The organism is Agromyces tropicus, assembly GCF_039531345.1.
Lineage (GTDB): Bacteria > Actinomycetota > Actinomycetes > Actinomycetales > Microbacteriaceae > Agromyces > Agromyces tropicus.
On record NZ_BAAAPW010000003.1, the window covers coordinates 169,730 to 284,073 of the forward strand.

Below are 114,344 nucleotides of genomic sequence, written 5' to 3' on the forward strand. Positions count from 1 at the left end.
ATCCTCGGCGGCGACGGCATCACCTCGGAGTTCCCCGTCATGCGGCACGCCGCGAACCTCGAGTCGGTCCGCACCTACGAGGGCACCGACGAGGTGCACCAGCTCGTCATCGGGCGTGCCCTCACCGGCCTCAGCGCCTTCTAGCCCGCACTGCCTCGGGCCGCGCCCGCGCGGCGAGTGGATGCCATCCGCACCGTTCTCGGGCTCGAGCGGTGCATTCGGCATCCACTCGATCGTGGTGAGCGCGCGGGCGGACGGGGCCGTGGGCCGCCGGGTTGTGGGAAGTCCACGACGGACGAGCGGATGCCGCGTGCCGCGCGCCACACTGGAGCGATGCGGATGACCCCTCGACGACTCGCGATCGGCATGAGCCTCTGGGCTCCGAACCTGTTCAGCGGCATCCGGGTGCGGCGCTTCGCGCCGGACTGGACGAGCGCCGAGGTCGCGCTGCACGTCAACGCGTTCACGCGGAACTACGTCAAGACCGCGTTCGGCGGGTCGATGTCGGCCATGACGGACCCCTACTTCTTCATGCTCGTGCGGCACCAGCTCGGCGGCGACTTCGTGGTCTGGGACACGCGCGGCGAGATCGAGTTCGTGAAGCCGGGCCGCGGCGTGCTCACCGCCCGGTTCGAGGTGCCGCGCGAGCGCGCCGAGGAGCTGCGCCGACGCGCGCACGGCGGGGCGAAGGTGCTCGAGTGGTTCGAGACCGAGATCACCGACGCCGACGGCGAGGTCGTGGCCCGGGTGCGGCGTGAGGTGTACGTGCGCGAGAAGCGCCGGGTCACCGCGTCTCGGGCGTGAAACGCGACGAGGCCGGCACCCCGCGGGGTGCCGGCCTCGTGCCGTCCGGCTGCCGGACGGGCATGGGATCAGTTGAGGCCGGGGATGACCAGCCAGCGCTGCTCGAGGACGATCCAGAGCGCGATGAGTGCCAGCGCGATGATCGTCAGGGTCATGCCGAGCCGGCCGCGGGTGATGAGCGCGACCACCAGCACGACGAGCAGGGCGATGCCGAGCACGAGCGAGCCGAACGGGATGCCGGTGAGGAACAGGGACAGCACGAAGAGGCCGGCCACGACGATCTCGATGATGCCGACGACCGTCGAGCCGCCGCGGGCGCGAAGGCGCCAGATTCCGTCGACGAGCGCGAGGACGCCGCCGGCGAGGGCGATGAGCAGGAGCCATGAAAGCGTGATCATTGGGTTCCTTCGATCTCTGCGGGGGTGGAGCGACGAGGGGATCGGCCCCTCGACCGCGCCAGATTAGCGATGCCCGAACGTCCGGCGCCGCCCATTGCGCGGACCGAGCCGAACGGTGTATGCCCGCGCGCGCATGCGACGGGAGATCCGGGCGAACGGAAATGAAATCGGGGGTCATCGGGTTTCATCCCCTGGCCCCGGACGTGCTGGACTCGACCGACGTACCCGACTTCGGGGCCCGACGCCACCACGACCGCCCCGCGACGATGCGCGGGGCGGCGCACGCATGAAACGGAGCACCATCCATGACTCGTCCCCGCACCATCCTCGGCCTCGCCGCCGCATCCGCCGCCGTCGTCGCGCTCGCCGCATGCTCGGGCGGCCAGGCCGGACCGGACGGGACGGCCGACGGGGCCGGCGACGAGTACGGGCTGGTCCAGGCGGGCACCCTGACGGTCGCCACCGAGGGCACCTACCGCCCCTTCAGCTACCACGAGGACGGCTCCGGGGAACTCGTCGGCTACGACGTCGAGGTGGCCGAGGCGGTCGCCGAGAAGCTCGGCCTCGACATCGCCTTCCAGGAGACGCAGTGGGACGCGATCTTCGCCGGACTCGACGCCGGACGGTTCGACGTCATCGCCAACCAGGTCTCGATCACGCCCGAGCGCGAGGAGCAGTACCTCTTCAGCACGCCGTACACCATCTCGCGCGGCGTCATCGTGGTGAACGAGGGCGACACGTCGATCGCCTCCTTCGAGGACCTCGACGGTCGCACCGCGGCGCAGTCCCTCACGAGCAACTGGTACGAGCTCGCGACCGAGTCGGGCGCGCAGGTCGAGGCGGTCGAGGGCTGGGCCCAGGCCGTCACGCTCCTCCAGCAGGGCCGCGTCGACGCCACGATCAACGACCGGCTCACGTTCCTCGACTACGTGAACTCCACGCCCGACGCGGGCATCGAGGTCGCCGCCGAGACCGACGACACCTCGGAGAGCGCGTTCGCGTCCACGCAGGACGGGCAGGCCCTCGTCGACGCGATCGACGCGGCGCTCGCGGAGCTGCAGGCCGAGGGTGTGCTCGCCGAGATCGGCGAGACCTACTTCGGCGCCGACGTCTCCGAGTAGCCTCACGTGCACGTGACCTCCGGAGGGACGTGAGCTTCGTGAACGAGAGCCTCCAGCTCTTCCTCGAGTCGTTCTGGCCGATCGTCTGGGGCGGGGTCAGCGGGACCATCCCGCTGGCCCTCGCCTCGTTCGCGATCGGCCTCGTGCTGGCCCTGGCCGTCGCCCTCATGCGGCTCTCCCGCAACCGGGTCGTGTCGGGCGTCGCCCGCTTCTACATCTCCGTGATCCGGGGAACCCCGCTCCTCGTCCAGCTGTTCGTGATCTTCTACGGGCTGCCCGCGATCGGACTCGTGATCGACCCGTGGCCGAGCGCGATCATCGCCTTCTCGCTCAACGTCGGCGGCTACGCCGCCGAGGTGATCCGTGCGGCGATCCTGTCCGTGCCGCGGGGCCAGTGGGAGGCGGCGTACACGATCGGCATGTCGCCGGCGACGACCCTGCGCCGTGTCATCCTGCCCCAGGCGGCGCGCGTCTCCGTGCCGCCGCTGTCCAACACCTTCATCTCGCTCGTCAAGGACACCTCCCTCGCCTCGCTGATCCTCGTGACCGAGCTGTTCCGGGTCGCGCAGCAGATCGCGGCGTTCAGCCAGCAGTTCATGCTGCTCTACCTCGAGGCCGCACTCGTCTACTGGCTGTTCTGCCTGGCGCTCTCCGGAGGGCAGTCCGCACTGGAGAGGAGACTCGACCGCCATGTCGCCCACTGATCACCGCCCGCCCGACGACGGCCGGCCCGCCGGCGGCCCGCCCGCAGACGGCGCCGACGACCCGCTCGCGCCCCCCGACGCGAGCGACGCCCGCGTGCTGCTCGAGGCCCGCGGCATCCGCAAGTCGTTCGGCGCGAACGAGGTGCTGCGCGGCGTCGACTTCTCGGTCCGCCGCGGCGAGGTCGTGACGCTCATCGGTCCGAGCGGGTCGGGCAAGACCACCGTGCTGCGCTCGCTCAACGGGCTCGAGACACCGGATGCCGGAACCCTGGCATTCGACGGCGGCCCCGAGATCGACTTCGCGACTCCGCCGTCGAAGGCCGACCGGCTCGCGATGCGCGACCGGTCGGCGATGGTCTTCCAGCAGCACAACCTGTTCCCGCACATGACCGTCATCGAGAACGTCATCGAGGGCCCGGTCCGCGTGCAGAAGGTGCCCCGGGCGCGCGCGATCGCCGAGGCCGAGGCGCTGCTCGACCGCGTCGGGCTCGCGGAGAAGCGCGACGCGCACCCGTTCGAGCTGTCCGGCGGGCAGCAGCAGCGCGTCGGCATCGTGCGGGCGCTCGCGCTCAAGCCCGACCTGCTGCTGTTCGACGAGCCGACGAGCGCGCTCGACCCCGAGCTCGTGGGCGAGGTGCTGCACGTCATCAAGGAGCTCGCCGACGAGGGTTGGACCATGGTGGTCGTGACCCACGAGCTGCAGTTCGCCCGCCAGGCGGCCGACGAGGTGCTCTTCATGGACGGCGGCGTCATCGTCGAGCGCGGGGCGCCCGAGCGCATGTTCAGGGCGCCGCGCGAGGAGCGCACGCGCCGCTTCCTCGACCGGCTGCTCCGCCCGCTCGACTGAGCCCGGGCGCGCGGGCGCGCGTCTCGACGGTCGTGGAGGTCGGGCGACTAGCGTGAGCACATGTCCGCGCGCGCCCTCGATCCCGGTGCGCGGGTGGCGAGCGCGGAGACGCCCCCGGTGATGCCGCCGGCGCCGGCGGAGGCGGACGGGCGGGATGCCGTCAGCACGCGGGTGCGCGCGCGGACGACGGCCTCCCGGCGCGCGCTCGGCGGCTTCCGCCTGGCGATCGCCGTGATCGAGATCGTGGCGCTGGTCGGCAACTACCAGTACGTGCTGGAGTTCCCGCTGTTCGCCGCGGTGAACTTCTTCAGCTACTTCACCATCCTGTCGGCCATGCTCGCGGTCGTGACGCTGCTGATCGCGGCCGGATACGCGCTGCGGCAGCATCGCGACCCCCCGTGGCTCGCCGCGCTGCGGACGATCATCACCGTCTACCTGCTCGTGTCCGGCATCGTGTTCGCGCTCATCGCCGTGCAGGCCTCGACGCGCGACTACCGGCTCGAGGTGCCCTGGTCGGACACGCTGCTCCACTTCGTCGTCCCCGTGCTCGCGCTCGTCGCGTGGAGCGTCGACGCCGTCATCGCGGTGAACCCGCCTGTCCCGTGGGCGACCATCGGGTGGGTGCTCGTCTTCCCGTCGGGATGGCTGGTCTACACGCTCATCCGCGGTGCCGACATCGGGTGGTACCCGTACTTCTTCCTCGACGCGAGCCAGGTCGGCGGCGCCGCCGGCATCGCCGCGTACTGCGCGCTCGTGCTGCTGATCTTCGTGGGCATCACGTCGGTGCTCGTCTCGATCCACCGCCGGCTCGCGCTGCGCGGCGTCCGCCGGCGGCTCGCGCGACGCGTCTGAGCCCGTACGCCCGGCGGCGCGCGCCCGGCGGCTCAGCCCGCGGTCGGCGTCGGGCTCGCGTTCGGGTCGGTCGTCGCCGCCGGGGCGAACGGAACGAGGGCCTCGAGCACCTCGGCCATCGCCGCGTCGTCGTCGAGCTCCGCGAGGCGCCGCGCGTGCTGGGCGGCGAGGACGCCCACGAGCACGGCGTGCTCCGGGTCGCCGAGGTCGATCCACGCGGCGACGGTGGGCGTCGCGCCGACGAGGGTGAGCACGTCGGCCGACGCGTCCGATGCGGCATCCGTGTCGGCTGCGGCATCCGCGTCGCGCCAGAACGGCTCGTCGAACGCGAGCCAGACGAGGTCGAGCGCCCCCATGCCGAGCACGCCGATCGCGCGCTGGTGCAGCAGCGGCAGGGGCGGCTCGAACGTGATGGTGTCGGTCTTCAGGACGCCGATCGACGCGGTCACGATGACGCGGTGCTGCCGCAGCGACTCGCCGGTGTCGAGGCGCAGGCTCACGCCCTCGTCGTCGACGGTGATGCCCGTCACGACGCTCGACCCGGCGATCGCGACGCCGTCGCTCAGCCGGGAGATGAGGGGCGCCCAACCGCTCGCGACCCGCGCGGTCGGATGCCACGCGCGGCGGGCGTCGAAGCGCTGCGCGGAGACCCGCGCGGGGACGGCGCCGGTCGTCGGCTCGACGCCCGTCGACAGCGCGTTGACGAGCCAGTCGCGCGGGCTCAGCCCGTCGTCGCCGGGTTCGTCGGAGATCGGGATGGCGCCGGAGCCGATGAGCGCGTCGGTGAGGGACACGTCGGCGGATCGGTCCGCCGCCCAGGCCTGGGCGGTCGCGATCGCCTCCCATCCCGCGTCGGACGGCGGGACCACCGTGCCGTCGGGCGTGCGGTACCCGAGCACCGGGGTGAACGGGGTCGTGACGATCTCCGCCGCGGCGAGCAGCGCGCGCAGCGCGGAGCCGGCGGCCACGAAGGGGCTGCCGAGCTCGATCGGGCCCCCGAAGGCCGCGTCGTCGACGGTCCGGAGCCGCCCGCCCACGGTGTCGCCCGCCTCGACGACCACCACGTCGAACCCGCGGTCGACGAGATCCCGCGCGGCGGCGAGTCCGGCGATGCCGGCGCCGATGATCGCGATGCGGTCGCCCTCCTCCGCACGGTCCGCGATGCGGCTCGCCGCGAGGCGGCCCTCGACGTAGGCGCCGTGCACGGTCCCCGGGGCGTCGGCCGAGGTCGCCTCGCCCGCGATGACGAGCCGGTCCGACACCGGCTGTGCGAGCGTGGCGCGCAGCTCGGCGGTCGCGCCCACGCCGTCGTAGCTGAACGCGCCGCGCATGAACGGGTTCCGGCTCCAGCGCGACCGGCGGAAGGCGGTCGGGGCGGGCACGCCGCCCGGCGTCGGGCTCGGCGTCGGGGTGCGCGTGGGCGTGGGGGTCGGGGTCGGGCTCCCGTCGGTGCACGCGGCGAGCGTGAGCGCCAGGCCGCCCAGCCCGGCGGCGAGGAACGCGCGGCGCGGCATCCCCCCGGCCGGCCCACGTGCGTGCATGTGCCTCAGGCTAGCCGTTCGGGCTGCGGCTGACGCCGACGCCGTGGCGACGCCCGGAAACGCAGGAGATTCCGCGGCATGGGGCCGTGCGAGGCGCCCATGCGCGGAATCTCCTGCGTCAGATGCGGATGCGGCGGCGCGCTACGCGAGCTCGGCGTCGGCGACGTCGAGCGCGGCGTCGATGATGTCGAGGCCGCGGACGAGGTCGGCCTCGCTGATCACGAGCGGCGGCGCGACGTGCATCCGGTTGAAGTGGACGAACGGCCAGAGGCCGGCCTGCTTGCAGGCCGCGGCCACCTTCGCCATCGGCGCGGCGTCCGCCCCGGCCGCGTTGAACGGCACGAGCGGCTCGCGGGTCTCGCGGTCGCGGACCAGCTCGATCGCCCAGAACAGGCCGAGGCCGCGGACCTCGCCGACCGACGGGTGCGTCTCGGCCATCTCGGCCAGGCGCGGACCGACGACCCGGCTGCCGAGGTCGCGCACCCGCTCGAGCAGCCGATCGCGCTCGAACACCTCGAACGTGGCGACGCCGGGTGCGCACGCGAGCGGGTGGCCGGAGTAGGTCAGGCCGCCCATGAACGACACCGTGTCGAAGTGCGAGGCGATGCGCTCGGAGATGACGACGCCGCCGAGGGGCGCGTAGCCCGAGTTCACGCCCTTCGCGAAGGTGATGAGGTCGGGCGTGACGCCGAAGTGGTTCACCGCGAACCACTCGCCGATGCGGCCGAAGCCGACCATGACCTCGTCGGCGATGTAGACGATGCCGTACTTGTCGGCCAGGGCGCGCACGCCCTGCAGGTACCCGGGCGGCGGCACGAGCACGCCGTTCGTGCCGACGACCGTCTCGATGATGATCGCGGCGATCGTCGACGCGCCCTCGAGCGTGATGACCTGCTCGAGGTGCGCGAGCGCGCGCTCGGTCTCCTGCTCGGCCGACTCGGCGTGGAAGGACGAGCGGTACGGGTACGGCCCGAGGAAGTGCGCGACCGACCCGTCGGACGGCTCGTTGCGCCAGCGGCGCGGGTCGCCCGTGAGCGAGATCGCCGTGGCCGTGCCGCCGTGGTAGCTGCGGTACATCGACAGCACCTTGCGGCGACCCGTCACCTCGCGGGCCATGCGCACCGCGTACTCGTTCGCGTCGGCGCCGCCGTTGGTGAAGAACACCTTGTCGAGGTCGCCCGGCGCGACCTCGGCGATGCGGCGCGCGAGCTCGCCGCGCACGTCGTTCGCCATCGACGGCTGGATGGTCGCGAGCCGGCCGGCCTGCTGCTGGATGGCCGCGACGAGGTCGGGGTGCTGGTGGCCGAGGTTGAGGTTGACCAGCTGCGAGCTGAAGTCGAGGTAGGCGTTGCCCTCGTAGTCCCGGAACGTCGCGCCCTCGCCGGAGGCCACGGGGAGCGGGTCGATGAGCGCCTGGGCGCTCCAGGAGTGGAACACGTGGGCGCGGTCGTCGGCGCGCACCTGGGCCTCGCCCGCGGCGTCGGGCAGCGCGTGGCGCGCGCCCTGGCGGTCGACGTACGTGGCCGCGCCCGCGGCATCCGCCGTCGCCTCGGCGACGTCCGTCTCGACGGCGGGAGCCTCGGTCGGGATGAGCGTGTCGGTCATGAGGGTCCTTTCACCCGATGAGGTGACGCGAACCGTCGTTCCGCAAGGGCGCGGGGAACGGTTCGCGTCACTTCGGTGGAGAGATGCGAGGTCAGTGGTTCTGGGGGAAGCCGAGGTTGAGGCCGCCGTGGGTGGCGGGGTCGAGCCAGCGGCTGGTGATGGCCTTCTCGCGGGTGAAGAAGTCGAAGCCGTGGACGCCGTACGCCTTGCTGTCGCCGAAGAGGGACTGCTTCCAGCCGCCGAAGGAGTGGTAGGCGACGGGCACGGGGATGGGCACGTTGATGCCGATCATGCCGACCTGGACCTCGTTCTGGAAGCGGCGTGCGGCGCCGCCGTCGTTGGTGAAGATCGCGGTGCCGTTGCCGAACTGGCCGGAGTTGATGAGGTCCAGGCCCTCGTCGTAGCTCTCGACGCGGACGACGGAGAGCACCGGGCCGAAGATCTCCTCGGTGTAGGCCCGGGACGTGGTGGGGACCTGGTCCAGGAGGGTGGGGCCGAAGAAGAAGCCGTCCTCGTGGCCGTCGATGGTCAGTCCGCGGCCGTCGACGACGACGGTCGCACCGTCGGCTTCGGCGATGTCGACGTAGGAGGCGACCTTGTCGCGGTGCACGTCGGTGATCAGCGGGCCCATGTCGGGCTCGACGCCATCGACGCCGGCGCCGTTGCCGATCTTGAGCCGGCCGATGCGTTCGGTGATCTTCTCGATGAGCTCGTCCGCGACGGGCTCGACGGCCAGCACGACCGAGATCGCCATGCAGCGTTCCCCGGCGGCGCCGTACCCGGCGTTCACGGCCTGGTCGGCGACGAGGTCGAGGTCGGCGTCGGGCAGCACCAGCATGTGGTTCTTCGCGCCGCCGAGGGCCTGGACGCGCTTGCCGTGCTTCGAGGCGGTCTCGTAGATGTACTGCGCGATCGGCGTCGAACCGACGAACGAGATCGACTGCACGACCGGGGAGGTGAGCAGGCCGTCGACGGCGAGCTTGTCGCCCTGCAGGACGGTGAACACGCCGTCGGGCAGGCCGGCCTCCTTCCACAGCTCGGCCAGCCACAGCGCCGCCGACGGGTCCTTCTCGGAGGGCTTGAGGACGACGGCGTTGCCCGCGGCGATCGCGATCGGGAAGAACCACATCGGCACCATCGCGGGGAAGTTGAACGGCGAGATGACGCCGACCACGCCGAGGGGCTGCTTCAGGGAGTACACGTCGATGCCCGACGAGGCGTTCTCGGAGAACGCGCCCTTGATCAGGTGCGGGAACCCGGTCGCGAGCTCCACGACCTCCTGGCCGCGGAGGATCTCGCCCATCGCGTCGGAGAGCACCTTGCCGTGCTCGCGCGTGATGATCGCCGCCAGCTCGCCCTTCCGAGAGTTCAAGAGCTCACGGAACGCGAACAGCACCGTCTGGCGCTTCGCGATCGAGTAGTCCTTCCAGACGCGGTAGCCGCGCTCGGCCGACGCGATCGCCGCGTCGATCTCGGCCTGGTCGGCCAGGGCCACCTCGGCCTGCACGGCGCCCGTGGCCGGGTTGTGCACGGGTGCCGTCCGGCCCGAGGTCGAGGCGCGCAGCGCGCCGTCGATCCAGTGTCCGATCTGCGGCACCTCGCTCGTCGATGCGGGCGAAGCGGCGGTCTCCGTGATGCTCATGGCGATCCTTCGGTACGTCGGGTGGCGAACGATGCCCAGGCAGCCGTCCGTCGGGTGTGCAAGAGTGCCGAGCCTTGGACCGGACAGATCGACCGGGATCGTCTAGGCTGGCGTTTCCCCAGTCTTACAGAGGCAGAGAGGCCGAGCCGATGCCAGAGCGTCGCGAAGACCCAGCAGATCGAACGGATCGTCCGAGAGGGTCGGCGAGTGGTCCGGCGACGGACGACTCGTTGCCGACCGTGCGCGAGATCCTCGCGATCGACGCGGTCGCGGCGGGCGTGCCGGAGGTGCTCGTGGGCGATGAGGCGCTCGACGCGCGGGTCCGCTGGGTCCACGTGTCCGACAGCGCGGGAGTGGCCCGACTGCTCGACGGCGGCGAGCTGCTGCTCTCCACGGGGTCGGGCTGGCCGACCGAGCCCGACGAGCTGCGCGCCTTCATCGCGGGGCTCGTCGATGCGGGTGTCGCGGGGCTCGTGCTCGAGCTCGGCGCCCACTACCGGTACGTGCCCGCGGTCGTGCATCGCTCGGCGGCGGAGCACGGCCTCGCCCTCGCCGCGCTGCACCGCGAGGTGAAGTTCGTCGGCCTGACCCAGGCCGTGCACCGGCGCATCATCTCCGAGCAGACGGCCGCCCTGCATGCGCGCGACGAGGTGCGCGAGCGCTTCACGGCCCTCACGCTGCGGGGCGCCCCGGCCGACTACATCGTGCAGCAGCTCGCGCAGACCCTCGACGCACCGGTCGTGCTCGAGAACCTCGCGCACGAGGTGGTCGCCGCCGACCTGCCGCCCGCGTCGGAGGAGGACGTGCTCTCCGGGTGGCAGCTGCGCTCGCGCGACGCCCACCGGCGTGACGCGGACCTGCGCCGGCGCGTCGGCGGCGGTGCGGCGAACGCCGTCGCGGCCGCGGCGCCCGATGCGTGGCTGATCGTGCCGGTCGAGGCGCGCGGCATCCGCTGGGGGCACCTGGTCGCCCTGCCGGGTCCCGCGCATCCGGCGGGTCGGCTGGGCGTGCTCGAGCAGGGGGCCATCGCGCTCGCCCTCGGCCGCCTCGCCGACGGCGACGACGACGCGTGGGGCCGGATCGGCCGGCAGCGCCTCGTGGAGCACCTGCTCGGCGGCCGGTTCGCGGCGCCGGGCGGTGCGGTCGCGCGGCTGGAGGCGGCCGGCCTGCCCGTTCGCGGTGCCGACCTGTACGGCCTCGTCGTGACGGGCCGCGCCGCCGACGGCGATGCCGATGCGGCCGCCCGCGCGCTGGGCGGGCGGGCGCTCGACGGCCGGCCGGTGGGGGCGAACGCGGTCGCCTCGGCGCGGGTGCTGCTGCTGTCGCTGCCGGCGGGCACGCGGTTCGACGACGCAGCAGCCCACGGCATGGCGCTCGCGCTCGCGGGAGCACCCCGTGGGGGAGCGACGGATGTCGCGGGCGTCGCCCTCGCGATCGGCGGCCGCGCCGACGACCTCGACGGCCTCCTCGTCTCGGTGCAGGAGGCCCTCGACCTGGCCCGCACGCCGGTCCCACGGCAGGCGCGGGGCCCGGTCGTGCGCCGGTCGCACGACCGGCCGCTGGTGCGGCTCGTCACGGCGCTGCGCGACGACCACCGGCTGCAGGAGCTCGGCGAGTCGATGCTCGCGCCGCTCATCGAGTACGACCTGGCGCGCGGCGGAGACCTGCTCGACGTGCTCGGTGCGATGCTCGCGCATCCGGGCAACCGCACGGCCGCCGCGCAGGCGAGCCACCTGTCGCGGTCGGTCTTCTACCAGCGGCTCGCGCTGATCGGCGACCTGCTCGGGGCGGATCTCGACGATGGCGAGACGCTCGCGGCGCTGCACCTGGCGCTGCTCGTGCGGCGCAGCGGCGTGCGCTGACGGGGCCGCGCGGCATCCGTTCACTTGCTATTGACAAGTTCACTTGCAAAGAGCAAGCTAACGGATGACGGCCGACCGGCCGGACCCGACCACCCGGACATCCCAGGGGGAACCATGACCACCAGCATCTTCGTGAACCTGCCGACCACCGACCTCGAGCGCTCCAAGGCGTTCTACGAGGGCCTCGGCTTCACCATCAACCCGGCGTTCACCGACGAGAACGCGGCGTGCGTCGTGCTCGACGAGAACATCTACTTCATGGTGCTCACCAAGGAGTACCTCGGCACCTTCACCGACAAGCAGATCATCGACACCACGACGCAGGCGCAGACCAGCATCGCCTTCACCCGCGACTCGCGCGAGGAGGTCGACGAGGTGCTCGCCAAGGGGCTCGCGGCCGGCGGCACCGAGCCGCGCGACGCGCAGGACTACGGCTTCATGTACTCGCGCGACCTCGAGGACCCGGACGGCAACATCCTCGGGTTCCTGTTCATGGAGCCCGCCGCAGCGCAGATGGGTCCCGACGCGTACCTGGCGCAGCAGGAGGCCGCGGCGGCGGCGACCGGCGCCTGACGGGGCGCGTCGTGGCGGCACGGTCCCCGCGCGGCTTCGGCCAGTACAGCGGGATCGCGCGGGCCCTCGAGCGGGTCGGCGAGCGGTGGGCGCTGCTCATCCTCCGGGACCTGCTCGTCGGCCCGCGCCGCTACAGCGACCTCAAGGCGGCGCTGCCGCGAATCCCGACGAACATCCTGAGCGACCGGCTCAAGGAGCTCCAGGAGGCGGGCCTCATCCGACGGGTGCCGATCGTGCGCGGCGGCTACGAGCTGACACCACTCGGCCGTGAGGTCGAGCCCGTGGTGCTCGCGCTCGAGCGATGGGGGTGGTCGGTGCTCGGCGACCCGGGCGGCGACGAGGCGGTGAGCCACGAGGCGCTCGCCATGGCCCTGCGCTCGGCGTTCCGAGCGGATGCCGCGGCCGCGCTGCCGCCGACCGAGTACGTGCTGCACGTCGGACGCGCCTCGGTCGCGGCCGTCGTCGACGGCACCGACCTCGAGGTCGTGCCGATCGGACCCGACGCGGTGCCGCAGCCCAGGCCGACCGTCGGGGCGGATGCCACGACCGCGAGCGTCGAGTTCGCCCTCGATCCCCCCGGGCTGCGCGACCTCATCGCCGGCCGGACGGATGCCGCGGCCGTCCCGGTGCTCGCCGGCGACGCCGACGGGGTGGCGCGCTTCGCGCGCACCTTCCGCATCGAGCCCGTCGAGCCGCCCGACGACGCGGCGGGCGGCCTCGCGGCATCCGTCGCCTGAACGCGGCCGGGCGGCCGCGGGCCCGCCGGGACCAGGCCGGCGGTCAGCTCCCCGGAGGGATGACCCCGCCGCTGTGCACGGGTCGCACCTCGACGCCGCCCCTGCTCGAGCGGACCGCAGGGTTCTCGCGCGCGATCGCGACCGCCGCGTCGAGGTCGGGCGCCTCCAGCACGTAGTACCCGGCGACGAACGGCGCGTCGGGCACGAACGGTCCGGCGGCGACCCCGCTCCGGCGGATCGAGAGCGCCTCGGCGCGCGGCGTCAAGGCGTAGGCGAGGATCATCGAGCCCGAGGCCGCCAGCTCCTCGGCGTGCCGATCGTTCTCCTCGAGTTCGGCCTCGGACGCGTCGAGGGCGTGCGCCGACTCGTCGGCGTAGATGAGGACGGCGAACTGCGGCATGGAAGCTCCTTCCGTGGGCGCAGCCGATCCTGCCAGCGACCTCCGACGCGGGGGAGGGCCTTGACGCCGGGCGGGCCGCCGTGGAGCGGTCCTCCGGGCCATCGCAACCCCGTGACGTGCGACGGGGCGGCGGGGTAGAACGAGGTGATGACCTCCCCGCTGATCCTCGGTCCCATGCTCCGCCACGTCGGCGAGACCTCCGCGACGATCTGGGTCGAGACCGAGGCGGCCGCGACCGTGCGCGTCCGGGCCGACGGCCGCAGCTGGCAGGCGCGGACCTTCGCCGTGCACGACCACCACTACGCCCTCGTCGAGCTCGACGGACTCGAGCCCGGTGCCGTGCTGCCCTATGAGGTCGACGTCGACGGCGAGCGGGCCTGGCCGGAGCCGGACTCGGAGTACCCGGCATCCGTCGTCGCGACCTGGGAGACCGGCCGGCGCCTCCGCCTCGCGTACGGATCGTGCCGGACCAGCGTGCCGCACGACCTGCAGGGCAACCTGACGCACGGCGTCGACGCGATGCGCACGTTCGCGCTCGCGCTCGCCGACGGCTACGCCGAACGGCCGGACCTCATGATGTTCCTCGGCGACCAGGTCTACGCCGACATCACCTCGGAGGAGATGCAGGAGTTCATCCGGAACAAGCGCGACATCGACGAGGAGCCGGGGGAGGAGCTGAAGGACTACGAGGAGTACGCCCACCTGTACCGGCTCGCGTGGTCCGACCCGGCCAACCGCTGGCTGCTCTCGACCGTGCCGACCGCGATGATCTTCGACGACCACGACGTGCGCGACGACTGGAACGCCTCGCACGACTGGAAGCAGAAGATGGAGGCCACCTCCTGGTGGCACGGCCGCATCGTCGCCGGGCTCGGCTCGTACTGGGTCTACCAGCACCTCGGCAACCTCACCCCGGAGGAGCGGGCCGACGACGAGCTCTGGCAGCGGATCGCCGGGCACGACGGCGACGACGAGATCGACCTCACCGACGAGGTCGACGCGTTCGCCGACCGCGCCGACCAGGAGCCGACCAGCGTGCGATGGAGCTACACGCGCGACTTCGACGACATCCGCCTCGTCGTCGTCGACTCCCGCGCCGCGCGCCGGCTCGACCCGGATGCCCGGGCCCTGCTCGATCCCGACGAACTCGACTGGTTCGACGCACAGCTGCGAGGCGGCTTCCGCCATGTGCTCATCGCGACGTCCCTCCCGTTCCTCCTCCCGATGGGACTGCACAACGTCGAGGCCTGGGACGAGGCGATCTCCCAGGGCGCCTGGGGTCGGAGGGCCGCCGGTGTCGGCGAGGTGCTCCGCCAGGCGGTCGACCTCGAGCACTGGGGGGCCTGGCAGGACACGTTCCAGAAGGTGGCGCGGATGGTGCGGGAGCTCGCCGCAGGCGAGCGCGGGCCCGCACCGCAGAACGTGCTGTTCCTCGCGGGCGACGTGCACTACTCCTACCTCGCCCAGGTCGACCGCGACGACGTGCCGGGAGCGCGGGTCCTGCAGGCGGTCTGCTCGCCCATCCGGAACCCGCTGCCGCGCGTCATGCGGTGGTTCTCGGTCGTGATGTCGTACGGTGCAGCGACGCCGATCGGCCGACTCGCCGCACGCTCGGCCAAGGTGCCCGACGCGCCGTTCCGCTGGCGCACCGTGAAGGGGCCGTGGTTCGCGAACAACCTGGCGATGCTCGTCGACGCGCCCGACGAGCTCCGGCTCTCGTGGCACACGGGCGTGGTCGACGACGGCGACCAGCGGCATCCGCACCTCGAGCAGGTCGCCGACGTGCGGGTCCCGGCGGACCCGCGGGCCCGGGTGACCTCCGGCTGACGGGCCGGGTGCTCGCCCGCCCGGGAGGCTCAGGCCGCCGTGTCCGCCCGGCCGCCGAAGGCGGCGCGCACCTCGTGGTGGGGGAGCGCGACGTTCGCGTGCCCGTCGCGGCCGACCATGTCGCGGGCGCCGACGAGGGCGTTCGCGACGGCCTCCTCGGTCGCCTGCACGACGGCCTCGAAGTAGGGGTCGATGCGGCCCCACGGCACGTAGCGGGCGGTCTCGTACGGGTCGTCGCCGACCGCTCCCGTCGGGATGTTCGAGGTGAACGCGCCCGCGTTGCCGGTGGAGCAGGCGAGGAAGATGTCGCCCGAGAAGTGGCTGCCGCTCGTGCCGGTGCGCGCGAGGCCGAGGGGCACGCGTCGGGCGAGCGCCTCGCACTGGCCGGGCAGCAGCGGGGCGTCGGTGACCACGATGCCGATGACGCTGCCCGAGCCGGCGCGCACGCGCGCCCGCGCGCCGTCGCGGACGAACCACTCGAGGTCCTCGTACGGGTTCGGCGCCGCCGTCTCCCGGCCGAGCGGTGCGCCCGCGAGCCGCAGCTCGTACCGGCTGCCGAAGTTCGCCTGCAGGAACACGCCGACGGTGTGGGTCTCGTCGCCGAAGGCGACGACGCGCGATGCCGTGCCCGAGCCGCCCTTGAAGCCGTAGCAGTTCATGCCGGTGCCGCCGCCGACGTTGCCCTCGGCGACCGGGCCGCTCGCGGCCGACTCGATCGCGAGGATCGCGTGCTCCGGGCGCACGTGGCCCGCGTTGATCTGGTTGAGGTAGCCGTCCCACGTCTCGCCGACGACGGGGAGCATCCACTCGGCTGCGAGCCCGGGGTGCACCTCGTGCGCCCAGCGGTCGATGCCCGTGTGCACGGCGCCGACGGCGTGGCTGTTCGTGATGCCGATGGGCAGGGTCAGCGAGCCGGACTCCTCGATCCAGCTCCGACCGGTGAGCTCGCCGTTGCCGTTCAGCGAGTGGATGCCCGCGGCGCAGGGGATGCCGGCGCCCTCGCGCCCGCGGGGGAGGATCGCCGTCACGCCGGTGCGCGCGACGAGGTCGTCGCCCGGCGCGCCCTCGACGATCGTCGCGTACCCGACCTCGACGCCCGGGACGTCGGTGATCGCGTTCCACCGGCCGGGCGTGCCGTCGAACGGCACGCCGAGGTCGCGGGCGCGGACGTGGGGGTGCGGCGTGGCGGTCATCATCGACTCCAGAGACTCGAACAGTTGTTCAGAATTTGTGGATTCTGAGAATAACAGTCTTGACAGCGCGAGTCGACTAGAACTTGAATGCATGTTCAGATTCTGATCCCGACCAGCGCCGAGCGCATGAGGAGACGTGGCAATGACGCAGCAGATCCAGCAGACGACCGGGACCGGTTCACCGCCGGCCCCCGACCGGGGCGCACCCGGACGGCTCGCCGGTGGCCGGCTCCGAGTGTGGGACATCGTGTTCTTCGTGGTCTCGGCGGCCGCCCCGCTGACCGTCGTCGCGAGCGCCGCGCCCACCGCCATGCGGCTCGGCGGCGTCGGCGCGGCCGGCGCGCTGCTCATGTGCGGCGTGATCCTGATCTTCTTCGCGATCGGCTTCACCGCGATGTCGCGCCACGTCCGCAACACCGGCGCCTTCTACGCCTACGCCGCACGCGGGCTCGGCAAGCCGGCCGGCATCGGGACGGCGCTGGCCGCGGTGTTCGCCTACATCGTGCTCTCCGTGAGCTTCTACGGGTTCCTCGGGTTCTTCGCCCAGCTGACCATCGCCGACCTGTTCGGGCTCGACCTCCCGTGGCCGATCTGGTCGCTCGTCGCCGCCGCGTGCGTTGCCTTCCTCGGCTACCGCAAGGTGGACGTCGGAGCCAAGGTGCTCGCCGTGCTGCTCACCGCCGAGGTCGGCATCCTGCTCGTGCTCTCGATCGCCGTGCTGGCGAACGGCGGACCCGAGCCCTGGAGCGCCGCCCCGTTCACCCCCGAGGCCGTGTTCCTCGCCCCGGGCGTCGCCGCGCTCTTCGTCATGGGCTTCGGCGCCTACATGGGTTTCGAGGGCACCGCCATCTACGCCGAGGAGGCGAAGGACCCGGCTCGCACGGTGCCGATCGCCACGTACATCGCCATCGGCTTCCTCGCCGTCTTCTACGCCTTCACGTTCTGGATGCTCACGGTCGCCTTCGGCATCGAGGGCGTCATCGGACTCGTCTCGAGCGACGACTTCGAGTCGACGGTGTTCATCGCGGGCGACCAGTACCTCGGCGCCTGGGCCGGCACGGTGCTGCAGGTGCTCATCGTCACGAGCTTCTTCGCCTGCCTGCTCGCCTTCCACAACGCGTCGAGCCGCTACGCGTACTCGCTCGCCCGCGAGGGACTGCTCCCGAAGCGGCTCGCCCGCACCCACGCCACCAGCAGGGCGCCGCACGTGGCGAGCACGACGATCGCCGCGATCGCCGTGGTCGCGATCCTCGTCGGCTGGGCCACGGGTGCCGACCCGATCCTGCAGCTCGGCATCTGGTCGTACGGCGCCGGCGTCGCGGGTCTCGTGTTCGCGCAGGCGGTCGCCGCGGTCTCGGTCATCGGCTTCTTCGCCCGCGACCGGCGCGGCTACGGACGGTTCCGCGTGGTCGTGGCTCCGATCATCGGCGCGGCCGGCCTGATCGGGGGGTTCCTGCTCATCGTGCTCAACTTCGAGTACGTGACGGGTCTCGACCCCGCCGCGAACGCGCTGCTCATCCTGCCCACCCCGGTGCTGTTCGTGGCCGGTATCGTGTGGGGACTGGTCCTCCGCCGCCGCAACCCGGCGCAGTACGCCGCGCTGGCGGAGTCCAAGGCCGAATGACCCCGGAACGGTGACGTGAAGCAGTCCACGAAACAGGCGCAGCGCCGCGACGCACTCGTCGCGGCGCTGCGCCGCGTCGCCGGGGAGCGCGGCATCCTGCAGGCGAACGTGCGCACCGTGGCCGCGGAGGCCGAGGTCAGCGCGGGCAGCGTGCTGTACTACTTCCCGACGTTCGACGACCTCGTTGCCGCGGCCGTCGAGGGCGTGCTCGAGGAGTTCTACGAGCGTCGGCGTCGGATCGCCGAGGAGGTCGCGGACCCGGTCGAACGACTCCGGGCGATGATCGAGGCCGGCATCCCCGACGAGATCAGCGACGACCTCCGGATCGTCTACGAGAGCATCGCGCTGCTCCCGGAGCGGCCGCAGCTGCGCCCCCTGCACCGCTCGATCGTCGAGCGCCAGGTCATGCTGTACCGCACGACCCTCGAGATCGGGGCCGGCGTCGGCGCCTTCCGGCCGCGGATGCCCGTCGCGGCGATCGCACGGAACCTCGTCGCGCTCGAGGACTCGTACGACCTGTACCCGCTGCTCGGCCTCGGGCTCGACCGGGCCGAGTGCCGCCGCGCGGTGCTCGACTACGCGGCGCTCGCGCTCGACTGCGAGCTCTGACACGAGGGCGGTGCCGGCGGTGCGGCCCGGTTCGGGAGTCCGCCGCGCGCGCTCAGCGCGCGATGAAGAGCTTCCGCAGCGTCTCGGTCACGGTCCAGACCGTCGACATGCCGGCGTCGAGCCGCACGATCGAGCCCGGCCGGAGCTCGACGGCCGGCAGCGCCGGCTCCACGAACTCGACCCGGGCGCGCCCCGCGATCACGAGGAACACCTCGTCGACCTCGACGTCGCGCATCGTGCCCGGCGTCATCTCCCAGATGCCGAGCTCGCCCGCGCGGTCGCCGTCGGCGTGCTCGTCGAGCGCGGCGTAGCCGGTCGTGGGCGCGCCGGCGACGACCTGGTCGTCCGGCACGGGCTCGTGCGCGAGCGGCAGGCTCGCGGCATCCGTCATCGCCCCGCCGAGGAGGCGGGCGGGCGGGGGTTCCTGCGCGCTCACGAGTCGAACCCGAGACCGACGGCGTCGAGGGTCTTGAGCAGCACGTTGCGTCGTCCTCCGTGGTGGTCGGCGCGGTCGAGCGACCAGCGCGTGGCGTTGATGCCGAGGGATGCCGCGGGCTCGGGCGGGAACGGCAGCGGCCGCGTCCGCACCATCTTCAGGCGCGTGCGCTCGGTGTCGCGGCCCGCGAGCAGGTCGAGCATCGTCTCGGCCATGAACCGCGTCGAGGCGACGCCGAGCCCGGTGAAGCCGGATGCGTACGCGACGCGGCCGTCGCGGGCGAGCCCAGTGAAGGCCGTGAACTGCGTCGACGTGTCGATCGCGCCGGCCCACTTGTGGGTGAAGCGGAGGCCCTCGAGCTGCGGGTACGTCGTGAGGAAGTGGCTCGCGAGCTTCTCGAAGCTCTCCGGCCGGTCCTCGTAGCCGTCGCGGACGCGGCCGCCGAAGTGGTAGATCGCGTCGTAGCCGCCGTAGAGGATGCGGCCGTCGCGCGTGGGGCGCGAGTAGTGGAACTGGTTCGCCATGTCGCCCACGCCCTGCCGGTTCGCCCAGCCGATCGACGCCTGCTGCTCGTCGGTGAGGGGCTCGGTCATGAGCACGTAGTCGTAGACCGGGACGGTCATCAGCCGGTTGCGCTTGAGCAGCGACGGGAAGACGTTCGTGGCGAGCACGGCGCGGGTCGCGTCGATGCGGCCGTGGTCGGTGACCAGCCGGACCGCGCCCGTTGAGCCGGGGCTGTCGAGGCGCTTCACGGGGGAGTCCTCGAAGATCTCGACGCCCGCCTCCTCGGCGACGCGGGCGAGCTCGGCGGCGAGCTTCGCGGGGTGCAGGATGGCGCTCGTGCGCGTGTTCCAGATGGCCCCGAGGTAGGTCGGCGAGTCGACCTCGGCCCGGACCTGGTGCTCGTCGAGCAGCTTCACCGTGTCGTCGCCGCGGCTCGCGGCATCCGCCGCCGCCTCGTGCAGCCATTCGACCTGGTGCGGCTCGACGGCCACGTCGAGGGCGCCGTTGCGCTCGAACTCGACGTCGATGCCGAGCTCGGCCTCGGACGCCTCGATCGCGTCGAGGTTCGCGAGCCCCAGCCGGTCGAGCTCGTCGATCTCGTCGGGCCATCGGCTCAGGCCGTTCTCCCGGCCGTGGGTGAGGCTCGCCTCGCAGAACCCGCCGTTGCGGCCGGACGCGGCCCAGCCGATGCGGCGGGCCTCGACCAGGACGACGTGCAGGTCGGGGTTCGCGCGCTTGGCGAGCACGGCGGTCCAGAGCCCGGTGTAGCCGCCGCCCACGACGGCGAGGTCGGCGACCCGCGTGCCCTCGAGGCGCGGGCGCGGGCGCTTCGCCTCGTCGGCGAGGTCGTCGAGCCAGAACACGCTGCGGCGCGTGTCGGCGAGGCTGTGGGCGATGGCGGATGCCGCGGGGCGGCGGCGTTCGAAGACGGTCGTTCCCATGGCGGGATCACTCCAAGTCGGTCTGGTCCCTCCATCCTGCCCCATATTGCACAACTGGACAATAGGCAGGTCGTCAGGAGGGGCCGTTACCGCCGGACAGGCTGCCCGGTCCTCCGGCCCGCCTGTGGACGGCCGGCCCGGATGTCGGCGGCGTCGGGCAGGATCGAGCGCATGCCCGCAGTGCCGCCCGCTCCTCCCGTGCCGCCGCTCGCCCCGGACCTGCTCGAGTTCGACGCCGACTTCTCCGGCCCCGAGCTCGACCTCGAGCAGTGGGTTCCCCACTACCTGCCGCAGTGGTCGAGTCGCGAGCGCACCCGAGCGCGCTACGACGTCGGCGACGGCGTGCTGCGCCTGCGGGTCGACGCCGACCAGCCCGCGTGGTCGGTCGAGTACGACGGCGCGACCCAGGTGTCGAACCTGCAGACCGCGGTGCGCTCGGGGCCGGTCGGCTCGGCATCGGGGCAGCACCCGTTCCGCGAGGGCCTCGTCGTGCGCGAGGCCCAGGGCGAACGCCGGCTCTTCACGCCGCAGTTCGGTCGCATCGAGGTCGTCGCCGCGATCGACGACGTCGATGAGCACGCCATGGCCGCACTCTGGATGATCGGGGTGGAGGACGACCCGACCCAGTCCGCCGAGATCTGCGTCTTCGAGGTCTACGGCCGCGACATCGCCGACGACGGGAGCGCGCTCGTCGGCATGGGCGTCCACCCCTTCAACGACCCGACGATCACCGACGACTTCGAGCAGGTCCGCGTGCACGACGACGTGCGCGAACCGCACACCTACACCGTCGACTGGCGCCCCGACGAAGTGGTCTTCTCGATCGACGGCCTCGTCCGCAAGCGCGTCGCCCAGTCGCCGCAGTACCCGATGCAGCTCATGCTCAACGTCTACGCGTTCCCGCCCGCCGAGCGCGTCGAGGCGGGGTACCCGGAGTCGTTCGCCGTGCACGCCGTGCGCGGCTACCGCCACGAGTAACTGACGCGCCGCGGGGCGCCGCGTCAGGCGCGCGGCGCGTGGGTCTCGAGGAACTCGTAGACCTCGGTCTGGTCGACGCCCGGGAACGTGCCGGTCGGCAGGGCGGCGAGCAGCGAGGTCGGGGTGCGCGCGGCCGGCCACGAGGCATCCGCCCACTTGCCCGCGAGCTCGTCGGGGGCCCGACGGCAGCACGACTCGTCGGGGCAGCGCGACACCGACCGGCGCGGCGTCTCGCGTCCGCGGAACCACTTCACGTGCTCGAACGGCACGCCCACCGAGACCGAGTACTCGCCCTCCTTGGCCTTCTCGATGCGCGACGTGCACCAGAACGTGCCCGTCGCCGTGTCGGTGTACTGCGAGTACGGGGTGAAGCGGTCCTCGGCGTCGAACACCGTGCGTGCGGTCCACTGCCGGCAGACGGTCGTGCCCTCGACGGCGCCGAGTGCGTCGGACGGGAACCGCACCGAGTCGTTCTCGTACGCCTTGATGATCGTGCCCGACTCGTGGACCTTCATGAAGTGCACGGGGATGTCGAGGCGCGCCGTGGCGAGGTTCGTGAACCGGTGCGCGGCGGTCTCGTACGAGACCGCGAAGTGATCGCGCAGCTCCTCCATCGAGATGCGGCGGAGGTTCTTCGCCTCGGTGAGGAAACGCACCGCCGCCTGCTCGGGCAGGAGGATCGCCGCCGTCAGGTAGTTCGTCTCGATGCGCTGGCGGAGGAAGTCGCCGTAGTTGCCGGGCTCCTCGTGGCCGAGCAGGTGCGACGCCAGCGCCTGCAGGATCGGCGAGCGCGAGTCGCGGGACGGCGACTGCTGCGTGGGCAGGTAGATGCGGCCGTTCCGCTTGTCGGTGACCGAGCGCGTCGAGTGCGGGAGGTCGCCGACGTAGTGCAGCGAGTAGCCGAGCTGGCTGGCCATGTCGGCGACCAGCTGGTGCGAGACCGGACCGCCCGCATGGCCGACGGCCTCGAGGAGCTCGGCGGCCTTGGCCTCGAGCTCGGGGTAGAAGTTGTCGCGCGCCCGCATCTCGGCGCGCAGCTGCGCGTTGGCGCGACGCGCCTCCTCGGGCGTCGCCGCGCGCTCGCGGTGCAGGCGGTCGATCTCGTTGTGCAGCGCGAGGATTGTCTGCAGGGTCTGGTCGCTCATGGTCTTCGCGACGCGGAACGGATCGAGCCCCAGTGCGGAGAAGACCGGGCCGCGCTGCGCGCGCTCGACGGCGATCTCGAGCGCCGCCCGTTCGGACGGGGCATCCGGCCGGAGCAGCTCGTCGGAGCTCGTGCCGAGCGCGAGCGCGATCGTGCGGAGCATCGACAGCCGTGGCTCGCGCTTGCCGTTCTCGATCGCGGAGACCTGGCTCGGGGCCCGGTCGATCGCCTCGGCGAGCTGCCCGAGCGTCATCCCCGCGGCGAGCCGGCGCTCTCGGATGCGGCGGCCGAGGGTCAGCGCGTCGACCTCGTCGGGCCCGGGCTCGGGCGGGGCGCCGACCACGCGGACTGACGTGGCGGCGAACGCGGCGGGCGGAGCCGAGGAACGGGCGCGATCGACGGTGACCATGCCTCATGCTCACATGAGCACGCGGATGGTGCAAACCGAAGAAGTACTGAATTTCTGTCACTGGGTCACGTCTCGCGTCCATCCCGCGCGTAGCGCGATGCGGGCGACGAGAAGAATCCACTGAGTTCCGCGTCGTGGTTCGGCTCGGCGGCCGTCCTCCGACGTGAGTTCGGGAGGATGCTGGGAGCTCGCGGACGACGCCCGCCCCGTGTGACAGGCTGTCGGGAGCCCGCGCCGCCCGCGGGATCCGATCGGAGGACCCGAACATGTCCCTGCGCCTGACCTCCGCGCTCGCCGTGCCGGCGATCGCGATGCTCCTCTTCGCCGGATGCACCGGCACGACCGCGCCCGACTCGTCGGACTCGACGGAGACCTCGCCGTCGGCGGACAGCGGGCCGCAGTCGCTCGACGAGGCGTGCACCGAGCTGCGTGCCGGCCTCCAGGAACTCGAGTCCGTCGATGCCACCGCCCTGCAGGACGACCTCGTCAACGACCCCGAGGCCGCCGTGGCCACGATCGACGAGGTCGAGGCTGCGATCGTCGAGGCGACCTCGTCGATCCGCAACGAGGACCTGCGGCCGCTCGCCGAGGACGCGGAGCAGGCGACGAACACCTACTTCGACGAGATCCGGGCCGCGGCCGAGGACCCGCAGAGCGCCGATGCCGCGATGCTCCAGTCCGGGCTCGAGGAGTTCGCCGCATCGGTCGGCGAACTGCAGACCGCCTGCAACGAAGGCTGAGGTCCGCCTGCGCGGCGGGGGATCGCTACCCTCGTCCAATGGACCTCGTGGACGTCTGGCCGCTCTTCGGCCTGAGCCTTCGCACGCCGCGGCTCGAACTGCGCCTCGTGCGCGACGACGACCTGCCCGGCCTCGCGGAGGCCGCGCTCCGCGGCATCCACGATCCGGCCGTCATGCCGTTCGCCTTCCCGTGGTCCGACGCGCCGCCGGACGAGCTGCGGCGCGAGCTGGCGCGGCACGTCTGGCGCGAACGCGTCGGCACGACCCCCGACGGCTGGACCCTGCTCTTCGCCGTCCTCGAGGACGGCGTGCCGATCGGCATCCAGGACGTGCGCGGCGAGCAGTTCGGGACGCTCCGCACCGTCTCGACGGGATCGTGGCTGACGGCCTCGCGACAGGGGGTCGGGCTCGGCATCGAGATGCGCGCCGCGGTGCTGGCGTTCTGCTTCGACCACCTCGGTGCGGAAGTCGCCGAGTCGGGGGCGATCGACTGGAACGAGCCGTCGCTCGGCGTCTCGCGGCACCTCGGCTACGCGGCCAACGGCGAGCGGCGCGTCGTCTCCCGCGGCGTCGACGTCGCCCGCGAGGTGCTCCTCCGCCTCGAGCCCGCGCAGTTCGTGCGACCGGCGTGGACGCTCGAGGTCAACGGGTTCGACGACGCCGTGCGGGCGCAGATCGGCCTCTGACGCACGCCTCCGGCCGGCCGCGGGCGTGGCGGGCTGCGCACCGGCCGGGCGTCGCTCGCGGACGTCAGTGCACCGCCTCGCGCTCCTCGACGACCTCGAGGTAGTGCACGTTCGTCATGATGCCGAGCACGTTGCCGAACGGGTCGACCACCGATGCGGTCACGAATCCCGGCCCGTGCTCGGTCACCGGCAGGAGCACCGTCGCGCCGAGCTCCTCGAGCCGCGCGAGCGTGCCCTCGAGGTCGTCGACGTGCCAGTGGACGACGGCTCCCGCGGGGCGGTCGCCGAAGGCGGCGGGCGCGAAGCGGCGGTCGATGAGGCCGAGCTCCTGCGAGAGGTCGCCGATCCGGAACTCGGTGTAGACGACGCGGTCGTCGGGACCGCGTCGCGTGAAATAGGGCTCGATGCCGAGCACGTCGGCGTACCAGGCCGCGGCCGCGGCCGGGTCGTCGACGTACAGGTTCACGGTGGCGATGCCTCGCAGCATGGGTCGTCCTCCTCGGATCGGGGCGGTGGATCCGCCGTGTCTCCATGGTCGAATGCAGAAGTGCTCACCATGTGACCACTTTTCCGAGGAGAATCGGTGCATGCGCGCAGACCGGCTCGTGGCGACCCTCCTGGTGATGCAGGCGCGTGGTCGCGTGACCGCGGCGGAGCTCGCGCGGGAACTGGAGGTCTCGGTCGCCACGGCGCGCCGCGACCTCGTCGCGCTCTCCTCGGCCGGCATCCCGGTCTACCCCCAGCCGGGTCGCGGGGGCGGGTGGCAGTTGCTGGGGGAGGGTCGCACGGACCTGAGCGGCCTCACCTCGGGCGAGGCGCGGGCGCTCTTCCTGCTCCTCGGTACCCGAGGGCGCGGCTCGCCCGAGGCCAGGGGTGCGCTGCGCAAGGTGCTCCGCGCGCTCCCCGAGACGTTCCGAGGCGATGCGCAGGCCGCCGCCGGCGCCGTCCTCGAGGACGATGCCGACTGGGAGCGCCGCGCATCCGACACCGGTGCGGTGCGGGAGGTCCTCGCCGACGCGATCGTCGAGCGTCGGGTCGTCCGCATCCGCTACGCGCCCTGGAACCGGGAGCCGGGCGAGCGGATCGTGCGTCCGCTCGGGCTCGTCGACCACCGGGGGACCTGGTACCTCATCGCGGATGCCGACGCCGGTCGGCGGACGTACCGCCTGGATCGGATGAGCGACGCGGACCCGCTCGTGGAGCGGTTCGAGCCTCCGGCCGACTTCGACCTCGGTGACGCATGGGCGGAGGTCGCGACCGCCGCCGCCGGCGCACGCCGACGCAGCACCGCGATCGTGCTCGTCGAGCCCGAGTCCGCAGCGGAGTTCTGCGGCTGGGCCCGCGAAGCCGAACGGATCGCCGTCGAGCCCGACGGGCGGATCCGCGTGCGCGTGGCGGGCCCGAGCGACGACGCGATCACCCGGGCGGTGGCCGGTTGGGCGGAGGTCGCCGAGGTCGTCGAGCCCCGCGAGCTGCGGGAACGGCTCGCCCGGCTCGGCGCGGCGGCCGTGGCGCGGTACGGCGGCTGACGGTCCTCCGGCCGCCCGCGCGGCTCAGGCCGCGCGGACCGCCCCGGCGTCGTCGGCCGCATAGACGCGCTCGCCCTCGACGAAGGTCTGCTCGACCCGCGTCTCGCCGATCCCGTCGGCGGGGCCGGCGAACGGGTCGCGGTCGAGCACCACGAGGTCGGCGTACTTGCCCACCTGGATCGTGCCGGTGACGTCGTCGAGGTGGTTCACCCATGCCGAGCCGGCCGTGTAGGCCGTGAGCGAGGTCGCGAGGTCGATCGCCTGCTCGGGCAGGAACGCCTCGTAGTCGCCCTCCGCGTACGCGGGCGCCGACTTCCGGTTCACGGCCGTGTGGATGGCCGCCATCGGGTCGGGCGTCGAGACCGACCAGTCGCTGCCGGCGGCGAGCACCGCGCCCGAGCGCAGCAGGTCGCCGAACGGGTACTGCCATGCGCTCCGCGGGTCGCCGAGGAACGGCAGCGTCAGGTCCACCATCTGCGGCTCGAGCGCGGCCCACAGCGACTGCATGTTCGCCGCGACGCCCAGTTCGCGGAATCGCGGGATGTCCTCGGGGTGCACGACCTGGATGTGCGCGATGTGGTGGCGGTGGTCGTTGCGGCCGTTCCGCGAGATCGCGTGCTCGACCGCGTCGAGGCACTCGCGCACGGCGCGGTCGCCGATCGCGTGGAAGTGCAGCTGGAACCCGAGCCGGTCGAGCTCGGCGGCGGCAGGGTTCAGCACGGCCGGGTCGACGAACGAGATGCCGGAGTTGTCGGTGAAGTGGCCGTGGCCGTCGCAGTAGGGCTCGAGCATCGAGGCCGTGAAGTTCTCGGCGACGCCGTCCTGCATGATCTTGATGCTCGTGGCGGCGAACCGCCCGGCGCGGTTGGCGTCGCGCTTGGCGACGAGGTCGGGGATCTGCTCGATGCCGCGAGTGCGGTCCCACCAGATGGCGCCGACGACGCGGCCGGTGAGCGTCCCGGCGTCGGCCGCCGCGACGTAGGCGGGCGCCGGGTCGCCGGCATCGCCGTAGCTGCCGACGATCGCGTCCTGCCAGGCCGTGACGCCGAAGGAGTGCAGGTAGCGCTGGCCGAGCAGGAGCGCCTCGGTGAGCGTCTCGACGGTCGTCTCGGGCAGCAGCCGGTTCACGAGCGACATGGCGCCCTCGTGCAGCGTGCCGGTCGGGTTGCCGTCGGCATCGCGCTCGATGCGGCCGTCGGCCGGGTCCGGCGTCTCGCGATCGATGCCCGCGAGGCGCAGCGCCGCGGAGTTGACCCAGGCGCCGTGCCCGTCGCGGTTCGGCAGGAACGCCGGACGGTCGGGCACGATGCAGTCGAGCGAGGCCGCCGTGGGCGTGCCGCCGGGGAACGCCGACATCGACCAGCCGCCGCCGAGCACCCACTCCTCGTCGGGGTTGGCGGCGGAGTAGGCGGCGATCCGCTCGACGTACTCGGCCTCGGTCGCGAACTCCGACAGGTCGCAGCGCATGAGGTCGAGCCCGCCCCACACGGGGTGCACGTGCGCGTCCTGGAAGCCGGGGACGAGGAGCCGGCCGCGCAGGTCGACCACCTCGGTGTCGCGTCCGACGAGCTCGCGCACGTCGTCGTCCGAGCCGACCGCGACGATGCGGCCGCCCCGGACCGCCACCGCGCTCGCGCGCGAGCGGACGGTGTCGGCGGTGAAGACGGGTCCTCCGGTGAAGACGAGGTCGGCGTGGGACATGGTGCAGGACTCCTTCGGACGAACGGCCCGGCGTCGCCGGGACGGAACTGCAGGGGGATGCCGCGCGGCCGCGGACGTTCGGGTCGGGGGCGCGGCCGCGCGGAGTCTCAGCCGCCCGACATGGTGCGGGCGATCTGCGTCGCCGAGTCGCCCGCGCGCTTGAGCACGACGGCGACGAGGGCCAGCGCGCCGAGGGTGAGCAGCAGCATCACGGTCGACACGGCGGCGATCTCGGGACGGAGCCCGCCGCGCAGGGCGCTGAGCACGTACACCGGCCACGGCGTCGAGCCGGAGACCTGCACGAACGCGGCGACGACGGTGTTGTCGAGGCTCAGCGTGAACGACAGCAGCAGGCCGGCGAGCACGGCGGGCATCGCCAGCGGGAGCGTCACCCGGCGGAACGTCGTGAACGGCGTCGCGTAGAGGTCGGCCGACGCCTCCTCGAGCTGCTCGTCGAGCCCGACGAGTCGGGCGCGCACGATGTAGGTGACGACCGCGGTCGAGAACAGCGAGTGGCCGACCACGAGGCGCACGGTGCCGTCGTTGAACAACGTGAGGCCGGCGTCCTGGCCGAGGAAGACGAGCCACGGCAGCAGCGAGACCGCGTCGACGATCTCGGGCGTCACCGAGACCATGAGCAGCAGGCCGACGAACCAGAGGGTCCACTTTCCCGGTTTCCGGGCCAGGGCGATGCCGGCGAGCGTGCCGAGCAGCGTCGCCAGCACCGCGGCGATGGCGCCGGTGCGGAGCGACACCGCGACGGCGTCGCGCACGGCGGGCTTCTCCCAGAGCGCCCGGTACGGCTCGAAGCCGAACTCGTTCCACGCGATGAGCAGGCGCCCGTTGTTGAACGAGTACACGAGGATCACGATGATCGGCGCGAACAGGAACAGGAAGACCAGGACGCTCCACACCGTCAGGCCGAGGTCGACCGGCGAGCGGCGCGCGCGGCGCGGGCGGGGACCGACCGGGCCGGCCACGGCTTCGGTGCGGGGCGCGGATGCCTCGGCGACGCCGGTCGCGGCATCCGCCGCGGTCGTCTCGGGTGCGGTGGTGGTCATGCCGAGGCCTCCAGGACGACTCGGTTGCGGGCGCGGAAGGGCAGCGAGACGAGCCACAGCAGGAACCCGATCGCGGCCGCGGACAGGATGATCACGACGATCAGCAGCACCGCCATCGCCGAGCCGAGCGCCCAGTTCTGGGCGGCCTGGAACTGGCTCGCGACGAGCTGGCCGACCATGTTGCCCTGCGCACCGCCGAGCACGGTCGCCGTGATGTAGTCGCCCATGAGCGGGATGTACACCAGCAGCAGGCCGACGATGATGCCGGGCCGGGCGAGCGGGAACGTCACGCGCACGAACGTGCGGACCCGGTTCGCGCCGAGGTCCTTCGAGGCCTCGCGGAGCGCCGGGCCGACCCGGTCGAACGCCACGAACAGCGGCAGGATCATCAGCGGCAGGTAGTTGTAGACGACGCCGATGAGCACCGCGGTTCGGGTGTACAGGATGGCGAGCGGGCCGTCGATGATGCCGACGGTCTGCAGCAGCTGCGACATCCAGCCCTCCGGCGCGAGGATGATCTGCCAGCCGATCGTGCGGACGAGGAAGTTCGTCCAGTACGGCACCATGACGAGGGCGAGGAGGAGCCCGCGCCGGTTCGCGGGCGCCTTCACGGCCATCCAGTAGGCGACCGGGAGCCCGATCACCAGGCACAGCAGCGTGCCCCCGATGCCGACCCACAGGGTGTTCATGAACACCTCGAAGAACGTCGGCGAGAGCGCCTCGGCGTACCGGTCGAACGAGAGCCTGTCGGTCGCGTGCGTGCCGAAGATGCCGGGCTTGTAGCCGAAGCTGAAGTACAGCACCGCGCCGACCGGTACGACGAAGAACGTGACGAGCCACGCCCACGCGGGGATCGCGAGGGCGAAGCTCGGCAGGCGGAGACTACGCACCGGCGGCGGCCTTCGCCTTGTTCCAGATGTCGACGTTGACCTGCTGCGCCTCGTTGACCTCGCCGTCGTGCATGGTGGCGATCTGCTCCTCGGTGAAGAACACGAGGTCGAGCATCTCGAGGCCGGCGTCGGTCGCCGCCTCCTCGATGCCGGCGGCGCCGGTGTGGTAGCCGATGTAGTCGACCTGCTGGAGCTGGTTCTCGGGCACCATCGTCCAGTTGATGAACGCGTGCGCGGCCTCGGGGTGCGGCGCGCCGACCGGGATCGCCCAGTTGTCCATCCACAGCTCGGTCGCGGGGGAGCCGAGCACCCACTGCCAGCGGTCGGGGTCCGGGCTCTCCATGATGCCGATGCGCGCGTCGCCGTTCCACGCCTGCATGAGGACCTGCGTGGCCTGCGGGATGGCCTGGCCGCCCGGGTAGGAGTCGAACGCCGAGATGTGCTGGGCGAGGGTGTTCACGATGAAGTCCTCGCACGCGGCGAGGTCGCCCTCGTCGGTGGTGTTCCAGTCGATGCCGTTGGCCCAGTAGTAGAGGCCGGTGACCTCGGCGGGGTCGTCGAGCACGCTGGTGCGGCCGCTCGCCTCGTTCTGGGCGGCGTCGAGGAAGTCGTTCCAGTCCTTCAGCTCGCGCGTGATGACGGTCTTGTCGTAGACGAAGCCCGTGGTGCCCCACGCCTTGCAGATCGAGTACTCGTTCTCGGGGTCCCAGCTGCGGGCGAGGAAGTCGGGGTCCATGTGCTCGATGTTCGGCAGCAGGTCCTTGTTGAGCGGCTGGATGATGCCGTTCTCGATCATCTGCGGGATGAACGAGCCCGTCGGCACGATGATGTCGTAGCCCGACGTGCCCTTCGCCGCGACGAGCTTGGAGATGAGCTCCTCGTTCGAGCCGTAGGAGTCGAACGTGACCTTCGGGCCGAGCTCCGAGGTGAAGGCCGAGACGACGTCGGGCGAGTCGTAGTCGCCCCACGTGTAGATGCTCAGCGAGCCCTCGAGCTCGCCGCCGGTCGCGGCCGGCGCGGCCGACGAGCCGCCGCCGGGCGACGAGCAGGCCGCGAGGAACGCCGTGCCGCCCATGGCGGCCGCGAAGCTCAGGAAGCGCCGACGGTCGATGGCGCGCTGGAGGATCGGCACCTGCTGGGTGCTCGCGAGGATCCGGATCGGGGTGGACTGCTCGGCCATGTCGCTCCTTCGGGGGCTGTGGAGGGGATCGGGGTGGGTCAGTGGGTGGGCGGGGCCACGTAGCCGCCGGCGGCGGCCGCGTCGTCGGACGGGAACACCTTGACGCTCTCGGGGGTCCACGAGCAGGTGACCGGCGAGCCGACGGCGAGGTCGGGCGCCTCGGGGGTCGGTCGGCGCACGATGAGGCTCTGGTCGTCGCCGAGGCGGACCAGGTACTGCATCGTCTCGCCGAGGTGCGAGACGCCGAGCAGCGTGCCCGGCACCGCGTTCGCGCCGCTCGCGGCATCCCCCGCCGCGGCCTCGATGCGGACGAACTCCGGCCGGACCGCGGCCTGGGCGGGCGTGCCGTCGGCGATCGAGGGCGCCCGGTCCGAGCGGATGCCGCGGATGAGCCCGTGCGCGGAGTCGACGGCGGTGCCGCCCTCGGCGGCGCTGCCGCGGAAGAAGTTCTGCTGGCCCACGAACGCGGCGACGTAGGCCGACGTGGGCCGGGCGTAGACGGTGTCGGCGTCGGCGAGCTGCTCGATGCGACCGTCGCGCATGATCGCGATGCGGTCGCTCATCGAGAGCGCCTCACCCTGGTCGTGGGTGACGAAGACGAACGTGATGCCGAGGCGGGACTGCAGGAGCTTCAGCTCGAGCTGCATCTCCTCGCGGAGCTGGCGATCGAGGGCGCCGAGCGGCTCGTCGAGGAGCAGCACCGAGGGGCGGTTGACGAGGGCGCGGGCGAGCGCGACGCGCTGCTGCTGGCCGCCGGAGAGCTGCGTCGGCTTGCGGTCCGCGAAGCGGCGCATCTGCACGAGGTCGAGCGCCTCGGAGACGCGCTCCCGGACCTCGGCCTTCGGCGTGCGGCGCTGCTGCAGCCCGTAGGCCACGTTCTCGGCGACGGTCATGTGCGGGAACAGCGCGTACGCCTGGAAGACCGTGTTGACGTCGCGACGGTACGGCGGCAGGCCGAGGACGGATCGTCCGGAGATGCGGATGTCGCCCTCGTCGGGCTGCTCGAATCCGGCGATCATCCGCAGCGTCGTGGTCTTGCCGCAGCCGGAGGGGCCGAGCAGCGAGATGAACTCGCCGGGCTGGATCGAGAGCGAGAGGCCGTCGACCGCGGTCGCGTCGCCGTAGCGCTTCGTGACGTGGTCCAGCTCGATCGAGCCGGCGGCCGAGTCTCGCTCATCCACGGGGGAGGCGGTCCTCGCCTCGGTCGCTGTCGTCACCTGTGGGCACCTCCGGTTCACTGACGCCGCGTCGCGTCCGGCCATTCAAACCGCTGTTGCACACTTGTGCAATGGGCCATGGCGAAACCGGACGGACCATCGTCCGCCGAACCGCTGCCTGACAGATCGTCCGGCGGATCGTCACGGGGGCGAAACCACGGGGGCCCGTTCGTCACACGGGCGAAATACGAGCGCTGTTCGGGCGCGTCGGCGCGTATCGGGACGGCGTCAGGCGAAGCCGAACACGGGTGGGAAGACGATCGCGACGACCGCGGCCCAGGCCGCGTACACCGGCAGGTACGCCGTCTGCCAGTGCTCGAGCCGGGAGAACGGATGCCGCCCGCGGAGGAACCCGAGCTGCAGCCAGGCCGCCCGGGCGAGGTTCGCGAGGAGGATCGCGTTGAGGCCGAGCGACGCCGCCTTGTTCGCGCTGAACCCGAACTCGCCGATGCGTGCGAGCATCGCCACCAGCACGACGACGTCGACGACGATCGCGCTCGCGAGCATCACCAGTTGCAGCCGCTCGAACCATCCCGCCGGCGCCAGCGGGTCCCGGGCCGAGTACGAGTAGACGAGCAGCCCGAGCACGACGACGAGCACGAGGTCGAACGCGATGAGCAGGTCGCGGCTCACGTCGACGAGGTTCCACTGGATGATCGCCGCGGCGATGAGCGCGAGCATCATCAGCGTGAAGAGGGGCGTGAACAGGCGCGTGAGCACGGGGGCGATGTTCTCGATGACCTGCTGCTTCGCCTCGACGAGCCAGGCGGCCACGAGCACCGCGCCGGCGGCGCCGCAGGGGAGCACCCACTCGCCGACGACCGGCAGCGCATCCACGCCGATCGCGGCGAACACCGCGACGGTGAGCATCGAGAGCGCCCCGCCGACGAGCGCGATGAGCACGTAGTAGACCGTCCACTCGCCGCTGAATCGCACGAAGTCCATCCGCGCGGCATCGCTGCGCCAGTCGCCGGACGCGTACGCGATGCCCGTCACGAGCCACAGCGCCACCGCGGCGTGCGTCGCGGCGAGCACCTCGGTCATGCCGGGTTGCGCGGCGATCGCGTCGGTTCCGGGCGCGCCCGCGAACGGGTACGCGTCGAGCGCGATCGCGGCGACGGCGAACGCGGCCGCGACGACCGCCATCGCGCCGGCCGGAGGACGGTGTCGCCAGGCGAACCACGCGGCGAGGAACGGGAGCACGAGGATCGCGGCGTTGCGCAGGAGGAAGTCCGGTCCGGCGCCGAGCAGGTCGGCCGCCTTGACCGCGACGCCCGCCCCGACGCCCAGGAGGAGCGCCACCGCGAGCCCGTTCGCGCGGCGGGCGAGGCCGAGCGGCCGGCCCGCGGCATCCGTGGCCCGCCCGTCCGGCCCGATGCCCGCCGCCCCCTCGTCGAGCACGAGCTGCTTCCAGAGGCGTTCGGAGTGCACGCGGGCGTATTCGCGGGAGAGGTCGTCGACCGCGCCGAGGCGCTTGACGGCGACGAGGAACGCCTCGTCGTCGTGGAGTCCCGCGGCCCGGAGGGCGTCGACGCGGTCGAGCAGGTGCCCCTCGAGCTCGTCCACGTCCGGTTCGCTGAGCGTGCGTCGTCGGCCGACCCAGTCGCGCCACGAGGCGACGAGGTCGTCGAGTGCGGGACGTTCGTCGAGCGCCATCTCAGGCGCCTCCGAGCGCGATGCGGGGCGAACCGCCGTGGCCGTCCGGCCAGACCTTGGCGAGCACGTCGCCCACGACGTCCCACTGGCGGCGCTGCTCGGCGAGTGCGGCCGAGCCCTGCGTGCTGAGCCGGTAGTGCTTGCGCCGCCGCCCGGTCGGCGAATCACGCCATTCGGACTCGATGTGGCCGAGCCGCTCGAGGCGGTGGAGGAGGGGGTAGAGCATGCCGTCGCTCCATTCGAGCTCCCCGCCGGAGAGCTCGGTGATCCGCTGCAGGATCGCGTAGCCGTACGACTCGCCCTCGGCGAGGATGCCGAGCACGACCGGCGTGGCGGCGGCGGCCACGAGGTCCTTCCCGATGCGCATGCGCGTCTCCGTTCCCGGTCGTTCCGGCGATGCGAGCCGGCGTATACCTTGCAGTGCTAGGTACCTTGCAGCACAAGGTAGCATCGGACGGCGCGATCGCGCGACCTCGCCGCGGGATCTCGCCCCGCCGCCGGGCGCCGAAGTCGGCCGCGCCTACGCGTCGGGGCCCGCCTCTCGCGGTGCATCCGTGGGGTCGGCCGACTCGTCGGGCATCTCCCGTGCGTCCGCCGTCCGGGCCTCCTCCAGCGAGACCAGGATGCGGAGCCCGGCCCAGGTCACTCCGAAGCCCACGATGAGCCCGGCGATCACGAGGACGAGCCAGCGGACATCCTCGCGGACGCCGAGCACCAGCCCCAGGACGGCGAGCGCCGCGCCGAGGACCGGACCGCCCACGAAGAGCGCGATCCCGAACACACCCGTGCGGGCCCGTCGCCGCTCCACGCGGCGCGGGCCGTCGGTGTCGCCGTCGGCGTGCGTCACGGCTCCATTGTGCGCGCGCGGCCGCCGCAGCGCCCTGCGCCCCGCGGTTGTTCCGCGACGCGGAAGAACACGGAAAGTTCACCCCCCGGATCGGTGCTCCGAGCCCTCGCGCGGCCCGCAGCATGGTTCCCACAGACCCCCGGACGGCCGTCGCAGACGACCCGGACGGACCCCGAGACATCCGCACCGCTGCACCGAAGGAGCACCACGATGAGCACCCAGAACCGCCCCGGCGACCAGACGCAGACCGCCGCCGAGCTCCAGCTCGAGTGGGACGCCGACCCCCGCTGGGAGGGCGTCACGCGCGACTACACCGCCGAGGACGTCATCGCCCTCCGCGGCCCGGTCCGCGAGGAGCGCACGCTCGCCCGCCGCGGCGCCGAGAAGCTGTGGGAGAACATCCGGAAGAACACCGGCACCGCGTTCGATCGCATGGAGGACCCGGAGTGGTCGGCCGCCCTCGGCGCCCTGACCGGCAACCAGGCCGTGCAGCAGGTGCGCGCCGGCCTCAAGGCCATCTACCTCTCGGGGTGGCAGGTCGCGGCCGACGCAAACCTGTCGGGCCAGACCTACCCCGACCAGTCGCTCTACCCGGCCAACTCCGTCCCCGCCGTCGTGCGCCGCATCAACAACGCGCTCCTGCGTGCCGGCCAGGTCGAGCAGGGCGCCGACGACCGCGACTGGATGGCGCCGATCGTCGCCGACGCCGAGGCCGGCTTCGGCGGACCGCTGAACGCCTACGAGCTCATGCACCAGATGATCGAGGCCGGCGCCGCGGGCGTGCACTGGGAGGACCAGCTCGCGAGCGAGAAGAAGTGCGGCCACATGGGCGGCAAGGTGCTGGTCCCGACCGGCCAGCACATCCGCACGATCAACGCGGCCCGCATGGCGGCGGACGTCGCCGGCGTGCCCTCGATCATCATCGCCCGCACCGACGCGCTCGCCGCGACGCTGCTCACGAGCGACCACGACGAGCGCGACCAGCCGTTCACCACCGGCGAGCGCACCGCCGAGGGCTTCTACCACGTGCAGAACGGCATCGAGCCGGTCATCGCGCGCGGCCTCGCCTACGCCGAGTACGCCGACCTGCTCTGGGTCGAGTCGGCCGAGCCCGACCTCGAGCTCGCCCGCCGGTTCGCCGAGGCCGTGCACGCGAAGTTCCCGGGCAAGCGCCTCTCGTACAACTGCTCGCCGAGCTTCAACTGGAAGCGCCACCTCGACGACGACCAGATCGCGAAGTTCCAGCGCGAGCTCGCCGCCATGGGCTACGCCTTCCAGTTCATCACCCTGGCGGGCTTCCACTCCCTGAACCACGGCATGTTCACGCTCGCCAAGGACTACAACGAGCGCCACATGTCCGCGTACGTCGAGCTGCAGGAGGCCGAGTTCGCCTCCGAGGCCGACGGCTACACCGCCACGCGCCACCAGCGCGAGGTCGGCACCGGCTACTTCGACCAGATCGCCACGGCGCTGAACCCGAACAGCGCGACCCTCGCCCTCGTCGGATCGACCGAGGAAGAGCAGTTCCAGCACTGACCAACGACCCGTCGGTCGGGTGAGCCCAGCGCGGCGACCCGACCGGCGGGGCCGGAAGGAGAAGCCATCATGACCATCACCATCGAGCGCACCCGCACCGCGCCCCAGCCCACCCGCCAGCAGCCCGCCGCGGATCCCAAGCCCGCCACCGGCAGCTTCCAGACCGTCCAGCCGGACCTCGAGGTCACCGCGCCCCTGGGCGAGCGGTACGACGAGATCCTCACGCCCGAGGCGCTCGCGTTCCTCGCCAGGCTGCACGACCGGTTCGCGCACACCCGCCACGAGCTGCTCGCGGTGCGCCTGCAGACCCGCGTCGACGCGGCGAACGGCCGCGACCCGAAGTTCCTGCCGGAGACCGAGTGGATCCGGAACGACACGACCTGGCGGGTCGCCGGCGCCGGACCCGGCCTCGAGGACCGCCGCGTCGAGATCACCGGCCCGACCGACCGGAAGATGGCGATCAACGCGCTGAACTCCGGCGCGAAGGTGTGGCTGGCCGACCACGAGGACGCGACGAGCCCGACCTGGGCCAACGTCGTCGAGGGGCAGCTGTCGCTGTTCGACTTCCTCCGCGGGAACCTCGAGTACACGAGCCCCGAGGGCAAGGAGTACCGCGTCACCGCCTCCGAGACGCCGACGATCGTGTTCCGGCCGCGCGGCTGGCACCTCGTGGAGAAGCACCTGAAGTTCCACGACCGGGCCGGGCGCGCCATGCACGCGTCGGGGTCGCTCGTCGACTTCGGGCTGTACTTCTTCCACAACGCGAAGGCCCTCATCGAGGGCGGCCGCGGTCCGTACTTCTACCTGCCGAAGCTCGAGTCGCACCGCGAGGCGAAGCTGTGGAACGACATCTTCACCTTCGCGGAGGAGGAGCTCGGCATCCCGCACGGCACGATCCGCGCGACGGTGCTGATCGAGACCATCCAGGCCGCGTTCCAGATGGACGAGATCCTCTACGAGCTGCGCGACCACTGCGCCGGCCTCAACGCCGGGCGCTGGGACTACATCTTCTCGATCGTGAAGACGTTCCGCTCGCGCGGCCGTCGCTGGGTGATGCCCGACCGCAAGCAGATCACCATGACGGTCCCGTTCATGCGGGCCTACACCGAGCTGCTCGTGCAGACCTGCCACAAGCGGGGCGCGCACGCGATCGGCGGCATGAGCGCCTTCATCCCGAACCGTCGCGACCCCGAGGTGACCGAGCGCGCGCTCGCCGCGGTCAGCGCCGACAAGCGCCGCGAGGCGGGCGACGGCTTCGACGGGACCTGGGTGGCGCACCCCGACCTCATCCCGACCGCCCGTGCCGAGTTCGACGCGGTGCTCGGCGAGCGGCCCAACCAGGTCGACCGCCTCCGCGACGACGTGCAGGTGACGGCGGCGCAGCTGCTCGACATCCCGTCCGGCTCGGGCGAGGTGACCGAGGCGGGCGTCTACGACAACGTCTCGATCTGCATCCGGTACATCGAGTCGTGGCTCCGAGGGACCGGTGCCGCGGCGATCGACAACCTGATGGAGGACGCCGCGACCGCGGAGATCTCGCGTTCGCAGGTGTGGCAGTGGCTGCACGACAACACGGTCACCGCCGAGGGCACGCGCATCGACCAGACGTCGATCGTGCGGATCATGGCGGCCGCCGTGGCCGACCTGCCCCGCTTCGAGGGCGACCGGTTCGACGACGCGATCTCGGTGTTCCGGTCGGTCGCGCTCGAGCCCGAGTTCCCGACGTTCCTCACGGTCGGGGCGTACGCCCGGTTCCTGTAGGCCGGGCGGCGCGGGAGCGCACGACGAGCGGATGCCGCGGGAAGGGAAGCCCGCGGCATCCGCTTCGTCGCGCCCGCCCGCCCGCCGCCCGCCGTCCCGCCGTCCCGCCCTCTGCGTTTCTCAGGAGGGTTGGCCGCAACGCCGGGGCTTCTCAGGAGGACTCGCCGGGCCAACCGGCGACACGCCGGATAACTCCTGAGAAACGCAGAGCGGCGTCAGCGGAGGGGGACGGGGACGTCGACGCCGCCCTCGGGCGTGACGCGCGCGTTCATCTTCAGCAGGGTGGGTGCCGGCACGAATCCGCCGGCGAACAGCGCCTCGCCCTGGCGGAACCACGGCGACCGGGCGATGAGTGCCGTCGGCGCGTAGCCGAAGTAGGTCGCGAGCCCCTCGAGGTCGATCGGCGAGGTCATCTTCATGAGCGCCAGGTTGTCGCACTGGGAGATGATCCCCGGGTGCACCTTCGAGGGGCGCTGCGTCGACAGCAGCAGCCAGAGCCCGAACTTGCGGCCCTCGGCGGCGATCTGCACGAGCCGCTCGCGCACGGCGACCGCGAGCGGCGAATCGAGGAGCGGCGAGCACAGGTTGTGCGCCTCGTCGATCACGAGCAGGACCGGCCGCCGCTCCTCGCGCCGGGCCCACAGCTCGTCGAGCACCGCCAGCGCGACGACCAGCTGCTGCTCGGGCGTCGAGAAGCCGCCGAGGTCGAGCACCGTGGCATCCGGCCGGTCGTCGACGACGTCGGTCGCGGCGCGGTCGCGCCCCGCCCAGACCTCCCACTCCATGAGCCCGAGGTTCTCGACCCGCAGCGCGAGCTCGCGGTGCGCCGGGTCGTCGGAAGAGCGCAGCGTCGGGAGGACCGCGCCGAGGTCGTTCGTGTCGAGGACGTCCCGCAGGTGCACGATCGCGTTGTACTCGAGCCGGTCGACCACGGGATCCAACTGCAGGACGGCGGCCTTCGAGGCCATGGGCAGCCCGACGAAGCGGGCACGCAGCGGCTCGGCGCCGTCGACGTTCGGCCGGAGCACGCGGATGTCGCGCTCGCGCAACGCGTCGGCGGTCGGCCCGCTCGCGCCCGGGTTCAGCTCGCCGAGGCGCACGAAGTCGGAGTTCGGGTCGAACACGACCACGGGGAGGGCGGTGTGCGCGATCACCTGCTCGAGCACGACGCCGAGCGCGTACGTCTTGCCCGACCCGCTCTGGCCGCACCAGAACGTGTGCCGGTTGAAGCGGTGCGGGAGGAGTCGCGCGGGCCCGCCCGGCGGGATGAGGTCGGTGCCGACCTCGAGCGCGGCGCCGGTCGCGGTGTGCAGCAGGTCGACCGAGTCGGGGTCGACCGCGGCGACCGTCGCCGACGCGAACGCGGCGGTCGCGCGCGTGTCGAGCAGCGCGTCGGCGAGCACGCCGAGCAGCCGTCCGCGGAGACTGCCGCGCTCCTCGTCGAACTGCTCCACGAGGCCGAGCTGCCGGCGCTCGCCGTCGTCGACGACGACGAGCGCACCCACGACGAAGCCCTCGACCGGTCCGGGGACGTGGAAGGACCGGCCGTCGTCGGAGCGGGCGGTCGGAGGTCCGGAGCTGGCATCCATGGAGTGATCCTGCCACCGCTCCGCAGCCGCCGGAGGATGCCCCTCGCCCGCGACGCTCGCGGAATCGATGGACCGGATCGCGCGCGCACCGGTAGCGTCAGGCCTGTGACCGTCACGATCCGGCCCGCGACGTCGGGCGACGCCGAGGCCCTCGCACGCCTCGCCGCCGTCACGTTCCCGCTCGCCTGCCCGCCGTCGACGACGGCCGACTCGATCGCGTGGTTCATCGCGGAGCAGCTCAGCGAGGTGCGCTTCGCCGAGTTCCTCGCCGATCCCGATCGCACGATCCTCGTCGCCGAACCCGACCGCGCGAGCGGCGCGGGCATCGCGCTCGCCGGGGCCGAGGAGGTCGCCGCGACCGGCGGCCTGGTCGGCTGGTCGATGCTCGTCGCCACCGAGGACGGCGTGCCGGCCGACGAGGATGCCGCGGCGAGCGTCACGACGCGTCCGGCGATCGAATTGAGCAAGATGTACGTGCACCCGGTCGCGCACGGCGCGGGCATCGCCGGCACGCTCATGGGCGAGACGCTGGCGAGGGCCGCCGCGACGGGCGCGCGCGTGGTGTGGCTCGGCGTGAACCAGGAGAACGCCCGCGCCATCCGCTTCTACGAGAAGCAGGGCTTCGAGGTCGTGGGCAGCAAGGGCTTCAGGCTCGGCGATCGGATCGAGCACGACCACGTGCTCGAACGCGCCCTCCGGTCGCCCGCTACCTCGACGCCTTGACCTGGTCGTACGCCGCGAGCGCCGCGGCCCGCGTCTCCTTCAGGTCGACGATCGGCTCGGGGTAGTCGTCGCCGTCGAGGTCCGGGAGCCACCGGCCGACGTACTCGCCGTCCGGGTCGAACTTCTCGCGCTGGAGTTCGGGGTTGAAGACCCGGAAGTACGGCGCCGCGTCGGCGCCCGAGCCCGCGACCCACTGCCAGCCGAACGGGTTGGACGCGTGGTCGGCGTCGACGAGCGTGTCCCAGAACCACTGCTCGCCGCGACGCCAGTCGATGAGCAGGTTCTTCGTGAGGAAGGACGCCGTGATCATGCGCGCGCGGTTGTGCATGCTCCCGGTGTGCCAGAGCTCGCGCATCGCGGCATCCACGACGGGCACGCCCGTGCGGCCGCGCTCCCACGCGGTGAGCGCGCTCGGGTGCAGCCGCGGCCAGGGGAACGCGTCGAATTCGCTGCGCCAGTTCCTCGTCGCGAGCTCAGGGAAGTGGAACAGCACGTGGTAGGCGAACTCGCGCCAGCCGACCTCGGCGAGGAACTTGCGCGCCCCTTCGGCGCCGGCGGCCCGCTCGCGCGTGGCGTGCCAGATGCGGTGCGGGCTGATCTCGCCCCAGCGCAGGTGCGGCGAGAGCCGGCTGGTGGCCTGCCGGTCGAGCCGGTCGCGCCCGGTGGCGTAGCCGGCGAGGTCCTCGTCGAGGAAGGCGCGCAGGCGTCGTGCGGCGGACCGCTCACCCGGCTCCCACGTCTCGCGCAGCCCGCCCGCCCAGTCGGGGTGCGTCGGCAGCAGGCCCCATTCGTCGAGGTCGTCGCCTGCCGGGCCGCCGCGGCCGTCCGGTCCGCCGTACCCGTCGAGCTCGGCGGGGGCGGGCAGCGGATGCCGCGGCTCGTCGGCTGCGAGGCAGGCCTTCCAGAACGGCGTGAACACCGAGAACGGGGTGTCGGAACCGGTGCGGATGGTCCACGGCTCGAACAGCAGCGACCCGTCGAAGCTGCGCACCTCGAGGCCGTCGTCGGCGAACCGGGACTTCAGGCCGGCGTCGACGTCGCGCTCGGGGCCGCCGTAGCGTCGATTCCAGAAGATCGCGCCCGCACCGACCTCGTCGACGAGCGAGGGGATGACGCGGCCGGCCGGTCCCCGACGGAGCACGAGCCGCACGCCGCGATCGCGCAGGTCGTCGGCCAGCGAGGCGAGGGAGTGGTGCAGCCACCACTTCGCGGCGCCGCCGAGCGGGCGGATGCCGTCGGACTCCTCGTCGAGCACGTACACGGCGACGATCGGCTCGCCGCGTTCGACGGCCGCGTGCAGCGCGGGGTGGTCGCCCACCCGCAGGTCGTCGCGGTACCAGACGATGGACGGCGAGGCGGTCATGGTCCGACGCTAGCCGAGGCCTCCGCACCGGCCGCTGGGGGTTGACTGGGCATCCGCTCGGCGGCACGTGCGGCGGACCGCGCGATGGCCCACGTGCCGAGTCCGGAGGCGAGGAAGACGACGCCGAGCACGGACCAGCCGGCGAGGCCGTGCTCGAGTGCGGTCGCGGTGACGACGAGGGGCGCGCACATCGCTCCGAGTGAGTAGCCCATGCCGAACACGCCCTGGTAGGTCCCCGCGCGGACGGGGTCCGCGAGTTCGAAGCTGAGCCCCCACCCGCCCGCCTGCGACAGCACCTCGGCGAACGCGTGGGCGAGCGCCGCGAGGAGCACGACGACCACGGCGCCCCAGGCGGGCAGCCCCGCCGAGAGCGCGTAGACGACGCAGGCACCCGCCATGAGCCAGGCGGCGATCGCCGAGACGCGGCCCGCGACGCGCAGGTCGTGGGTGCCGCGCGAGAGCGGCATCTGGAACAGCACGACGATCGTCGTGTTGAGGATGAGCACGGCGGACACGACGACCGCGGGCGCCTCGGTGGCGTGCGCGACCCAGAGCGGCACCCCGATGTTCGTGACGGCGAACTGCATGCCGAAGACGGCGCTGAGCGCGGTCAGCAGCAGGTAGCGGGGGTCGCGCCAGGGCGAGTGGGCGCGCAGCGCGATGCGCTCGGCGCGGAGGGAGGCGGCGACGTCCGTCGACCCGGTGGCGGTCGTCACGGGGCCGGCCGCACGCGGCGCGGGCGCATCGACGGAGCGGGGCAGTCGGACGAGCTGCATCACGCCGAGGAGCGAGGCGGCGCCGGCGAGCACGATCGTCGCGCGGTAGGCCTCCGGGGTGCCGAGCGCGAGTGCGAGGGCTCCGACGCCGGATCCCACGGCGATCGACACGTTGGTGACGGTGCGGAGCACGGCGCGTGCGCCCACCCGGGCCTCTCCGGTGAATGCGCGGGCGATGATCGCGCTGCGGGTCGAGTTGGCGGCCTGCTCGACGGCGCCGACGACGACCGCGATGACGAGGGCGGTCGCGAAGTCGCCGGCGAAGACGTAGGCGATGAGCCCGATGCCGTCGGCGATCGAGAGCCCGATGAGCAGCCGCCGCGCCCGCACGCGGTCGGCGAGCCATCCGCCGGCGAACGACGAGAGCACCCCGGCGGCGCTCGCGAGGGTCAGCACGATCGCGACCTCGTGCGCGGGCAGGCCGACGACGAACGTGAAGTAGAGGACGGTGACCGTGAGGAAGACTCCGCGCCCGAGGCGGCTGATGAGCGTCGCGACGACGAGCGCGCGCAGGACGGGGTCTGCGAGGGAGGCCGTGAGGCGGGCGAGGAACGACGGTCGTGCGGGAGCGGTGGTCACAGGACAGTTGTCGCAGGCGGGGCGTGGCCGAGGAATCGATGTAGCGTTGTGCTACATGTTGCGCTACGTGCTCGACGAGCAGGACGTCGCCGCCGTCCGCTTCGGCATCTCCCCGCTGTGCGAGCTCGGGCTGTCGCTGCGCGCCGTGCAGGCCCCCGAGCGGTTCCCGCTGCAGCTGCCCTGGGTCCGGCGCACGGAGGCCGCGCGGGCCGACCTCGACCACGAGGTGCTCGACGCCCTCATCGACGACCGGATGTGGACGCCCGACTTCCTCAACCCGCGACCGGCCTCGCCGCTCACCCGGCTCGACGACGAGCTCGCCGCGCTGCGCGACCTGCCGGCCGACCGGTTCCACGCCGATCTCATCGCCGTGCACGGCCGCGTGCCCGACCCGCTCGGCGGTCCGTCGCGCGTGGCGATCGGCCGCGTGGCGGCGGCGCTCGAGGAGCTGTGGGCGGCGAGCTTCGCGCCCTACTGGCCGCGCATGCGCGCGGTGCTCGAGGCCGACGTCGTGCACCGCGGCCGCCAGATCGCGCAGCACGGGCTCGGCGCGATGCTCAACGGGCTCACCGCCACCGTCGACTTCGACGGCGACGTGCTGCGCGTGCGGATGCGGGACCCGCGCGACCGGACCCAGGCGATCGTCGGCACCGGGCTCACGCTCGTGCCGACCATGTTCACGCGACGCGCATCGGCCCCGGTCGGCGACGGCCCGCCCATGCTCATGTACCCGGCGCGCGGCCAGGGCGCCCTCTGGGAGACCGAGCGCGTCGCGAACCCGGCCGCCGTCGCCGCCATCCTGGGCGACACGCGCGCCTCGCTGCTCGCCGCGCTCGGCGACCCCGCCTCGTCGACCGAGCTCGGCGTGCGCTTCGGCGTGACCCCGAGCGCCGTCAACCAGCACCTGCGCGCCCTGCGCGACGCCGGGCTGCTGGTGAGCACGCGGCACGGGCGGAGCGTGCTCTACCTCCGCAGCGAACTCGGCTCGGCGCTGCTCGAGGGCGCCGTCCCCGCGGCGTGAGCCGGCCGCGCCGCGGCCTCCGTCACTCCGGGTCGTCCGCGACCCGCAGCACGAGCTTGCCGCGCACGTGCCCCTCGCCGAGGCGGGCGTGGGCGGCTTCGCCGTCCGCCAGCGGGAACACCTCGTCGACGTGCACGCGGACCGCGCCGTCGTCGATGAGCCGCGAGATCACCGACAGCGTTCGCGCGTCGGGCGACACCACGAAGCCGGTGGCGCGGATGCCGCGTGCCGCCGCCTCCTCGGCCATCGTCGGCCACGACTTCGTCGGCACGTTGACGATGAGCCCGCCGCGCCGGACGACGTCGAGCGAGCGCGTGGCGGTGTCGTCGATCACGTTGCCGATGAGGTCGACGACCACGTCCTGCTCCCCGGCGACCTCCTCGAACCGCTCCGACGTGTGGTCGATGACGCGCTGCGCGCCGAGCGACCGCAGGAACTCGGCGTTGCGCGGCGACCCGGTCGTCGTCACGTTCGCCCCGAAGTAGCTCGCGAGCTGCACGGCGAAGTGGCCGACGCCGCCGGCGCCCGCATGGATGAGCATCCGCTGGCCGTCGTGCGCCCGCGCCACGTCGACGACGGCGCCCCACGCCGTGAGCGCGGCGCACGGCACCGCCGCCGCCTCGACGAACGTCGCGGCGTTCGGCATCGGCGCGATCGACATCGACGGGACGCTCACGAGCTCGGCGTACGTGCCCGACATGCGCGGCACCCGGCCCATGCCGTACACCCGGTCGCCGGGCCGGAGCGGATGCGCCGCGTAGGGCACCTCCTCGACGACGCCCGCGACGTCCAGTCCGAGGATCGCCGGGTACTCGGCGATCGCCGCGGAGACGCCCCGGCCGAGCTTCGTCTTGCGATCGATCGGGTTCACGCCCGCGGCGACGACGCGCACCAGCACCTCGTCCTGCACGCGGAGCGGCGCCGGCACGTCCGCCAGGCGGAACCGGGCGTCCTCGCCCGTCTCGTCGACCACCAGTGCCCGCATCGCGTCCCCCGTCCGCTCGCCTCCCGTCGGACCATTCTGCGGCAGATCGGGCGTGCGTGCTCGCGCGTGATCGCGGACCGCGTCACGGCCGGCTGAGCCGGCGCCCCACGACCTCGCGCATCGCCGCCGCCTGTGCGGCGACCCCGTCGTCGCGCGCCGGAACGTGCTCGAGCGGTGCGCCGAGTCCCGCCGCCCAGCGCTCCGCGAGCGCGAGCGGGTGGACCGGGTCGCGCGGCGCCCCCACGACGACCGACCGGACGCCGCGCGCGGCGAGCCCGGCCAGCTCGGCGTCGTCGGCGAACGCGCGGTTGCGCGGGATCTCGACGAGCCGGACCGCCCTGGCTGCGGCACCCGGCGCGGTGAACTGCATGAGCAGGCCGCGCGCGCCGAGCGGCGACTCGGCCGCGACCCGGTGGTGGGGCTCGGTGCGACGGAACGCCTCGGCACCGGCGACCGGGCCGCGTTCCCGGAGCAGCTCGCCGATGACCGGGAACGGCCGCAGGTTCGGCGGCAGCGGGGCGTCGCCGAAGGCGGGCCGCACGAAGACCGCGCGCTCGACCGGCAGCGATCCCCGCAGTGCGAGGCGCAGCGCGATCGCCGCGCCCATCGAGATGCCGATCAGGGTGAGCGGTGTCGTCGGGGCTCTGGGCGCGTCGCGACGCACCGTCTCGGCGACCTCGTCGGCGAGGCGGTCGAGCGCGAAGTCGTCCGGTCCACCCAGCAGCGTGGAGGCGCCGTGTGCGCGGACATCCGGTGCGACGACGTCCGCGGGCGCGACGCCGGCGTCGGCGAGCACCGGCCCGAACAGGTCGAGCGGCTGCCGCCGGTCCGCGCCGAGCCCGTGCAGGAGCACGAAGCTCACGCGAGCGGCCCCGGGCGGTAGAACGAGCGGTCGGGCGGCGCCGCGACGACGGGCTCACCGGTTCCGGGGCGCGGCCGGATCGCCTCGAGGAGCAGGTCGCCGAGTCGCACGAGCTGTGCGATCTGGTCCTCGTCGCGGTCGACCCAGCGGCACTGCGGCTCCCCGACGGGTACGAAGCCGTCGTGCTGCTCCCACACCACGAGGGTGCGCTCGGCACCGAGCACGTACTGCTGCCACCACACCTGCCGCAGGTAGCCGCGGGGGATGCCGCGCCAGGGCTTCGACGTCGTCTTGATCTCGCAGAGCTCGACCGTGCCGTCGGTGCGGACCGCGAGGCCGTCGGGCGTCGCGAGGTGCCGACGCTCGGACTCGGCGTGGAAGAGCAGGCTCGACGGGTCGATGCCGTGCTCCTGCCGCACCCAGCGCGCGATGACCGGCTCGCGCTCGCGGCCGTGGTCGGTGTAGCGGCTGCCGCTGAAGCCGCGCGTGCGACCGCCGTAGAGCTTCTCGCTCGCCGCCGCGCGCACCGAGGACTCGGACGCGAGCTTCGCGGCATCCGTCGCCGTCACGCCCTGGGCGCGGGCCCGCAGCCAGGCCACGCGATCGCCGGAGTCGGCGACGACGCGGGTCTCGTGCGGCAGCGGGGGCTGGCGGAGGGCCGACGCGACGCGCGGGGCGACCGATTCGAGGTCGAACAGCGCGAAGGGGGTGTCGGTCACCCGACCACGGTACCGCCGGCCACCCGCGATCGCGGGACGCCGCGGACGCGCGGCGGCGTCGGTCGTCAGAACCACTTCGCGAACGATTGGTAGCGGGAGAAGCCCGCGCGCTGGTCGAACTCTCCGGGCGGCCAGTATCCGTTCGCCAGCCAGCCGTAGGCGTACTCGAACCGCCCCATCGATCCGCGGAACGGACTCGGGGCGGCGGGGTGGCACATGAAGCCGCAGTAGTTCGCCACCGTGGCGCCGAATGCACGAGCGGACTGCGCGTGGCCGACGGGGGAGTACTGGCTTCCGGGCAGCCCGAGGTCCACGCTGCCGAGGAGCGTGTAGACGGCCTTGTGGTCGGCGCTCGTGTTCGAGTACCCGCTCGACCCGTCGTTGTAGAAGCCCGCTCCGACGACGTCCCCCTCCACCTGCGTGGGGAACCGTTCGGCCAGCCCCCGGGTGGTCAGGATCGCCCAGAGCACTTCGTCGGCCGTCAGCAGCCCCATGTCGAACGCGACCACCGCATGGTCGGCGCCGATGGAGAGCTGATACGAACCTGCCTCCACGGTCGCGCCCGATGCGCTGCGCGCGAGCGGTACCGGGATGGTGCGTCCGCCGAAGGTCTGCGGACCGCCGACGAGCGATTCGGGTGGAGCCGTTCCGGTGAAGCCGGCTCGCCGCATGAACTCTCGCCAGCTGTCCATCCGGTGCGTCTTGCAGCGATCGGAATACTGCTCACCGGTCGGCTGGGGCTGTGGAAGGTACTGCTGCGACATCCACTGGTTCGACACCGGATCACCGTCGCAGTACGAACTCGACTCGCCCGTGGTGAGCACGATGATGACGTCGTATCGACGTGCATCGCGCGCTCCGAGCAGGGACCACGCGGAGAACTCGTCGTCCGGATGCGCGACGACGGTGTACCTGAGCACGCGTCCCTCCGACGGCAGCCACCAGGACACGCGACGCGCCGCGTCGACCGTGACACGCGGCGGCGTCGACCTCCCGTCCGCGAGGACGAGTGGACTCGCGAGCGTCCCCGCGACGGCTCCGGCGGTGACGCCGTCGGCGAAGGAGAAGGCATTGGCGACGATGAGGCTCGGCGTCGTCGGGGTGAAGAACCGGTCGGCCACGGCGGATGCCGTGGCGAAGCGGTCGGCGCCGGATACGCGCGATGCGCTCCCTCCGGTGATGTTCCTGATCCGCGACATGACGCCGTCGGACACGACGCCGCTTCCGCCGATGACGTAGACCGTCGTGGGGTGCAGCCGGCGGAGCTGCGCCTCGGTCGCCGCCGGCACCGCCGTCGCGGTGACGAGCAGGGTCGGTGCCTTCCTGCGTGCGGCAGCCGGTCCGGTCGAGAGCGCGTCGGGGAAGTTCTGCCCGGACGCGACGAACACGACGTCGGACGAGGCGACGAACGTCTTCGCGATGGCGGCGGCGGTCGCGTAGCGGTCCTGGCCCGCGACACGGGCGACGGTCGCACCGGGGAGCGTCCGCCGCACCGTCGCGACCACGCCGTCCGATACGACGCCGGTTCCACCGACGACCCACACGCGGGTCGGGGCGAGACGCACGAGTTCGGCGGCGACGCTCGCAGGAAGCGACGCCGTCCGTGTGAGCAGCACGGGTCCCCGGTGCGCGCCGGCGATGGCGGACGCCGTGATGCCGTCCGGGAAGTTCTCGCCTGTCGCGAGCCAGACCTCGGCCGCCCCGTCGGGGAAGTGCGTCGCGGAGAGGCCGATCGCCGTGGCGTAGCGGTCGGCACCGCCGATCCGCGTCGCCGTGCGGTCCGTGACCGATGCCAGTTTCGTCAACGCCCCGCCGCTGACGACCGCGGTCCCGCCGGCGGCGATGGCGGATCCGACGATGCGGTTCCCTGCGGGTGCGGCCTGAAGCCCGGTCGCGAGCGATCGGTCCGACGACATCGTGACGCCGTCGCCGTCGAGGACGGCGCTCGGCCGGTCGGGCGGCGCGGCGTCGTCCGGTGCGTCGTCCGATCGGCTCGGTGATTCGAAGTAGCCGTCGTCGGTCCAGTCCGGCTCGGACGTCGTCGCCGACGCGACCGGCGCGGTCGCGACGGCGACCAGGGCGAGCAGGACGGCCGTGGCGATGAACGCCCGCACCGGACCCGCTCGCCGGGACATCGGTCGGGCCTCGGACATCCTCCGGGGCGACGCCCGGCGGGCTGGACGGCTCCGAGATCCGCGTCGGGTCGCTGCCACGCGCCGAATCTACTCCGCCGCGCGTGCCGGCAGCGTCCCCCCGGACGGGCCACATTCCGCGCATCGGACGGCCGGCGCGACGCCGTGGCGGGCGCCGCCTCCGCCCTGGACTACTTGACCGCCTGCAGTGCGGCGCTCGCGGACTGCGCGATCATCGCCTCGATGTTCGCGGGCGACAGCGAGTGGTGGATGGCGAGCATGCTCGCCCCGAGCACGGCCGCGTCGGCGCCCGTCTGCGAGAGCGTGATGTGCAGTGCCTCGGTCGCGAGGGGCATCGACCGCCGGTAGACGACCTCGCGGACGCCGGCGATGAGGTGCTCGCCCGCCTCGGCCATCGCGCCGCCGAGCACGATCACCGACGGGTTCATGAGGCTGACGCAGGTGGTGAGCACCTCGCCGACGTCGCGGCCGGCCTGCCGCACGGCCTGGATCGCGTTGACGTTGCCGTTCTTGACGAGGTCGACGACGTCCCGCGAGCTCTTCGCGGGGATGTCGGCGGCGGCGAGCGCGCGGGCGATCGCGCTGCCGGAGGCGAGCGCCTCGAGGCAGCCGAAGTTGCCGCAGTTGCAGGCGATCTCGGCGCCTCGCGAGACGTACACGTGGCCGATGTCGCCTGCGGTGCCCTGCGCGCCGCGCTGGAGGAAGCCGCCCGAGATCACGCCCGCGCCGATGCCCGTCGCGATCTTGACGAACAGCAGGTGGTCGGTGTCGGGCCAGGACTTCTCGCGCTCGCCGAGGGCCATGATGTTCACGTCGTTGTCGACGAGCACGGGCACGTCGATCTCCTGGCGGATCCAGCCGGCGACGTCGAAGCGGTCCCAGCCCGGCATGATGGGCGGGTTGATCGGGCGCCCGGTGCTGAACTCGACCGGGCCGGGCAGGCCGACGCCGATCGCGAGGAGGTCGTCGAGCCGCCGACCCGAGTGCTCGATGAGCTCGCGGATCGAGGCGATGACCGTGTCGAGCACCACCCGCGGGCCCTCGGAGACCGGGAGCACCGTGTTCGTCTCGTCGAGCATGCGGCCGGTGATGTCGCTGAGCGCGACGCGGACGTGGGAGGCGCCGATGTCGACGCCGGCGACGTACCGGTCGCTCGCCGTGATGGCGAACAGCGACGACGGCCGGCCGCCGGTGGAGGCCGCCTCACCGACCGGGCCGACGAGGCCCAGGTCGGTGAGGGCGTCGATGCGCATGGCGACCGTGGTGCGGGCCAGTCCCGTGATCGAGGCCAGTTCGCTGCGCGTGCGCGGCTGGCCGTCGCGGAGGATCTGGAACAGATCGCTCATGGCGGTCGACCCCAGGGCGTTCACATGGGGTCGTGCGTCGCCCGCACCACTTACGTCAGTCATCCGTCGATTCTCCCATATCTCGCGGCATAACTCGCATGCATATGCATCCGCCGGCATATCCCGGTCGGGGATCGCGCTTTCCTAGTCCGACTTCGCGCCCTGGCCGGCGAACCGCTGCTGCAGCAGCACGGCGATGACGATGATCACGCCCTTCGCGACCGCCTGCACCGACGTCGACAGGTTGTTCTGGGTGAACACGTTCGTGAGGGTCGCGAAGATGAGGACGCCGAACACCGTGCCCGTGATGGTGCCGCGCCCGCCCACCAGGAGGGTGCCGCCGACCACGACCGCGGCGATCGCGTCGAGCTCGTACAGCGTGCCGTGGGTCGAGGTGCCGGCCGTCGTGCGCCCGAGGATCATCACCGCGGCGATGCCCGCCGTGAGGCCCGCGAGGGCGTAGAGGTACATCGTGTGGCGCCGCACCGCGATGCCCGCGAGGCGGGCCGCCTCGCGGTTGCCGCCGATCGCGACGGTGCGGCGGCCGAACGTCGTGCGGTTCAGCAGGATCCAGCCGGCGACCGCCACGATCACGAAGATCCAGATCAGCATGTCGATGCCGAGCAGGTCGCTGTTCATGAAGTCGATGAACTCCGAGATGCGGATGACCTGGGTCTGGCGATTGGCGAGGATCTCGGCGAGGCCGCGCGCGGCCACGAGCATGGCGAGCGTCGCCATGAAGGCGACCACCTTGCCGTAGGCGATGACGAAGCCGTTCAGGAAGCCGGCGGCGAGGCCGACCGCGAGCGCGGTGAACACCATCACGAGCCAGGTGGAGTTCTCGGCAGCGGCCTGGATCGCCGACAGCGTGGCGACGACCGAGGCCAGGCCCATGACGGAGCCCACCGAGAGGTCGATGCCGCCGCCGATGATGACGAACGTCATGCCGACGGAGATGACGCCGATGATCGATGCGAGCCGGATGATCACGAGGATGTTGTCGATGTTGGTGAACCGGTCGCCGGCGGTGATCGCGCCGACGGCGAACAGCGCGGCGAGCGCGAGGATCAGGCCGAGGTTGCGGCCCACCGCGCCGCTCAGCAGCGAGCGCGCGGTGAAGCGGCGCGCCGGCGCCGGCTGCGGCTCCTCCGGCCCGGACTCGGCCGGGGAGATGGTCTGGGACTTGGACTCGCTCACGCGGCGGTTCCTTTCATGACGAGGTCGAGCACGCCGTGCTCGTCGATCTGGTCGGACTTGACGGTGGTGAGGACGCGCCCGTCGGCGACGACGAGGACCGTGTCGGCGAGTCCGAGCACCTCCTCGATCTCGCTCGAGACGACGACGACCGCGTCGCCGTTCGCGGCGAGCCGGCGGATCAGGGCGTAGATCTCGGCCCGCGCCCCGACGTCGACGCCGCGCGTCGGCTCGTCGAGGAGGAGGACCGAGGTGCGGTTCACGAGCCAGCGGGCGAGCAGGATCTTCTGCTGGTTGCCGCCCGACAGCGTGCGTGCGGGCCGGTCCGGGTCTGCCGGCCGCAGCTCGAGCGCGTCGATCTGCTCGGCGGCGACGCCGCGTTCGCGCCGCTCGTCGAGGAAGCCGCCGCGGGCGAAGCGCGAGAACGAGGAGAGCGTCACGTTCCGGAAGATCGGCTCGTCGAGCAGGAGACCCTGGCTCTTGCGCTCCTCCGGCGACAGGCCGATGCCGGCGCGCACGGCGTCGCGGACCGACCCGCGCCGGAGCGTGCGGCCGCCCGCCCGCACCGTGCCGGAGCTGGCCCGCCGCGCGCCGTAGATCGTCTCGAGGATCTCCGATCGGCCCGAGCCGACGAGCCCGGCCAGCCCGATGATCTCGCCGGCTCGGACCGAGAACCCGACGTCGGAGAAGACGCCGTCGAGCGAGAGCCCCTCGACCTCGAGCGCGACCGGCGCGTCGTCGGCGATCGGCGTCGCAGCCGGGAACACGTTCTCGACGTCGCGGCCGGTCATGAGCCGGATGAGCTCCGAGGTGGGCGTGCCCGACACGGGGAGCCCGTTCGCGGTGCTCCGACCGTCCTTCAGGACGGTGATGCGGTCGCCGATCTCGCGGATCTCCTCGAGCCGGTGCGTGATGTAGACGACCGCGATGCCGGCCGCCGTCAGCTCGCGCACGACGCGGAAGAGGTTCTTCACCTCCTCGCTGTCGAGGACGGCGGAGGGCTCGTCCATGATGATCAGCTTGGTGTCGTGGCTGAGCGCGCGCGCCATGCTGACGATCTGCTTGTTGGCCGCGCTCAGGGAGCCGACCTCGCGCGAGGGCGGGAGGTCGCCATGGCCGAGGCGGCCGAGCAGGCCGCGGGTGCGGGCGTTCGCCTCGCCGGTGCGGAGCATGCCGCCCACGGCGAGCTCGTGGCCCAGGAAGATGTTCTCGGCGACGGTGAGGCCGTCGACGACGTCGAGCTCCTGGTACATGGTGGCGATGCCGAGTTCGATCGCCGCCTGCGGCGACGGGAGCTCGACGTCCTGTCCGCTCCAGGTGATGGTGCCGGAGTCGGGGGAGTGCGCGCCGGCGAGGGTCTTGATCAGCGTCGACTTGCCTGCGCCGTTCTGCCCGAGGATGCAGTGCACCTCGCCCGCCGCGATCTCGAGGTCGACGCCCTTGAGCGCGTGGACGCCTGCGAAGCTCTTCGAGATGCCGCTCATCCGGAGTAATGCCGGGGAATGGTCGTCTTTGATCACGTGAGAATCATAATGGCTGTTCGCGATGGCACAAGGGGTTCGGCGCCGATTGCCCTCCGGGTGGCCGGATCCCCGCGATCCCGGGGTGTGGGTACTTATAACGCGCAACCAACATAAGTTGCGCAGACGCGGGGATCTTCTGCTACGCTCACGAAACGTCAACGTGGACTCCCGGCGGGTGTGACCGCATCCGGGTGGATCAGCAGTCCACCTGACGGCGCTGCGTCACATCCAACGAGAGGACTGAACACATGAGTGTCAAGCGCACTTCACGAGCCGGCACGCTGCTCATGGCGGGGGCGTCCCTCGCCGTCGCAGGGCTGCTCGCCGGCTGCACGGCCGGGGGCTCCGAGTCGAGCACGGCCGACAACCGCAACTCGGCCGAGGAGAACGCGGCCGCCGGCGACACGGTCGTCATCGGCTTCTCCGGCCCGGCCGCCGACCACGGCTGGCTCGGAGCGATCAACTCCTCGGCCATCGCGGCGGGCGACAGCTTCCCCGACGTCGAGCTGCGGGTCGCCGAGGGCACGAACGACGCCAACCTCCAGATCAGCCAGGTCGAGACCTTCGTCAACGACGGCGTCGACGCGATCGTGCTGCTGCCCACCGACGGTGCAGCGCTGACCGAGGCCGCGACCAAGGCGATGGAGGCCGGCATCCCGGTCATCAACGTCGACCGCGAGTTCTCGAGCCCGTTCGCCGCGCGCGCGACGATCCTGGGCGACAACTACGGCATGGGCGTCTCGGCCGGCACCTACATCTGCGAGCGCCTCGGCGGCCAGGACGACGCCGTCATCGCCGAGATCGCCGGCATCGACTCGCTGCCGCTGACGCAGGACCGCTCGCGCGGCTTCGCCGACGCGCTGTCCGACTGCGGGCTGTCGGTGACGAACCGCGTGGCGGCCGACTTCACCGTCCAGGGCGGCGAGGCGGTCACGTCGCAGCTGCTCTCGGCCGCACCGGAGATCGACGCCATCTGGAACCACGACGACGACCAGGGCGTCGGCGTGCTCGCGGCCATCGACGCCGCGGGACGCGACGAGTTCTTCATGGTCGGCGGCGCGGGCAGCGCCAACGCGATGCGCGAGATCCAGTCGGGCGACTCCGTGCTCGAGGCGACGGTCATCTACCCGTCCACGCAGGCGGCGGACGGCATCGCGATGGCCCGGCTGATCGCGCAGGGCAAGACGATGAGCGACCTCTACACGCCGAGCGTCCCGTACCGGGTCGTGCTCGACGCGCCGGTGATCACCGCCGACAACGTCGACGAGTACATCCAGTTCGCGTTCGAGTCCTGATCCGGACCCCGAGGCCGGGCGCCGACGGCGCCCGCCCTCCCCTAACCCAGAAAGGCGGCAACGACCGCATGCGTGAACGACTCCGCGTCGCGATGGTGGGCAACGGCTTCATGGGCGCCGCCCACTCGCAGGGATGGCGCGTGGCGCCGAGGTTCTTCGACCTGCCGGCCGAGCCGGTCATGGAGCTCCTCGTCGGCCGAGATCCGGATCGCGTCGCGGCATCCGCCGAGAAGTGGGGATGGCGCGACTCGTCCGCGGACTGGCGTTCGGTCATCGAGCGGGACGACATCGACGTCATCGACATCGTCACGCCGGGCGACAGCCACGCCGAGATCGCGATCGCCGCGCTCGAGGCGGGCAAGCACGTGCTGTGCGAGAAGCCGCTCGCCAACTCCCCGGCCGAGGCCGAGGCCATGACCCTCGCGGCGCGGGCCGCGGCGGAGCGCGGCGTCCGCTCGATGGTCGGCTTCACGTACCGGCGGCTGCCGGCGACGGCGTTCGCCCGTCACCTGATCGCCGACGGGCGGATCGGCGACATCCGCCACGTCCGGGCCTCGTACCTGCAGGACTGGCTGGTCGACGCCGAGTCGCCCATGACGTGGCGGCTCGAGAAGGACCGCGCGGGATCCGGGGCGCTCGGCGACATCGGCGCGCACGCGGTCGACCTGGCGGAGTACCTCACCGGGCTGCAGCTCGCGTCGGTCTCGGGGGTGCTCGAGACCTTCGTGCGCGAGCGCCCGATCGCGGGGTCGTCGTCGGGGTCGATCGCCGGCGGGGGATCCGGCGAGGCGACCGGGGTCGGAACGGTCACCGTCGACGACGCCGCGTTCTTCCACGGCCGGTTCGACTCCGGGGCGCTCGGGTCGTTCGAGGCCACGCGCATGGCGACCGGGCGCAAGAACGCCCTTCGCGTCGAGGTGTCGGGCTCCGCGGGCGCGATCGCGTTCGACCTGGAGCACCTGAACCGCATCGAGTTCTACGACGGATCGGCGCCCGGGACCGAGCAGGGCTTCACGTCGATCATCGTCACCGAGCCGGAGCACCCGTGGGTGTCGGCGTGGTGGCCTGCCGGCCACCTGCTCGGCTACGAGCACGGGTTCGCGCACCAGGCGAGGGACTTCGTCGAGGCGGTCGCCGCGGGGGAGGATCCGCGCCCGTCGTTCGAGGACGGGCTGCACGTGCAGCGCGTGCTGGAGGCGGTGGAGCGGAGCTCCGGGTCGGACGGCGCCTGGGTGGGCGTCGCCCGGGGGAGCGACTGACCCGGCGGAGGACGTCGGTGGCCGTCGCGTGGGTCGAAGGGGGTGCAGCGGGAATGCCATCGGTCGAGTCGCTCCGACGCGATCCGCGCTCCGTCCGGGGCGACGGGGCGGCGGGCGCTCCGGCGCCGGGGTCGCCGGGCGGGGACGGCGTCGCCGGGGGGTTCGCGCGGCGCGTCGAGGACGCGGTCGCGCGCGTGCCGGCCGCGGTCGCCGCGGCGTGGCGGGCGGTTCCGGCGCCGGCGGACGACCAGCCCGAGCTGCGCGCGCTCGTCGACCGGCTCGCGGGCCAGGGGGGCGGGAAGTACGTCCGCGCCAGATTGGCTGCCGCGGCGTACCTCGGGTCGGGCGGGTCGGACGTGCGGACCTGCGACGCGCTCGCGACCGCCGTGCAGTTGCTGCACGTCGGGTTGTGCGTGCACGACGACCTCATCGACGACGACGACCGCCGACACGGCGCGGCCAACGTGTTCGGCCGGGTGCGCGACGAATGGCTCGAGCGGGGGGCCGACCGACGCGTCGCGGGCCGGCAGGCGGCCTCCGCCGCCCTGCTGGCGGGCGACCTCGCGATCGGGGAGGCGATGGGCCTGCTCGCCGCCGCGCCGGTCGCTCCCGAGGTGCGGGTCGCGCTCGTCTGCGAGGCGGTCGCGGCACTGCGCCGGGCCGTGTCCGGCGAGTTGATGGACGTGGCCGGCGAGGAGTCGCCGCCCGAGGCGGCGCGACCGACTCGGACGGCCGAGCTGAAGACCTCGGGCTACAGCGTCGTGCTGCCGTTGCGCGCCGGCGCACTCGCGTCGGGGCGCGCGGATGCCGCGACGCTGGACGCCCTCGACGGGTACGGGCGCCACCTCGGCGTCGCGTACCAGTTGAGGGACGACGAGCTCGCGGTGTTCGGCGACCCCGAACGGACCGGGAAGTCCACGAGCTCCGACATCCGCGGCGGCAAGCGGACGTTCCTGCTGCAGCTGACGCTCGCGGCGGCGTCGCCCGCCCAGCGGGCGAGCCTCGAGCGGGACGTCGGACGCCCGGGGCTCACGGAGGATGGGATCGAGCGGGTCCGGGCGATCATGCGCGAGACGGGCGCGCTCGAACGCCATCGCGCGTGCATCGTGCGGCGTGCCGCGGATGCCGCCGCCGCCCTCGACGACGCGGGGCTCCCCGCCGCGCTGGACGGCTACCTCCGCGTGCTGGCGCGGTCCGTGCCGACGCGGGAATCGTGACTTCCGAACATGTCTGCGCGGGTTATCGCGTTGAGAACGCAACTTCTGATTGACCGAGGATGCAACCTCGGCTAGCGTCGGGTTCGGGCCGCCGAGGCCCGCTGCGACGGGGCACGATGAACGGAGTTCGACGATGAACGAAGGACGGACCGGGGTCTGGTTCGTGGGCGCTCGCGGGAGCGTCGCGACCACCGCGACGGTCGGGATCGCCGCGCTCGCCGAGGGCCTCGCCGAGCCGGTCGGGCTGACCACGGCCGGGCCGGCCTTCGAGGTGGTCGAGCTCCCCGGCTTCGCCGACCTCGTCGTTGGCGGCCACGACGTCGACGACACCCCGCTCGAGGAGCGCGCCCGACGGCTCGCCGCGGGCGGCATGCTCCCGAGCCGCCTCGTCGAGGCGGTCGCACCCAGGCTCCACGAGGCCGACGCGGCGCTCCGCCCGCTGACGCGCGAGCCGGAGGGCAGCCAGCACGACGAGATCGAGCGCCGTGCCGCCGACATCCGCGACTTCCGCGACGCCCACGGCCTGGCCCGCGTCGTCGTGGTGGACGTCGCCTCGACCGAACCGCTCCCCGCCGACCGACCCGAATTCCACGACCGCGCCGCCCTCGACGTCGCGCTGGCCGACCCCTCGGCCCGAGTCCTGCCGTCGAGCACGCTGTCCGCGCTCGCGGCGGTCGCCGGTGCCCGAGCGCCCTACGCCTGCTTCACGCCGTCCCTCTCGCTCGGCATCCCCGCCCTGGCCGACCTCGCCTCGGCGTCGGGCGTCCCCGTCGCAGGGCAGGACGGCAAGACCGGCGAGACGCTCCTGCGCACGGTGCTCGCGCCGATGTTCACCGCCCGCGGGATGCGCGTGCGGTCCTGGGCCGGAGCGAACCTCCTCGGCGGCGGCGACGGGGCGACGCTCGCCGACCCGGAGGCCGTGCGTTCCAAGCTCGTCTCCAAGAACCGCGGCCTCCACGACCTCCTGGGCGACGACGTCGTCGCGCCGCTCCACATCGACAACGTGCCCGACCTCGGCGACCTGAAGACCGCGTGGGACCACGTGCACGCCGAGGGCTTCCTCGACACGCACATCACGCTGCAGACGACCTGGAGCGCGTACGACTCCACGCTCGCCGCGCCCCTCGTGATCGACCTGGTCCGGCTGCTCTCCCTGGCCGACGCGGCCGGCATCGCGGGTCCGGTGCCCGAGCTCGGCTACTTCTTCAAGGACCCCTGGGGCAGCGACGAGCACTCGTTCGCGCGCCAGGCCGACGAGCTGGTGTCGTGGGCGCTCCGCACCGCGCTCCGGCGCTCCGCGGCACCGGTGGCCTGACGTGGACCTGCCGTCCCTGCTGCAGCTCGTCCGGGCGCCCGCGGGCCTCACCGTGCTCGGCGACGCGACCGCGGGCAGCGCCGCCGCCGGGCGGCGGGGCGTGCTGCCGCGGCTCGGCCTGCCGGTCGCCTCGGTGCTCCTGTACTGGGGAGGGATGGCGCTGAACGACGCCGCGGACGCGGAACTCGACCGGGTGGAGCGGCCCGAGCGTCCGATCCCGTCCGGTCGGATCAGTGCGCGCGCGGCCATGGGGACGGCGGCCGCGCTGACCGTCGCGGGCGTGGCGGTCGCGGGTGCGACCGGCGGCCGCGGCTCGCTCGCGGTCGCCCTGCCGCTCGCCGCGTCGATCTGGACCTACGACCTCGCCGCCAAGCGCGGGCTCGCCGGGCCGGTCGTCATGGCCGCCTGCCGCGGGCTCGACGTGCTGCTCGGCGCCGGCCGCGAGGGCGCCCGCGCCGCCGCGCGTCCCTCGCTCGCCGTGGCCGCCCACACCGGCGCCGTGACCGGGCTCGCCCGCGGCGAGGTGCACGGCACGCGCCCGGCGGCGGCCGTCGTCGCGACCGCGGCCCCGGCGGCGACGGCCGCCGCGGCCGTGCGCCCGGCACCCGACCTCGCCGGCGTCGTCTCCTGGGCGGCGGCCGTCCGGTACGCCCTGCCCACGGCCCGGGCGCAGGTGCGGGCCGTCGGCACGCCGACCGCGGTCGTCGTCCGCGATGCGACCCGCCGCGGCATCCTCGCCATGGTGCCGCTGCAGGCGGCCCTCACCGCGCGCGCCGGCCGTCCGGTCGACGCCCTCGTGCTGCTCGCGATCGACCTGCTCGGCACCATGCTGGCCGGACGGCGCGGCCGGGGGAGGGACATCACGTGACCGCCACCGTCGCCCCGGCCCCGCCCGCCGTCACCCGCCCGACGCTCGGATACGGCACGAACGGGCTCGCCGACCATCCGCTGGACGCGGCGCTCGACGTCGTGCAGCGCACCGGGTACGGCGCGGTCGCGCTGACCCTCGGCCATCCCCACCTCGACCCGTTCGCCGACGGATGGCGCGTCCGCGCCCACCGCCTGCGCGAGGACCTCGACCGCCGCGGCCTGCGCGTCGTCGTCGAGACCGGCGGCCGATACGTGCTCGACCCGTTCCGCAAGCACCGGCCGAACCTGCTCGACGGCGGGGACGCCGAGCGGCGGGTGGCCTTCCTCGTCCGAGCGATCGAGATCGCCGACATCCTCGACGCCGAGTGCGTCTCGCTGTGGTCGGGCACGCTGCCGGACGGCGTCGACGAGGCGCTCGCCTGGGACCGGCTCGCGCCGCGCATGTCGCGGGTGGTCGCCGCCGCGCGGTTGCACGGCGTGCGCCTCGGCGTCGAGCCCGAGCCCGGCATGCTCGTCGAGACCGTCGCCGACGCGCTGCGGCTGCGCGGAGACCTCGGCGACCCGCCCGAGTTCGGCATCACGGTGGACCTCGGCCACTGCGTGGTCGTGGAACCCGGCGGCGTCGCCGGCGCCCTGCGTGCGGCGGGCGACCTGCTCGTGAACGTGCAGGTCGACGACATGCGGCCCGAGGCGCACGAGCACCTGGAGCTGGGCGACGGCGTGCTCGACCTCGACCTCGCGTTCCGCACGCTCGCGGAGCTCGGCTACGCCGGCGTCGCCGCCGTCGAACTGCCGCGGCACTCGCACGCGGGCCCGCGCTGCGCGGCCGAGAGCTTCGCACGGCTCCACGAGGTGATGGAGGGGATCCGATGACCGATGCCGACCTGCTCGACCCCGCGGCCTCGGCCGTCGTCGTCGCCGACGGGCTCGCGTCGCGCTATCGCGACGGGGACACCGAGACGCGGATCGCCGTGCTCGGCCTCCTCGACCGCCGCGCCGCCGATGGGCCGACTCCCGACGTCGTCCGCGACACCGGGATCCGGCTCCTGCGCGACGCGCTGCGCACCAACGATCCGAGGCTCGTCGCCGCCGCGATGGGCGGCTTCGCCGGCCGGTACCTCGGCGATCACGACTGGCGCCACGGCGTCGTCAAGCTCGTGTTCATGGGCGTCCCGCTCGACGGCGTCGCCAGGCTCGACGAGCGGGCGGACGCCGAGCTCGCCCGCATGGCCGCCGACCTCGCCGAGGAGCGCGAGGCCGCGGGCCGGCCAGTGCCGGAGGACCTCCGCCGACTGCTCGCGCCCGCGCCGGCGCCGACCGACCCCGCCCGACCGGAAGGACGCTGACATGCGCATCTTCGACCCGCACATCCACATGACCTCGCGCACCACCGACGACTACGAGGCGATGTACGCGGCCGGCGTGCGGGCGATCGTCGAGCCGGCGTTCTGGCTGGGCCAGCCGCGCACCGGCGTGTCGTCCTTCGTCGACTACTTCGATGCGCTGACCGGCTGGGAGCGGTTCCGCGCCTCGCAGTTCGGCATCCGCCACCACTGCGCGATCGCGCTGAACCCGAAGGAGGCGAACGACCCCCGCTGCCGGGAGGTGCTGGCCGAGCTGCCGCGCTTCCTCCGGCGCGACTCGGTGGTGGCGATCGGCGAGACCGGCTACGACTCGATGACGCCCGAGGAGGACGAGGTGCTCGAGACGCACCTGGCCCTCGCGATCGAGCACCGGCTGCCGGTCATCGTGCACACGCCGCACCGAGACAAGAAGCACGGCACCCGGCGGACGCTGGAGGTGATCGCGCACTCGGGGATCGCGCCCGAGCTGGTCGTGCTGGACCACCTGAACGAGGTCACGATCGAGATGGTCCGCGACCGCGGATGCTGGATGGGGTTCTCGATCTACCCCGACACCAAGATGGACCCCGGCCGGATGGTCGCGCTGCTCCAGCGGTACGGGCCGGAGCGCATCCTCGTGGACTCGGCGGCGGACTGGGGCCGCTCCGATCCGCTGCTCACGCTCCGCACCGGCGAGGCCATGCTCGACGCCGGGTTCACGGCCGACGACGTCGACCTCGTGCTCTGGCGGAACCCCGTCTCGTTCTTCGCCCAGAGCGGCCGGCTCGACGTGACCCCGTTGCCCGGGTTCGAGCTCGGCGGCGACGCCCGGCTGTTCGAGGGCAACTCGATCCTCCGCGGCGTGTCGGCGGCCGAGCCCACCGTCGCGACCGAGGGGGTCCGGTGACGCACCTCTCGTACTGCACGAACGTCCACCCCGCGGAGGACCTCGACGGCGTCGTCCGCCAGCTCCGGACCGCCGCGGGCCCGATCCGCCGCGCGGCCGGCCTCGAGAGGCTCGGCGTCGGGCTGTGGCTGCCCGCGCCGCTCGCGGCGCGACTGGCGAACGAACCCGCCGCGCTGGCGCGGCTGCGCGAGGCGCTCGACGCCGACGGCCTCGAGGTCCGCACGCTGAACGCCTTCCCGTACGAGGCGTTCCACGCCGAGGTCGTCAAGCTCGACGTCTACCGCCCGGACTGGACCGATCCCGCCCGGCTGGAGTACACGGTCGACGCCGCGCGCGTCCTCGCCGCCCTGCTGCCTCCCGGCGCCGCGGGCAGCATCTCGACGCTGCCGCTCGGCTGGCGCGAGGGGTGGGACGCCGCGGCCGACGACGCCGCGACCGCCGCGCTCGTCCGGCTCGGCGCCGAGCTGCGCGCCATCCGTGCGGAGACCGGCCGTGTCATCCGCCTGGCCATCGAGCCCGAGCCGGGGTGCGTGCTCGACGAGGTCGACGACGTCGTCGACTGGCTCGCGGCGCGTCGCGACCGACTCGACCTCGAGCACCTCGGCGTGTGCCTCGACACGTGCCACCTCGCGGTCTCGTTCGCCGATCCGGAGGCGGCCGTCGCCCGCATCGCCGCGGCCGGCCTGCGGGTCGTCAAGGTGCAGGCGTCCGCGGCGCTGCACGTCGAGCATCCGGGCGATCCGGACGGGCGCCGTGCCGTCGCCGGGTACGTCGAGGCGCGGTACCTCCACCAGGTCCGCGAGCGCAGGCCCGACGGCGTGCTGCGCGTGGACGACCTCCCGGAGGCACTCGCCGACCTGCCCGCATCCGGGCCGTGGCGCGTCCACTTCCACGTGCCGCTGCACCTCGACCCGGAGCCGCCGCTGGCGGCGACGACCGAGGTGTTGGAGGCGGCGCTCGCGGCGGTGCGCGCGACGCAGCCGGACGACGACCTGCACGTCGACGTCGAGACGTACACGTGGTCGGTCCTGCCGGGCTCCCCGCCCGACCTCGTCGCCGGCATCGCCGGAGAGGTGCGCTGGGCGGCCGACCTGCTCGCCCGGGCGGAGCAGCCGGCATGACGCGCAAGGTGCTGCTGCTCGACGTGGTCGGCCTCACGGCCGACGCCCTGCGGCACATGCCGCGGCTCTCGCGCATGGCCTCCGCCGGCTCCCGTGCCGAGCTCGGCACGGTGCTGCCCGCACTGACCTGTTCGGTGCAGTCGACGGTGCTGACCGGGCGGATGCCGGCCGAGCACGGCATCGTGGGCAACGGATGGTACCTCCGCGGCCTCGGCGACGTGCTGCTGTGGCGCCAGCACAACCGGCTCGTCGAGGGCGAGAAGCTCTGGGAGACCGCCCGGCACCGCGCCGACGGCGACTACCGGAGCGCGAACCTCGGCTGGTGGTACGCCATGGGCGCGAGCACCGACCTCACGGTCACGCCCCGCCCGATCTACCACGCCGACGGGCGCAAGTCGCCCGACTTCTACGCCCGCCCGCCCGGCCTGCACGACGAGCTGCGGGCGGAGCTCGGCGAGTTCCCGCTCTTCCAGTACTGGGGTCCGACGGCGTCGATCCGATCGACCCGGTGGATCGTCGACGCCACGCGGCGCGTGCTCGCCGGTCCGGAGGCGCCGGAGCTCACGATGGCGTACCTGCCGCACCTCGACTACGACCTGCAGCGGTTCGGACCCGACGCCCCGGCGGCGGCGCGCGCCGCCGCCGACCTCGATGCCGCGATGGTGCCGCTCCTCGACCAGGCCGAGGCGCAGGGCGTCACGGTCGTCGCGCTCGCCGAGTACGGCATCGCGCCCGCCGAACGCCCGGTGGACGTCAACCGGGCGCTGCGCCGCGCCGGCCTGCTCGAGGTGCACGAGCAGCAGGGGAGGGAGCAGCTCGACCCGTGGACGTCGCGCGCGTTCGCGGTCGCCGACCACCAGGTGGCGCACGTCTACGTGGGGGACCCGGCCGACGTACCCCGGGTGGCGGCGCTGCTGCGATCGCTCGACGGGGTCGACGAGGTGCTCGACCGTGAGGCGCAGGCCCGGTACGGGCTCGACCACGCCCGCTCCGGCGAGCTCGTCGCGGTCGCCGAGCCCCGGGCCTGGTTCACGTACTACTTCTGGCTCGACGACGATCGGGCGCCGGAGTACGCGCGCGGCGTCGACATCCACCGCAAGCCCGGGTACGACCCCGCCGAGCTGTTCTTCGATCCTGCCGACCGGCTCGCGAAGGCGAAGGCGGCCGGCGACCTCGTCCGCAAGGCCCTCGGCCTGCGCTACGCCATGACCACCGTGCCGCTCGACCCGTCGTGCGTGCGCGGGACGCACGGCCGGCTGCCGGACTCCGCGGCGGACACGCCGCTCATCCTGTCCTCCGACCCCGACCTCCTCGACGGCGGCCCCGACCGCGTGCACGCCACCGAGGTGCGCGACCTCGTGCTCCGGCACCAGGGGCTCGGCGCACCGGCCGCCCCGCAGCGGGCGTCCGCGTCGCGCGACCGTGTCGCACCCCGATGACCCACGACCCGAACGGAAGGATCCGATCATGACCGACACCCCCGAGACCACCCACCCCGTCACCCTGTTCACCGGGCAGTGGGCCGACCTGCCGTTCGAGGAGGTGGCGCGCCTGGCCTCAGAGTGGGGCTACGACGGCCTCGAGATCGGCATCGGCGGCGACCACCTCGACACGAAGCTCGCCGACGAGGAACCCGGGTACCTGAAGGAGAAGCAGGAGCTCCTGAAGCGCTACGGGCTGGAGGTGTACGCGATCTCGAACCACCTCACCGGGCAGGCCGTGTGCGACGACCCGATCGACTTCCGCCACCAGGCGATCGTGCGGCCCTACACCTGGGGCGACGGCGACCCCGAGGGCGTGCGGCAGCGCGCGGCGGAGGACCTCAAGCGCACGGCGCGCGTCGCGCGCAAGCTCGGCGTCGACACGGTCGTCGGCTTCACGGGCTCGAAGATCTGGCAGTACGTGGCGATGTTCCCGCCCGTGCCGGCCTCCGTCATCGACGCCGGCTACGAGGACTTCGCGAACCGGTGGAACCCGATCCTCGACGTGTTCGACGACGAGGGCGTGCGCTTCGCGCACGAGGTGCACCCCTCCGAGATCGCCTACGACCACTGGACGAGCGTGCGTACGCTCGAGGCGATCGACCGGCGCCCGGCGTTCGGCTTCAACTGGGACCCGAGCCACATGATGTGGCAGGGCGTCGACCCGGTGGGCTTCATCTGGGACTTCCAGGACCGGATCTACCACGTCGACTGCAAGGACACGCGGATCCGCACGGCGAACAGCCGCTCCGGCATCCTCGGCTCCCACCTGCCGTGGGGCGACCCGCGCCGCGGCTGGGACTTCGTCTCCACCGGGCACGGCGACGTGCCGTGGGAGGATGCGTTCCGCGCGCTCGACGCGATCGGCTACACCGGCCCGATCTCGGTCGAGTGGGAGGACGCCGGCATGGACCGCCTGCACGGCGGCCCGCAGGCGCTCGAGTACGTGCGCTCGCTCATCTGGCCGCGTCCGGCCGCGTCGTTCGACGCCGCGTTCTCGAACCAGTAGCCAGCGGATGCCACCCGGCCCGCGCCGCCCGTACGATCGAGGTCATGCGACCCGAACCGACGGCCGCGCGGCGCGGGCCGCACGCGGCATCCCGTCCGCCACGCCGTCCCGTCGCCCGCCCGGAGCGGGACCTCTCGCGCCCGCTGCCGGCAGTGTTGAGCTGGGGCGTGCTCGTCGTCTTCGCGATCGCGCTCGCCGCGGGGCTGCTCGTCGGCGCCGTGCCGTGGTGGCTCGCGGCCTGGTTCGGCGCGGCGAGCGTGGTGGCGTTCGCGGCCTACGGCATCGACAAGTCCGCGGCGCAGCGCGACGCCCCCCGCGTCGCCGAGCGGACGCTGCACCTCGTCGACCTCGCCGGCGGCTGGCCCGGGGCGCTGGCGGCGCAGCAGTTGTTCCGGCACAAGACGCGCAAGCGCAGCTTCCGACGTGCCTTCTGGGCGACCGTCGTCGTGAACGTGCTGCTCGCGCTCGGCCTGGTCGCGCTGCTCGGGGCACCCGACCCGGTTCCCGGGCTCCTGGACCGGCTCGCGGGCTGAGTGGGCCACAGGTCCCGACCGCATCCCTCCGCCCTGTGGTAGCTTCCGCGCGAAAACGGCGGTCGGACCGCTCGGCACGTGGTCGGATGGTCCGCCGCCCAACGGGGGGAACACCATGCAACGTCACAACGGGCTCCGCACCAGGCTGACCCGATCCGTCGCGCTCGCCGCCTCCGCCGCCGTCGCGGTGGTCCTGGCGATCGCCGCACCGGCGGCGGCCGCGCCACCGTCCGGCAACAACGGGGGCAAGGACATCGTCTCGACGACGGAGAACTACCTCACCACCTTCTATCCGGTCTGGTTCACGCACTTCCAGACCACCGAGCTGCCGGTTCCGGTCAACCACTTCATCGGGCCGAACAAGATCTCGCCGGTCTACCAGGCGGTCGTCGCGATCAACGACGACACGCTCTACGCGAGCTCCCCGATCGACGTCAGCGGCGACCCCGTCGGCGTGGTCGTGCCGGCGACGCCGGTCAGCTACTCGGTTCTGCTCGTCGACCCGTACGGCAACGTCTACCCGTCCGGCATCCCGTCGCGGAAGGCGGGCGAGGGCACCCAGACCATCGAGTACGCGCTGATCGGACCGGACGCCTCGGACGACCTGCTCGGGGTCGAGGTCGTCCGGCTGCCGCTCGAGCACATGATCATGATCTTCCGCGTCGACAAGCACATCGGCACCGAGGACGTGACGGCCGAAGCGGAGGCGTTCCGCACGGGCATCCTCGCGAACGGCGTCCCGACGGCCGTCAAGCCCGTCGAGGAGTTCGGGGTCCCGGTGAAGACCATCGCCGACGACCTCGTCCGCGTCGCCCCGATCGAGTTCCTGCGCCAGATGCAGGTCGCGGTCGCCGACGACGGCTGGACGCCGCCGCTGACCCGCCAGGAGCAGAAGCTCTCCGACGACTTCGACGCGCTCTTCGGCGACGGGTCGAGCCTCACGCCATCCGAGCGCGCGCAGTTCGCCGAGGGTGCCCGGTCGGCGCACGACGCCATCATCGCCAACTACCTCGACCATCGCGGCGCCACCAACTGGACCCACTTCACCAACATCGGCGAGTGGAAGAAGAACGTCCTCGATCGGGCGTCGATCACCGAGTACTGCCAGTACTGCAACACGAACGAGACGGCGGCGTACTACGTGGCGTTCTACGACGGCAACGGCGCCCCGCTCGACGGGTCGAACCCGAACGGCTACGTGCTGACGTTCCCGGCCGACGCGATCCCGGATGCCGAGCGCTTCTGGTCGCTGACCGCCTACACGCCGCAGGCGATCCAGCCGATCCCGAACGAGCTCGACAAGTACCTCGTGGCGAGCTACACGGAGGGCCTGGAGACGAACCCCGACGGCTCGATCTCCATCTACATGTCGGTGACCCAGCCCGACGGCGTGCCACAGGCGAACTGGCTGCCGGTGCGCGACGGGGCGTTCAACGTGATGCTGCGCGTCTACGGCGTCGTGCCGAAGAGCGACATCGCGAAGGACAAGTACCTCCCGCCGGCGATCCAGCTCCGCTGATCCGCCGTCCCCGCCGGCCCGCCCCGTGCGGGCCGGTCGGGGATGGCCGGATCGGGCCATTCCCGGATGGCCCGGACGCGGGATGCCACGGGAGACGGAACGGAGTGGACTCGAGGGGTCGGATCGCCCCATCGGGGCCTCACCACCGGGAGTCACCATGTCCACCACCGCCGTCCCCACCGCCCCGCCGGCCGTCACCCGCGCTGCCGCCGACGTCCTCGCCCGGCAATGGGCGTACGCATCGGTCGCGCACGGCACGGCCCACGGCTACTACCGCATGCTGTTCGAGGCCGGTCCGGTCGACGCGGCCGCGTTCGCCGCGATCGCCGGGGTCTCCGACGACGAGGCGCGGAGCTGGCTCGGCGAGCAGCTCGAGCTCGGCCTCCTGCGGCCGGTCCGCGGCCCGGAGGGGCGGCCCGAGCTGCTCCTGCCGGCCGAGTACGTTCCCGTGCTGCTCGACGACCACGGCCAGTCGGAGTTCGCCGCCGCGCGGCTCCGGTTCGCCGAGCACGCCGACGAGCTGCCCGAGGTCCTCCGCACGCTGTGGGCCAGCCCCATCGACCCCGACGAGCAGCTGCCGCGCGGCGTCTCGCGGCTGTGGGCGCGCATGTTCCAGCCGGACGACTGACCCGCACCGCGCTCGCCGCCGGCGACGCCGTCCGCCGCCCGGTCGGCCGCGCGCGGTGGTCGAGCCCACTCCGCCTTCCTAGACTGGGGCCCGTGGACGCCGCGGACCAGGTCATCCGCTACACGGAGCACGACGGTGCGTCGATCGCGTGGTCCGAGGTCGGCCACGGCCCGCCGCTCGTCGTCGGCGGCTGGTGGTCGAGCCACCTCGAGCTCGACTGGCGGCAGCCGCGCTTCCGTCGCTTCATCGAGGGGTTCGCGCGGCACCGCACCGTGATCCGCTACGACCGGCCGGGCACCGGCGCGTCCGATCGCGGGCGGATGCCGCCGGCGACGCTCGACGAGGAGCTCGCGGTCCTCGAGACGGTGGTGGAGGCGGCCGGGCTCGGCACGCTGTCGATCCTCGGCGCCTCGTCGGGCGGGGGCGTCGCGTCGCGCTTCGCCGCGCGGCATGCGGAGGTCGTCGACCGCCTCGTGCTCTACGGCACCTACGCCCGCGGCGTCGACCTGGCCCCGCCGGACGCGCGCGAGGCCATGCTGGCGATCGTGCGACAGCACTGGGGGATCGGGTCGCGCGTGCTCTCCGACCTGTTCGAGCCCGATGCGACCGCCGCCGAGCGCGACGAGTTCGTCGAGTTCCAGCGTCGCGCCGCGACGCCCGAGGCGGCGCTCGCTTCGCTCGCCGCGGTCTACGCGATGGACTCGACCGGCCACCTCGGCGAGGTCCGGGCGCCGACCCTCGTGCTGCACCGGCGCGACGACCGGGCGATCCGCTTCGCGCTCGGTCGCGACGTCGCCGCCCGGGTCCCGCACGCCCGCTTCGTGGCGCTCGAGGGCGAGGACCACTTCCCGTGGCGCGGCGATGCCGATTCGGTCGTGCGCGACGCGCTCGGCTTCCTCGGGGCGCCCGTCGATCCCGGTCCCGCGCCGTCCGCGGGCGCGCCGCGGCTCACGGAGCGCGAGCGCGACGTGCTGCGACTCGTCGCGCGCGGCGAGACGGACGCCGAGATCGCGGACCACCTCGTGCTCTCGGTGCACACGGTGCACCGGCACGTGGCGAACATCCGGTCGCGGCTCGGCGTGCCCTCTCGTGCCGCCGCCGCCGCGTGGGCGCTCCGCAACGGCCTCATCTGAACCGCGTCGCGCCGACGGGCGCGGCGGCAGGGGTGGGCGGATGCCGCGGGGGAGGGGGTCCCGCGGCATCCGCCGTCGGCTACGCCCGCTCGGTCACCGTTCCGCGCTTGAGGTGCAGCCGACGCTCGGCGCGCCTGGCGACCGCCGAGTCGTGCGTCACGATCACGAGCGTCAGCCCGCGGTCGCGGTGGAGCCCCTCGAGGAGCCCCATGATCTCGTCGCGCGTCTGCTCGTCGAGGTTGCCGGTGGGCTCGTCGGCGAGGAGCACCTCGGGCTCCTTCACGAGCGCCCGGGCGATCGCCACGCGCTGCTGCTGGCCGCCGGAGAGCTCGCCCGGCACGTGGTGCGCGCGGTCGCCCAGCCCGACCGACTCGAGCGCCTGGGCCGCACGCCGCCGCCGCTCCTCGGCGGAGACGCCGAGCGGCTCGAGGGCGGTCTCGACGTTCTCCTGCGCGGTCAGGGTGGGGATGAGGTTGAAGCCCTGGAACACGAATCCGATCTCGGCGGCACGGATGCGGCCGAGCTTCGTGTCCGGCAGGCCCGACAGGTCGGAGTCGCCGAGCGAGATCCGGCCGGACGTGGGGCGGTCGAGCGCGCCGAGCAGCTGCAGCAGCGTCGACTTGCCGCCGCCCGTCGGCCCCTGGATCGCGACGAGCTGCCCCGTCGGGATCTCGAGGCTGACGTCGTGCAGCGCGTGGATGGTGCGGTCCTTCTGTCGGTACGTCTTGGTGACGTGCTCGAGGGTGTACATGCGTGGGTCCTTCTTCCGGGGTCCGGTGGTCTGCGCGACGGATGCCGCGGTCAGGCGTTGCTCCGCAGTGCTTCGGCGGGGCGCAGCCGGCTGGCGCGCCATCCGCCGATCGCACCGGCGAGGAGACCGCCGAGCAGGGCGAGCCCGACCGCGAGGGCGACCACCGACACCGTGACGGGGGCGTTGAGGACGACATCGGTCGCCTGCTGCGCCGCGAACGGCCCGCCGCCGCCGAACCCGCCGCCCTCGGCGCCGGGGCCGGCCGCCTGCGGGGCCGACGTCGTCGCGAGGTTCGGCGAGACCGCGTTCACGATGCCGATGCCGACGAAGCCGAGCGCGAGGCCGGCGGCGCCGCCGATGAGGCCCTGCACGAGCGACTCGCCCGCGACCTGGCCGACGATGCGGCGGTTCGACCAGCCGATCGCCTTCAGCGTGCCGAACTCCCGGGTGCGCCGGGTGACGCCCTGGATGGTGAACAGGATCGCGATGAGGAACGCGGCCGCGAGCACGGCGATCGAGAGCCAGAGGCCGAGGCTCGAGATCAGCGAGCTCGCACTGCCGAGCGAGCCCGAGACGCTCGCCGCCAGGTCCTCCTGGGTATTCACGGCCTGGTCGGGCAGCGCCTCTTCGAGCGCGGCCTTCACGGCGGGGATGTCGGCGGCCGAGGCGGCCTGCACCGAGATGTCGGACACCTGGCCGTCGGCGCCCGAGAGCGCCTGCGCCACGTCGAGCGGGATGTAGGCGTTCGATGCCGTCGCGGCATCCGCCGACGTCGACGCGACCGTGCCGACGACCTCGAACTCGGCGCCGCCGAGCTCGATCGTGTCGCCCACGGCGAGGCCCTCGGTGGTCGCGTACTCGGCGTCGAGGACCGCGACGTCCTCGCCCGCGTCGCCCGACTCGAGGCCGCGGCCGTCGGCGAGCTCGACCGCGCTCAGCGGGCCGAGCGCGGTGGCGCCCGGGTCGACGCCCGTGACCGTCACGCTGGTGACGTCGAACGCGCCGCCGCCGAAGCCGCCGGCGCCGCCCTCGCCGGGGGCGGGCATGGCGGCGTCGGCGCCTGCGGACTGGTCGCCCGTCGCCTGGTCGCCGCTCGGCCGCTCCGGGAGCTCGCCGTCGAAGGTGACGTTGGTCAGGCTCAGGGTCGCGGATGCCGCGGCCACCCCGTCGACGCCCTCGACCGTGTCGAGCGTCGAGGCGTCGAAGGTCGCGGCGCCGCGCTCGGTGATGAGGCGCGAGTTGCTGAACGCGGTGCCGTCGTCGGTCGTCTCGCCGTCGTCCGAGCCGAACTCGAACCGGACGCCCGGTCCGCCGCCCTCGCCCTGCTCGGGCGGGCCCGCGGCCTGCGACACGGTGAGGTCGGTGCCGACGCCGTAGACGGATTCGAGCACGGCGGCCTGCGCGTCGCGCACGCCCGCCGAGACGGCGTTCACGATCATGACGAGCGCGATCGCGAGCGCCATCCCGACCGCGACGATCGCGGTCTGCCGGCGGCGCCCGGCGAGCTCGCGCCGGAGGTAGGTGAAGAACATGCGGGGTCCTCATCGGTCGTCCCGGCCCACGGCGATCGCGGGCCCGGATCGGACGCTACGGAGGGCGGCTGTGGCGTGCCGATGGCGCCCCTGTGGATCCGGTATGAGCGGCCCCGGTGCGGACGTCATGGCAGGATCACAGGCGGCATCCGCCCCGGTCATAGGAAGGGCACAGGATTCCGCGCATACTCGGAAGCATGAGCATGGAGACCGGCACCGGAACCGCGCACCGCCCGCAGATCGCGAAGGCGGACGGCAGCGCCGTCCGCGTGCTCGTCGTCGACGACGAGAACTCGCTCACCGACCTGCTGAAGATGGCGCTGCGCTACGAGGGCTGGGAGGTCCGCACCGCCGCCGACGGCCTCGGGGCCGTCCGCGTCGCCCGGGAGTTCCGACCCGACGCCATCGTGCTCGACATCATGCTCCCCGACATCGACGGGCTCGAGGTGCTCCAGCGCGTGCGCGCCGACGGCACCGAGACCCCCGTGCTCTTCCTCACGGCCAAGGACTCGCTCGACGACCGTATCGCCGGCCTCACCGCGGGCGGCGACGACTACGTCACCAAGCCCTTCAGCCTCGAGGAGGTCGTCGCGCGGCTCCGCGGCCTCATCCGGCGGTCCACGCTCACGCTCGCCCAGGCGAAGGACCCGGTGCTCCGAGTCGGCGACCTCTCGCTCGACGAGGACTCGTACGAGGTCGAGCGCGACGGCGCGACGGTCGAGCTCACCGCGACCGAGTTCGAGCTGCTCCGCTTCCTGATGCGCAACCCCCGCCGCGTGCTGTCGAAGGCCCAGATCCTCGACCGCGTGTGGAACTACGACTTCGGCGGCAAGGAGTCCGTCGTCGAGCTCTACATCTCGTACCTGCGCAAGAAGATCGACGCGGGGCGCGAGCCCATGATCCACACGGTGCGCGGCGCGGGCTACATGCTCAAGGCGGCCGGATGACGCACCCCGGCGACCCCGGCTACGCGGCCGCGGCGCGTCGAGCCGCGTCGGAGCGCACCCGGGCGGCGACGGATGCCGCGGCCGACGCCGCGGCTCCCGCGGCGTCCGCAGTGACGGCGACCGCGGACCGCCCGCGCCGGCGGCCGGCACCGCAGACCCTGCGCCGCCGGCTGCTCGTCGTCATCGCGGCCCTCGTGGTGCTCGTCAGCGCGATCGTGGGGCTCGTGAGCGTCGCGGCCCTGCACAACCAGCTCGTCGCCCGCCTCGACGCGCAGCTCGTCCAGGCCACGGACCGCGCTGCGCGCACCCTCGGCGACGAGCGCGACGAGCACGATGATCGCGTGCCGCTGCCGCCCGAGGGCGCCGAGGCGCTGCTGCGCATCCCCGGCCAGCCGGTCGGCGCGATCGCCGCACTCGTGACCGACCGCGCCGTCGTGACCTTCGGCGCGATCGACCAGGAGGGCGAGTTCGTCGACCCGCCCCAGGCCGTGGCGCCCGTGCTGGCGTCCGTGCCGACGGATCGCGACCCGGTCACGGTCGAGCTCGACGAGCTCGGGGAGTACCGGGCGATCGCCGCGCCCACCGACGGCGGGTACTCGTTCGTCGTCGCCTTCCCGCTCACGGACGTGAACGCGACCACCGCGCAGCTCGCGATCACCGTCGCCGTCGTGGCCATCGCCGGGCTCGCCGCCGCCCTGGCGCTCGGCGCCGTGATCGTGCGGCGCGCGCTCGTGCCGCTCGACCGGGTCACCGAGACCGCGACGCTCGTGTCGGAGCTCCCGCTGGCGCGCGGCGACGTCGAACTGCCCGACGAGGTGCCCGTCGACGACGAGCGCACCGAGGTGGGGCGCCTCGGCACCGCCTTCAACCGCATGCTCGGGCACGTGTCGTCGTCGCTGTCGGCGCGCGAGCGCTCGGAGCGCAAGGTGCGGCGCTTCGTCGCCGACGCCAGTCACGAGCTGCGCACGCCGCTCGCCTCGATCCGCGGCTACGCGGAGCTCACTCGCCTGCACGGCGGCGACCTGCCGCCCGACGTGCTGCACGCCCTCGGCCGCATCGAGTCGGAGTCGCTGCGCATGACGGACCTCGTCGAGGACCTGCTCCTGCTCGCCCGCCTCGACGAGGGGCGCGAACTGCGACGCGACCCCGTCGACCTCACGCAGCTCGTGATCGACGCGGTCGGCGACGCGCAGGTCGCCGCGCCCGATCACGAGTGGCGGGTGGAGGTCCCCGACGACGCCGTCACCGTGACGGGAGACGCGAGCCGCCTGCACCAGGCCGTGGCGAACCTGCTCGCGAACGCGCGCGTGCACACGCCGGAGGGCACGGAGGTCGTCGTGCGCGTCGCCCGCCTCGCCGCCTCCGGCGGCGCGCCGGCCCGCGTGCGGATCACGGTCGCCGACGACGGTCCCGGGATCGACGAGTCCGTGCGCGCCACCATGTTCGAGCGGTTCGCGCGCGGCGACGCCTCGCGCTCCCGCCGGGCGGGCAGCACCGGCCTCGGGCTCGCGATCGTCCGGGCCGTCGTCGAGGCGCACCACGGCACGGTCGGCGTGGAGAGCGAGCCGGGACGCACCGAGTTCGCGGTCGACCTCCCCGCCTGAGCGGCCTCACTGCACGGGCGCGTCCGGGGGCGGCAGCCGGACCTCGGACTCCGGCTCGACCGTGACGCCGCGCACGCCGCGCATCCGCTCGACCGCCTCGGGCGCGGCGCGCCCGGTGACGATCCCGAGCGCGTCGAGCACCTGCTCGACCTCGAGCCCGGCGTCCTCGAGCTCGGCGACGGCGTCGTCGACGCCGCGCCCCTGCACCGAGACGTGGACGCGCGCCGCCTCACCGGGTCCGGCGCCGCCGGATGCGGCGCCGGACCCCGATGCGGCGTCGGCTCCGACGCCGTCCGGATCGGTCATCGCAGTTCCCGCGGGACGGGGACCGGGGTGATCTCGCCGGGGTCGACGACGGGACCGGGTCGCCACGGCACGGGCTCGTAGTCCCACACCGGCCGGCGGCGCGTCGGCACGACCGCGAGGCCGGCACCGACGTCGATCGCGGGCTGGGGGAGCGGGACGGCCGTGCGCTCGAGCTCGCGCCAGAGTGCGCGGCCGCGCAGGCCGGTCTTCTGCGCGAGGCAGGCGGCGATGCCCGCGACGTGCGGCGTCGCCATGCTCGTGCCCGACTTGCGGCCGTACGAGCCCTTCGAGACGGGGACCGACGACCAGGTCGCCACGCCCGGGGCGGCGATGTTCACCTCGCCGCCGTTGCCGTTCAGGCCGCGGCACGAGAACGGCGCCCGCATGAGCGACTGGTCGAGCGCGGCGACCGCGAGGATCGACGGGCTGTTGGCCGGGGCGTTCACGGGTCCGTTGTTGTTGCCGGCGGCCGCGACGATGAGCGACCCGGCGTTCAGCGCGGCCTGTCCGGCCTGCTCGTAGTAGGCGAAGTAGGCCTGCCCGGGCGCGACCGTCGAGCCCAGCGACATCGAGATCACCTGCGCGCCCTGCTGGACGGCCCACTGGATGCCGGCGAGGATCCCGCCGCTCGCGCCGCTGCCCTGGTCGCTCAGCACCTTCCCGACCACGAGCCGCGCGCGATGCGCGACGCCGTAGCGCCGCTTCGTGCCGCGAGGCCGCTTGGCGCCCGCCGCGGTGCCGGCGCAGTGCGTGCCGTGCGAGTGCCCGTCCTGCACCGGCTGGCCGGCGACGAACGACTGGCTCGCGACGACGCGGTGCGCGAAGTCGGGGTGGTCGAGGTCGATCCCCGTGTCGAGGACGGCGACCCGCATGAGGGTGCCGCCCCAGGGCGCCGTCGAGAGGATCGGCGGGATCGCGCGGACCGCCTTCAGGCCCCACGCGTACGTGTCCGTGTCGGCGTACACCTCCGCCGCGTCGACCTCCTCGTCCTCGGTGCCGGCCTCGGCGTCCTCCTCCTCGAGCACCGGCGCGTCCATCGCGTCGATCGTGTCGAGCGGGTGAACCCAGACCTCGGGCTCGACCGCGAGGATCGGGCTGGACGAATCGTCCACCGCGCGCGACAGCGACCGGGCCTGCTCGCCGTCGCCGTCGACGACGGCGATGTTCAGGAGGTCGAGGTACAGGTCGCCGGATGCCGCGGCCGCCGGGTCGTCGCCCAGCCCGCGGGGCATGCTCCGCTCGATGCCGGCCACGTCGCGCAGCTCGCGCGTCGCGGTGTCGGCATCGACCGGGGCGAAGGTGATGATCTGCCGGCCGGTGGGCCCCTCGGGGAGCCGGAGGTCGGCGTCGGACGTCGTCATCGTGTCGTTCCTTCCCTCAGCGGCGTTCGGCCCGCCCGCGTTCGAAGAGGGTCGACGTCGGATGTGCCACCCAGTGTGCGCCGCCTCGGGGGTCGACGGCATCGGGGCGCGCCCTGAAGGTCCCGGACTGCTCGGCCCGGCGGAGCGATCGCCCGGAGACGCACGACGGCCCCGGACCGCGGGGTCCGGGGCCGTCCAGGGGCTCGACGCGTCGGCGGGTCCGCCGGGTCAAGCCTCGCTGATCACGCGGAGGAGGTCGGCGAACCGCCGAAGGTCTTCGGCGGGGTGGTCGCGCAGGGCGTCCCGCAGCCGAGCCTGGTTCGCGTCGCGCACCGCGCGGATGCGCTCCTCCGCCTCGGGGGTCGCGGCCAGCACGCGCAGGCGGCCGTCGCGCTCGTCGGGGCGGCTCGTCACGAGGCCGACCTCCTCGAGCACGCGGACCTGCCGGCTCACGACGCTCTTGTCCATCTCGAGGTGCTCGGCCAGCACGTGCGCGTTGGTCGGCCCGAGCCGGACGATCGAGCTGAGCAGCTTGTAGCCGGCCGGCTGCAGGTCGGGATGGACCTGCTCGGCCGACTGCTTCCAGACCGTGCGGATGCGGTTGAACATCACGCCGAACTGCTCCTCGACGAGGGCGATGGCCTCGTCGACGGCGGGATCGGCGGTCATGGCGTTCATGCTACTTGCGCGCTCCCGCCGCGGCGGCCTCGCGCTCGTCGTCGATGCCCTCGACGATCGCGATCGACGAGGTCGCCGGCACGCCGAGCTCGGCGTCGGCGAGGTCGATGGCGACCTGCTCGGCCTCCTCCTCGAGCTTCTCGGCCGCGTTCTGGCGCGAGAGGGGCCGGTTGGGCAGGAACGCGATCGCGATGAAGCTCAGCACCGCGAGCGGGACGGCGATGATGAAGACGTCGGCGATGCCGTGCCCGTAGGCGCCCTCGACGATCACGCGGATCGCGTCGGGGAGCTCGGCCACCCTCGGGACGCCGCCGCCCGCGAGGCCCTGCAGCGCCTCGACCTCCGCGGCGGAGCTCGGGGTGAACGAGCTGAGCCCGTCGGTCACGTGGCTCGTGACCTGGGTCGCGAGCACGGAGCCCATGACCGTCACGCCGATCGTGCCCGCGATCGTGCGGAAGAAGTTCACGTTCGAACTCGCCGCGCCCAGCTGGGAGGCGGGGGTGTCGTTCTGCACGACGAGCGTGAGGTTCTGCATGACCATGCCGAGGCCCGCGCCGAGGACCACCATGAAGACGGAGACCTGGAGGAAGTCGGTGTCGTATCGGAGGGTCGACATCAGGCTGGCGCCCGCGATGATGAGCGCCGAGCCGAGCAGCATCCAGCCCTTCCACTTGCCGTACCGGCTGACGAGGGCGCCGATGCCGATCGACGCGCCCATCTGGCCGACGACCATGGGGATGGTCATGAGGCCGGACTCGGTCGGCGTGGCGCCGCGCGCGAGCTGGAAGTACTGCGCGAGGAAGACGCTCGTCGCGAACATGGCGACGCCGACGGAGATCGAGGCGATCACAGCGAGCGTGAAGGTGCGGTTCGCGAAGAGGGTCATCGGCACGATCGGCTCCTCGACGAGGAACTCGGTCACGACGAAGCCGACGAGCGCGACGGCGGCCACGCCGATGAGGACGTAGCTGGTCATCGAGTCCCAGTCGAACTGGGTGCCGCCGAGCGAGACCCAGACGAGCAGCAGCGAGACGCCGACGGCGAGCAGCGCCGCGCCGACGTAGTCGATCCGCACCCGGTCGCGGGTCGCCTTCGGCAGGTGCAGCGTGCGCTGGATCAGGATGATCGCGGCGATGGCGAACGGGATGCCGAGGAAGAAGTTGGCGCGCCATCCGAACGCGTCGGTGATGACGCCGCCGAGCAGGGGCCCGCCGATGGTGGCCAGGGCCATGACGCCGCCGACGAGGCCCATGTACTTGCCGCGCTCGCGCGGCGAGATGATGAGCGCGACGGCGACCATGACGAGCGACATGAGGCCGCCGGCGCCGATGCCCTGCACGACGCGGACCGCGATGAGCATCGTCGTGTCCTGCGCGAAGCCGGCGATGGCGGTGCCGACGACGAAGAGTCCGAGGGCGACCTGGAGGAGCACCTTGCGGTTCACGAGGTCGGCGAGCTTGCCCCAGATCGGGGTGGTGACGGCGGTCGCGAGGAGGCTCGCGGTGATGACCCAGGTGTAGGCGGCCTGGTCGCCGCCGAGGTCGGCGATGATGCGGGGCATCGAGGTCGAGACGACCGTGCCCGAGAGCACGGCGACGAACATGCCCATGATGAGGCCCGAGAGGGCCGTGAGCACCTCGCGGTGCGAACGCTTCGACACGGGGTCGGCGGTGGTGGGTGATGCGGTCATGGAGTCCTTGTCCAGATAGTTGATGACGGTCAACCATACGAAGATCGTTGAGATATGTCAACTATCGACCACGGTCAACCATTCCCACCCCCGAATCGTTTCTCAGGAGGACGCGCCGGAGCGCTCCGCGCTCGACGGCGCGTCCTCCTGAGAAAGCGCGGGTTTCGCGCGATCCCTCCTGAGAAGAGCGAGTGGTGGTGGTGGTGGGTGGAGGGGGGCGATTTGGCGGCGGACGCGGCATCCGTTAGCCTTGTCGGAGCCGAAGACCGCTGGTCGTCGTGCGCGCGGGTCGAGAGACCGGTTCGTGCGACCGAAGCTCTGCGAATGCAGGGGCCCGCGCAGGTGTGACGAAGACTTTCCCGATGATCGGGTCCGAGCTCCGCGCGTCTGCGCCGGAGCTCTTTTCCATTCCCACACGTTTCCAGCGGCTCCGAGGCCGTGCATCGCCACCGCGGTGCACGTTGAAGACACAAGGAGTGGCCATGGCGAACAAGGAAGCCGCGGTTGCCGAGCTCACCGAGAAGTTCGAGAGCTCGACCGCCGTTCTGCTGACCGAATACCGCGGCCTCACTGTTGCCCAGCTCAAGGAGCTGCGCAAGTCCATCAGTGGGGACGCGAGCTACGCCGTGGTGAAGAACACGCTGACCAAGATCGCGGCGAACAACGCCGGGATCACCGCGTTCGACGACCAGCTCGCTGGCCCGTCGGCCGTGGCCTTCGTGCACGGCGACCCCGTCGCCGTCGCGAAGTCGCTGCGTGACTTCGCCAAGGCGAACCCCCTCCTCGTGGTCAAGGGCGGCTATTTCGATGGCAAGCCCCTGACCGCCGAAGAGGTAGGCAAGCTCGCCGACCTCGAGTCCCGCGAAGTGCTCCTGGCGAAGCTCGCCGGCGCCTTCAAGGCCTCGCTGTTCGGAGCCGCATATCTGTTCAACGCGCCGCTGTCGAAGGCCGTCCGCACGGTCGACGCGCTGCGTGAGAAGCAGGAGTCCGCTGCGTAGGCGCGAGCCTCTCAAGCGGTGAGTTACCAGAAATCTAAGGAGAAGAATCATGGCGAAGCTGTCCACTGAGGAGCTGCTCGAGCAGTTCAAGGGCCTGACCCTCATCGAGCTCTCGGAGTTCGTCAAGGCGTTCGAGGAGACCTTCGAGGTCACCGCGGCCGCCCCCGTCGCCGTTGCCGGCCCCGCCGCCGCCGGCGGTGGCGCCGCTGCCGAGGAGGTCGAGGAGAAGGACTCGTTCGACGTCGTCCTCGAGGCTGCCGGCGACAAGAAGATCCAGGTCATCAAGGTCGTCCGCGAGCTCACCTCGCTCGGCCTCGGCGAGGCGAAGGCCGTCGTCGACGGTGCTCCGAAGGCCGTCCTCGAGGGCGCCAACAAGGAGACCGCCGACAAGGCGAAGGAGGCCCTCGAGGCCGCCGGCGCCACCGTCACCCTCAAGTAAGCCTGCGCGCTCGCTCGAGCGCCGCAGCGTGAGGTGACTGCGTCACCTGAACACACGGATGCCCCGTGCCGATCCATTCGGCACGGGGCATCCGTCGTCTCCGGCGTCAGTCGTGCTCGCTCCGGACGAGGAGCGCGAAGATGCCGGCGTAGGTGTTCGGCCCCGGGACGCCGTCGATCGGGCCCGAGTAGCCACCCCGCTGGGCGATGCGCTGGAGTCCCCGCCAGGTGTTCGGTCCGGGGACGCCGTCGATGGGTCCCGTGTAGCCGGCGCCGGCGAAGATCGTCTGCAGTCCGCGCCAGGAGTTCGGCCCCATGACGCCGTCGTACGGTCCGAAGTACCCGCCGATCCGCCCCATGGTCTGGAGCGCGCGGTAGGTGTCCGCGTCGGGGACCCCGTCGACCGGCATGACGTAGCTGAACCCGGGCAGCAGTCGCTGCACGCCCTTCCAGGACTCCACGCCCATGGCTCCGTCGATCGGCCCGGTGTAGCCGCCCAGTGCCGCGAAGCGCTGGAGCGCCTTCCACGTGTTCGTGCCGGGTGCGCCGTCGATCGGCCCGGTGTACCCGTAGCCGGTGACGACGTGCTGCAGCGCCCGCCAGGTGTTCGGGCCCGGCACGCCGTCGTTGGGTCCGTCGTAGGCTCCCGCGCGGGCGAGCCGCTGCAGGGTGATGCCGTCCTCGTGGGCGATCGCCGCGCTCCGGGCGGCCGTGGTCTCGGTGGTCATGATGCCCTCCCTCATCCGGGCCGGTTGTCGTGCCATCCGATCGGTGCCGGATGTCGGCCCGCTCGGGACGGTACGGACGCGGGGGAGGGGTCGCCACCGGGTTGCCCCTGAGGCGCCGTGGGGGTCTGCCCGAAATCATATGCATAGTTTTGCTATATACTTCTGCGGTGACCGCTCCGAACCAGCTCTCCGACCTCATCGGCGACCTCATCTCGTTGAGCCACCGCCTCACGCGCCTCGCCGCCACGAGCACCGACAGCACCGAGTCGCCCGCCGTGTGGCGCACCCTCTCCGTGCTCCGCGACCACGGCCCGCTCCGCCTCGGCGAGCTCGCCCGCGCCAGCCGGGTCAGCCAGCCGACCATGACCAAGCTCGTGCACTCGCTCGACGAGCGGGGCTGGATCCGTCGCATCGCCGACCGCGAGGATGCGCGGGCCTGGCTCATCTCCATCGACCCCACGGGCCTGGCCGCGCTCGCCGCGTGGCGCACCGAGCTCGCCGAGACGCTCGCCCCGCGGTTCGCCGACCTCGACGGGGCCGAGCTCGACGCGCTCGCGCGGGCGGCGGACGTGATCCGCGAGCGCCTCGAGCGCGCCGACGACGAGGCGGCCGCCGGGGACGTCGCGTGAGCCGCGGCACCGCGCCGTCGACCGGGTCGGGCTCCATCCTCCGCCAGCCGACGGCGGTCTGGGCCGTCGCCTTCTCGTGCGTCATCGCGTTCATGGGCATCGGCCTCGTCGACCCGATCCTGCCCGCGATCGCCGACAGCCTCGAGGCGACCCCCACCCAGGCCGAGCTGCTCTTCACCAGCTACCTGCTCGTCACCGGGCTCGCGATGCTCGCCACGAGCTGGGTGTCCAGCCGCATCGGGCCCAAGCGCACGCTCGTGATCGGCCTCGGCGTGATCGTGCTCTTCGCGACGGCCGCGGGGCTCGCCCAGAGCGTCGAGGCCGTCATCGGCTTCCGCGCGGGCTGGGGGCTCGGCAACGCGCTGTTCATCTCGACGGCGCTCGCCACGATCGTCGGTGCGGCCGCCAGCGGTTCCGGCGCGGCGATCATCCTGTACGAGGCGGCGCTCGGCCTCGGCATCGCGGTCGGGCCGCTGCTCGGCGGCCTGCTCGGCCACCTGAGCTGGCGCGGCCCGTTCTTCGGGACCGCGGCGCTCATGGCCGTCGGCGTGATCGCGATCCTGGTCTTCCTCCGCGACGACATGCCGGCGGGCGCCGGCGGTCCGCGACGCGAACCCACGCGCCTGTCCGCACCGATCCGCGCCCTCCGGCAGCCGGCGCTCGCGGTGCTCGCGACCGCGGCGCTGTTCTACAACATCGGCTTCTTCGTGCTCCTCGCGTACTCGCCCTTCCCGCTCGGCTTCGACGCGATCGGCCTCGGGCTGACGTTCTTCGGCTGGGGTGTCGCGCTCGCGCTCACGTCCGTGTTCCTCGCCCCGATCCTGACCGCGCGGATGCCGCGCACCCGCGTCCTGCAGTTCGCGCTCCCGTTGCTCGTCGTCGACCTCGCCGTGGCCGGCGTCGTGATCGACGACCCGGCGGCCCTCGTCGCATGCATCGTCGCGGGCGGCCTCGTGCTCGGCGTGCTGAACACCGTCCTCACCGAGTGCGTCATGGAGGCGACGGACCTGCAGCGCTCGGTCGCGTCGAGCGCGTACTCGGCGGTGCGGTTCCTCGGCGGCGCCATCGCACCGCCGGCCGCCGCCGAGCTCGCGCACCTGATCGCGCCGGACGCCCCGTACTACGCCGCCGCGGGCGCCGTGCTCGTCGCGCTCGCCGTCGTGCTGGTCGGCCACCGGGCGCTCCGGCGGGTCGACGGGCCCGAGCGGCTGGAGGCCGCCGAGGAGGCGGAGGCGGTGGCCGTCGGCGACGCCGCCTGACCCGCTCAGCGTGCCGCGAGCACGCGGCCGGACGGCGCCGTCGTGCTGCCGCGCACGACGAGCCGGGTGTCGAGCGGCCGGTCGAAGTCCGGCAGCCCGTCGGGCGTCAACGGGTCGTCGTCGCCGGTCGGCTCGCCGAGCAGTCGCAGGACCGCGTCGACGGCGAACCGCCCCTGCGCACCCGGCAGCTGCTCGATCGTCGTGAGTCCGAACAGCTCGGCGTGCTCGTGGCCGTCGAACCCGATGACCGACAGGGTGCCGGGCACGGCGAGCCCGAGCCGCTCCGCCGCGCGCATCACCCCGAACGCGATCTCGTCGGATGCCGCGAAGATCGCGGTCGGCCGCGTCGCCGGATGCCCGAGCAGCTGCAGTCCGGCGTCGTACCCGCCGGGCAGCGTCATCTCGGCCTCGACGATCCCGTCCTCGCCGCCGACGGGGTCGAGGCCCGCCTCGCGCATCGCGTCGAGGAACCCGGCGCGCCGGAACGCCTGGACGCTGCGCGCGGCCGAGCCGGCGCCCGCCCCCGCGAGGTGGGCGATGCGGGTGTGGCCGAGGTCGATGAGGTGCTCGGTCGCGAGCCGGGCGGCGCCGCGGTCGTCGATCGCGAGCCGGGGCGCGCTGCCCGCCGTCCCGCCGAGCGCGATGATCGGCTTGCCCCGTCGCTCCACGAGCTCGGCCTCGGCGTCGCTGAGGTCGACGCCGACGGCGATCACGGCGTCGACGCGCTTGCGCGCGAGGAAGAAGTCGAAGACCCGGTCGCGTTCCGGGCCGGAGAGCGCGAGGTTGTACAGCGTCAGGTCGTACCCCGAGGCGAGGAGGGTGCGCTCGATGCCCTCGAGCACCTCGCCGAAGAACCACCGGTTGATGAACGGGATGACCACGCCGACGTTCTTCGTGCGGCCCGTGACGAGGCTGGCGGCGTTCGGGGAGGCGATGTAGCCGATCTCGGCCGCGGCCTCCACGACGCGGCGCCGCGTCTCCTCCGAGACGTAGCCGCGACCGGTCAGTGCGCGCGAGGCGGTCGACTTCGAGACCCCCGCGAGGCGTGCGACGTCCGAGATCGCGGTCATCCACGCTCCCTCCATCGGGCCCTGCGTCCGACTGTACTTGCTCACCCGAGCACTGTGGAACCGGTGCCACAATCCGGCGGTCGTCATCCGATCGTGACGCGACCGAGTCTTGCCCGCGGTCGCCGCGGTCGCCTAGCGTGGGGTCTGGAACCGGTTCCCGGCTCTGCCTGCACCACACTCAACGAGGAGATGACATGAGACTCACACGGCATCGCCGCTGGGCGGTCCCCGTCGTGGCGGCCGCGGCGGTCGGCCTGACGCTCACCGCCTGTACCGGCGACATCGCGAGCGAGGACGCGGGAGACGTCGACTGTTCGGACTACGAGGAGTACGGCACCTTCGACGGCGCCGAGGTCACGATCGGCGGCACGATCCTCGACCTCGAGGCCGACCGACTGGTCGAATCGTGGTCGGACTTCGCCACCTGCACCGGCATTTCGATCGACTACCAGGGCTCGAGCGAGTTCGAGGCCCAGATCGCAGTGCTCGCCGAGGGCGGCAACGCGCCCGACATCGGCTTCGTCCCCCAGCCCGGCCTCGTCCAGCGGCTCTCCGACGGAGGCTGGCTGATCCCGGCATCCGAGTCGGTCGAGGCGAACGTCGACGAATGGTGGTCGGAGGACTGGAAGGGCTACGGCACCTACAACGACACGTTCTACGGCGCGCCGCTCATGGCGAGCATCAAGGGCTACGTCTGGTACTCGCCGGCGGAGTTCGAGGAGAAGGGGTACGAGATCCCGAAGACCCTCGACGAGCTCAGGGACCTGTCGCAGACCATCGCCGACGAGGGCGACCACAAGCCCTGGTGCGTGGGCCTCGAGTCCGGTGAGGCCACCGGCTGGCCCGGCACGGACTGGGTCGAGGACTACATGCTGCGGCTGCACGGCGCCGACGTCTACGACCAGTGGGTGACCCACGAGATCCCGTTCAACGACCCGCAGGTCGCCGAGGCGTTCGACGCCGTCGGCGAGTACCTGAAGAACGACGACATGGTCAACGGCGGCATCGGAGACGTGTCGACGCAGATCACCGAGGCGTTCCAGACGGCCGGCCTGCCGATCCTCGACGGCGAGTGCTCGCTGCACCACCAGGCGTCGTTCTACGAGACGTTCTGGAACCCCGAGGGCGGCGACGCGAACACCGTGGCCTCCGACGGCACCGTGTTCGGCTTCCTGCTCCCGCCGGCCAACGCCGACGACCCGCTGTCGGTGACCGGCGGCGGCGAGATCGTCGTGGCGTTCACCGACGCCGAGGAGGTCGAGGCGGTGCGCACGTTCCTGTCGAGCGACACGTGGGCGAACAACCGCGTCAGCCTCGGCGGCGTGATCAGCGCCAACCAGGGCGTCGACCCGGAGAACGCATCGAGCGAGCTGCTCGTGCAGTCCATCGAGATCCTGCAGGATCCCGAGACGACGTTCCGGTTCGACGGGTCCGACCTGATGCCCGGTGCCGTCGGCGCCGACTCCTTCTGGAAGGGCATCGTGGCCTGGGTGAGCGGCGACAGCACCGAGTCGGTGCTCGACACCATCGAGGCGAGCTGGCCCAGCAGCTGATCGCCCGCGCGTCGCGCGCGCCCTCCGGGTCGCACGCGATATGACCGAGGGGCGGGGATGGATCCCCGCCCCTCGGGAACCCCCAGATTCAACGACGAACCGGGAGGCAGGCAACATGACCACGGGCGACCTGCTCGGCAAGATCCTTCAGGTGGTGATGGGGCTCGCGGTGTTCGCCGCGATCATCGGCCTCCTCATCTTCTTCATCGACAAGGCCCCGAAACGCGGCCGCGACTACTGGCAGCTCGCCGGGTTCCTGACCCCCGCGCTGATCTTCCTCGCCGTCGGACTCGTCTACCCGGCGATCCGCACGAGCATCCTCGCGTTCCAGGACAGCTCCGGCGGCTGGACCATGGACAACTTCATCTGGACGTTCACGCAGCCGACGGCGATCCGGACCCTGATCAACACGATCATCTGGGTGCTGTTCGTGCCGACGATCTCGACCGCCATCGGCCTCGCCTACGCGGTGTTCATCGACAAGTCGCGTGGTGAGCGGTACTACAAGGTCATCCTGTTCATGCCGATCGCGATCTCGTTCGTGGGCGCCGGTATCATCTGGCGCTTCGTGTACGAGTACAAGTCGGCCGGCCGCGAGCAGATCGGCCTGCTGAACGCGATCGTCGTGCTGTTCGGCGGTGAACCGGTGCAGTGGCTCCAGACCGATCCGATCAACACGTTCCTGCTGATCGTGGTCATGATCTGGATCCAGACCGGATTCGCGATGGTCCTGTTGAGCGCCGCGATCAAGGGCGTCCCGACGGAGCAGATCGAGGCGGCGCAGCTGGACGGCACGAACGCCTGGCAGCGCTTCATCAACGTCACGGTGCCCGGTATCCGCGGCGCCCTCGTGGTCGTCATCACGACCATCTCGATCGCCACGTTGAAGGTCTTCGACATCGTGCGGACGATGACCGCCGGAAACTTCAACACGAGCGTCATCGCGAACGAGATGTACACCCAGGCGTTCCGGGCGAGCGAGATCGGTCGCGGGTCGGCACTCGCGCTCATCCTGTTCCTGCTCGTCATGCCGATCGTCATCTACAACGTCAACGTCCTCCGGAAGCAGAGGGAGATCCGATGAGCAGCGTCGCCCCGGCCGACCTCCCGGTCAGCAAGGACAAGGGGTCCATCGAGGCCGCAGAGGAGTCCGAGTACGCCCAGCGGCCGAAGACGGCGCGCGTCAAGCAGCGCCTGACCTCGCGGACCGCGACGATCGCGTCGCTGATCATCGCGATCCTGTGGACGATCCCGACGTTCGGCCTCTTCATCTCGTCGTTCCGGCCCGCGGAGCTGATCCGCACGACCGGATGGTGGACGATCTTCCAGAACCCCGGGTTCACGTTCGACAACTACGCCGAGGTCCTGCTCTCGCCCTCGGCGTCGTCGCCGCAGCTCGGCGCGTACATCGTGAACTCCATCGCGATCACGCTGCTCGGCACGCTGATCCCGCTCGTGCTCGCGACCATGGCCGCGTACGCGTTCGCGTGGATCAAGTTCAAGGGCGCGAACGCGCTGTTCATCTTCGTGTTCGCCCTGCAGATCGTGCCGCTGCAGATGGCCCTCGTGCCGCTGCTCCAGATCTTCTCGACCTGGCTGCGGCCCATGCAGGCGTGGCTGCACGACGTGATCCCGATCATCCCGGAGCAGAACTACGCCCCGGTGTGGCTGGCGCACGCGATGTTCGCGATGCCGCTCGCGATCTTCCTGCTGCACAACTTCATCTCGGAGATCCCGAACGACGTCATCGAGGCGGCGCGCGTCGACGGCGCCACGCACGGGCAGATCTTCTTCCGGATCGTGCTGCCGCTGGCGACGCCGGCGATCGCGTCCTTCGCGATCTTCCAGTTCATCTGGGTGTGGAACGACCTGCTCGTGGCCCTGATCTTCTCGGGCGGCACACAGGACGTGGCGCCACTGACCCAGCGATTGGCGGAGCTCACGGGTACCCGAGGGCAGGCGTGGGAGCTGTTGACGGCGGGTGCGTTCATCTCGATCGTGATCCCGTTGATCGTGTTCTTCAGCCTGCAGAGGTACTTCGTGCGGGGCCTCCTGGCGGGCGCGACGAAGGGATGAGTCCAGGGGCGGATGCCACGGCGTCCGCCTGCCGGGGAGGGGCGGATGTCGTGGCATCCGCCCCTCCGCATGCGCGGCGCCCGGCCTTGACGCTGGTGAGCGACCCTCATATCGTGCGGACGTACGGTATCCGTCAAGGGGGAAGGGGAACCGCACGATGAAGAGGATGATGCTCGCAGGAGCGGCCGCCGTGGCACTCGCGATCGGCATGGCCTCGCCGGCCGCGGCTGGGCCGCCGGAATGCAACTGGGGAGAGGCCACGCGCGACTTCGTCGCCGCCGAGGGCGGGCAGACGCAGGGCATGCACGCCGCCGACCCGAGCGGCGACGGCCGCGGGTACGAGTCGAGGGTCGGCCTGCCGAACCTCGACCCGACCGCCCAGGGGCAGGGCAAGCTCGTCGCGACCTGCCTGATCGTCACCGGCGGCTAGCCGGACGCAGGCCGCACGCGGCGGGGGCCCGATGGTCCCCGCCGCGTCGCACGTCCGGTGATCGACGCGATGCGACGCCCCGACACCGGCTGGTCCGGTCGGCAGGCACCGCACCTGCCGGTCACGCCCTCGGCGAACGCGGGCTGCCGAGGGCGGCCGGGCGGCCGATGGGTCGGAACCCGCGCCTAGGCTCGATCGCATGAGCATGCATGGGAGTGCGCCGGGGGGCCAGCCCGGGCGCATGGGCGGCCGACCGCGCGGCCGGATCAGCGCGGCGGACGAGGGCGCCCAACGCGCCGAGAACGCCGAGGCGCCGAAGATCCCGCACCTCCTGCGGCGCATCGCCGCCCTGTTCGCGCCGCACAAGGTCGCCCTGTCGGTGACCGTGGCGCTCGTGCTCGTCAGCGCCGCGCTCAGCGTCATCCCGCCGCTGCTCACCGAGCGCGCGTTCGACGACGGACTGTTCCCCGTCGGGCCGGACGGCCAGGTCACCGGTCCGAACCTGCCGGTGCTCACGACGATCGTCGTCGCCATGCTCACCGTGTTCATCGTCTCGTCGCTGCTCGGCGTGTGGCAGACGTGGCTCACCGCGACGGTCGGCAACAAGGTCATGGGCGCGCTGCGCGTGCGGATGTTCACGCACCTGCAGTCCATGGAGCTCAGCTTCTTCACGCGCACGAAGACGGGCGTCATCCAGTCGCGCCTGCAGAACGACGTCGGCGGCGTGGCATCCGTGCTCACCAACACCGTCTCGAGCGTGCTCGGCAACACCGTGACGGTGCTCGCCGCGTTCGTGGCCATGCTGCTGCTGAACTGGCAGCTCACGCTGATCGCGCTGGTGCTGCTGCCGGTGATGGTCGTGGCGCAGCGGCGGGTCGGCCAGGTCCGCGCGCGGATCGCCGCGAAGACGCAGGAGTCGCTGTCGGAGATGACGGCGATCACGCAGGAGACGCTGTCGGTCTCGGGCATCCTGCTGTCGAAGAGCTTCACGCGCCAGCGCAGCGAGATCGCGCGGTACGGCGACGAGAACGCGAACCAGATCCACCTGCAGGTGCGCCAGCAGATGACCGGCCAGTGGTTCTTCGCGATGGTCGGCATCTTCATGTCGGCGATCCCCGCGATCGTCTACCTCGTGTCGGGCTGGCTCATCTCGGGCGGCACGACCGACATCTCGGCCGGCACGATCGTCGCGTTCACGACCGTGCAGGCGCGTCTGCTGTTCCCGCTCATGGCGCTCATGCGCGTGGCGCTCGACCTGCAGACCTCGGGCGCGCTGTTCGCGCGCATCTTCGAGTACCTCGACCTGCGTCCCGCCATCACCGACGCCCCCGGGGCGCGGCCGGTGCCGACGGGCACGGATGCCGCGGGCCGTCCGCTCCTCGGCCGGGTCGAGTTCGACCACGTGTCGTTCCGGTACCCCGACGCCGACGATGACGGACGGCCGACGCTCGACGACGTGTCGTTCGCCATCGAGCCCGGCCAGTACGCCGCGTTCGTCGGGCCGAGCGGCGCCGGCAAGACCACGGTCTCGTACCTGGTGCCGCGCCTCTACGAGGCCTCGGGTGGGGCCGTGCGCTTCGCGGGCGCCGACGTCCGCGACCTCGAGCACGAGTCGCTCGTGTCGAACATCGGCATCGTCAGCCAGGAGACCTACCTCTTCCACGCCTCCATCGCCGACAACCTGCGCTACGCGCGACCCGACGCCACCGATGCCGAGCTCGAGGCGGCCGCGCGGGCGGCGAACATCCACGACACGATCGCCTCGTTCCCCGAGGGCTACGACACGGTCGTGGGGGAGCGCGGCTACCGGCTCTCGGGCGGCGAGAAGCAGCGGATCGCCATCGCGCGCGTGCTGCTGAAGGACCCGGCCGTGCTCGTGCTCGACGAGGCGACGAGCGCGCTCGACACGATCAGCGAGCGGGTCGTGCAGGCCGCGCTCGACGACGCGTCGCGCGGGCGCACGACGATCGCGATCGCCCACCGCCTCTCCACGGTCGTGTCGGCCGACGTGATCTTCGTGGTCGTCGCCGGCCGGATCGCCGAGCGCGGAACGCACGCCGAGCTCATCGCACAGGGCGGCGTGTACGCGTCGCTCTACCGGCAGCAGGCGGAGCAGCCGCGCGTCCCGACGGCCTGAGCCGCGTCGCGCGGATGCGCGCGCTCAGGAGCGCTCGGCGAGCATCGTCTCCATGAGCTCGATCTCGGCCTGCTGGCTCCGCACGATGGCGTCGGCGAGCGAGACGACGACGGGGTAGGTGGATCGATCGAGCACGGCGTCCGCCATCTCGACGGCGCCCTGGTGGTGCGTGATCATGAGCTCGAGGAAGCGGCGCTCGGCCTCGACGCCCTCGAGCCCGCGCAGCTCGGCGACCTCCTCGGGCGTCGCGAGCCCCGGCATCGGCTCGCCGGGCACGTGGGCGGCCCCGTCGTCGGATGAGTCGTGGCCGTCGTGGCCGCCGCCGTCGGGTGCGGGCCGGGTCATCCACGTCATGGACGGCTCGGGCCCGGCCTGCGGGAGGCCCCACTCGGCGAGCCAGCCGTACATCTGCCCCGACTGCTGGGCCTGGGCGGTGGCGATGTCGTACGCCAGCAGGCGCACGTCGGGGTCGTCGGTCGCGTCCCGGACGATCATCGCGAGTTCCACGCCCTGCTGGTGGTGCACCTGCATGTCGCGAGCGAAGCCGGCCTCGGCGCTCGCGTTCGCCGGGGTCTCCTCGCCGAGCGTGGAGAGGCGACCGAACGCGAAGGCCACGCCGGCCACGGCGATCACGGCGACGGATGCCGCCACGACGGCCGCCCACCGCCCGACACCGCGTCGGGGGGCGTCGACGACCGGCTCGCTCACGCGACCTTGCCGGGGCCGTCGATCGCGCCGGTGCACAGGGCGCCGGGCTCGGGCACGTCCTGGCTCTGCCAGTACTCCTCGAGGAAGTCGGCGATGCGCGGGTCGTCCGCCTCGTCGACCTGGAGCTGCACGTTCCAGCCGCTCAGCACGACGGGCGCGGGCAGGCCCTCGAAGGGCGACAGGATGACGTAGGTGCCGGGCAGCACGGAACGCAGCGTCGACACGTCGTCGTCGGAGAGCGCGTCGGGGTCGTAGGTCACCCAGATCGCGCCGTGCTCGAGGGAGTGGACGGCGTTCTCGTTCGGCACGGGCTGCTCGTAGACGCCGCAGTTGAGCCATGCGGGGTTGTGCTCGCCGCCGGCGGGCGGGTTCTGCGGGTAGTCGACGACGCCCTCGACGTGCGCCGACGAGTTGTCGAAGGTCTCGACGCCCTCGATGTCGGCCCCGGTGCCGCCGGCGGTGTAGCTGGGGCGCTGCGGGGTGAGCGCGATCGAGCCGACGACGAGGGCGACGATCGCGACGCCGGCGGCCACGGAGCCCCAGATCGCGATGCGCCGATTGCGCTTCATGCGCGCCTCGCGCTTCCGGAACTCCTCGAGCTTGCGCTCGCGTTCGGCGGCTCGCTGCTGCTTGACGGTGGGCTTCCTACCGGGCGGGGTCGCGCTCACGCGGGGCCTTCCTCGTGCGGGGGGTGCGGGGACGGGGGATCTCCATACGAACGCATCGGGCTGGGAGAACGCCGTCAGCCGCGCCGTGCGGGCCCGGATCGGTCGCCCGGGTCTAGCATTCGGGTGTCGGCATGGGGGCGACCTCGTGCGGACCGGTCCTCCGGTCCGGGTCGGAAGGCCGGCGGGGGAGGTCGGCGCATGGCCGAGGGGACGGATGCGGTCACGGCGGATGCCGCGGACGAGCACGACGCAGGGCGCGGCAGCGGCCTGAACCGGCGGGTCGTCGCGCTCGCCGTGGCGGGCGCGGTCGGCGGGTTCCTGTTCGGGTTCGACTCGTCGGTCGTGAACGGCGCCGTCGATGCGATCGAGCAGGAGTTCGGCCTGTCGGCGGGCCTCACGGGGCTCGCCATCGCGAGCGCACTGCTCGGCTGCGCGGTCGGCGCCGAGCTCGCCGGGCGGCTTGCGGACCGGTTCGGCCGCATCCCGGTGATGGTGATCGGCGCGAGCCTGTTCCTCGTCTCGGCCGTCGGCTCCGGCCTGGCGCTCGGCGTCTGGGACCTCATCGTCTGGCGCGTCATCGGCGGACTCGGGATCGGCATCGCGTCGGTCGTGTCGCCCGCGTACATCGCCGAGATCTCGCCCCGTCGCGCGCGGGGGCGCCTGGCGTCGCTGCAGCAGCTCGCGATCGTCTTCGGCATCTTCACCGCGCTGCTCTCCGACGCGATCTTCGCGTGGGCCGCCGGCGGCGCGGCCGAGCCCTTCTGGTTCGGGCTCGACGCCTGGCGCTGGATGTTCCTCGCCGGCATCGTGCCGAGCGTCGCCTACGGGCTCATCGCCCTGTCGCTGCCCGAATCGCCGCGCTTCCTCGTGCGCATCGACAAGGAGGACGCGGCGCGGACGGTGCTCGCACGCATCCAGCCCGGTGAGGTGGAGCGCGCGGTCCGCGACATCCGCTCGAGCATGAAGGCCGACGCGGAGGCGAAGCAGGCGAAGGGCGCCCTCCGCGGGCCCGTGCTCGGCCTCCGCGGCATCGTCTGGATCGGCATCCTGCTGTCGATGTTCCAGCAGTTCGTCGGCATCAACGTGATCTTCTACTACTCGACGACGCTCTGGAACGCGGTCGGCTTCGACGAGTCGAACTCGTTCGCGATCAGCGTGTTCACCTCGATCACGAACATCCTCGTGACCTTCGTGGCGATCGCCCTGGTCGACCGGGTCGGCCGTCGGCCGCTCCTGCTCATCGGCTCGGCCGGCATGACGGTCTCGCTCGGCACCATGGCGCTCGCGTTCGCCAACGCGAGCGGCTCGGGCGATTCGCTGACGCTGCCGGGCGCGTGGGGGCCGATCGCGCTCGTCGCCGCGAACCTGTTCGTGGTGTTCTTCGGATTCTCGTGGGGTCCGCTCGTCTGGGTGCTGCTCGGCGAGATCTTCCCGAACCGCATCCGCGCCCGCGCGCTCGGCCTCGCCGCCGCCGCGCAGTGGATCGCGAACTTCCTCGTGACGGTGACCTTCCCGCTCCTGGCCGACGTCTCGCTGCTCATGACGTACGGGCTGTACGCGACGTTCGCGGCGCTGTCGTTCTTCTTCGTGTTCGCGAAGATCCCGGAGACCAACGGGATGTCGCTCGAGGAGTCCGACACCCTGCTGCCGCCGCGCGGGTCCGCACGCCGCGCCGCTGCCGGGCGGCCCGACGCCTGAACCGGCCGCGCACGCGGCATCCGTCACCCGCTAGGCTGGCCGCGTGAGCTTCTCGTGCCGGTGTTGTCGTCGCTAGGCAGGCGACCCCTCCCATCGCGTCACGCGCCGACCGCGCGCCGCTCGACGCACTCGACACCAAGGAACGAACTCCGGTCATGAAGTACGCAGCGCACATCACCGACCTCGTGGGCAACACGCCCCTCGTCAGGCTCAATCGGGTCACCGAGGGGGTGACGGATGCCACGGTGCTCGTGAAGCTCGAGTACGTGAACCCGGGCGGCTCCTCGAAGGACCGCATCGCCCGCCGCATCATCGACGCCGCCGAGCGCGAGGGCAGGCTGAAGCCGGGCGGCACGATCGTCGAGCCCACCTCGGGCAACACGGGCGTCGGCCTCGCCCTCGTCGCGCAGGAGCGCGGGTACCACTGCATCTTCGTCTGCCCCGACAAGGTGTCGGAGGACAAGCGGAACGTGCTGAAGGCGTACGGCGCCGAGGTCGTCGTGACCCCGACCGCGGTCGCGCCCGACAGCCCCGATTCGTACTACGGCGTCTCGGACCGGCTGGCCCGCGAGATCCCCGGCGCGTTCAAGCCCGACCAGTACTCGAACCAGAACGGCCCGCTCTCGCACTACGAGACGACCGGGCCCGAGATCTGGCGCGACACCGACGGCAGGGTCACGCACTTCGTGGCCGGGGTCGGCACGGGCGGCACGATCACGGGCACCGGGCGGTACCTCCGCGAGGTCTCCGGCGACCGGGTGCGCATCATCGGCGCCGACCCCGAGGGCTCGGTCTACTCGGGCGGCACGGGCCGGCCGTACTTCGTGGAGGGCGTCGGCGAGGACTTCTGGCCGTCGGCGTACGACCCGAGCGTGCCGCACGAGGTCATCGCGGTGACCGACGCGGAGTCGATCGCCATGACGCGGCGGCTCGCGCGCGAGGAGGGCATCCTCGTCGGCGGCTCGAGCGGCATGGCCGTCGTGGCGGCGCTGAAGGCCGCGTCGCGGCCGGAGGTGACGAAGGACGACGTGTTCGTCGTGCTGCTGCCCGACTCCGGCCGCGGCTACCTCGGCAAGATCTTCAACGACAAGTGGCTCCGCGCCTACGGCTTCGGCAACGCGCCCGCCGGCCACACGATCCGCGACATCCTCGAGGCGAAGGCCGACCGCACCGCACCGCTCGTCTACGTGCACCCGAACGACACGGTGCGCGAGGCGATCGACCGGATGACCGAGTCCGGCGTCTCGCAGCTCGTGGTGCTGTCGGCCGAGCCGCCCGTCGTGCTCGGCGAGGTGGTCGGCGCCCTGCACGAGGACGCCCTGCTCGAGCAGGTCTTCTCGGGGCGCGCGAAGCTCACCGACGAGGTCTCCGGCGTCGTCGGCGAGGCGCTGCCGCTCATCGGCGTCAACGAGCCGGTGGCGACGGCCCGCCAGGCGTTCGGCGAGGCGCCGGCGATGCTCGTCACCGACGGCGGCAAGGCGCTCGGCGTGATCACGCGCACCGACCTGCTGACCTACCTCTCCTCCTGACGTTTCTCAGGAGGATCGCGCGGACGCGGCATCCGCTCGCGCGAAAATCAAGCCCACAGACTTCATTCCCAACCGAAAGGACGGCGAGCACCGTGGACCTTCCTGAGAACGGCATCCGCTTCGACACGCGGGCCATCCACGCCGGACAGGCGTTCGACCCGACCACCGGGGCGGTCATCCCGCCCATCTACCAGACCTCGACCTACGTGCAGGACGGCATCGGCGGCCTGCGCAACGGGTACGAGTACTCGCGCGGCGGCAACCCGACGCGCACCGCGCTCGAGTCGCAGCTCGCGGCGCTCGAGGGCGGCATCCGCGCGCTCTCGTTCGCCTCCGGCCTCGCCGCCGAGGACGCGCTGCTGCGCACGGTGCTGCGGCCGGGCGACCACGTCGTCATCGGCAACGACGTGTACGGCGGCACCCACCGCCTCATCCGCCGCATCTTCGGCGACTGGGGGGTGCGCCACACGACCGTCGACACGAGCGACCTCGACGCCGTCCGCGAGGCGCTCGAACTCGGCACCACCAAGGTGCTCTGGGTCGAGACGCCCTCGAACCCGCTCATGAAGATCTCGGACATCGCCGCGCTCGCCGAGCTCGGCGACGAGGCGGGCATCCTCGTCGTGGTCGACAACACGTTCGCGAGCCCGGCGCTGCAGCAGCCGATCGGCCTCGGCGCCGACGTCGTGGTGCACTCGACGACGAAGTACCTCGGCGGCCACTCCGACGTGGTCGGCGGCGCGCTCGTCTTCGCCGAGGGCCAGGAGGAGGTCGCGGAGCGCGTGGGCTTCACGCAGTTCGCGGCCGGCGCCGTCTCCGGCCCGTTCGACGCGTTCCTCACGACGCGCGGCATCAAGACGCTGGGCGTGCGGATGCAGCGGCACAGCCAGAACGCACTCGCGATCGCGCGGCGCCTCGACGAGCACCCCGCGGTCTCGCGCGTGCTGTACCCCGGGCTCGAGTCGCACCCGGGGCACGCGCTCGCCGCCCGCCAGATGTCGGGCTTCGGCGGCATGGTGTCGATCGACCTCGCGGGCGGGGCGGCGGCGGCCCGCCGGTTCGCGGAGTCGACCCGGCTGTTCCAGCTGGCGGAGTCGCTCGGCGGGGTCGAGTCGCTCGTGAACTACCCGTCGGAGATGACGCACGCGTCGGTGAAGGGCACCGAGGCCGAGGTGCCCGAGTCGATCATCCGGCTCTCGGTGGGCATCGAGGACGTCGACGACCTCCTCGCCGATATCGACGCCGCGCTCGCGCAGCTCTAGCCGGCGCCGCGAGGGTTGGCAGGATCTGAACGACCTGCGTCATTCCTGCCACTGCGGCGGGGTGCCGCATCGGGCACGATGAACGCGTGAGCTCGAGAACCCTGGATGTCGCGCCGCCTCCCGGCGCGGCATCCGCGCACCGGGGCCGGCTGGGCCTCTTCCAGGGCACGGCCCTCTACGTCGCCAGCGTGCTCGGCACCGGCATCCTGGTCCTCCCCGGGCTCGCCGCGCAGGCCGCGGGCCCCGCGTCGATCCTCGCCGTCGCGGCCGTGCTCGCGCTGTCGATCCCGCTCGCCGGCACCTTCGCCGCCCTCGCCTCGCGGTACCCGGATGCCGGGGGCGTCGCCAGCTACGTGCGCCGTGCCCTCGGTCCGACCGCGGCGCGCATGACCGGCTACTGGTTCTTCTTCGGCGTCTGCGTGGGCGCGCCCGTCGTCGCCGTGCTCGGCGGCGAGTACGTCGTCGCGGTGCTCGGCGTCGACCGCGCGGCGGTGCCGATCATCGGGCTCGCCGTGTTCGTGCCGCCCTTCATCGCCAACTGGTTCGGCGTGCGCGTCGCCGGCTGGGTCCAGTTCGTGCTCACCGGCCTGCTGCTGTCGGTGGTCGTCGGCGTCGTGGCCGTGACGTTCCCTGCGGCGGATGCGGCCAACTTCACGCCCTTCCTCCCGAACGGCTGGGCCGGCGTCGGCGTCGCGATCAGCCTCTTCGTCTGGGCGTTCGCCGGGTGGGAGGTCGGCACCCACATCGCGGGCGAGTTCCGCGACCCGCGACGCACGATCCCCCTCGCGACCGGGATCGCGATCCTCGTCGTCGGCGTCGGCTACCTCGCGCTGCAGGTCGTGACCGTCGCCGTGCTCGGCGACGCCGCGGGCACGAGCCAGGTGCCGTTGCTCGACCTCGTCGAGACGACCGCGCCCGGCATCGGCTCGGCGCTCGTCGCCGTCGTCGCGGCGGTCGTGACGGTCGGCGTGCTGAACGCCTACCTGCCCGCGTTCGGCAAGCTCGGCGCCGCGCTCGGCCGCGACGGGCACCTGCCGCGCTTCTTCGCCAAGGGTGCGGAGGACGGCGCCGTGCCGCGACGCGCGCTCGCCCTCACCGGTGGCCTGATGCTCGCGTACTTCGGGCTCATGCTGCTGAACGGCCTCGACCTCTCCGGCTTCATCCTCATCCACACGAGCAACATGGTCTCGATCTACGCGGCCGGGATGCTCGCCGCGACGCTCATCCTCCGGCGCGGCTCGGTCGGCTGGTGGCTCGCCGTCGTCGCGACGGTGCTGAGCGCTGGGCTGCTGGTGCTCGCGTGGCAGAACCTGTTCGTGCCGCTGGCGCTCGCCGCGGCATCCGTCGTCGTCACGCTCGTGGGTCGTGTGCGGGCGCGCCGGGGTGCGGCCGGCATGCCGCCGATCCCGGCCGCGACCCCCGTGGAGGAGTCAGGCGCTCGCCGCTGACCGAGGAGCCCCCGTGTCGAGGCCCCGGACGATCAGCCACACCGCGAGTGCCAGTCCCTGCAGGCCGAGCATGCCGGTGAGTGCGAGGTAGGGGATGCCGACCACGTCGACCACGCCGGCGAGCAGCAGGAGGCTCGCGAGGATCGCCGACGCCGCACCGGCGAGGCCCCAGGTCGACAGCCACGCGGGGACCAGGCGGTGGCGCAGGAGCAGCACGAACAGCAGTGAGTCGCCGAGCGCGGTCGCCACGATGACGACGACGTGGTTGACGAGGTCCCGGCCGAGGCGCAGCGTCTCGACGACGAGCGCGCGGCTCTCGTCCGACGCGTCGACTGCCCCGCCGTCGACGACGCCCACGTCGAGGATGAGCGTCAGGAGTGCCATCGCGAGCACGTGGAACCCGAGGGCGACCATGCGCAGCGACACGAAGCCGAGGGCGAGGGTCGGGTCGAACCGCCGGAGGATCGGGTGGAGCACGAGCGCGAACGCCGCGTACGCCATCGCCATCGGCAGCTGGAACATCGTGCCGGAGACGACCTCGGCCCGACGGTCCGGCAGCGCGGCCAGGTAGCCCGCCTCCTCGAGCACCGGGACCACGGTGAGGATGCCGGTCGCGAACCCGGCGATCACGAGCAGTCCCGCGATGGTGGTCGCGCGCCGCCTGCGGCCGGAGCGGGATGGCACGTGCAGGCGCGGGCCCCCGCGCGTCGATTCGTCGTGCGTCCGGTCCATCTCGATCTCCTTTACATATGTAAACCTGGGTGCGTGGAGCACTTTACACGTGTAAAGTCATGCGTCAACCGCCGACGAGGGGATCCGATGCCGTCCCGACCGACCGACCGACCGCCGCTGACCCCGCAGCGGATCATCGACGCCGCCGTCGAGGTGGCCGACCGAGGCGGCGTCGCCGCCGTGAGCATGCGCAAGGTCGCCGAGGCCCTCGACGTCGAGGCGATGGCCCTGTACCACCACGTGCCGAACAAGGACGCCATCGTCGACGGGATCGTCGACGCCGTGTTCGGGGAGATCGACCTGCCGCGGCCGGACCTCGACTGGAGGGCGGCGCTGGAGTCGCGCGGTCGCTCCGCCCGGCGCACGCTCTCCCGGCACAGCTGGGTGCTCGGGCTGATCGAGTCGCACGAGCACGTCGGGCCGCACCGGCTCCGCCAGCACGACGCGGCGCTCGGGGTCCTGCTGGGCGCGGGATTCTCCCCGGCCGAGGCCCTCGTCGCCGTCTCGGTGCTCGACAGCTACGTCTCGGGCTTCGTCCTGCAGGAGCAGCAGCACGGGGTCTCCGGCCCCGCGGAGACGGAGCGGGCCGCCGCGGAGCTCGCCGCGGAGCTCCGCGGCGACGACCTGCCGCACCTGCGCGCCGTGGCCGAATCCGTGGTCACCGGCGCGCCCTCGCACGACGTCGTCTTCTCGCGAGGGCTGCGCATCGTCCTGGACGGGCTCTCCCCCGACCCGGGCGGCGGCGCCCGGGTCGGCCCGGCCTGACGGGACGGCCCTCCGCGCGGGTGCGGAGGCCGCGTCGCCCGAGCGGCGCGGGCCGGGCCCTCGACGCCCGCACGCGGGCCCGATGGGCTCCGATCCGGCTGGGAATCGGCGCGTCGACCGCCGGTCGGCTGGCGGGCGCGGTGCCATCGGGGTCAGGATGGAGGGCATGACCGCCCACGCGTATGCACTCGCCGACGGCAACACGATCCCCGCGATCGGCTTGGGCACGTACGGGCTGAACGACCAGGCGGGAGTCGACGCGATCGTCTCGGCGATCCGCGACGGGTACCGTCTCATCGACACGGCCTACAACTACGGCAACGAGGAGGTCGTGGCCGAGGCGATCCGCCGTGCCGACGTCGACCGGAGCGACCTCTTCATTACGACGAAGCTCCCGGGGCGTCATCACGGCGTCGACGAGACGCTCGCGAGCTTCGAGCAGTCACGCAAGCGCCTCGACCTCGACTGGGTCGACCTCTACCTCATCCACTGGCCCAACCCGAAGCGCGACCGCTACGTCGACAGCTGGCGGTCGATGATCAAGCTGAAGGAGCGCGGCGTCGTCCGCTCCATCGGCGTCTCGAACTTCACGCCCGAGATGCTCGACCGGCTCGTCGCCGAGACCGGGCTCATGCCGGTCGTCAACCAGGTCGAACTGCATCCGTACTTCCCGCAGCGCGAGCTGCGCGCCTACCACGCCGAGCACTCGATCCGCACGGAGAGCTGGAGCCCGCTCGGCAAGCGCACCGACCTGCTGGACGAGCCCGTGATCACCGAGATCGCGGCGACGCACTCGGTGTCGCCCGCGCAGGTCGTGCTGGCCTGGCACCTGGCGCTCGGCTCGGTGCCGATCCCGAAGTCGGCGGACCCGGAACGACGTCGCGCGAACCTCGACGTCTTCGACATCGACCTCGACGAGGGCGAGGTCGAGGCGATCTCCGGGCTCGAGCGCGGCCGGATCTGGGGCGCCGACCCCGACTCGCACGAGGAGCTCTGACCCGGGGCCGACCGCTCCCGCCGACGGCGGGCGGATGCCGGCGGGCGGACGTAGGCTCGATCAGGTGACCGACCGCTCCACTCCGGTGCCCTCCGGCGACGCTGCTCCCGTCGGGGGCGTGTTCGCCCCCGCGTGGCGCTGGCTCTCGCTCGGCATGTTCGCGCTCATCTTCCTCGCCGCGTTCGAGGTGCTCGCGGTCACGACGGCGATGCCGATCATCGCGGTCGACCTCGGCGGCGAGGGACTCTACGCGCTCGCCTTCGCCGTGCCGCTCGCGGCGGGCGTGGTCGGCATGGTCCTCGCCGGCAACTGGAGCGATCGGGCCGGGCCGCTGCCGCCGCTGCTCGCGGCGGGCGCGCTCTTCGTGACCGGCCTCGTGATCGCGGGGCTCGCGCCGAACATGCCGGTGCTCGTCCTCGGCCGGCTCGTGCACGGCATCGGCGGCGCCGCCGTGATCGTGCCGCTCTACGTCATCGTGGCGCGCGTGTACCCGGAGTCCGTGCGCTCCCGCGTGTTCGCGGGCTTCGCCGCGGCCTGGGTCATCCCGTCGATCGTCGGGCCGACCGTCGCCGGCTACGTCGCCGAGCACCTCAGCTGGCGGTGGGTGTTCCTCGGCGTGATCGCGCTCGTCCTCCCGGCGGCGCTCATGATGCTCGCGCCGCTGCTGCGCGTGCTCGACCGCGTGCAGGGCGACCGATCGGTGCCGTGGAGCGTGCCGCGCCTCGGCTGGTCCGTGCTCGCCGCCGCGGCGGCGCTCGGGGTGAGCCTCTCGGCCGAGCTCGCCGAGCCCTGGCGATGGCTGGTCGCGGTCGCGTCCATCGCACTCGTCGTCGTCGCCGTCCGTCCCCTCGTGCCGGTCGGCACGCTCCGCGCGGTGCGCGGGATCCCGTCGGCGGTGCTCATGCGCGCCATCGTGGCCGGCGCGTTCTTCGGCAGTGAGATCTACCTGCCGAAGCTGCTGATCGAACGGTACGAACTGCCGGCCGGCCTCGCCGGCGCCGTCCTGACCGGCGCGGGCGTGTCGTGGGCGGCGGCGTCCTGGCTGCAGGGTCGGCTCGACGCGCGCCTGTCGGACACCGAGGTCATCCGCATCGGCGCCGCGACCCTCGCGGTCGCGCTCGTCGGCGTGCTGTGCATCGCCGCCTTCGCGCTCCCGCCGTTCGCCGCCTTCGCGGCCTGGACGGTCGCGGGGGCCGCGATGGGCTTCATGTACCCGCGCTTCTCGGTGTCGGTGCTGGAGCAGTCGGCGCAGAGCGAGCAGGGCTTCAACAGCGCGGCGCTCTCCATCGGCGAGTCGCTCGGTGGTGCGGTCGCGCTGGCCGTCACGGCGCTCGTGGCGACCGTCACCGCGACGATCGCCTTCACGCCGGAGTTCGCCGTGACGGCGGCGATCGCGATCGTGGGCGTGGTGCTGGCGCCGAGGGTCCGCCCGCCCGGTGGTCGACCTCGACGTGCGCCGGTCGAGGGGACGGGCGCCTCGGCACCCGCGCCGGCGGACGGCGCGGCATCGCAGGCGGGAGAGTAGGGGTCGGGCTCCGCCCCGTTCATGTGACCGTCACATTTGTGACGGTCACATTCCCGCGTGGTTGTGCATAATGGACTCGCCGGCGTGTGTGACCGTGAACATGCCGCGATCGATCGAGGTCCGTCCGTGCCAGAGCCGCCCGAGGAGCGCCCGAAGGGGCGTGCGCCGAGCATCCGCGACGTCGCGCGCCTGGCCGGCGTCTCGCACCAGACGGTCTCGCGCGTCCTCAACCACCATCCGAGCATCCGGCCCGAGACCAAGCAGCGGGTGCTCGACGTCATGGCCGAGCTCCAGTACACGCCCAACCGCGCCGCCCGGGCGCTGGTGACCAGCCGGTCCCGCACGCTCGGGATCCTCTCGGCGTCGAGCACGCACTACGGCCCCGCATCGAGCATCGCCGCGATCGAGGCGGCCGCACGGGCATCGGGGTACTGGGTGAGCACGGCGAACATCGAATCGTCCGACGCCGACTCGATCGCGGGCGGCCTCGCCCACCTGCGGGCGCAGGGCATCGAGGGCCTCGTCGTCATCGCACCCCAGGTGCGGGTGTTCGACACGCTGGCCGAGCTCTCGATCGACGTGCCGTACGTCACGCTCCAGTCGACCGGCCGCGACCCGGCGCACACGATGTCGGTCGACCAGATCGCGGGCGCACGCCTCGCGACCCGGCACCTGATCGAGCGCGGGCACCGCGTGATCTACCACCTCGCGGGGCCGCAGGACTGGATCGAGGCGGAGGCCCGCATGCGGGGGTTCCTCGACGAGATGGGGGCGCAGGACGTGCCGACGACGGCACCGATCCTCGGCGACTGGACCGCCGACTTCGGCTACTACGCGGGCCGGGAACTGCTGACGGTGCGCGACTTCACGGCGATCTTCGCGTCGAACGACCAGATGGCGCTCGGCGTGATGCACGCCGTCCGGGATGCGGGGCTCGAGATCCCGCGCGACGTGTCGATCGTCGGGTTCGACGACATCCCCGAGGCGAAGCACTTCTGGCCGCCGTTGACGACCGTGCGCCAGGACTTCGCGGAGCTCGGGCGCCGGTGCGTGGCGCTGCTGCTCGGCGACCTCGACCCCGAAGCGCCGGAGTATCGCGGCACGATCGTGCCGGAGCTGCTGGTCCGCGAGTCGGTCGGGCCGCCGGCCTTCTGACGCCGCCCGCGTGTCCGGCGCGTTACCGTTCCGTGACCTTCGCGTGTTGACAGCCGCCGGAATCATGTGGCTAACATTGCTCTCGCGATGTGAACGGTCACATGAACGGTCACATCGGAGACGTTCCACCACCGCCGTCCCCACGGCGGGCGCACCCCGCGACGAAGGAGTCCCCGTGATCGACACGACCGCCCCCGGCCGGATGGTCGTCGCATGACGAGCTTCGGGCCCCAGGTCGAGGTCGCGATCGCCCGCACCCGCGCCGACGTCGCTCGTCTGCATGGCGAGCTGACGCGGTATGGGCTGGTGGTGTGGACGGGTGGGAACGTGTCGGGTCGGGTGCCGGGTGCGGACCTGTTCGTGATCAAGCCGTCGGGTGTGAGCTATGACGACTTGGCGCCGGAGAACATGATCGTGTGCGACCTGGATGGGAACGCGATCCCGGGGACGCCGGGTGCGGACCGCAGCCCGTCGTCGGACACGGCGGCGCATGCGTACGTGTATCGGAACATGCCGGAGGTCGGTGGGGTGGTGCACACGCACTCGACGTATGCGACGGCGTGGGCGGCGCGGGCCGAGGAGATCCCGTGTGTGATCACGGCGATGGCCGATGAGTTCGGTGGGCCGATCCCGGTGGGTCCGTTCGCGATCATCGGGGACGACTCGATCGGGCGCGGGATCGTGGAGACGTTGCGCGGGCACCGGTCGCGGGCGGTGCTGATGCGGAACCACGGGCCGTTCACGATCGGCGCGAACGCGAAGGACGCGGTCAAGGCGGCGGTCATGGTCGAGGACGTGGCGCGCACGGTGCACCTGGCGCGTGAGGCGGGTGAGCTGGTCCCGATCCCCGACGAGGCCATCGACCGGTTGTACGACCGGTACCAGAACGTGTACGGACAGGCGACCGACGCCCGCCGTGCCACCGACAACTGAAGAGCTTGCGGCATCCGAGGACACGAGGAACGCCGCAGGGAAGCGGGTCGTCATGGACGAGGCCGGCTTCCGAAACGTCACCAAGACGACGACGTCCATGACCACACAGTGAAAGGACACACCGTGAACACCACGAAGAAGGTGCTCCTCGCCACGCTGGCGGCCGGTTCGATGCTGGCGCTCGCCGCCTGCTCGGGCGGCAGCGGCGGCGGGAGCGGCGACGGCGACGGCGGACTCATCGGCGTCGCGATGCCCACCAAGAGCTCCGAGCGCTGGATCCAGGACGGCGACGCCGTCAAGGAGCAGCTCGAGGCCGAGGGCTTCCAGGTCGACCTGCAGTACGCCGAGGACGACATCCCCACCCAGGTCTCGCAGATCGAGAACATGATCACCAAGGGCGCCGAGGCCCTGATCATCGCCTCGATCGATGGCACCACGCTCTCGGAGGTGCTGCAGAACGCCGCCGACAGCGACATCCCCGTCATCGCCTACGACCGCCTCATCCGCGACTCCGAGAACGTCGACTACTACGCGTCGTTCGACAACTACAAGGTCGGCGTCCAGCAGGCCACGTCGCTGCTCGCGGGCCTCGGCCTGACCGACCTCGAGGGCAGCGCCGCGTCCGACGCGCCCGAGGGCCCGTTCAACATCGAGCTGTTCGCCGGTTCGCCCGACGACAACAACGCGACCTTCTTCTGGAACGGCGCGATCGACACCCTGCAGCCGTACCTCGACGAGGGCACCCTCGTCGTGAAGTCGGGCCAGACCGACTTCGAGCAGGCCGCCACGCTCCGCTGGGACGGCGAGGTCGCCCAGAGCCGCATGGAGGACATCCTCGTCTCGACGTACTCCGACGGCTCGAAGGTCGACGCGGTGCTCTCGCCGTACGACGGCCTCTCGCGCGGCATCATCTCGGCCCTCACCGACGCCGGCTACTCGGTCGGCGACGAGTGGCCGATCATCTCGGGCCAGGACGCCGAGCTCGACTCGGTCAAGGCCATCAACGCCGGTGAGCAGTACTCGACCATCTTCAAGGACACCCGCAACCTGGCCGCCGTCGCGGTGGACATGGCGACGGCCCTGCTGAACGGCGAGGAGCCCGAGGTCAACAACACGAGCGACTACGACAACGGCGTGAAGGTCGTGCCGTCGTACCTCCTCGAGTCCCAGATCGTCGTCAAGGACAACATCACCGAGGTCCTGGTCGACTCGGGCTACTGGACCGAAGAGGAGATCAACGGCTGATCCAGCCGCTGATCCGAATCGGATGATGCACCGCGTGTCGGGGCCTGGGGCGGGAGTACGCTCGCCTCAGGTCCCGGCCGCGGCATCCGCCACCCGGCCGGCCCGACACCGGCGATGGAGCAGGAGCAAGGGATGACCAACCACATTCTCGAGATGCGCGGCATCACGAAGACCTTCCCGGGCGTCAAGGCGCTCGCGAACGTCAACCTCGGCGTGGAGCGTGGCGAGGTGCACGCGATCTGCGGCGAGAACGGCGCAGGCAAGTCCACCCTCATGAAGGTGCTGTCGGGCGTCTACCCCCACGGGACCTACGACGGGGCCATCGTCTTCGAGGGCGAGGAGGTCGAGTTCAAGGACCTCACCGACTCCGAGGCCAAGGGCATCGTGATCATCCACCAGGAGCTCGCGCTCAGCCCCTACCTGTCGATCGCCGAGAACATCTTCCTCAACAACGAGCAGAAGGGGCCCGGCGGCCTCATCGACTGGAACAAGACCAACTTCGAGGCCTCGAAGCTGCTCGCCCGGGTGGGCCTGAGGGAGAACCCCACCACGAAGATCCGCGAGATCGGCGTCGGCAAGCAGCAGCTCGTCGAGATCGCGAAGGCGCTGTCCAAGCGCGTGAAGCTGCTGATCCTGGACGAGCCCACGGCGGCCCTCAACGACGAGGACTCCGACCACCTGCTCGACCTCATCCTGCACCTCAAGGGGCAGGGGATCACGTCGATCATCATCAGCCACAAGCTGAACGAGATCAAGAAGGTCGCCGACACCGTCACGGTCATCCGCGACGGCAAGACGATCGAGACGATCGCGAAGCAGGAGGTCACCGAGGACCGGATCATCAAGGACATGGTCGGCCGGGACCTCGAGCACCGCTACCCCGACCACACGCCGCACCTCGGCGAGGAGCTGCTCCGCGTCGAGGACTGGACGGCGCACCACCCGCAGGACACGAACCGCGTCGTCGTCGACAACGTGAACCTGCACGTCCGCGCGGGCGAGATCGTCGGCATCGCGGGCCTCATGGGCGCCGGGCGCACGGAGTTCGCGATGAGCCTCTTCGGTCACTCCTACGGCTCGCGCATCACCGGCAAGGTCTTCCTCCGCGGCGAGGAGATCAAGACCCGCACGGTCGCCGAGGCGATCGGCAACGGCATCGCCTACGCCACCGAGGACCGCAAGACCTACGGGCTGAACCTCATCGAGGACATCAAGCGGAACATCTCGATGGCGTCGCTGAAGAAGCTCGAGAAGTACGGCCTCGTGCACGACAACGAGGAGTACGCGGTCGCCAACAAGTACCGCACGTCGATGAACATCAAGGCGCCGAGCGTCCTGGTGAAGACCGGCAAGCTCTCCGGCGGCAACCAGCAGAAGGTCGTGCTGTCGAAGTGGATCTACTCCGACCCCGACGTCCTGATCCTCGACGAGCCGACGCGCGGCATCGACGTCGGCGCGAAGTACGAGATCTACACGATCATCAACCGGCTCGCGGCGGCCGGGAAGGGCATCATCGTCATCTCGTCCGAGCTGCCCGAACTGCTCGGCATCTGCGACCGCCTCTACGCCCTCTCGGAGGGTCGCATCACCGGCGAACTGCCCATCGACGAAGCGACCCCCGAGTCGATGCTCAAGCTCATGACCATGGAAAAGCCCCGCTAGCCCGCGGCTGACGGAAACCCCAGGAGACACCATGTCGAATCCGAACCCTCCCGCAACCGAGGAGACCCACGCGGCGGGCAGCAACATCAACCCCGTCGACAACAAGTTCACCGAGCGGCTGAGCCACGTGCTCAGCGACCTCGGCCGCAACGGCATCTTCATCGCCCTCGTCGCGGTGGTCGTGCTGTTCGCGTTCCTGACCGACGGCATCCTGCTGCGACCGCAGAACATCTCGAACCTGGTCGTGCAGAACGGCTACATCCTCGTCCTCGCCATCGGCATGGTGATGGTCATCATCGCCGGCCACATCGACCTGTCCGTCGGATCGGTCGCGGCGTTCGTGGGTGCGTGCTCCGGCGTCTTCGCGGTCCAATGGGGCCTGCCGTGGTGGCTCGCCGTGCTCCTCTCGCTCGTCATCGGCGCCCTCGTCGGCGTCTGGCAGGGCTTCTGGATCGCATACGTCGGCATCCCGGCGTTCATCGTGACCCTGGCGGGCATGCTCATCTTCCGCGGCCTCGCCCTGGTCGTCCTCGGCAACGCGAACATCGGCTCGTTCCCCACCGAGTACCGCGCCCTCGGCAACGGCTTCCTCTCGAACGTGTTCGGCGAGTTCGAGCTCGACCCCCTCACGCTCGGCGTCGGTGCGCTCGCGATCGTCATCCTCGTCGTCCAGCAGGTGCGCAGCCGTCGCGGCCGCGTGAAGTACGGTCAGGACGTCGAGCCGATCGCCTGGTTCATCACCAAGCTCGTGCTGATCTCGGCGGCCATCGGCTTCTTCGCCTACGCGCTCGCCTCGTACAAGGGCATCCCGGTCACGCTCATCATCCTCGGCGTGCTGGTGCTCGTGTACAGCATCGTGATGAACCGCACGGTCTTCGGCCGCCACATCTACGCGATCGGCGGCAACCGCCACGCGGCCGAGCTCTCGGGCATCAAGACCCGTCGGGTCGACTTCTGGCTGTTCGTGAACATGGGCTTCCTCGCGGCGCTCGCGGGCCTCATCTTCACGGCCCGCCTGAACCTCGCGGGGCCGAAGGCCGGTGACGGCTTCGAGCTCGAGGCGATCTCGGCGGCGTTCATCGGCGGCGCGGCGGTGCAGGGCGGCGTCGGCACGATCGGCGGCGCGATCATCGGTGGTCTGATCATCGGTGTCCTGAACAACGGCATGTCGATCATGGGCATCGGCATCGAGTGGCAGCAGGCCGTGAAGGGCCTCGTGCTGCTGCTCGCAGTGGCGTTCGACGTGTACAACAAGCGTCGGTCGGGCGGGCACTAGCCCGCAGTCCCTCCTGAGACGACGAGGGGCGGATGCCACGAGGCATCCGCCCCTCGTCGTGTCCGCGCCCGCGGACCGGCCGCCCGGCCGCGGGCCCCGGCCTCGCGCCCTCGGCCGCCCCGCCCGCCGGTGCCGGCCCGCCCCGCCCGCCGGTGCCGGCCGGCCCGTCGGGAGGAACTTCTGACTCGCGTTCGGCGTGTCGAGCGCCGGCCGGCGGCGTGTCGTCGGTTTTCTCCTCCCGTTCGCGCGAGCGGGCGAGTTGCTCGGGTGACCTGGCGGGCCGAGGGGCTTGGTCTCTCGCTTCGTTAGCGCTAACATCGTGGGTGTTAGCGCTAACGAAGCGACGAAGGAGTCCACGGATGCCAGGTGCCGCCCAGGTCGTCGAGGCCGTCTCCGACCGAGCGAGGGCATCCGCTGCAGACCTCCCCGCAGCATCGTCGATGCCGGCGCCCCGGAACCCGGAGGGCGTCCGCGCCCTCCGCAACGCGATGCCCGCCGCGGTGGAGGCGGCGGGCATCGCACCCCGGCTCGCCGCGTCCGTCGCGACCGCGACGGCGGTGCCCGCATGAGCGCCACCGACACGACGTTCGCGCCCGAGGTGGATGCCGCGATCGCCCGTACCCGCGCGGACGTGGCTCGACTGCATGGCGAGCTGACGCGGTATGGGCTGGTGGTGTGGACGGGTGGGAACGTGTCGGGCCGGGTGCCGGGTGCGGACCTGTTCGTGATCAAGCCGTCGGGTGTGAGCTATGACGATCTGGCGCCGGAGAACATGATCGTGTGTGACCTGGACGGGAACGTGATCCCGGGCACGCCGGGTGCGGACCGGTCGCCGTCGAGCGACACTGCGGCGCATGCGTACGTGTATCGGAACATGCCGGAGGTCGGTGGGGTGGTGCACACGCACTCGACCTACGCGACGGCGTGGGCGGCGCGGGCCGAGGAGATCCCGTGTGTGATCACGGCGATGGCGGATGAGTTCGGTGGGCCGATCCCGGTGGGTCCGTTCGCGATCATCGGGGACGACTCGATCGGGCGGGGGATCGTGGAGACGCTGTCCGGGCACCGGTCGCGGGCGGTGCTGATGCGGAACCATGGGCCGTTCACGATCGGCGCGAACGCGAAGGACGCGGTCAAGGCGGCGGTCATGGTCGAGGACGTGGCGCGCACGGTGCACCTGGCGCGTGAGGCGGGCGAGCTGGTCCCGATCCCCGACGAGGCCATCGACCGGTTGTACGACCGGTACCAGAACGTGTACGGACAGAGTGGAGACGCACGACGATGAGCGAGACCATGACCACGGATGCCGCCCGAGCCGCGATCCTCGAGGGGCGCACGTCCCTCGGCATCGAGCTCGGGTCCACCCGCATCAAGGCCTGCCTGGTCGGACCCGACCCGACGGAGGTGCTCGCGGTCGGCAGCCACGCCTGGGAGAACCGCTTCGAGGACCGCGTCTGGACGTACTCCCTCGAGGACGTCTGGTCGGGCCTGCAGGCGGCGTTCGCCGACCTGGTCGCCGACGTGCGGCGCCGGTACGACGTCGTGCCCGAGACGTTCGGCGCGATCGGCGTCTCGGCGATGATGCACGGCTACCTCGCGTTCGCGGGCGACGAGCTGCTCGTGCCGTTCCGCACGTGGCGGAACACGTCGACCGGACCGGCCGCGGCCGAGCTCAGCGAGCGGTTCGCGCAGAACATCCCCCTCCGCTGGTCGATCGCGCACCTGCACCAGGCCGTGCTCGACGAGGAGCCGCACGTGCCCCGCATCGACTTCCTCACGACCCTCGCCGGGTACGTGCACTGGCGGCTCACGGGCCGCAAGGTGCTCGGCGTCGGCGACGCGTCGGGCATGTTCCCGATCGACTCGGCGACCGGCGAGTACGACGCGACGCTCATCGACGCGTACGACGGCCTCGTCGGCGACCGCGCACCGGGGCTGAAGGTCGAAGACCTGCTGCCCGAGGTGCTCCCCGCCGGGCGTGTCGCGGGTGAGCTCACCGCGGAGGGCGCCGCCCTGCTCGACCCGACCGGAGCGCTCCGTCCCGGCATCCCGTTCTGCCCGCCCGAGGGTGACGCCGGCACCGGCATGGTCGCGACGAACTCCGTCGCGCCGCGCACCGGCAACGTCAGCGCCGGCACGAGCATCTTCGCGATGGTCGTGCTCGAGGGCCCGCTCGCGCACGCGCACCACGAGCTCGACCTCGTGACGACCCCCGCGGGCGACCCGGTCGCGATGGTCCACTGCAACAACGGCGCGAGCGAGCTCGCGGCCTGGGCCGGCGTGTTCGGCCGGTTCGCGGAAGCAGTGGGCGCGAGCGTCGACGGCGACGCCGTCTTCGCCGCGCTCTTCCGCGAGGCGCTCGAGGGCGAGGCGGATGCCGGTGGCCTGCTCGCCTACAACCAGCTCGCCGGTGAGCCCATCGCCGGCCTCGACGAGGGTCGGCCCATGGTCGTGCGCACGCCCGACAGCCGGCTCACGCTCGCCAACCTCATGCGCGCCCAGGTGTACGGCGTGTACGGCACGCTGGCGCTCGGCATGCGCGTCCTCGCGAGCGAGGGCGTGCAGCTGGATCGCATGTATGCCCACGGCGGAATCTTCCGCACGGCGGGCGTCGCCCAGCGCTTCCTCGCGGGCGCACTCGACGCACCCGTGGCCGTCGGCGAGACGGCCTCCGAGGGCGGGGCGTGGGGCATCGCCGTGCTCGCCGCCTACCTCGCCGACGCCGACCGCCACGACCTCGGCACGTGGCTCACCGACCACGTCTTCGCCGACGCCGACATCGACACCGTCGACCCCGACCCGGCGGATGTCGCCGGCTTCGCCGCCTACCTCGACCGCTACGCCGCGGGCCTCGCCGCCGAGGCGGCCGCGGTCGAGGCGCTGTAGCCCGCCCAGGCATCCGCCCACGAGACTCCGCCGCCCCGCGGCATCCGCTTCCGCATCCCACCAGACACTCCAGCACCAGAAGGACACGCACATGACCCGCTCCCCGATCACCACCTCCCTCGACGGGGCGGAGGTCTGGTTCCTCACCGGCAGCCAGCACCTCTACGGCCCGGAGACGCTCGCGCAGGTCGCCGAGCAGTCGCGCACGATCGCCGAGACGCTCGACGCGGCATCCGACGTGCCCGTCAAGGTCGTGTGGATGCCGGTGCTCACCGACGCCGCCGCGATCAAGCAGGTCGCGCTCGAGGCCAACGCCGCGCCGAACGTGGTCGGCGTCATCGCCTGGATGCACACGTTCAGCCCGGCGAAGATGTGGATCGCCGGCCTCGACGCGCTGCAGAAGCCGCTCGCGCACCTGCACACGCAGGCCAACGTCGAGCTGCCGTACGCCGACATCGACTTCGACTTCATGAACCTCAACCAGGCCGCGCACGGCGACCGCGAGTTCGGGTACATCCAGACCCGGCTCGGCGTGCCGCGCAAGACGATCGTCGGCCACGCCTCCGACCCGCGCGTGCAGCAGGAGCTCGGCACGTGGCAGCGCGCCGCGGCCGGCCTCGCGGCGGCCCGCAGCCTGAAGCTCGCGCGCTTCGGCGACAACATGCGCTACGTCGCGGTCACCGAGGGCGACAAGACCGAAGCCGAGCTGCGGTTCGGCGTGCAGGTCAACACGTGGGGCGTGAACGAGCTCGCCGAGGCGGTGCACGCGGCATCCGACGCCGACATCGACGCGCTCGTCGCGGTCTACGAGGAGGAGTACGACGTCGCGCCGGAGCTGCGGCGCGGCGGCGACCGGCACGAGTCGCTGCGGTACGGCGCCGCGATCGAGCTCGGCCTGCGCGCGTTCCTCGAGGAGGGCGACTTCGGCGCCTTCACGACGAGCTTCGAGGACCTGGGCGCGCTGCGGCAGCTGCCGGGCCTCGCGGTGCAGCGCCTGCAGGCCGACGGCTACGGCTTCGGCGCCGAGGGCGACTGGAAGACCGCGATCCTCGTGCGCGTCGCGAACGTGATGGGCGCGGGCCTGCCCGGCGGCGCGACCCTCATGGAGGACTACACCTACGACATGACGCCGGGCGATGAGCTGATCCTCGGCGCGCACATGCTCGAGGTCGCGCCGTCGATCACGACCGCGAAGCCGACGCTCGAGATCCACCCGCTCGGCATCGGCGGCAAGGAGGACCCGGTGCGCCTGGTCTTCACCGCCGACCCCGGCCCCGCCGTCGTCGTCGCGCTGTCGGACATGCGCGACCGCTTCCGCCTCACCGCGAACGTCGTCGAGAACGTCGCGCCGCGCGAGGCGCTGCCGAAGCTCCCCGTCGGCCGCGCGATCTGGAAGCCCGAGCCCGACTTCCGCACGTCGGCCGCCGCGTGGCTGACCGCGGGCGCCGCCCACCACACCGTGATGTCGACGGCGGTCGGCGTCGACGTCTTCCGCGACTTCGCCGAGATGGCTCGCGTGGAGTTGCTGGTGATCGACGAGGAGACGACGCAGCGCGGGTTCGAGCGCGAAGTACGGTGGAACCAGGCCTACTACCGACTGGCGCAGGGGCTCTGAAGGAGGACCTCGTGAGCGGTGCGGACGCCCCGGCGCGGGTCGGCGACGACCCGGCCGGGGGGTCTGCGGGCGGCGGGGGGTCGACGGATGCCGCGGGCGCGGGCGTGCCGACCGTGCCGACCGTGCCGGCCGGGCCGGCGTCCGGGCCGGGCTCCGGGCCGGGCGATGCTGCGGGCGTGCCGACGATGTTCGACGTCGCGCGCCACGCCGGCGTCTCGCACCAGACGGTCTCGCGGGTGCTCAACGACCTGCCCGGCGTCGCCGCGGCGACCCGCGTGCGCGTGCGGCAGGCCATCGCCGACCTGAACTACACGCCGTCGCCCACCGCCCGCGCCATGGCGCGCCGCCGTTCCGGCTCGATCGGGCTCATCCTCGCCGGCCGCCCCGACTACGGGCCGTCGAGCGCGGCGCTCGGCTTCAACGAGGCCGCCCGCGATGCGGGCTACGCCGTGAGCCAGGCGAGCATGCGCACGCTCGATCCCGACGCGCTCACGCAGGCCGTGCACCGGCTCGTGCTGCAGCGCGTCGAGGCGGTCGTGCTCATCTCGGGCGAGCGCGAGGGCGTCGAGGTGCTGCGCGGCATCGACGCGGGCGTCCCGGTGGTGGCCGTGGCCTCCGAGGTCGAGCCGGGGATGCACCGGGTCTCGTTCGACCAGGCCGCCGGCGCGCGGCTCGCGACCGAGCACCTCATCGGCCTCGGCCACACGCGGATCGCGCACGTCGCGGGACCGGCTGACTCGATGGATGCCGCGGAGCGCCGCCGCGGGTTCGCCGACGCCCTCACGGCCCGCGGGCTCGAGGTGCGCGAGCCCATCGTGGGCGACTGGCTCGCGGCATCCGGTCACGCGGCGGGCCGCCGCCTGCTCGACGAGGACTGGGCGACCGCCGTGTTCGTCGGCAACGACCAGATGTCGCTCGGGCTGCTGCACGCGTGCCACGAGGCCGGCGTGCCGGTGCCGCGCGACCTGAGCGTCGTCGGGTTCGACGACATCCCCGAGGCGGCGTTCTTCACCCCGCCGCTCACGACGGTGCGCCAGGACTTCGACTCGCTCGGCCGCGACATCATGGCGACCGTCGTCGACGTGCTCCGCGACGAGGCGTCGGCCCCGGACCGCACCTCGCGCGTGCCCGAGCTCGTCGTGCGGGCGAGCTCGGCGGCGCCGCGGGGCTGAGGCGCGGCCTCCTGCCGGGTCACCGCGGTGGGCCTCCACCCGGCTGCCGAGAAGCGCCCGCCCGCGGGCGAATACGCAGGAGATTCCGGCCTTCGGCCCTCTCTGCGGGCCCATACCGCGGAATCTCCTGCATACTCGCGCGGGGGCCCGGCGCGCCCAGCCCGGGCCCACTCGGCTGGTCCGGGCATCCGATGCGGAAGGCCGGGATCGGAACGCCCGTCCGCGGCCGAATATGCAGGAGAATCCGCACTTCAGGCCTCCATGCCGGCCCGTACTGCGGAATCTCCTGCATTCTCGCGAGCCCGGGCGGGCCCGGCGCGGCGCTGACCGGACCCGGACGGGCGCCGCCGGCGCGGCGCCGGCCCGCGGCATCCGTCTCAGGCGGCGGAGTAGTCGGGCAGCTCCTGGAGCGTCCAGCGGTTGCCGTCGGGGTCGTGCACGGTGACGAAGCGGCCCCACGCCAGCTCCTGGACGCCCTCGGCCTCGACGCCCTTCGCGCGGAGGTCGGCGAGCACGGCGTCGGCGTCGGGGATCACGACCTGGATCGTGTCCTGCCGTCCCGGCTCGAGGCTCATGCCGAGGCCCTCGCCGATCGCGATCGAGCAGGCCGACCCGGGCGGGGTGAGCTGCACGAAGCGCAGGTCGTCGCTGACGCGCTGGTCGTGGTCGGCGTTGAAGCCGAGCTTCTCGACGTAGAACGCCTTCGCGCGGTCGACGTCCGTGACGGGCACGAAGATGAGCTCGATCTTCCAGTCCATGGGGTCCTCCTGCGGTTCGGGCCGGTGCTCCGGCCGGGTGGTCGAGACCAGTCTCCCGGGCCATGCGGCCAGTTCCTGTCCGGAATGAACCTTGGGTTCACCGGATCCGGCGGTCTTTGCCCCGGTGGGAGGATGGGGGCATGACCACGCTCAACATCACGGGGGATGCCGAGGCCGACCGCCTGCTCGGCGATGACGCGTTCGCGCTGCTCACGGGCATGCTGCTCGACCAGCAGGTGGCGATGGAGACCGCGTTCGCCGGGCCGGCGAAGATCCGCGACCGGGTGGGCACGATCGAGCCGACGGCGATCGCCGCGGTCGACCCCGACCAGCTGGTCGAGGCGTTCCGGCAGCCTCCGGCGGTGCACCGCTATCCGGGGTCGATGGCCGGCCGGGTGCAGTCGCTCGCGGTGGCCGTGCGCGACGAGTGGGGCGGCGACGCCGCCGCCATCTGGACGCAGGGCGACCCCGACGGCGCCGAGATCCTGAAGCGGCTCAAGGCGCTCCCGGGCTTCGGCGAGCAGAAGGCGAAGATCTTCCTCGCCCTGCTCGGCAAGCAGTGCGGGCTCGGGGCGAGCGGATGGCGCCAGGCCGCCGGGCACTACGGCGACGAGGGGTCGTTCGCGTCGGTGGCCGACATCGTCGACCCCGAGTCGCTCGCGAAGGTCCGCGCCACGAAGCAGGCCGCGAAGGCGGCGGCGAAGGCCGCGAAGAAGTAGCGGGAGGCAGGCGCCCGCCCGCGAGCCACCGAGCAGCGCGCCTGCCACGCCCGCGACGGCGGGAGGGCGCCCGCCCGCCGCCTACGCCACCGCCCGCGCCCGCCACGCCGCCGCGGTCGCGTCGAGCAGCCCGTCCCACTCGGTGGGCACGATCCCGAACGTCTCCGTCGTCTCCGCGGCGTCGACGAGGAACGGCTGCTCGAACTGGTACAGCACCCCGGCGACCTCGCGGAGCACGGGCACGACTGCGCCGCTCGCGGCGAGCGCCCAGCGCGGCATCCGTCGCAGGGTCGGCTCGCCGGTGCCGGCGCGCTCGCCGAGGGCGCGCAGCACCTCGCGCACGCTCGCCGCGGGATTCGACGGCACGATCCACGGCGAGCCCCAGGCGCGCTCGTCGCGAACGAGCACCTCGAGGGTCGCGGCGATGTCGTCGACCGCCGTCCATGTGTGGGGCGCGTCGGGGTCGCCGAAGACGGTCGCGGGGCTGCCGGCGAGCGTGCGCTGCGCGTAGCGGGGGAGCAGCCCGTTGGCGACGGGCGCGGTCGGGCCGAGGTAGTCGGAGGCGCGGGCCTCGGTGACGCGCACGCGACCGGCCTCGTGCGCGGCGAGCGCGTCGTGCCAGATGCGGGCGCGGAGCTCGCCCTTGTGGTCGGTGGGGCGGAGCGGGGTGTCGCGCCGCATCGGACCGTCCACGGGACCGTAGCCGTAGAGGTTGCCCATGATCACGAGCACCGCGCCGGAGGCTTCCGCGGCGTGCAGGATCGACGCGGCGAGCGGCGGCCAGATGCGCTCCCACTGCGGGTACGAGCCCGGGTTGGCGCAGTTCACGACGACCGCGGCACCGGCGGCCGCCTCGGCGAGGCGATCCCGGTCGGTGGCGTCGAGCGCGACGCGCGAGATGAGCGGATGCTCCGGGCCGCCGCCGGAACGCGTGACGAGGCGCACGGGGTGGCCGGCGCCCGCGAGGCGCAGCGCGAGGGCGCTCCCGACGGGTCCGGCGCCGACGATGAGGTGCAGGGGTTCGGTCATGATCCGACATCCTGCCGGGTCCGGATGACGCGCAGGTGACGCGGGGGCCACCCGACGCGCCGGATCGCACCGCTCCGCACCCCGCGAGAGCCCCGGATGTGAGCGGGATGAGCGTTCACAATCCTCAGGTCGTCGCCTCGGGCGGGTTCGCCCGAGGCTTCGCATACGTCGCGAGATCCCCCGAATTCCGGGGATTTCGCCACGAGCGCGGGCCCCATCGAACACGGATTCCGACCAAATCGCGAAACCCACTTGTGAGCGCTCACTTGTGAGCGCTAACATCCTGACTGCGGCCCGAACGGACTGGCCGCCCGGCGCACCGAGACTCCGCAGCAGCCCACTGACGCCGGTCGTGAA

General features: G+C 72.4%; 105 protein-coding genes (1 of these 105 cut by a window edge). 64 read left to right on the forward strand and 41 right to left on the reverse strand.

Translation table 11 applies throughout. The annotated features are described in order from the left end of the window. Together ABD230_RS11815 and ABD230_RS11820 are read left to right on the forward strand one after the other, a co-directional pair. Positions 1–144, forward strand: the final stretch of a protein-coding gene (locus tag ABD230_RS11815; RefSeq protein ID WP_344373778.1) for an acyl-CoA dehydrogenase family protein. It extends 1,059 nt beyond the left edge of the window; 144 of the gene's 1,203 nt are visible here — the last part of the coding sequence; its start codon lies beyond the left edge, outside the window; it ends in the stop codon at positions 142–144. Between the two features lie 195 nt (positions 145–339). Beyond that, the gene (locus tag ABD230_RS11820) at positions 340–804 is read left to right on the forward strand and encodes a PaaI family thioesterase (RefSeq protein WP_344373781.1); all 465 of its coding nucleotides are present in this window, start codon (positions 340–342) and stop codon (positions 802–804) included. A gap of 68 nt (positions 805–872) precedes the next feature. Here ABD230_RS11820 and ABD230_RS11825 read toward each other — a convergent pair whose 3' ends face one another. Next, a complete protein-coding gene (locus ABD230_RS11825) occupies positions 873–1,202 on the reverse strand; it encodes a hypothetical protein (RefSeq protein WP_344373783.1) in 330 nt (109 codons plus the stop codon). Between the two features lie 305 nt (positions 1,203–1,507). Here ABD230_RS11825 and ABD230_RS11830 point away from each other — a divergent pair, with 305 nt between their 5' ends. The 4 genes from ABD230_RS11830 to ABD230_RS11845 are packed head-to-tail and all read left to right on the forward strand — an operon-like array spanning position 1,508 to position 4,726. Further along, positions 1,508–2,323: an amino acid ABC transporter substrate-binding protein gene (locus ABD230_RS11830; RefSeq protein WP_344373785.1), complete on the forward strand. Its 816-nt coding sequence runs from the start codon at positions 1,508–1,510 to the stop codon at positions 2,321–2,323. Between the two features lie 38 nt (positions 2,324–2,361). Next, a complete protein-coding gene (locus tag ABD230_RS11835) occupies positions 2,362–3,027 on the forward strand; it encodes an amino acid ABC transporter permease (protein WP_344374356.1) in 666 nt (221 codons plus the stop codon). Continuing rightward, on the forward strand, positions 3,014–3,874 hold the full coding sequence (locus ABD230_RS11840) for an amino acid ABC transporter ATP-binding protein (protein WP_344373787.1): 861 nt from the start codon (positions 3,014–3,016) through the stop codon (positions 3,872–3,874). The genes ABD230_RS11835 and ABD230_RS11840 overlap by 14 nt, the downstream gene beginning before the upstream one ends. Before the next feature lie 60 nt (positions 3,875–3,934). After that, positions 3,935–4,726, forward strand: coding sequence for a Pr6Pr family membrane protein (locus ABD230_RS11845; RefSeq protein ID WP_344373790.1), 792 nt, complete (start codon positions 3,935–3,937; stop codon positions 4,724–4,726). A gap of 32 nt (positions 4,727–4,758) precedes the next feature. Here ABD230_RS11845 and ABD230_RS11850 read toward each other — a convergent pair whose 3' ends face one another. From ABD230_RS11850 to ABD230_RS11860, 3 genes are all read right to left on the reverse strand, one after another. Then, positions 4,759–6,267 (reverse strand): FAD-dependent oxidoreductase, encoded by a 1,509-nt coding sequence (locus ABD230_RS11850; protein WP_344373792.1) that lies wholly within the window; start codon positions 6,265–6,267, stop codon positions 4,759–4,761. A gap of 141 nt (positions 6,268–6,408) precedes the next feature. After that, positions 6,409–7,872, reverse strand: coding sequence for an aspartate aminotransferase family protein (locus ABD230_RS11855; RefSeq protein WP_344373794.1), 1,464 nt, complete (start codon positions 7,870–7,872; stop codon positions 6,409–6,411). Between the two features lie 91 nt (positions 7,873–7,963). After that, positions 7,964–9,514, reverse strand: coding sequence for a CoA-acylating methylmalonate-semialdehyde dehydrogenase (locus ABD230_RS11860; RefSeq protein WP_344373795.1), 1,551 nt, complete (start codon positions 9,512–9,514; stop codon positions 7,964–7,966). Between the two features lie 239 nt (positions 9,515–9,753). Here ABD230_RS11860 and ABD230_RS11865 point away from each other — a divergent pair, with 239 nt between their 5' ends. The 3 genes from ABD230_RS11865 to ABD230_RS11875 all read left to right on the forward strand — a co-directional run bounded on the left by ABD230_RS11865 (position 9,754) and on the right by ABD230_RS11875 (position 12,686). Beyond that, entirely contained in the window at positions 9,754–11,376 is a 1,623-nt protein-coding gene (locus tag ABD230_RS11865) for a PucR family transcriptional regulator (RefSeq protein ID WP_344374359.1), read from the forward strand. A 114-nt stretch (positions 11,377–11,490) separates the two neighbouring features. Continuing rightward, on the forward strand, positions 11,491–11,949 hold the full coding sequence (locus tag ABD230_RS11870; protein ID WP_344373796.1) for a VOC family protein: 459 nt from the start codon (positions 11,491–11,493) through the stop codon (positions 11,947–11,949). A gap of 11 nt (positions 11,950–11,960) precedes the next feature. Next, the gene (locus ABD230_RS11875) at positions 11,961–12,686 is read left to right on the forward strand and encodes a winged helix-turn-helix transcriptional regulator (RefSeq protein WP_344373799.1); all 726 of its coding nucleotides are present in this window, start codon (positions 11,961–11,963) and stop codon (positions 12,684–12,686) included. A 43-nt stretch (positions 12,687–12,729) separates the two neighbouring features. On the opposite strand, the gene ABD230_RS11880 is transcribed toward ABD230_RS11875, so the two are convergent. Beyond that, positions 12,730–13,086: a YciI family protein gene (locus tag ABD230_RS11880; protein WP_344373801.1), complete on the reverse strand. Its 357-nt coding sequence runs from the start codon at positions 13,084–13,086 to the stop codon at positions 12,730–12,732. Between the two features lie 147 nt (positions 13,087–13,233). Between ABD230_RS11880 and ABD230_RS11885 the strand changes: the two genes are divergently transcribed. Then, the gene (locus ABD230_RS11885; RefSeq protein WP_344373803.1) at positions 13,234–14,913 is read left to right on the forward strand and encodes an alkaline phosphatase D family protein; all 1,680 of its coding nucleotides are present in this window, start codon (positions 13,234–13,236) and stop codon (positions 14,911–14,913) included. Positions 14,914–14,942: 29 nt separating this feature from the next. Here ABD230_RS11885 and ABD230_RS11890 read toward each other — a convergent pair whose 3' ends face one another. Continuing rightward, positions 14,943–16,106 (reverse strand): DmpA family aminopeptidase, encoded by a 1,164-nt coding sequence (locus ABD230_RS11890; RefSeq protein ID WP_344373805.1) that lies wholly within the window; start codon positions 16,104–16,106, stop codon positions 14,943–14,945. Positions 16,107–16,248: 142 nt separating this feature from the next. On the opposite strand from ABD230_RS11890, the gene ABD230_RS11895 reads away from it, so the two are divergent. Together ABD230_RS11895 and ABD230_RS11900 are read left to right on the forward strand one after the other, a co-directional pair. Further along, positions 16,249–17,730, forward strand: a complete 1,482-nt coding sequence (locus tag ABD230_RS11895) for an APC family permease (protein WP_344373807.1) — start codon at positions 16,249–16,251, stop codon at positions 17,728–17,730. A 15-nt stretch (positions 17,731–17,745) separates the two neighbouring features. Then, positions 17,746–18,339 (forward strand): TetR/AcrR family transcriptional regulator, encoded by a 594-nt coding sequence (locus ABD230_RS11900; protein WP_344373809.1) that lies wholly within the window; start codon positions 17,746–17,748, stop codon positions 18,337–18,339. Positions 18,340–18,391: 52 nt separating this feature from the next. On the opposite strand, the gene ABD230_RS11905 is transcribed toward ABD230_RS11900, so the two are convergent. After that, entirely contained in the window at positions 18,392–18,775 is a 384-nt protein-coding gene (locus ABD230_RS11905; RefSeq protein ID WP_344373811.1) for a cupin domain-containing protein, read from the reverse strand. Beyond that, entirely contained in the window at positions 18,772–20,220 is a 1,449-nt protein-coding gene (locus ABD230_RS11910) for an NAD(P)/FAD-dependent oxidoreductase (protein WP_344373812.1), read from the reverse strand. Before ABD230_RS11910 ends, ABD230_RS11905 begins: the two co-directional genes overlap by 4 nt. 171 nt (positions 20,221–20,391) lie before the next feature. On the opposite strand from ABD230_RS11910, the gene ABD230_RS11915 reads away from it, so the two are divergent. Next, complete coding sequence (locus tag ABD230_RS11915; protein WP_344373814.1) at positions 20,392–21,198, forward strand: glycoside hydrolase family 16 protein; 807 nt, start codon at positions 20,392–20,394, stop codon at positions 21,196–21,198. 23 nt (positions 21,199–21,221) lie between these two features. Here the strand turns inward: ABD230_RS11915 and ABD230_RS11920 are convergent, their stop codons facing one another. Next, a complete protein-coding gene (locus tag ABD230_RS11920; RefSeq protein WP_344373816.1) occupies positions 21,222–22,751 on the reverse strand; it encodes a helix-turn-helix domain-containing protein in 1,530 nt (509 codons plus the stop codon). 266 nt (positions 22,752–23,017) lie between these two features. Between ABD230_RS11920 and ABD230_RS11925 the strand changes: the two genes are divergently transcribed. Beyond that, positions 23,018–23,491, forward strand: coding sequence for a hypothetical protein (locus tag ABD230_RS11925; protein ID WP_344373818.1), 474 nt, complete (start codon positions 23,018–23,020; stop codon positions 23,489–23,491). A 38-nt stretch (positions 23,492–23,529) separates the two neighbouring features. Further along, a complete protein-coding gene (locus tag ABD230_RS11930) occupies positions 23,530–24,177 on the forward strand; it encodes a GNAT family N-acetyltransferase (protein WP_344373821.1) in 648 nt (215 codons plus the stop codon). 64 nt (positions 24,178–24,241) lie between these two features. On the opposite strand, the gene ABD230_RS11935 is transcribed toward ABD230_RS11930, so the two are convergent. Then, a complete protein-coding gene (locus ABD230_RS11935) occupies positions 24,242–24,664 on the reverse strand; it encodes a VOC family protein (protein WP_344373824.1) in 423 nt (140 codons plus the stop codon). A gap of 100 nt (positions 24,665–24,764) precedes the next feature. Here ABD230_RS11935 and ABD230_RS11940 point away from each other — a divergent pair, with 100 nt between their 5' ends. Then, on the forward strand, positions 24,765–25,706 hold the full coding sequence (locus tag ABD230_RS11940) for a helix-turn-helix transcriptional regulator (protein WP_344373826.1): 942 nt from the start codon (positions 24,765–24,767) through the stop codon (positions 25,704–25,706). A 24-nt stretch (positions 25,707–25,730) separates the two neighbouring features. Here the strand turns inward: ABD230_RS11940 and ABD230_RS11945 are convergent, their stop codons facing one another. The 8 genes from ABD230_RS11945 to ABD230_RS11980 form a co-directional block, all read right to left on the reverse strand. Then, positions 25,731–27,407: an amidohydrolase gene (locus ABD230_RS11945; RefSeq protein WP_344373828.1), complete on the reverse strand. Its 1,677-nt coding sequence runs from the start codon at positions 27,405–27,407 to the stop codon at positions 25,731–25,733. A 107-nt stretch (positions 27,408–27,514) separates the two neighbouring features. Further along, on the reverse strand, positions 27,515–28,468 hold the full coding sequence (locus tag ABD230_RS11950) for an ABC transporter permease (protein WP_344373830.1): 954 nt from the start codon (positions 28,466–28,468) through the stop codon (positions 27,515–27,517). Then, positions 28,465–29,358, reverse strand: coding sequence for an ABC transporter permease (locus ABD230_RS11955; RefSeq protein WP_344373833.1), 894 nt, complete (start codon positions 29,356–29,358; stop codon positions 28,465–28,467). The genes ABD230_RS11950 and ABD230_RS11955 overlap by 4 nt, the downstream gene beginning before the upstream one ends. Continuing rightward, positions 29,351–30,538 (reverse strand): polyamine ABC transporter substrate-binding protein, encoded by a 1,188-nt coding sequence (locus ABD230_RS11960; RefSeq protein WP_344373836.1) that lies wholly within the window; start codon positions 30,536–30,538, stop codon positions 29,351–29,353. The genes ABD230_RS11955 and ABD230_RS11960 overlap by 8 nt, the downstream gene beginning before the upstream one ends. 38 nt (positions 30,539–30,576) lie before the next feature. Then, a complete protein-coding gene (locus tag ABD230_RS11965; protein WP_344373838.1) occupies positions 30,577–31,719 on the reverse strand; it encodes an ABC transporter ATP-binding protein in 1,143 nt (380 codons plus the stop codon). Positions 31,720–31,983: 264 nt separating this feature from the next. Further along, a complete protein-coding gene (locus ABD230_RS11970; protein ID WP_344373840.1) occupies positions 31,984–33,411 on the reverse strand; it encodes a permease prefix domain 1-containing protein in 1,428 nt (475 codons plus the stop codon). Position 33,412: 1 nt separating this feature from the next. Beyond that, the gene (locus ABD230_RS11975; protein ID WP_344373842.1) at positions 33,413–33,778 is read right to left on the reverse strand and encodes a PadR family transcriptional regulator; all 366 of its coding nucleotides are present in this window, start codon (positions 33,776–33,778) and stop codon (positions 33,413–33,415) included. Positions 33,779–33,931: 153 nt separating this feature from the next. Then, positions 33,932–34,258 (reverse strand): hypothetical protein, encoded by a 327-nt coding sequence (locus tag ABD230_RS11980; RefSeq protein ID WP_344373844.1) that lies wholly within the window; start codon positions 34,256–34,258, stop codon positions 33,932–33,934. 210 nt (positions 34,259–34,468) lie between these two features. On the opposite strand from ABD230_RS11980, the gene aceA reads away from it, so the two are divergent. Together aceA and aceB are read left to right on the forward strand one after the other, a co-directional pair. Further along, positions 34,469–35,794, forward strand: a complete 1,326-nt coding sequence (gene aceA / locus ABD230_RS11985) for an isocitrate lyase (protein ID WP_344373846.1) — start codon at positions 34,469–34,471, stop codon at positions 35,792–35,794. 69 nt (positions 35,795–35,863) lie between these two features. Beyond that, positions 35,864–37,555: a malate synthase A gene (gene aceB / locus ABD230_RS11990; RefSeq protein WP_344373848.1), complete on the forward strand. Its 1,692-nt coding sequence runs from the start codon at positions 35,864–35,866 to the stop codon at positions 37,553–37,555. A 215-nt stretch (positions 37,556–37,770) separates the two neighbouring features. Here the strand turns inward: aceB and ABD230_RS11995 are convergent, their stop codons facing one another. Then, on the reverse strand, positions 37,771–39,144 hold the full coding sequence (locus tag ABD230_RS11995; RefSeq protein WP_344373851.1) for an ATP-binding protein: 1,374 nt from the start codon (positions 39,142–39,144) through the stop codon (positions 37,771–37,773). Positions 39,145–39,249: 105 nt separating this feature from the next. Here ABD230_RS11995 and ABD230_RS12000 point away from each other — a divergent pair, with 105 nt between their 5' ends. After that, positions 39,250–39,867 (forward strand): GNAT family N-acetyltransferase, encoded by a 618-nt coding sequence (locus tag ABD230_RS12000; RefSeq protein WP_344373853.1) that lies wholly within the window; start codon positions 39,250–39,252, stop codon positions 39,865–39,867. Here ABD230_RS12000 and ABD230_RS12005 read toward each other — a convergent pair. Both ABD230_RS12005 and ABD230_RS12010 read right to left on the reverse strand, forming a co-directional pair. After that, positions 39,851–41,230, reverse strand: a complete 1,380-nt coding sequence (locus ABD230_RS12005; protein WP_344373862.1) for a cryptochrome/photolyase family protein — start codon at positions 41,228–41,230, stop codon at positions 39,851–39,853. The two genes, ABD230_RS12000 and ABD230_RS12005, sit on opposite strands and share 17 nt — an antisense overlap. Then, a complete protein-coding gene (locus ABD230_RS12010) occupies positions 41,227–42,585 on the reverse strand; it encodes an MFS transporter (RefSeq protein WP_344373914.1) in 1,359 nt (452 codons plus the stop codon). Before ABD230_RS12010 ends, ABD230_RS12005 begins: the two co-directional genes overlap by 4 nt. Before the next feature lie 55 nt (positions 42,586–42,640). Here ABD230_RS12010 and ABD230_RS12015 point away from each other — a divergent pair, with 55 nt between their 5' ends. Then, entirely contained in the window at positions 42,641–43,606 is a 966-nt protein-coding gene (locus ABD230_RS12015; RefSeq protein WP_344373924.1) for an ArsR/SmtB family transcription factor, read from the forward strand. Positions 43,607–43,628: 22 nt separating this feature from the next. On the opposite strand, the gene ABD230_RS12020 is transcribed toward ABD230_RS12015, so the two are convergent. The 7 genes from ABD230_RS12020 to ABD230_RS12050 all read right to left on the reverse strand — a co-directional run bounded on the left by ABD230_RS12020 (position 43,629) and on the right by ABD230_RS12050 (position 52,349). Then, on the reverse strand, positions 43,629–44,591 hold the full coding sequence (locus tag ABD230_RS12020; RefSeq protein WP_344373937.1) for an NADP-dependent oxidoreductase: 963 nt from the start codon (positions 44,589–44,591) through the stop codon (positions 43,629–43,631). Positions 44,592–44,673: 82 nt separating this feature from the next. Then, positions 44,674–45,453 (reverse strand): alpha/beta fold hydrolase, encoded by a 780-nt coding sequence (locus ABD230_RS12025; protein WP_344373953.1) that lies wholly within the window; start codon positions 45,451–45,453, stop codon positions 44,674–44,676. After that, positions 45,450–46,172, reverse strand: coding sequence for a YqaJ viral recombinase family protein (locus ABD230_RS12030; RefSeq protein ID WP_425546226.1), 723 nt, complete (start codon positions 46,170–46,172; stop codon positions 45,450–45,452). Before ABD230_RS12030 ends, ABD230_RS12025 begins: the two co-directional genes overlap by 4 nt. A gap of 65 nt (positions 46,173–46,237) precedes the next feature. After that, positions 46,238–48,307: a cell wall-binding repeat-containing protein gene (locus ABD230_RS12035; RefSeq protein WP_344373963.1), complete on the reverse strand. Its 2,070-nt coding sequence runs from the start codon at positions 48,305–48,307 to the stop codon at positions 46,238–46,240. A 188-nt stretch (positions 48,308–48,495) separates the two neighbouring features. Beyond that, the gene (locus ABD230_RS12040; RefSeq protein WP_344373969.1) at positions 48,496–49,671 is read right to left on the reverse strand and encodes an ROK family transcriptional regulator; all 1,176 of its coding nucleotides are present in this window, start codon (positions 49,669–49,671) and stop codon (positions 48,496–48,498) included. Positions 49,672–49,815: 144 nt separating this feature from the next. Then, positions 49,816–50,868 carry an ABC transporter permease gene (locus ABD230_RS12045; protein ID WP_425546227.1) on the reverse strand — a complete coding sequence of 351 codons (1,053 nt, stop codon included), beginning with the start codon at positions 50,866–50,868 and terminating at the stop codon, positions 49,816–49,818. Beyond that, a complete protein-coding gene (locus ABD230_RS12050; protein ID WP_344373985.1) occupies positions 50,865–52,349 on the reverse strand; it encodes a sugar ABC transporter ATP-binding protein in 1,485 nt (494 codons plus the stop codon). Before ABD230_RS12050 ends, ABD230_RS12045 begins: the two co-directional genes overlap by 4 nt. A gap of 287 nt (positions 52,350–52,636) precedes the next feature. On the opposite strand from ABD230_RS12050, the gene ABD230_RS12055 reads away from it, so the two are divergent. The 15 genes from ABD230_RS12055 to ABD230_RS12125 all read left to right on the forward strand — a co-directional run bounded on the left by ABD230_RS12055 (position 52,637) and on the right by ABD230_RS12125 (position 68,018). After that, positions 52,637–53,683 (forward strand): substrate-binding domain-containing protein, encoded by a 1,047-nt coding sequence (locus ABD230_RS12055; RefSeq protein ID WP_344373999.1) that lies wholly within the window; start codon positions 52,637–52,639, stop codon positions 53,681–53,683. Between the two features lie 68 nt (positions 53,684–53,751). Continuing rightward, entirely contained in the window at positions 53,752–54,942 is a 1,191-nt protein-coding gene (locus tag ABD230_RS12060; RefSeq protein ID WP_344374011.1) for a Gfo/Idh/MocA family protein, read from the forward strand. 53 nt (positions 54,943–54,995) lie between these two features. Further along, positions 54,996–56,159 carry a polyprenyl synthetase family protein gene (locus ABD230_RS12065; RefSeq protein ID WP_344374018.1) on the forward strand — a complete coding sequence of 388 codons (1,164 nt, stop codon included), beginning with the start codon at positions 54,996–54,998 and terminating at the stop codon, positions 56,157–56,159. A 133-nt stretch (positions 56,160–56,292) separates the two neighbouring features. Continuing rightward, positions 56,293–57,474: an inositol-3-phosphate synthase gene (locus ABD230_RS12070; RefSeq protein ID WP_344374027.1), complete on the forward strand. Its 1,182-nt coding sequence runs from the start codon at positions 56,293–56,295 to the stop codon at positions 57,472–57,474. Between the two features lies 1 nt (position 57,475). Next, positions 57,476–58,342 (forward strand): SCO3242 family prenyltransferase, encoded by an 867-nt coding sequence (locus tag ABD230_RS12075; protein WP_344374034.1) that lies wholly within the window; start codon positions 57,476–57,478, stop codon positions 58,340–58,342. Further along, positions 58,339–59,217, forward strand: a complete 879-nt coding sequence (locus ABD230_RS12080) for a sugar phosphate isomerase/epimerase family protein (protein WP_344374041.1) — start codon at positions 58,339–58,341, stop codon at positions 59,215–59,217. Before ABD230_RS12075 ends, ABD230_RS12080 begins: the two co-directional genes overlap by 4 nt. After that, positions 59,214–59,690 carry an EboA domain-containing protein gene (locus ABD230_RS12085; protein WP_344374049.1) on the forward strand — a complete coding sequence of 159 codons (477 nt, stop codon included), beginning with the start codon at positions 59,214–59,216 and terminating at the stop codon, positions 59,688–59,690. Before ABD230_RS12080 ends, ABD230_RS12085 begins: the two co-directional genes overlap by 4 nt. A 1-nt stretch (position 59,691) precedes the next feature. Then, positions 59,692–60,594, forward strand: coding sequence for a TatD family hydrolase (locus ABD230_RS12090; RefSeq protein ID WP_344374060.1), 903 nt, complete (start codon positions 59,692–59,694; stop codon positions 60,592–60,594). Next, on the forward strand, positions 60,591–61,715 hold the full coding sequence (gene eboE / locus ABD230_RS12095; RefSeq protein WP_344374082.1) for a metabolite traffic protein EboE: 1,125 nt from the start codon (positions 60,591–60,593) through the stop codon (positions 61,713–61,715). The genes ABD230_RS12090 and eboE overlap by 4 nt, the downstream gene beginning before the upstream one ends. Beyond that, positions 61,712–63,154, forward strand: coding sequence for an alkaline phosphatase family protein (locus tag ABD230_RS12100; protein WP_344374086.1), 1,443 nt, complete (start codon positions 61,712–61,714; stop codon positions 63,152–63,154). Before eboE ends, ABD230_RS12100 begins: the two co-directional genes overlap by 4 nt. Before the next feature lie 28 nt (positions 63,155–63,182). Continuing rightward, positions 63,183–64,205 carry a sugar phosphate isomerase/epimerase family protein gene (locus ABD230_RS12105; protein WP_344374089.1) on the forward strand — a complete coding sequence of 341 codons (1,023 nt, stop codon included), beginning with the start codon at positions 63,183–63,185 and terminating at the stop codon, positions 64,203–64,205. Between the two features lie 44 nt (positions 64,206–64,249). Continuing rightward, the gene (locus ABD230_RS12110) at positions 64,250–64,738 is read left to right on the forward strand and encodes a DUF1294 domain-containing protein (protein WP_344374091.1); all 489 of its coding nucleotides are present in this window, start codon (positions 64,250–64,252) and stop codon (positions 64,736–64,738) included. A gap of 115 nt (positions 64,739–64,853) precedes the next feature. Next, the gene (locus tag ABD230_RS12115; protein WP_344374093.1) at positions 64,854–66,257 is read left to right on the forward strand and encodes a DUF1214 domain-containing protein; all 1,404 of its coding nucleotides are present in this window, start codon (positions 64,854–64,856) and stop codon (positions 66,255–66,257) included. A gap of 157 nt (positions 66,258–66,414) precedes the next feature. Further along, positions 66,415–66,885 carry a hypothetical protein gene (locus ABD230_RS12120; protein ID WP_344374094.1) on the forward strand — a complete coding sequence of 157 codons (471 nt, stop codon included), beginning with the start codon at positions 66,415–66,417 and terminating at the stop codon, positions 66,883–66,885. Between the two features lie 92 nt (positions 66,886–66,977). Further along, positions 66,978–68,018 carry an alpha/beta fold hydrolase gene (locus ABD230_RS12125; protein WP_344374097.1) on the forward strand — a complete coding sequence of 347 codons (1,041 nt, stop codon included), beginning with the start codon at positions 66,978–66,980 and terminating at the stop codon, positions 68,016–68,018. Positions 68,019–68,097: 79 nt separating this feature from the next. Here the strand turns inward: ABD230_RS12125 and ABD230_RS12130 are convergent, their stop codons facing one another. Both ABD230_RS12130 and ABD230_RS12135 read right to left on the reverse strand, forming a co-directional pair. Further along, positions 68,098–68,769: an ABC transporter ATP-binding protein gene (locus tag ABD230_RS12130; protein WP_344374102.1), complete on the reverse strand. Its 672-nt coding sequence runs from the start codon at positions 68,767–68,769 to the stop codon at positions 68,098–68,100. 50 nt (positions 68,770–68,819) lie between these two features. Continuing rightward, entirely contained in the window at positions 68,820–70,301 is a 1,482-nt protein-coding gene (locus tag ABD230_RS12135; RefSeq protein WP_344374107.1) for an ABC transporter permease, read from the reverse strand. A 197-nt stretch (positions 70,302–70,498) separates the two neighbouring features. On the opposite strand from ABD230_RS12135, the gene ABD230_RS12140 reads away from it, so the two are divergent. Further along, positions 70,499–71,248, forward strand: a complete 750-nt coding sequence (locus ABD230_RS12140) for a response regulator transcription factor (protein WP_344374110.1) — start codon at positions 70,499–70,501, stop codon at positions 71,246–71,248. Further along, entirely contained in the window at positions 71,245–72,852 is a 1,608-nt protein-coding gene (locus tag ABD230_RS12145) for a sensor histidine kinase (protein WP_344374114.1), read from the forward strand. Before ABD230_RS12140 ends, ABD230_RS12145 begins: the two co-directional genes overlap by 4 nt. Positions 72,853–72,858: 6 nt before the next feature. Here the strand turns inward: ABD230_RS12145 and ABD230_RS12150 are convergent, their stop codons facing one another. The 4 genes from ABD230_RS12150 to ABD230_RS12165 form a co-directional block, all read right to left on the reverse strand. Next, the gene (locus ABD230_RS12150; protein WP_344374119.1) at positions 72,859–73,158 is read right to left on the reverse strand and encodes a hypothetical protein; all 300 of its coding nucleotides are present in this window, start codon (positions 73,156–73,158) and stop codon (positions 72,859–72,861) included. Further along, the gene (locus ABD230_RS12155; protein ID WP_344374122.1) at positions 73,155–74,519 is read right to left on the reverse strand and encodes a S8 family serine peptidase; all 1,365 of its coding nucleotides are present in this window, start codon (positions 74,517–74,519) and stop codon (positions 73,155–73,157) included. The genes ABD230_RS12150 and ABD230_RS12155 overlap by 4 nt, the downstream gene beginning before the upstream one ends. 228 nt (positions 74,520–74,747) lie before the next feature. Then, positions 74,748–75,188, reverse strand: coding sequence for a MarR family winged helix-turn-helix transcriptional regulator (locus tag ABD230_RS12160; protein WP_344374126.1), 441 nt, complete (start codon positions 75,186–75,188; stop codon positions 74,748–74,750). 10 nt (positions 75,189–75,198) lie between these two features. Then, on the reverse strand, positions 75,199–76,887 hold the full coding sequence (locus ABD230_RS12165; protein ID WP_344374133.1) for an MFS transporter: 1,689 nt from the start codon (positions 76,885–76,887) through the stop codon (positions 75,199–75,201). Positions 76,888–77,369: 482 nt separating this feature from the next. On the opposite strand from ABD230_RS12165, the gene rplJ reads away from it, so the two are divergent. Then, entirely contained in the window at positions 77,370–77,885 is a 516-nt protein-coding gene (gene rplJ / locus ABD230_RS12170) for a 50S ribosomal protein L10 (RefSeq protein ID WP_344374136.1), read from the forward strand. 49 nt (positions 77,886–77,934) lie between these two features. Beyond that, positions 77,935–78,324 (forward strand): 50S ribosomal protein L7/L12, encoded by a 390-nt coding sequence (gene rplL, locus ABD230_RS12175; RefSeq protein WP_344374139.1) that lies wholly within the window; start codon positions 77,935–77,937, stop codon positions 78,322–78,324. A 106-nt stretch (positions 78,325–78,430) separates the two neighbouring features. On the opposite strand, the gene ABD230_RS12180 is transcribed toward rplL, so the two are convergent. Further along, complete coding sequence (locus tag ABD230_RS12180; protein ID WP_344374143.1) at positions 78,431–79,051, reverse strand: peptidoglycan-binding domain-containing protein; 621 nt, start codon at positions 79,049–79,051, stop codon at positions 78,431–78,433. A gap of 167 nt (positions 79,052–79,218) precedes the next feature. Between ABD230_RS12180 and ABD230_RS12185 the strand changes: the two genes are divergently transcribed. Next, positions 79,219–79,680: a MarR family winged helix-turn-helix transcriptional regulator gene (locus ABD230_RS12185; RefSeq protein ID WP_344374147.1), complete on the forward strand. Its 462-nt coding sequence runs from the start codon at positions 79,219–79,221 to the stop codon at positions 79,678–79,680. After that, positions 79,677–80,939 (forward strand): MFS transporter, encoded by a 1,263-nt coding sequence (locus tag ABD230_RS12190; RefSeq protein ID WP_344374150.1) that lies wholly within the window; start codon positions 79,677–79,679, stop codon positions 80,937–80,939. The genes ABD230_RS12185 and ABD230_RS12190 overlap by 4 nt, the downstream gene beginning before the upstream one ends. 5 nt (positions 80,940–80,944) lie before the next feature. On the opposite strand, the gene ABD230_RS12195 is transcribed toward ABD230_RS12190, so the two are convergent. Further along, complete coding sequence (locus tag ABD230_RS12195) at positions 80,945–82,009, reverse strand: LacI family DNA-binding transcriptional regulator (protein ID WP_344374154.1); 1,065 nt, start codon at positions 82,007–82,009, stop codon at positions 80,945–80,947. Positions 82,010–82,203: 194 nt separating this feature from the next. Between ABD230_RS12195 and ABD230_RS12200 the strand changes: the two genes are divergently transcribed. The 5 genes from ABD230_RS12200 (at position 82,204) to ABD230_RS12220 (ending at position 88,205) form a co-directional block, all read left to right on the forward strand. Next, positions 82,204–83,562 (forward strand): ABC transporter substrate-binding protein, encoded by a 1,359-nt coding sequence (locus ABD230_RS12200; protein WP_344374158.1) that lies wholly within the window; start codon positions 82,204–82,206, stop codon positions 83,560–83,562. A 115-nt stretch (positions 83,563–83,677) separates the two neighbouring features. Further along, complete coding sequence (locus tag ABD230_RS12205; RefSeq protein WP_344374165.1) at positions 83,678–84,646, forward strand: carbohydrate ABC transporter permease; 969 nt, start codon at positions 83,678–83,680, stop codon at positions 84,644–84,646. Further along, entirely contained in the window at positions 84,643–85,638 is a 996-nt protein-coding gene (locus tag ABD230_RS12210; protein ID WP_344374169.1) for a carbohydrate ABC transporter permease, read from the forward strand. The genes ABD230_RS12205 and ABD230_RS12210 overlap by 4 nt, the downstream gene beginning before the upstream one ends. Positions 85,639–85,804: 166 nt before the next feature. Next, entirely contained in the window at positions 85,805–86,068 is a 264-nt protein-coding gene (locus ABD230_RS12215) for a hypothetical protein (protein WP_344374171.1), read from the forward strand. 199 nt (positions 86,069–86,267) lie between these two features. Continuing rightward, on the forward strand, positions 86,268–88,205 hold the full coding sequence (locus ABD230_RS12220) for an ABC transporter ATP-binding protein (protein ID WP_425546228.1): 1,938 nt from the start codon (positions 86,268–86,270) through the stop codon (positions 88,203–88,205). A gap of 24 nt (positions 88,206–88,229) precedes the next feature. Here ABD230_RS12220 and ABD230_RS12225 read toward each other — a convergent pair whose 3' ends face one another. After that, entirely contained in the window at positions 88,230–88,913 is a 684-nt protein-coding gene (locus ABD230_RS12225) for a DUF305 domain-containing protein (protein WP_344374174.1), read from the reverse strand. Continuing rightward, positions 88,910–89,581: a thioredoxin-like domain-containing protein gene (locus ABD230_RS12230; protein WP_344374177.1), complete on the reverse strand. Its 672-nt coding sequence runs from the start codon at positions 89,579–89,581 to the stop codon at positions 88,910–88,912. The genes ABD230_RS12225 and ABD230_RS12230 overlap by 4 nt, the downstream gene beginning before the upstream one ends. Before the next feature lie 198 nt (positions 89,582–89,779). On the opposite strand from ABD230_RS12230, the gene ABD230_RS12235 reads away from it, so the two are divergent. The 4 genes from ABD230_RS12235 (at position 89,780) to ABD230_RS12250 (ending at position 95,518) form a co-directional block, all read left to right on the forward strand. Continuing rightward, complete coding sequence (locus ABD230_RS12235) at positions 89,780–91,279, forward strand: sugar porter family MFS transporter (protein WP_344374180.1); 1,500 nt, start codon at positions 89,780–89,782, stop codon at positions 91,277–91,279. Between the two features lie 155 nt (positions 91,280–91,434). Next, the gene (locus tag ABD230_RS12240; RefSeq protein ID WP_344374182.1) at positions 91,435–92,808 is read left to right on the forward strand and encodes a cystathionine beta-synthase; all 1,374 of its coding nucleotides are present in this window, start codon (positions 91,435–91,437) and stop codon (positions 92,806–92,808) included. Between the two features lie 92 nt (positions 92,809–92,900). Continuing rightward, entirely contained in the window at positions 92,901–94,070 is a 1,170-nt protein-coding gene (locus ABD230_RS12245) for a cystathionine gamma-synthase (protein WP_344374186.1), read from the forward strand. Between the two features lie 86 nt (positions 94,071–94,156). Beyond that, positions 94,157–95,518, forward strand: coding sequence for an APC family permease (locus ABD230_RS12250; protein ID WP_344374190.1), 1,362 nt, complete (start codon positions 94,157–94,159; stop codon positions 95,516–95,518). Here ABD230_RS12250 and ABD230_RS12255 read toward each other — a convergent pair. Then, positions 95,501–96,250 carry a DUF4386 domain-containing protein gene (locus tag ABD230_RS12255; RefSeq protein WP_344374193.1) on the reverse strand — a complete coding sequence of 250 codons (750 nt, stop codon included), beginning with the start codon at positions 96,248–96,250 and terminating at the stop codon, positions 95,501–95,503. The two genes, ABD230_RS12250 and ABD230_RS12255, sit on opposite strands and share 18 nt — an antisense overlap. An 87-nt stretch (positions 96,251–96,337) precedes the next feature. Here ABD230_RS12255 and ABD230_RS12260 point away from each other — a divergent pair, with 87 nt between their 5' ends. The 13 genes from ABD230_RS12260 (at position 96,338) to ABD230_RS12320 (ending at position 111,481) form a co-directional block, all read left to right on the forward strand. After that, complete coding sequence (locus ABD230_RS12260; RefSeq protein WP_344374198.1) at positions 96,338–97,015, forward strand: TetR/AcrR family transcriptional regulator; 678 nt, start codon at positions 96,338–96,340, stop codon at positions 97,013–97,015. 166 nt (positions 97,016–97,181) lie between these two features. Continuing rightward, positions 97,182–98,012 carry an aldo/keto reductase gene (locus ABD230_RS12265; protein WP_344374204.1) on the forward strand — a complete coding sequence of 277 codons (831 nt, stop codon included), beginning with the start codon at positions 97,182–97,184 and terminating at the stop codon, positions 98,010–98,012. 64 nt (positions 98,013–98,076) lie between these two features. After that, the gene (locus ABD230_RS12270; protein ID WP_344374206.1) at positions 98,077–99,537 is read left to right on the forward strand and encodes an MFS transporter; all 1,461 of its coding nucleotides are present in this window, start codon (positions 98,077–98,079) and stop codon (positions 99,535–99,537) included. Positions 99,538–99,663: 126 nt separating this feature from the next. Continuing rightward, entirely contained in the window at positions 99,664–100,692 is a 1,029-nt protein-coding gene (locus ABD230_RS12275) for a LacI family DNA-binding transcriptional regulator (RefSeq protein ID WP_344374209.1), read from the forward strand. A gap of 213 nt (positions 100,693–100,905) precedes the next feature. Then, on the forward strand, positions 100,906–101,625 hold the full coding sequence (locus ABD230_RS12280) for an L-ribulose-5-phosphate 4-epimerase (RefSeq protein ID WP_344374212.1): 720 nt from the start codon (positions 100,906–100,908) through the stop codon (positions 101,623–101,625). A 171-nt stretch (positions 101,626–101,796) separates the two neighbouring features. After that, a complete protein-coding gene (chvE, locus tag ABD230_RS12285; protein WP_344374374.1) occupies positions 101,797–102,870 on the forward strand; it encodes a multiple monosaccharide ABC transporter substrate-binding protein in 1,074 nt (357 codons plus the stop codon). 132 nt (positions 102,871–103,002) lie between these two features. Continuing rightward, positions 103,003–104,532, forward strand: a complete 1,530-nt coding sequence (gene mmsA, locus ABD230_RS12290) for a multiple monosaccharide ABC transporter ATP-binding protein (protein WP_344374217.1) — start codon at positions 103,003–103,005, stop codon at positions 104,530–104,532. 31 nt (positions 104,533–104,563) lie between these two features. After that, complete coding sequence (mmsB, locus tag ABD230_RS12295; protein WP_344374221.1) at positions 104,564–105,808, forward strand: multiple monosaccharide ABC transporter permease; 1,245 nt, start codon at positions 104,564–104,566, stop codon at positions 105,806–105,808. A gap of 359 nt (positions 105,809–106,167) precedes the next feature. Continuing rightward, a complete protein-coding gene (locus ABD230_RS12300; protein WP_344374224.1) occupies positions 106,168–106,377 on the forward strand; it encodes a hypothetical protein in 210 nt (69 codons plus the stop codon). Further along, entirely contained in the window at positions 106,374–107,093 is a 720-nt protein-coding gene (locus ABD230_RS12305) for an L-ribulose-5-phosphate 4-epimerase (protein ID WP_344374227.1), read from the forward strand. The genes ABD230_RS12300 and ABD230_RS12305 overlap by 4 nt, the downstream gene beginning before the upstream one ends. Next, entirely contained in the window at positions 107,090–108,694 is a 1,605-nt protein-coding gene (locus tag ABD230_RS12310) for a xylulokinase (RefSeq protein WP_425546229.1), read from the forward strand. Before ABD230_RS12305 ends, ABD230_RS12310 begins: the two co-directional genes overlap by 4 nt. A gap of 91 nt (positions 108,695–108,785) precedes the next feature. Further along, complete coding sequence (araA, locus tag ABD230_RS12315) at positions 108,786–110,309, forward strand: L-arabinose isomerase (RefSeq protein WP_344374230.1); 1,524 nt, start codon at positions 108,786–108,788, stop codon at positions 110,307–110,309. A gap of 11 nt (positions 110,310–110,320) precedes the next feature. Beyond that, positions 110,321–111,481 carry a LacI family DNA-binding transcriptional regulator gene (locus ABD230_RS12320; RefSeq protein WP_344374234.1) on the forward strand — a complete coding sequence of 387 codons (1,161 nt, stop codon included), beginning with the start codon at positions 110,321–110,323 and terminating at the stop codon, positions 111,479–111,481. A gap of 377 nt (positions 111,482–111,858) precedes the next feature. Here ABD230_RS12320 and ABD230_RS12325 read toward each other — a convergent pair whose 3' ends face one another. After that, a complete protein-coding gene (locus ABD230_RS12325; RefSeq protein ID WP_344374238.1) occupies positions 111,859–112,239 on the reverse strand; it encodes a glyoxalase superfamily protein in 381 nt (126 codons plus the stop codon). 140 nt (positions 112,240–112,379) lie between these two features. On the opposite strand from ABD230_RS12325, the gene ABD230_RS12330 reads away from it, so the two are divergent. After that, entirely contained in the window at positions 112,380–112,958 is a 579-nt protein-coding gene (locus tag ABD230_RS12330) for an HhH-GPD-type base excision DNA repair protein (protein ID WP_344374241.1), read from the forward strand. A gap of 81 nt (positions 112,959–113,039) precedes the next feature. Here the strand turns inward: ABD230_RS12330 and ABD230_RS12335 are convergent, their stop codons facing one another. After that, a complete protein-coding gene (locus tag ABD230_RS12335) occupies positions 113,040–113,987 on the reverse strand; it encodes an NAD-dependent epimerase/dehydratase family protein (protein WP_344374245.1) in 948 nt (315 codons plus the stop codon). Between the last annotated feature and the right edge of the window lie 357 nt (positions 113,988–114,344).

Coding starts and splice junctions, on each gene's coding strand:
- ABD230_RS11820 (WP_344373781.1), top strand. CDS start 340: ATGACCCCTCGACGACTCGCGATCGGCATGAGCCTCTGGGCTCCGAAC.
- ABD230_RS11825 (WP_344373783.1), bottom strand. CDS start 1,202: ATGATCACGCTTTCATGGCTCCTGCTCATCGCCCTCGCCGGCGGCGTC.
- ABD230_RS11830 (WP_344373785.1), top strand. CDS start 1,508: ATGACTCGTCCCCGCACCATCCTCGGCCTCGCCGCCGCATCCGCCGCC.
- ABD230_RS11840 (WP_344373787.1), top strand. CDS start 3,014: ATGTCGCCCACTGATCACCGCCCGCCCGACGACGGCCGGCCCGCCGGC.
- ABD230_RS11845 (WP_344373790.1), top strand. CDS start 3,935: ATGTCCGCGCGCGCCCTCGATCCCGGTGCGCGGGTGGCGAGCGCGGAG.
- ABD230_RS11850 (WP_344373792.1), bottom strand. CDS start 6,267: ATGCACGCACGTGGGCCGGCCGGGGGGATGCCGCGCCGCGCGTTCCTC.
- ABD230_RS11855 (WP_344373794.1), bottom strand. CDS start 7,872: ATGACCGACACGCTCATCCCGACCGAGGCTCCCGCCGTCGAGACGGAC.
- ABD230_RS11860 (WP_344373795.1), bottom strand. CDS start 9,514: ATGAGCATCACGGAGACCGCCGCTTCGCCCGCATCGACGAGCGAGGTG.
- ABD230_RS11870 (WP_344373796.1), top strand. CDS start 11,491: ATGACCACCAGCATCTTCGTGAACCTGCCGACCACCGACCTCGAGCGC.
- ABD230_RS11880 (WP_344373801.1), bottom strand. CDS start 13,086: ATGCCGCAGTTCGCCGTCCTCATCTACGCCGACGAGTCGGCGCACGCC.
- ABD230_RS11885 (WP_344373803.1), top strand. CDS start 13,234: ATGACCTCCCCGCTGATCCTCGGTCCCATGCTCCGCCACGTCGGCGAG.
- ABD230_RS11890 (WP_344373805.1), bottom strand. CDS start 16,106: ATGACCGCCACGCCGCACCCCCACGTCCGCGCCCGCGACCTCGGCGTG.
- ABD230_RS11895 (WP_344373807.1), top strand. CDS start 16,249: ATGACGCAGCAGATCCAGCAGACGACCGGGACCGGTTCACCGCCGGCC.
- ABD230_RS11910 (WP_344373812.1), bottom strand. CDS start 20,220: ATGGGAACGACCGTCTTCGAACGCCGCCGCCCCGCGGCATCCGCCATC.
- ABD230_RS11915 (WP_344373814.1), top strand. CDS start 20,392: ATGCCCGCAGTGCCGCCCGCTCCTCCCGTGCCGCCGCTCGCCCCGGAC.
- ABD230_RS11920 (WP_344373816.1), bottom strand. CDS start 22,751: ATGGTCACCGTCGATCGCGCCCGTTCCTCGGCTCCGCCCGCCGCGTTC.
- ABD230_RS11925 (WP_344373818.1), top strand. CDS start 23,018: ATGTCCCTGCGCCTGACCTCCGCGCTCGCCGTGCCGGCGATCGCGATG.
- ABD230_RS11930 (WP_344373821.1), top strand. CDS start 23,530: ATGGACCTCGTGGACGTCTGGCCGCTCTTCGGCCTGAGCCTTCGCACG.
- ABD230_RS11935 (WP_344373824.1), bottom strand. CDS start 24,664: ATGCTGCGAGGCATCGCCACCGTGAACCTGTACGTCGACGACCCGGCC.
- ABD230_RS11940 (WP_344373826.1), top strand. CDS start 24,765: ATGCGCGCAGACCGGCTCGTGGCGACCCTCCTGGTGATGCAGGCGCGT.
- ABD230_RS11945 (WP_344373828.1), bottom strand. CDS start 27,407: ATGTCCCACGCCGACCTCGTCTTCACCGGAGGACCCGTCTTCACCGCC.
- ABD230_RS11950 (WP_344373830.1), bottom strand. CDS start 28,468: ATGACCACCACCGCACCCGAGACGACCGCGGCGGATGCCGCGACCGGC.
- ABD230_RS11960 (WP_344373836.1), bottom strand. CDS start 30,538: ATGGCCGAGCAGTCCACCCCGATCCGGATCCTCGCGAGCACCCAGCAG.
- ABD230_RS11970 (WP_344373840.1), bottom strand. CDS start 33,411: ATGGCGCTCGACGAACGTCCCGCACTCGACGACCTCGTCGCCTCGTGG.
- ABD230_RS11975 (WP_344373842.1), bottom strand. CDS start 33,778: ATGCGCATCGGGAAGGACCTCGTGGCCGCCGCCGCCACGCCGGTCGTG.
- aceA (WP_344373846.1), top strand. CDS start 34,469: ATGAGCACCCAGAACCGCCCCGGCGACCAGACGCAGACCGCCGCCGAG.
- aceB (WP_344373848.1), top strand. CDS start 35,864: ATGACCATCACCATCGAGCGCACCCGCACCGCGCCCCAGCCCACCCGC.
- ABD230_RS11995 (WP_344373851.1), bottom strand. CDS start 39,144: ATGGATGCCAGCTCCGGACCTCCGACCGCCCGCTCCGACGACGGCCGG.
- ABD230_RS12005 (WP_344373862.1), bottom strand. CDS start 41,230: ATGACCGCCTCGCCGTCCATCGTCTGGTACCGCGACGACCTGCGGGTG.
- ABD230_RS12015 (WP_344373924.1), top strand. CDS start 42,641: ATGTTGCGCTACGTGCTCGACGAGCAGGACGTCGCCGCCGTCCGCTTC.
- ABD230_RS12020 (WP_344373937.1), bottom strand. CDS start 44,591: ATGCGGGCACTGGTGGTCGACGAGACGGGCGAGGACGCCCGGTTCCGC.
- ABD230_RS12035 (WP_344373963.1), bottom strand. CDS start 48,307: ATGTCCCGGCGAGCGGGTCCGGTGCGGGCGTTCATCGCCACGGCCGTC.
- ABD230_RS12040 (WP_344373969.1), bottom strand. CDS start 49,671: ATGAGCGATCTGTTCCAGATCCTCCGCGACGGCCAGCCGCGCACGCGC.
- ABD230_RS12050 (WP_344373985.1), bottom strand. CDS start 52,349: ATGAGCGGCATCTCGAAGAGCTTCGCAGGCGTCCACGCGCTCAAGGGC.
- ABD230_RS12055 (WP_344373999.1), top strand. CDS start 52,637: ATGAGTGTCAAGCGCACTTCACGAGCCGGCACGCTGCTCATGGCGGGG.
- ABD230_RS12060 (WP_344374011.1), top strand. CDS start 53,752: ATGCGTGAACGACTCCGCGTCGCGATGGTGGGCAACGGCTTCATGGGC.
- ABD230_RS12065 (WP_344374018.1), top strand. CDS start 54,996: ATGCCATCGGTCGAGTCGCTCCGACGCGATCCGCGCTCCGTCCGGGGC.
- ABD230_RS12070 (WP_344374027.1), top strand. CDS start 56,293: ATGAACGAAGGACGGACCGGGGTCTGGTTCGTGGGCGCTCGCGGGAGC.
- ABD230_RS12085 (WP_344374049.1), top strand. CDS start 59,214: ATGACCGATGCCGACCTGCTCGACCCCGCGGCCTCGGCCGTCGTCGTC.
- ABD230_RS12090 (WP_344374060.1), top strand. CDS start 59,692: ATGCGCATCTTCGACCCGCACATCCACATGACCTCGCGCACCACCGAC.
- ABD230_RS12100 (WP_344374086.1), top strand. CDS start 61,712: ATGACGCGCAAGGTGCTGCTGCTCGACGTGGTCGGCCTCACGGCCGAC.
- ABD230_RS12105 (WP_344374089.1), top strand. CDS start 63,183: ATGACCGACACCCCCGAGACCACCCACCCCGTCACCCTGTTCACCGGG.
- ABD230_RS12110 (WP_344374091.1), top strand. CDS start 64,250: ATGCGACCCGAACCGACGGCCGCGCGGCGCGGGCCGCACGCGGCATCC.
- ABD230_RS12115 (WP_344374093.1), top strand. CDS start 64,854: ATGCAACGTCACAACGGGCTCCGCACCAGGCTGACCCGATCCGTCGCG.
- ABD230_RS12120 (WP_344374094.1), top strand. CDS start 66,415: ATGTCCACCACCGCCGTCCCCACCGCCCCGCCGGCCGTCACCCGCGCT.
- ABD230_RS12130 (WP_344374102.1), bottom strand. CDS start 68,769: ATGTACACCCTCGAGCACGTCACCAAGACGTACCGACAGAAGGACCGC.
- ABD230_RS12135 (WP_344374107.1), bottom strand. CDS start 70,301: ATGTTCTTCACCTACCTCCGGCGCGAGCTCGCCGGGCGCCGCCGGCAG.
- ABD230_RS12140 (WP_344374110.1), top strand. CDS start 70,499: ATGAGCATGGAGACCGGCACCGGAACCGCGCACCGCCCGCAGATCGCG.
- ABD230_RS12145 (WP_344374114.1), top strand. CDS start 71,245: ATGACGCACCCCGGCGACCCCGGCTACGCGGCCGCGGCGCGTCGAGCC.
- ABD230_RS12150 (WP_344374119.1), bottom strand. CDS start 73,158: ATGACCGATCCGGACGGCGTCGGAGCCGACGCCGCATCGGGGTCCGGC.
- ABD230_RS12155 (WP_344374122.1), bottom strand. CDS start 74,519: ATGACGACGTCCGACGCCGACCTCCGGCTCCCCGAGGGGCCCACCGGC.
- ABD230_RS12160 (WP_344374126.1), bottom strand. CDS start 75,188: ATGACCGCCGATCCCGCCGTCGACGAGGCCATCGCCCTCGTCGAGGAG.
- ABD230_RS12165 (WP_344374133.1), bottom strand. CDS start 76,887: ATGACCGCATCACCCACCACCGCCGACCCCGTGTCGAAGCGTTCGCAC.
- rplJ (WP_344374136.1), top strand. CDS start 77,370: ATGGCGAACAAGGAAGCCGCGGTTGCCGAGCTCACCGAGAAGTTCGAG.
- rplL (WP_344374139.1), top strand. CDS start 77,935: ATGGCGAAGCTGTCCACTGAGGAGCTGCTCGAGCAGTTCAAGGGCCTG.
- ABD230_RS12180 (WP_344374143.1), bottom strand. CDS start 79,051: ATGACCACCGAGACCACGGCCGCCCGGAGCGCGGCGATCGCCCACGAG.
- ABD230_RS12195 (WP_344374154.1), bottom strand. CDS start 82,009: ATGACCGCGATCTCGGACGTCGCACGCCTCGCGGGGGTCTCGAAGTCG.
- ABD230_RS12200 (WP_344374158.1), top strand. CDS start 82,204: ATGAGACTCACACGGCATCGCCGCTGGGCGGTCCCCGTCGTGGCGGCC.
- ABD230_RS12205 (WP_344374165.1), top strand. CDS start 83,678: ATGACCACGGGCGACCTGCTCGGCAAGATCCTTCAGGTGGTGATGGGG.
- ABD230_RS12210 (WP_344374169.1), top strand. CDS start 84,643: ATGAGCAGCGTCGCCCCGGCCGACCTCCCGGTCAGCAAGGACAAGGGG.
- ABD230_RS12215 (WP_344374171.1), top strand. CDS start 85,805: ATGATGCTCGCAGGAGCGGCCGCCGTGGCACTCGCGATCGGCATGGCC.
- ABD230_RS12220 (WP_425546228.1), top strand. CDS start 86,268: ATGAGCATGCATGGGAGTGCGCCGGGGGGCCAGCCCGGGCGCATGGGC.
- ABD230_RS12235 (WP_344374180.1), top strand. CDS start 89,780: ATGGCCGAGGGGACGGATGCGGTCACGGCGGATGCCGCGGACGAGCAC.
- ABD230_RS12240 (WP_344374182.1), top strand. CDS start 91,435: ATGAAGTACGCAGCGCACATCACCGACCTCGTGGGCAACACGCCCCTC.
- ABD230_RS12255 (WP_344374193.1), bottom strand. CDS start 96,250: ATGGACCGGACGCACGACGAATCGACGCGCGGGGGCCCGCGCCTGCAC.
- ABD230_RS12260 (WP_344374198.1), top strand. CDS start 96,338: ATGCCGTCCCGACCGACCGACCGACCGCCGCTGACCCCGCAGCGGATC.
- ABD230_RS12265 (WP_344374204.1), top strand. CDS start 97,182: ATGACCGCCCACGCGTATGCACTCGCCGACGGCAACACGATCCCCGCG.
- ABD230_RS12280 (WP_344374212.1), top strand. CDS start 100,906: ATGACGAGCTTCGGGCCCCAGGTCGAGGTCGCGATCGCCCGCACCCGC.
- chvE (WP_344374374.1), top strand. CDS start 101,797: ATGCTGGCGCTCGCCGCCTGCTCGGGCGGCAGCGGCGGCGGGAGCGGC.
- mmsA (WP_344374217.1), top strand. CDS start 103,003: ATGACCAACCACATTCTCGAGATGCGCGGCATCACGAAGACCTTCCCG.
- mmsB (WP_344374221.1), top strand. CDS start 104,564: ATGTCGAATCCGAACCCTCCCGCAACCGAGGAGACCCACGCGGCGGGC.
- ABD230_RS12300 (WP_344374224.1), top strand. CDS start 106,168: ATGCCAGGTGCCGCCCAGGTCGTCGAGGCCGTCTCCGACCGAGCGAGG.
- ABD230_RS12305 (WP_344374227.1), top strand. CDS start 106,374: ATGAGCGCCACCGACACGACGTTCGCGCCCGAGGTGGATGCCGCGATC.
- ABD230_RS12310 (WP_425546229.1), top strand. CDS start 107,090: ATGAGCGAGACCATGACCACGGATGCCGCCCGAGCCGCGATCCTCGAG.
- araA (WP_344374230.1), top strand. CDS start 108,786: ATGACCCGCTCCCCGATCACCACCTCCCTCGACGGGGCGGAGGTCTGG.
- ABD230_RS12325 (WP_344374238.1), bottom strand. CDS start 112,239: ATGGACTGGAAGATCGAGCTCATCTTCGTGCCCGTCACGGACGTCGAC.
- ABD230_RS12330 (WP_344374241.1), top strand. CDS start 112,380: ATGACCACGCTCAACATCACGGGGGATGCCGAGGCCGACCGCCTGCTC.
- ABD230_RS12335 (WP_344374245.1), bottom strand. CDS start 113,987: ATGACCGAACCCCTGCACCTCATCGTCGGCGCCGGACCCGTCGGGAGC.